Annotated in this window: 97 protein-coding genes and 3 pseudogenes (2 of these 100 only partly in view); 46 read left to right on the top strand and 54 right to left on the bottom strand. The window is 71.6% G+C overall.

Annotated elements, in window-relative coordinates:
• Nucleotides 1-967 carry the 5' portion of an MBL fold metallo-hydrolase gene (locus AN215_RS05455; protein ID WP_070009947.1) on the bottom strand. It extends 158 nt beyond the left edge of the window, so 967 of the gene's 1,125 nt are visible here — the first part of the coding sequence; its start codon is at nt 965-967; its stop codon lies off the left edge, out of view.
• Nucleotides 968-1,173: 206 nt separating this feature from the next.
• On the opposite strand from AN215_RS05455, the gene AN215_RS05460 reads away from it, so the two are divergent.
• Together AN215_RS05460 and AN215_RS05465 are read left to right on the top strand one after the other, a co-directional pair.
• Complete coding sequence (locus tag AN215_RS05460; RefSeq protein WP_070010316.1) at nt 1,174-1,755, top strand: TIGR03086 family metal-binding protein; 582 nt, start codon at nt 1,174-1,176, stop codon at nt 1,753-1,755.
• 104 nt (nt 1,756-1,859) lie between these two features.
• Entirely contained in the window at nt 1,860-3,539 is a 1,680-nt protein-coding gene (locus tag AN215_RS05465; RefSeq protein ID WP_079122710.1) for an FGGY-family carbohydrate kinase, read from the top strand.
• A 140-nt stretch (nt 3,540-3,679) separates the two neighbouring features.
• On the opposite strand, the gene AN215_RS05470 is transcribed toward AN215_RS05465, so the two are convergent.
• The 4 genes from AN215_RS05470 to AN215_RS05485 all read right to left on the bottom strand — a co-directional run bounded on the left by AN215_RS05470 (nt 3,680) and on the right by AN215_RS05485 (nt 8,141).
• A complete protein-coding gene (locus AN215_RS05470) occupies nt 3,680-3,973 on the bottom strand; it encodes a hypothetical protein (RefSeq protein WP_070009945.1) in 294 nt (97 codons plus the stop codon).
• Nucleotides 3,974-4,060: 87 nt separating this feature from the next.
• Nucleotides 4,061-5,974, bottom strand: coding sequence for a GMC family oxidoreductase (locus AN215_RS05475; RefSeq protein WP_070009944.1), 1,914 nt, complete (start codon nt 5,972-5,974; stop codon nt 4,061-4,063).
• Entirely contained in the window at nt 5,971-7,449 is a 1,479-nt protein-coding gene (locus tag AN215_RS05480) for a tocopherol cyclase family protein (RefSeq protein ID WP_070009943.1), read from the bottom strand. Before AN215_RS05480 ends, AN215_RS05475 begins: the two co-directional genes overlap by 4 nt.
• On the bottom strand, nt 7,449-8,141 hold the full coding sequence (locus AN215_RS05485; protein WP_070009942.1) for a FadR/GntR family transcriptional regulator: 693 nt from the start codon (nt 8,139-8,141) through the stop codon (nt 7,449-7,451). Before AN215_RS05485 ends, AN215_RS05480 begins: the two co-directional genes overlap by 1 nt.
• Nucleotides 8,142-8,388: 247 nt before the next feature.
• Between AN215_RS05485 and AN215_RS05490 the strand changes: the two genes are divergently transcribed.
• Entirely contained in the window at nt 8,389-9,033 is a 645-nt protein-coding gene (locus AN215_RS05490) for a nitroreductase family protein (RefSeq protein ID WP_216093812.1), read from the top strand.
• Between the two features lie 171 nt (nt 9,034-9,204).
• On the opposite strand, the gene AN215_RS05495 is transcribed toward AN215_RS05490, so the two are convergent.
• The 3 genes from AN215_RS05495 to AN215_RS05505 form a co-directional block, all read right to left on the bottom strand.
• Entirely contained in the window at nt 9,205-9,699 is a 495-nt protein-coding gene (locus tag AN215_RS05495) for a hypothetical protein (RefSeq protein WP_070009941.1), read from the bottom strand.
• Between the two features lie 171 nt (nt 9,700-9,870).
• The gene (locus AN215_RS05500) at nt 9,871-11,046 is read right to left on the bottom strand and encodes an AAA family ATPase (RefSeq protein ID WP_070009940.1); all 1,176 of its coding nucleotides are present in this window, start codon (nt 11,044-11,046) and stop codon (nt 9,871-9,873) included.
• 71 nt (nt 11,047-11,117) lie between these two features.
• Entirely contained in the window at nt 11,118-11,963 is an 846-nt protein-coding gene (locus AN215_RS05505) for an SAM-dependent methyltransferase (protein WP_079122711.1), read from the bottom strand.
• Between the two features lie 285 nt (nt 11,964-12,248).
• Between AN215_RS05505 and AN215_RS05510 the strand changes: the two genes are divergently transcribed.
• Nucleotides 12,249-13,031 carry a hypothetical protein gene (locus tag AN215_RS05510; protein ID WP_070009939.1) on the top strand — a complete coding sequence of 261 codons (783 nt, stop codon included), beginning with the start codon at nt 12,249-12,251 and terminating at the stop codon, nt 13,029-13,031.
• Between the two features lie 161 nt (nt 13,032-13,192).
• Here the strand turns inward: AN215_RS05510 and AN215_RS05515 are convergent, their stop codons facing one another.
• Nucleotides 13,193-15,352, bottom strand: coding sequence for an OmpL47-type beta-barrel domain-containing protein (locus AN215_RS05515; protein ID WP_245694300.1), 2,160 nt, complete (start codon nt 15,350-15,352; stop codon nt 13,193-13,195).
• 107 nt (nt 15,353-15,459) lie between these two features.
• Nucleotides 15,460-17,991 (bottom strand): ThuA domain-containing protein, encoded by a 2,532-nt coding sequence (locus tag AN215_RS05520; protein ID WP_079122713.1) that lies wholly within the window; start codon nt 17,989-17,991, stop codon nt 15,460-15,462.
• Between the two features lie 257 nt (nt 17,992-18,248).
• On the opposite strand from AN215_RS05520, the gene AN215_RS05525 reads away from it, so the two are divergent.
• Complete coding sequence (locus tag AN215_RS05525) at nt 18,249-19,241, top strand: multicopper oxidase domain-containing protein (protein ID WP_070009938.1); 993 nt, start codon at nt 18,249-18,251, stop codon at nt 19,239-19,241.
• 197 nt (nt 19,242-19,438) lie between these two features.
• Nucleotides 19,439-19,642: a cold-shock protein gene (locus AN215_RS05530; protein WP_070009937.1), complete on the top strand. Its 204-nt coding sequence runs from the start codon at nt 19,439-19,441 to the stop codon at nt 19,640-19,642.
• Nucleotides 19,643-19,782: 140 nt separating this feature from the next.
• On the opposite strand, the gene AN215_RS05535 is transcribed toward AN215_RS05530, so the two are convergent.
• Nucleotides 19,783-21,306, bottom strand: a complete 1,524-nt coding sequence (locus AN215_RS05535) for a hypothetical protein (RefSeq protein ID WP_245694253.1) — start codon at nt 21,304-21,306, stop codon at nt 19,783-19,785.
• Nucleotides 21,307-21,452: 146 nt separating this feature from the next.
• On the opposite strand from AN215_RS05535, the gene AN215_RS05540 reads away from it, so the two are divergent.
• Nucleotides 21,453-22,361 carry a 2-dehydropantoate 2-reductase gene (locus tag AN215_RS05540; RefSeq protein ID WP_070009936.1) on the top strand — a complete coding sequence of 303 codons (909 nt, stop codon included), beginning with the start codon at nt 21,453-21,455 and terminating at the stop codon, nt 22,359-22,361.
• A 70-nt stretch (nt 22,362-22,431) separates the two neighbouring features.
• Here AN215_RS05540 and AN215_RS05545 read toward each other — a convergent pair whose 3' ends face one another.
• The gene (locus AN215_RS05545) at nt 22,432-22,833 is read right to left on the bottom strand and encodes an RNA-binding S4 domain-containing protein (protein ID WP_070009935.1); all 402 of its coding nucleotides are present in this window, start codon (nt 22,831-22,833) and stop codon (nt 22,432-22,434) included.
• A gap of 46 nt (nt 22,834-22,879) precedes the next feature.
• Nucleotides 22,880-23,236: a PRC-barrel domain-containing protein gene (locus tag AN215_RS05550; RefSeq protein ID WP_070009934.1), complete on the bottom strand. Its 357-nt coding sequence runs from the start codon at nt 23,234-23,236 to the stop codon at nt 22,880-22,882.
• 115 nt (nt 23,237-23,351) lie between these two features.
• On the opposite strand from AN215_RS05550, the gene AN215_RS05555 reads away from it, so the two are divergent.
• From AN215_RS05555 to AN215_RS05570, 4 genes are all read left to right on the top strand, one after another.
• Nucleotides 23,352-23,891, top strand: a complete 540-nt coding sequence (locus tag AN215_RS05555) for a (2Fe-2S)-binding protein (protein WP_070009933.1) — start codon at nt 23,352-23,354, stop codon at nt 23,889-23,891.
• Nucleotides 23,888-24,880, top strand: coding sequence for an FAD binding domain-containing protein (locus AN215_RS05560; RefSeq protein ID WP_070009932.1), 993 nt, complete (start codon nt 23,888-23,890; stop codon nt 24,878-24,880). The genes AN215_RS05555 and AN215_RS05560 overlap by 4 nt, the downstream gene beginning before the upstream one ends.
• Complete coding sequence (locus tag AN215_RS05565; RefSeq protein ID WP_070009931.1) at nt 24,877-27,048, top strand: xanthine dehydrogenase family protein molybdopterin-binding subunit; 2,172 nt, start codon at nt 24,877-24,879, stop codon at nt 27,046-27,048. Before AN215_RS05560 ends, AN215_RS05565 begins: the two co-directional genes overlap by 4 nt.
• A 112-nt stretch (nt 27,049-27,160) precedes the next feature.
• Nucleotides 27,161-27,934, top strand: a complete 774-nt coding sequence (locus tag AN215_RS05570; protein ID WP_079122714.1) for a haloacid dehalogenase type II — start codon at nt 27,161-27,163, stop codon at nt 27,932-27,934.
• Nucleotides 27,935-27,941: 7 nt separating this feature from the next.
• Here the strand turns inward: AN215_RS05570 and AN215_RS05575 are convergent, their stop codons facing one another.
• Genes AN215_RS05575 through AN215_RS05590 form a run of 4 tightly spaced genes read right to left on the bottom strand, consistent with a single transcriptional unit; the run spans nt 27,942 to nt 33,320 of the window.
• Nucleotides 27,942-29,504 carry a helix-turn-helix domain-containing protein gene (locus tag AN215_RS05575; RefSeq protein WP_070009930.1) on the bottom strand — a complete coding sequence of 521 codons (1,563 nt, stop codon included), beginning with the start codon at nt 29,502-29,504 and terminating at the stop codon, nt 27,942-27,944.
• Nucleotides 29,501-30,565, bottom strand: a complete 1,065-nt coding sequence (locus AN215_RS05580) for an S-methyl thiohydantoin desulfurase family protein (RefSeq protein ID WP_079122715.1) — start codon at nt 30,563-30,565, stop codon at nt 29,501-29,503. The genes AN215_RS05575 and AN215_RS05580 overlap by 4 nt, the downstream gene beginning before the upstream one ends.
• A gap of 59 nt (nt 30,566-30,624) precedes the next feature.
• Nucleotides 30,625-31,734, bottom strand: a complete 1,110-nt coding sequence (locus AN215_RS05585) for an S-methyl thiohydantoin desulfurase family protein (RefSeq protein WP_245694255.1) — start codon at nt 31,732-31,734, stop codon at nt 30,625-30,627.
• Nucleotides 31,731-33,320 carry a hydantoinase/oxoprolinase N-terminal domain-containing protein gene (locus AN215_RS05590; RefSeq protein ID WP_070009928.1) on the bottom strand — a complete coding sequence of 530 codons (1,590 nt, stop codon included), beginning with the start codon at nt 33,318-33,320 and terminating at the stop codon, nt 31,731-31,733. Before AN215_RS05590 ends, AN215_RS05585 begins: the two co-directional genes overlap by 4 nt.
• Nucleotides 33,321-33,764: 444 nt before the next feature.
• Here AN215_RS05590 and AN215_RS05595 point away from each other — a divergent pair, with 444 nt between their 5' ends.
• From AN215_RS05595 to paaK, 3 genes are all read left to right on the top strand, one after another.
• Entirely contained in the window at nt 33,765-34,316 is a 552-nt protein-coding gene (locus AN215_RS05595; protein ID WP_245694257.1) for an ATP-binding protein, read from the top strand.
• 223 nt (nt 34,317-34,539) lie between these two features.
• On the top strand, nt 34,540-34,959 hold the full coding sequence (paaI, locus tag AN215_RS05600; protein WP_070009927.1) for a hydroxyphenylacetyl-CoA thioesterase PaaI: 420 nt from the start codon (nt 34,540-34,542) through the stop codon (nt 34,957-34,959).
• A 2-nt stretch (nt 34,960-34,961) separates the two neighbouring features.
• Nucleotides 34,962-36,308 (top strand): phenylacetate--CoA ligase PaaK, encoded by a 1,347-nt coding sequence (paaK, locus tag AN215_RS05605; RefSeq protein ID WP_420856129.1) that lies wholly within the window; start codon nt 34,962-34,964, stop codon nt 36,306-36,308.
• Nucleotides 36,309-36,315: 7 nt separating this feature from the next.
• Here paaK and AN215_RS05610 read toward each other — a convergent pair whose 3' ends face one another.
• From AN215_RS05610 to AN215_RS05630, 5 genes are all read right to left on the bottom strand, one after another.
• Nucleotides 36,316-37,164, bottom strand: a complete 849-nt coding sequence (locus tag AN215_RS05610) for an SDR family oxidoreductase (protein WP_070009925.1) — start codon at nt 37,162-37,164, stop codon at nt 36,316-36,318.
• Nucleotides 37,165-37,351: 187 nt separating this feature from the next.
• Entirely contained in the window at nt 37,352-38,041 is a 690-nt protein-coding gene (locus AN215_RS05615; RefSeq protein WP_079122716.1) for a methylated-DNA--[protein]-cysteine S-methyltransferase, read from the bottom strand.
• Nucleotides 38,038-38,556, bottom strand: a complete 519-nt coding sequence (locus AN215_RS05620; RefSeq protein WP_070009924.1) for an RNA polymerase sigma factor — start codon at nt 38,554-38,556, stop codon at nt 38,038-38,040. The genes AN215_RS05615 and AN215_RS05620 overlap by 4 nt, the downstream gene beginning before the upstream one ends.
• A 65-nt stretch (nt 38,557-38,621) precedes the next feature.
• Nucleotides 38,622-39,191, bottom strand: a complete 570-nt coding sequence (locus AN215_RS05625; RefSeq protein WP_420856128.1) for a methylated-DNA--[protein]-cysteine S-methyltransferase — start codon at nt 39,189-39,191, stop codon at nt 38,622-38,624.
• A 223-nt stretch (nt 39,192-39,414) separates the two neighbouring features.
• A complete protein-coding gene (locus tag AN215_RS05630; RefSeq protein ID WP_070010305.1) occupies nt 39,415-39,990 on the bottom strand; it encodes a DNA polymerase ligase N-terminal domain-containing protein in 576 nt (191 codons plus the stop codon).
• 290 nt (nt 39,991-40,280) lie between these two features.
• Between AN215_RS05630 and AN215_RS05635 the strand changes: the two genes are divergently transcribed.
• The 4 genes from AN215_RS05635 to ulaA all read left to right on the top strand — a co-directional run bounded on the left by AN215_RS05635 (nt 40,281) and on the right by ulaA (nt 44,134).
• The gene (locus AN215_RS05635) at nt 40,281-41,105 is read left to right on the top strand and encodes an LLM class F420-dependent oxidoreductase (RefSeq protein ID WP_070009923.1); all 825 of its coding nucleotides are present in this window, start codon (nt 40,281-40,283) and stop codon (nt 41,103-41,105) included.
• Between the two features lie 13 nt (nt 41,106-41,118).
• Nucleotides 41,119-41,550 (top strand): TIGR03668 family PPOX class F420-dependent oxidoreductase, encoded by a 432-nt coding sequence (locus AN215_RS05640; protein ID WP_070009922.1) that lies wholly within the window; start codon nt 41,119-41,121, stop codon nt 41,548-41,550.
• A gap of 126 nt (nt 41,551-41,676) precedes the next feature.
• On the top strand, nt 41,677-42,489 hold the full coding sequence (locus AN215_RS05645; RefSeq protein ID WP_070010304.1) for a PTS sugar transporter subunit IIAB: 813 nt from the start codon (nt 41,677-41,679) through the stop codon (nt 42,487-42,489).
• A gap of 25 nt (nt 42,490-42,514) precedes the next feature.
• Complete coding sequence (ulaA, locus tag AN215_RS05650) at nt 42,515-44,134, top strand: PTS ascorbate transporter subunit IIC (RefSeq protein WP_070009921.1); 1,620 nt, start codon at nt 42,515-42,517, stop codon at nt 44,132-44,134.
• Between the two features lie 65 nt (nt 44,135-44,199).
• Here ulaA and AN215_RS30240 read toward each other — a convergent pair.
• Both AN215_RS30240 and AN215_RS05660 read right to left on the bottom strand, forming a co-directional pair.
• Nucleotides 44,200-44,481: pseudogene (locus tag AN215_RS30240) on the bottom strand (LLM class flavin-dependent oxidoreductase); the annotation flags it as partial.
• Between the two features lie 52 nt (nt 44,482-44,533).
• Nucleotides 44,534-45,097 carry a hypothetical protein gene (locus tag AN215_RS05660; RefSeq protein WP_245694259.1) on the bottom strand — a complete coding sequence of 188 codons (564 nt, stop codon included), beginning with the start codon at nt 45,095-45,097 and terminating at the stop codon, nt 44,534-44,536.
• Between the two features lie 262 nt (nt 45,098-45,359).
• Here AN215_RS05660 and AN215_RS05665 point away from each other — a divergent pair, with 262 nt between their 5' ends.
• Both AN215_RS05665 and AN215_RS05670 read left to right on the top strand, forming a co-directional pair.
• On the top strand, nt 45,360-46,304 hold the full coding sequence (locus AN215_RS05665; protein WP_070009919.1) for an SDR family NAD(P)-dependent oxidoreductase: 945 nt from the start codon (nt 45,360-45,362) through the stop codon (nt 46,302-46,304).
• 258 nt (nt 46,305-46,562) lie between these two features.
• Nucleotides 46,563-47,159, top strand: a complete 597-nt coding sequence (locus AN215_RS05670) for an NlpC/P60 family protein (protein ID WP_079122720.1) — start codon at nt 46,563-46,565, stop codon at nt 47,157-47,159.
• Nucleotides 47,160-47,271: 112 nt separating this feature from the next.
• On the opposite strand, the gene AN215_RS05675 is transcribed toward AN215_RS05670, so the two are convergent.
• The 4 genes from AN215_RS05675 to AN215_RS05690 form a co-directional block, all read right to left on the bottom strand.
• Complete coding sequence (locus AN215_RS05675) at nt 47,272-48,168, bottom strand: carbohydrate ABC transporter permease (protein ID WP_171904130.1); 897 nt, start codon at nt 48,166-48,168, stop codon at nt 47,272-47,274.
• The gene (locus tag AN215_RS05680; protein ID WP_245694261.1) at nt 48,155-49,345 is read right to left on the bottom strand and encodes a carbohydrate ABC transporter permease; all 1,191 of its coding nucleotides are present in this window, start codon (nt 49,343-49,345) and stop codon (nt 48,155-48,157) included. Before AN215_RS05680 ends, AN215_RS05675 begins: the two co-directional genes overlap by 14 nt.
• Before the next feature lie 6 nt (nt 49,346-49,351).
• Entirely contained in the window at nt 49,352-50,599 is a 1,248-nt protein-coding gene (locus AN215_RS05685; protein WP_070009917.1) for a sugar ABC transporter substrate-binding protein, read from the bottom strand.
• A gap of 71 nt (nt 50,600-50,670) precedes the next feature.
• Nucleotides 50,671-51,726: a LacI family DNA-binding transcriptional regulator gene (locus tag AN215_RS05690; protein ID WP_070009916.1), complete on the bottom strand. Its 1,056-nt coding sequence runs from the start codon at nt 51,724-51,726 to the stop codon at nt 50,671-50,673.
• 143 nt (nt 51,727-51,869) lie between these two features.
• Here AN215_RS05690 and AN215_RS05695 point away from each other — a divergent pair, with 143 nt between their 5' ends.
• Nucleotides 51,870-54,014: an amylo-alpha-1,6-glucosidase gene (locus AN215_RS05695; RefSeq protein WP_070009915.1), complete on the top strand. Its 2,145-nt coding sequence runs from the start codon at nt 51,870-51,872 to the stop codon at nt 54,012-54,014.
• Between the two features lie 133 nt (nt 54,015-54,147).
• Nucleotides 54,148-54,378 carry a hypothetical protein gene (locus AN215_RS05700; protein WP_070009914.1) on the top strand — a complete coding sequence of 77 codons (231 nt, stop codon included), beginning with the start codon at nt 54,148-54,150 and terminating at the stop codon, nt 54,376-54,378.
• Nucleotides 54,379-54,458: 80 nt separating this feature from the next.
• Here AN215_RS05700 and AN215_RS05705 read toward each other — a convergent pair whose 3' ends face one another.
• Together AN215_RS05705 and aroQ are read right to left on the bottom strand one after the other, a co-directional pair.
• Entirely contained in the window at nt 54,459-55,367 is a 909-nt protein-coding gene (locus AN215_RS05705; RefSeq protein ID WP_070009913.1) for a shikimate dehydrogenase, read from the bottom strand.
• Nucleotides 55,364-55,840 (bottom strand): type II 3-dehydroquinate dehydratase, encoded by a 477-nt coding sequence (aroQ, locus tag AN215_RS05710; protein WP_070009912.1) that lies wholly within the window; start codon nt 55,838-55,840, stop codon nt 55,364-55,366. Before aroQ ends, AN215_RS05705 begins: the two co-directional genes overlap by 4 nt.
• A 138-nt stretch (nt 55,841-55,978) precedes the next feature.
• Here aroQ and AN215_RS05715 point away from each other — a divergent pair, with 138 nt between their 5' ends.
• The 3 genes from AN215_RS05715 (at nt 55,979) to AN215_RS05725 (ending at nt 59,096) form a co-directional block, all read left to right on the top strand.
• A complete protein-coding gene (locus AN215_RS05715; RefSeq protein WP_070009911.1) occupies nt 55,979-56,641 on the top strand; it encodes a TetR/AcrR family transcriptional regulator in 663 nt (220 codons plus the stop codon).
• 138 nt (nt 56,642-56,779) lie between these two features.
• Entirely contained in the window at nt 56,780-58,156 is a 1,377-nt protein-coding gene (locus tag AN215_RS05720) for an MFS transporter (RefSeq protein WP_070009910.1), read from the top strand.
• A 136-nt stretch (nt 58,157-58,292) separates the two neighbouring features.
• Nucleotides 58,293-59,096 (top strand): methyltransferase domain-containing protein, encoded by an 804-nt coding sequence (locus AN215_RS05725; RefSeq protein WP_070009909.1) that lies wholly within the window; start codon nt 58,293-58,295, stop codon nt 59,094-59,096.
• A 49-nt stretch (nt 59,097-59,145) separates the two neighbouring features.
• On the opposite strand, the gene AN215_RS05730 is transcribed toward AN215_RS05725, so the two are convergent.
• Complete coding sequence (locus tag AN215_RS05730; RefSeq protein WP_070009908.1) at nt 59,146-59,856, bottom strand: response regulator; 711 nt, start codon at nt 59,854-59,856, stop codon at nt 59,146-59,148.
• The gene (locus tag AN215_RS05735) at nt 59,853-64,382 is read right to left on the bottom strand and encodes a HAMP domain-containing protein (RefSeq protein ID WP_079122721.1); all 4,530 of its coding nucleotides are present in this window, start codon (nt 64,380-64,382) and stop codon (nt 59,853-59,855) included. The genes AN215_RS05730 and AN215_RS05735 overlap by 4 nt, the downstream gene beginning before the upstream one ends.
• Before the next feature lie 86 nt (nt 64,383-64,468).
• Between AN215_RS05735 and AN215_RS05740 the strand changes: the two genes are divergently transcribed.
• Complete coding sequence (locus tag AN215_RS05740) at nt 64,469-66,334, top strand: ATP-binding SpoIIE family protein phosphatase (protein ID WP_070009907.1); 1,866 nt, start codon at nt 64,469-64,471, stop codon at nt 66,332-66,334.
• Between the two features lie 45 nt (nt 66,335-66,379).
• On the opposite strand, the gene AN215_RS05745 is transcribed toward AN215_RS05740, so the two are convergent.
• A complete protein-coding gene (locus AN215_RS05745; RefSeq protein WP_070009906.1) occupies nt 66,380-69,103 on the bottom strand; it encodes a helix-turn-helix transcriptional regulator in 2,724 nt (907 codons plus the stop codon).
• A gap of 409 nt (nt 69,104-69,512) precedes the next feature.
• Here AN215_RS05745 and AN215_RS05750 point away from each other — a divergent pair, with 409 nt between their 5' ends.
• Nucleotides 69,513-72,086 carry a LuxR family transcriptional regulator gene (locus AN215_RS05750; protein WP_070009905.1) on the top strand — a complete coding sequence of 858 codons (2,574 nt, stop codon included), beginning with the start codon at nt 69,513-69,515 and terminating at the stop codon, nt 72,084-72,086.
• A 124-nt stretch (nt 72,087-72,210) separates the two neighbouring features.
• Here the strand turns inward: AN215_RS05750 and AN215_RS05755 are convergent, their stop codons facing one another.
• Nucleotides 72,211-73,053: a helix-turn-helix transcriptional regulator gene (locus AN215_RS05755; RefSeq protein WP_070009904.1), complete on the bottom strand. Its 843-nt coding sequence runs from the start codon at nt 73,051-73,053 to the stop codon at nt 72,211-72,213.
• Between the two features lie 112 nt (nt 73,054-73,165).
• On the opposite strand from AN215_RS05755, the gene AN215_RS05760 reads away from it, so the two are divergent.
• Nucleotides 73,166-74,812: an AMP-binding protein gene (locus AN215_RS05760; protein ID WP_070009903.1), complete on the top strand. Its 1,647-nt coding sequence runs from the start codon at nt 73,166-73,168 to the stop codon at nt 74,810-74,812.
• Nucleotides 74,813-74,899: 87 nt separating this feature from the next.
• Here the strand turns inward: AN215_RS05760 and AN215_RS05765 are convergent, their stop codons facing one another.
• Nucleotides 74,900-76,105, bottom strand: coding sequence for an amidase (locus tag AN215_RS05765; RefSeq protein WP_070009902.1), 1,206 nt, complete (start codon nt 76,103-76,105; stop codon nt 74,900-74,902).
• A gap of 241 nt (nt 76,106-76,346) precedes the next feature.
• Here AN215_RS05765 and AN215_RS29730 point away from each other — a divergent pair, with 241 nt between their 5' ends.
• The 6 genes from AN215_RS29730 (at nt 76,347) to AN215_RS28415 (ending at nt 82,650) form a co-directional block, all read left to right on the top strand.
• Nucleotides 76,347-76,721, top strand: coding sequence for an MFS transporter (locus AN215_RS29730; RefSeq protein ID WP_070009901.1), 375 nt, complete (start codon nt 76,347-76,349; stop codon nt 76,719-76,721).
• Nucleotides 76,718-78,166, top strand: a complete 1,449-nt coding sequence (locus tag AN215_RS05775; RefSeq protein WP_070009900.1) for a mannitol dehydrogenase family protein — start codon at nt 76,718-76,720, stop codon at nt 78,164-78,166. The genes AN215_RS29730 and AN215_RS05775 overlap by 4 nt, the downstream gene beginning before the upstream one ends.
• A gap of 173 nt (nt 78,167-78,339) precedes the next feature.
• The gene (locus AN215_RS05780) at nt 78,340-79,473 is read left to right on the top strand and encodes an L-idonate 5-dehydrogenase (RefSeq protein WP_070009899.1); all 1,134 of its coding nucleotides are present in this window, start codon (nt 78,340-78,342) and stop codon (nt 79,471-79,473) included.
• Nucleotides 79,470-80,723, top strand: a complete 1,254-nt coding sequence (locus AN215_RS05785) for an alpha-hydroxy acid oxidase (protein ID WP_070009898.1) — start codon at nt 79,470-79,472, stop codon at nt 80,721-80,723. Before AN215_RS05780 ends, AN215_RS05785 begins: the two co-directional genes overlap by 4 nt.
• Before the next feature lie 236 nt (nt 80,724-80,959).
• Complete coding sequence (locus tag AN215_RS05790; RefSeq protein WP_070009897.1) at nt 80,960-81,691, top strand: creatininase family protein; 732 nt, start codon at nt 80,960-80,962, stop codon at nt 81,689-81,691.
• Nucleotides 81,688-82,650, top strand: coding sequence for a RibD family protein (locus tag AN215_RS28415; protein WP_245694263.1), 963 nt, complete (start codon nt 81,688-81,690; stop codon nt 82,648-82,650). Before AN215_RS05790 ends, AN215_RS28415 begins: the two co-directional genes overlap by 4 nt.
• A 105-nt stretch (nt 82,651-82,755) precedes the next feature.
• On the opposite strand, the pseudogene AN215_RS30245 reads toward AN215_RS28415, so the two are convergent.
• From AN215_RS30245 to AN215_RS05815, 5 genes and pseudogenes are all read right to left on the bottom strand, one after another.
• Nucleotides 82,756-83,577: pseudogene (locus tag AN215_RS30245) on the bottom strand (lysylphosphatidylglycerol synthase transmembrane domain-containing protein); the annotation flags it as partial.
• Entirely contained in the window at nt 83,574-84,437 is an 864-nt protein-coding gene (locus AN215_RS05800; RefSeq protein ID WP_070009895.1) for a class I SAM-dependent methyltransferase, read from the bottom strand. The pseudogene AN215_RS30245 and the gene AN215_RS05800, both read right to left, overlap by 4 nt.
• An 11-nt stretch (nt 84,438-84,448) precedes the next feature.
• A complete protein-coding gene (locus AN215_RS05805) occupies nt 84,449-85,636 on the bottom strand; it encodes a glycosyltransferase family 4 protein (RefSeq protein WP_070009894.1) in 1,188 nt (395 codons plus the stop codon).
• Nucleotides 85,609-86,007, bottom strand: a complete 399-nt coding sequence (locus AN215_RS05810) for a 6-pyruvoyl trahydropterin synthase family protein (RefSeq protein ID WP_070009893.1) — start codon at nt 86,005-86,007, stop codon at nt 85,609-85,611. The genes AN215_RS05805 and AN215_RS05810 overlap by 28 nt, the downstream gene beginning before the upstream one ends.
• An 81-nt stretch (nt 86,008-86,088) precedes the next feature.
• Nucleotides 86,089-87,147, bottom strand: coding sequence for a zinc-dependent alcohol dehydrogenase (locus tag AN215_RS05815; RefSeq protein ID WP_245694266.1), 1,059 nt, complete (start codon nt 87,145-87,147; stop codon nt 86,089-86,091).
• A gap of 107 nt (nt 87,148-87,254) precedes the next feature.
• On the opposite strand from AN215_RS05815, the gene AN215_RS05820 reads away from it, so the two are divergent.
• Both AN215_RS05820 and ribA read left to right on the top strand, forming a co-directional pair.
• Complete coding sequence (locus AN215_RS05820) at nt 87,255-88,046, top strand: CDP-alcohol phosphatidyltransferase family protein (protein WP_079122724.1); 792 nt, start codon at nt 87,255-87,257, stop codon at nt 88,044-88,046.
• A gap of 141 nt (nt 88,047-88,187) precedes the next feature.
• Nucleotides 88,188-88,841, top strand: coding sequence for a GTP cyclohydrolase II (gene ribA, locus AN215_RS05825; RefSeq protein ID WP_070009892.1), 654 nt, complete (start codon nt 88,188-88,190; stop codon nt 88,839-88,841).
• 139 nt (nt 88,842-88,980) lie between these two features.
• Here ribA and AN215_RS05830 read toward each other — a convergent pair whose 3' ends face one another.
• The 5 genes and pseudogenes from AN215_RS05830 to AN215_RS05845 form a co-directional block, all read right to left on the bottom strand.
• Nucleotides 88,981-89,667: a histone deacetylase gene (locus AN215_RS05830; protein WP_070009891.1), complete on the bottom strand. Its 687-nt coding sequence runs from the start codon at nt 89,665-89,667 to the stop codon at nt 88,981-88,983.
• Nucleotides 89,668-89,879: 212 nt separating this feature from the next.
• On the bottom strand, nt 89,880-90,056 hold the full coding sequence (locus tag AN215_RS30730) for a hypothetical protein (protein ID WP_338057910.1): 177 nt from the start codon (nt 90,054-90,056) through the stop codon (nt 89,880-89,882).
• An 82-nt stretch (nt 90,057-90,138) separates the two neighbouring features.
• Nucleotides 90,139-90,417 (bottom strand): annotated as a pseudogene (locus tag AN215_RS30735) (GNAT family N-acetyltransferase); the annotation flags it as partial.
• 216 nt (nt 90,418-90,633) lie between these two features.
• Nucleotides 90,634-91,956, bottom strand: a complete 1,323-nt coding sequence (locus AN215_RS05840; RefSeq protein ID WP_420856127.1) for a phytase — start codon at nt 91,954-91,956, stop codon at nt 90,634-90,636.
• Nucleotides 91,957-92,192: 236 nt separating this feature from the next.
• Nucleotides 92,193-92,633, bottom strand: coding sequence for a subtilase-type protease inhibitor (locus AN215_RS05845; protein WP_070009890.1), 441 nt, complete (start codon nt 92,631-92,633; stop codon nt 92,193-92,195).
• An 814-nt stretch (nt 92,634-93,447) separates the two neighbouring features.
• On the opposite strand from AN215_RS05845, the gene AN215_RS05850 reads away from it, so the two are divergent.
• Entirely contained in the window at nt 93,448-94,458 is a 1,011-nt protein-coding gene (locus AN215_RS05850; RefSeq protein WP_070009889.1) for an RICIN domain-containing protein, read from the top strand.
• A 102-nt stretch (nt 94,459-94,560) separates the two neighbouring features.
• On the opposite strand, the gene AN215_RS05855 is transcribed toward AN215_RS05850, so the two are convergent.
• Nucleotides 94,561-95,781: an MFS transporter gene (locus tag AN215_RS05855; RefSeq protein ID WP_079122726.1), complete on the bottom strand. Its 1,221-nt coding sequence runs from the start codon at nt 95,779-95,781 to the stop codon at nt 94,561-94,563.
• Between the two features lie 178 nt (nt 95,782-95,959).
• Between AN215_RS05855 and AN215_RS05860 the strand changes: the two genes are divergently transcribed.
• Together AN215_RS05860 and AN215_RS05865 are read left to right on the top strand one after the other, a co-directional pair.
• The gene (locus tag AN215_RS05860) at nt 95,960-98,647 is read left to right on the top strand and encodes a glycosyltransferase (protein WP_070009888.1); all 2,688 of its coding nucleotides are present in this window, start codon (nt 95,960-95,962) and stop codon (nt 98,645-98,647) included.
• Nucleotides 98,647-100,131 (top strand): radical SAM protein, encoded by a 1,485-nt coding sequence (locus AN215_RS05865; protein ID WP_070009887.1) that lies wholly within the window; start codon nt 98,647-98,649, stop codon nt 100,129-100,131. The genes AN215_RS05860 and AN215_RS05865 overlap by 1 nt, the downstream gene beginning before the upstream one ends.
• A gap of 120 nt (nt 100,132-100,251) precedes the next feature.
• On the opposite strand, the gene AN215_RS05870 is transcribed toward AN215_RS05865, so the two are convergent.
• A complete protein-coding gene (locus AN215_RS05870) occupies nt 100,252-100,872 on the bottom strand; it encodes a helix-turn-helix domain-containing protein (protein WP_070009886.1) in 621 nt (206 codons plus the stop codon).
• 82 nt (nt 100,873-100,954) lie between these two features.
• On the opposite strand from AN215_RS05870, the gene AN215_RS05875 reads away from it, so the two are divergent.
• Both AN215_RS05875 and AN215_RS05880 read left to right on the top strand, forming a co-directional pair.
• The gene (locus tag AN215_RS05875) at nt 100,955-102,022 is read left to right on the top strand and encodes an NAD(P)/FAD-dependent oxidoreductase (protein ID WP_070009885.1); all 1,068 of its coding nucleotides are present in this window, start codon (nt 100,955-100,957) and stop codon (nt 102,020-102,022) included.
• Between the two features lie 67 nt (nt 102,023-102,089).
• Nucleotides 102,090-102,731: a class I SAM-dependent methyltransferase gene (locus tag AN215_RS05880; protein ID WP_070009884.1), complete on the top strand. Its 642-nt coding sequence runs from the start codon at nt 102,090-102,092 to the stop codon at nt 102,729-102,731.
• A 79-nt stretch (nt 102,732-102,810) separates the two neighbouring features.
• Here AN215_RS05880 and AN215_RS05885 read toward each other — a convergent pair whose 3' ends face one another.
• Together AN215_RS05885 and AN215_RS05890 are read right to left on the bottom strand one after the other, a co-directional pair.
• A complete protein-coding gene (locus tag AN215_RS05885; protein WP_070009883.1) occupies nt 102,811-103,101 on the bottom strand; it encodes a hypothetical protein in 291 nt (96 codons plus the stop codon).
• A 156-nt stretch (nt 103,102-103,257) separates the two neighbouring features.
• A complete protein-coding gene (locus AN215_RS05890) occupies nt 103,258-104,514 on the bottom strand; it encodes an NAD(P)/FAD-dependent oxidoreductase (protein WP_171904131.1) in 1,257 nt (418 codons plus the stop codon).
• Nucleotides 104,515-104,703: 189 nt separating this feature from the next.
• Here AN215_RS05890 and AN215_RS05895 point away from each other — a divergent pair, with 189 nt between their 5' ends.
• The 3 genes from AN215_RS05895 to AN215_RS30610 all read left to right on the top strand — a co-directional run bounded on the left by AN215_RS05895 (nt 104,704) and on the right by AN215_RS30610 (nt 107,656).
• Nucleotides 104,704-105,900, top strand: coding sequence for a CdaR family transcriptional regulator (locus AN215_RS05895; RefSeq protein WP_070009881.1), 1,197 nt, complete (start codon nt 104,704-104,706; stop codon nt 105,898-105,900).
• Nucleotides 105,901-106,068: 168 nt separating this feature from the next.
• The gene (locus AN215_RS05900) at nt 106,069-107,475 is read left to right on the top strand and encodes a sodium:solute symporter family protein (RefSeq protein WP_107374278.1); all 1,407 of its coding nucleotides are present in this window, start codon (nt 106,069-106,071) and stop codon (nt 107,473-107,475) included.
• Between the two features lie 58 nt (nt 107,476-107,533).
• Nucleotides 107,534-107,656: a hypothetical protein gene (locus AN215_RS30610; protein WP_275520758.1), complete on the top strand. Its 123-nt coding sequence runs from the start codon at nt 107,534-107,536 to the stop codon at nt 107,654-107,656.
• A 34-nt stretch (nt 107,657-107,690) separates the two neighbouring features.
• On the opposite strand, the gene AN215_RS05905 is transcribed toward AN215_RS30610, so the two are convergent.
• The gene (locus tag AN215_RS05905) at nt 107,691-108,647 is read right to left on the bottom strand and encodes an arginase family protein (RefSeq protein ID WP_070009880.1); all 957 of its coding nucleotides are present in this window, start codon (nt 108,645-108,647) and stop codon (nt 107,691-107,693) included.
• A gap of 283 nt (nt 108,648-108,930) precedes the next feature.
• On the opposite strand from AN215_RS05905, the gene AN215_RS05910 reads away from it, so the two are divergent.
• On the top strand, nt 108,931-110,919 hold the full coding sequence (locus tag AN215_RS05910) for a glycoside hydrolase family 5 protein (protein WP_107374298.1): 1,989 nt from the start codon (nt 108,931-108,933) through the stop codon (nt 110,917-110,919).
• Between the two features lie 43 nt (nt 110,920-110,962).
• On the opposite strand, the gene AN215_RS05915 is transcribed toward AN215_RS05910, so the two are convergent.
• Nucleotides 110,963-111,343 carry a TraR/DksA family transcriptional regulator gene (locus tag AN215_RS05915; RefSeq protein WP_070010297.1) on the bottom strand — a complete coding sequence of 127 codons (381 nt, stop codon included), beginning with the start codon at nt 111,341-111,343 and terminating at the stop codon, nt 110,963-110,965.
• A gap of 166 nt (nt 111,344-111,509) precedes the next feature.
• Here AN215_RS05915 and AN215_RS05920 point away from each other — a divergent pair, with 166 nt between their 5' ends.
• Nucleotides 111,510-113,465: a class I SAM-dependent methyltransferase gene (locus AN215_RS05920; protein WP_070009878.1), complete on the top strand. Its 1,956-nt coding sequence runs from the start codon at nt 111,510-111,512 to the stop codon at nt 113,463-113,465.
• Here the strand turns inward: AN215_RS05920 and AN215_RS05925 are convergent.
• The 3 genes from AN215_RS05925 to AN215_RS05935 all read right to left on the bottom strand — a co-directional run.
• Nucleotides 113,454-114,665, bottom strand: a complete 1,212-nt coding sequence (locus tag AN215_RS05925; protein ID WP_070009877.1) for a M20 metallopeptidase family protein — start codon at nt 114,663-114,665, stop codon at nt 113,454-113,456. The genes AN215_RS05920 and AN215_RS05925 overlap by 12 nt on opposite strands.
• Complete coding sequence (locus AN215_RS05930; protein WP_245694270.1) at nt 114,666-115,226, bottom strand: RipA family octameric membrane protein; 561 nt, start codon at nt 115,224-115,226, stop codon at nt 114,666-114,668. It abuts the gene before it with no gap.
• Nucleotides 115,227-115,298: 72 nt separating this feature from the next.
• Nucleotides 115,299-115,343 carry the final stretch of an ROK family transcriptional regulator gene (locus AN215_RS05935; RefSeq protein WP_171904132.1) on the bottom strand. 1,218 nt of this gene lie beyond the right edge of the window, so the window shows 45 of its 1,263 coding nt (coding positions 1,219-1,263); its start codon lies beyond the right edge, outside the window — the gene reads right to left on this strand; its stop codon occupies nt 115,299-115,301.

Consider the following 115,343-nt stretch of genomic DNA (forward strand, 5'->3'; position numbering starts at 1 on the left):
CGACGGCCAGGACGCGCTCACCGGGCTCGGCCCAGGGATGCGGGGCGAGGTTGAAGGTGCCCCAGTGGATCGGCAGCATCGCGCCGGCCGGGCCGGTCAGGTCGAGGTGGGCGCGCAGCCCGTCCTCCGGTGTCATGTGGATGTCGGGCCAGAACTCGCTGTACGCACCCACCTGGATCATCGTGGCGTCGAACGGTCCGTACTCGGCGCCGATCTCGGCGAACCCCGGGAAGTAGCCCGTGTCGCCGCTGTGGAAGATCCGGTGCTCCGGGCCCGTCACCGTCCACGACGCCCACAGGGTGCGCTGCTTGTTGCGCAGCCCTCTGCCGCAGAAGTGCCGGGCGGGGGTGGCCGTGAGCCTCAGCCCGGCGATCTCCGTCGACTCGTGCCAGTCCAGCTCGGTGAACCGCTCCGGTGGCACGCCCCACCTCTCCAGGTGCGCGCCGACGCCGAGTGTCACCGCGAACGGCACGTCGCTCGCGGCGAGTTCACGGATGGTGGGCAGATCCAGGTGGTCGTAGTGATCGTGCGAGACGACGACGGCGTCGAGCCGCCCGAGTGAGGCGAGCGGCACGGGAGCTGCGTGGAGGCGGCGCGGCCCGATGAAGGAGAAGGGCGAGCAGCGCTTGCCCCACATCGGGTCGAACAGCACTCGCCGGCCGTCGATCTCCGCGAGGACGGTGGCGTGCCCGAGCCAGGTCAGACGCAGCCCGGAGGCGGGCGGGGAGGTCAGGTCGGGGCGGGCGAGCGGAATGGGACCGTCGGGTCTGCGGCCCTCGCGGCTGAGCAGGGCCTTCAGCATCTCCCGGCGGCCCCGTACGGCCCTCGGCGTGGTGCCCGCGGGCAGCGGATTGCGGAAGGCCCCCAGCCCGGCGTCGTAGTTCGGCGACCGCTCGATGCGGGCCAGACGCTCACCCGAGGGCTCCGCGCCGAAGGCGAGAGGGTTGAAGCCGAGTACGCCGCTCATGGAGGTCTCCCGTTCTGTCGATGCCACGACAACGCCACCCCGTGCCCGGTTTGTTCCCCGGCGATGAGTTCCACGGATACGGCCGGTCTGCACATGGGACCGGCACTGGGAAGCCAGCGGTGTCGCCGCCCGGCCGTGCCGCCTGGGTCCCCTCCCCGGTCCCGTGAGCAACCCCGGAGGCAGAGAGTGAGTGGACAGTGACGACGATGCTCGATCTGGGACCGCAGGCACGCGAGGTGAAGGCACTGGTCGACGGGGTCCGTGACGACCAGCTCGCGGCGCCGACACCGTGCGAGACCTATTCCGTGCGGGAGCTGCTGGGCCATCTGTACGGTCTCAGCCAGGCATTCACCGACGCTGCCGCGAAGAACCTGGGCGCCGGCACGGACCAGGACCCCGGCGCGTCCCTTCCGCAGCTGCCGGACGACTGGCGCAGCCGTCTGCCCGTTCAGCTCGACGAGCTCGCCGCCGCCTGGCGCAGCGAGTCCGCCTGGGAGGGGGAGACGCAGGCCGGCGGCGTCACGCTGCCGGGGGAGCTCGCCGGTCTGGTCGCGCTGAACGAGCTCGTCCTGCACGGCTGGGACCTGGCACGGGCCACGGGGCAGGACTACCGCGGCGACCCCGGCAGCCTGCGGGCGTCGATCGGCATGCTCTCGGAGTCGCAGTCGGCCGAGGAGAGGGGCTCGATGTTCGGGCCCGTCGTCCAGGTGCCCGATGACTCCTCGCTGCTTGAGCGCGCCGTGGCCCTCGGCGGCCGCCGTCCGGACTGGAGGCCGGAGACCCGCTGATCCGGCGCGGAGAACGGAGCGCGCGGAGACGCCCGGCGCCCGGCCGGCAGCCTGCCGTGGGAGAGCGGAGGCGGCAAGCGGGGTAAGGACCGGGGGGAGGTGACATGACAAGCGACACGAACCCCCGGTCCGGAACCGCCCGCCGCTCCCGTCCTGACACACCATTGCTTGCCGGCATCGACATCGGGAGCACCCACTGCAAGGCGCTGCTCTGTACCCCCGACGGCACCGTGCTGGCCCGTGCCCACCGCGCCACTCCCGGCGATCCCGGTCAACACACCTACGACGCGGACGAGTTGACCGCAGCCGCACTCGGCGCACTCACCGACTGTGCCAGGGCCGCGGGCCGCGCTCCCACCACGATCGGACTGACCGGCATGGCCGAGACCGGTGTACCGCTCGACCGGCACGGGGCGCCGCTCGGACCCGTACTCGCGTGGGACGACCCGGCGCCCGCCGCGCATGCCGAAACGTTGCGCCGCAAGTACGGTGCGGCCGAACTGCACTCCCGCACCGGCGTGCTGCCCAGCCCCAAGGTCCCCCTGGCTCGCTGGTGCTGGCTGCGCGAACACCACCCGGAGCGGCTGAGCCGCATGCGGCAGTGGGCAGGCGCGGCCGACCTGGTGGCCCGCGCGCTGACCGGACGGGTGGGCACCGACGCCACGTTCGCCCAACGCAGCATGGCCTGGGAACCCGGAACGAACGGCGCCGCGGGACGGTGGAGCGCCGAACTGCTCGCCGAGGCCGGGCTGACACCCGCTCACATGCCGCACGTGCACCCGCCGGGCCGTCCCGTGGGAGCCGTCACCCGCGCCACGGCACGCCGTCTGGGGCTGCGCGCCGGCGCACACGTAGTCGTCGCCGGACACGACCATCTCGTCGGAGCATGGACCGCGGGCGCACGCAGCGCGGGGCTGGCGGCCGACTCCATGGGCACCGCCGAAGCGGTGCTCACGGTCTCGGCAGCGCCGCCGGACCGTCCCGCCGCGGCGGCGGAGGGAATGTCCTGGGGCCGTCACGCGGACGGCGAACACTGGGTCACCATCGCCGGGATGGCGAGTTCGGGGGCGCTGGTCGAGTGGTTCTGCGACCGCTTCCTCCACGGGCCCGGAACGAGACGGGCAGGCGGGCCGGCTGAATCAGCCGAACCCTCGGTCCGCTACGAGGAGTTCGCCCGTCTCGTCGAACGCTGCGGCCGCCGGCCGCACGGGTCCGCCCCAGCCCTGCCCAGCGGCATCACCGTCGAGCCCTACCTCCAGGGGCGCAGCGCGCCGCACCCCGACCCCGCCGCACGCCTCGCCGTGCACGGCATGGCCGCCCGCCACGGGCCCGCCGACCTGGCGCTCGCCCTGCTGGAGGGAGCGGCATACCAGGCACGCTGGATGGCCGACGTACAGGCGGAGCTGACGGGCTCCCCGCCGCAGGCGGTCACACTCCTCGGCGGCTCCACCCGGCAGCGCACATGGACCGCGCTGAAAGCCGCCGTCACGCCGTGGGCCACGGAGGTCTGCACCGAGCCCGAAGCGGCCGCCCTGGGAGCGGCTGCATGGGGCGGAGCCGCCATCGGCATCGCGCCCGCCGGTATCCGGCCCGCGAGCACGTCCGTACGAACCCACGGCCCGGCCGCCGCGGCACACCGCGACGCTTACAGGGACCGGTTCCTGCCCCGGGTGACCCGGCAGTCCACGGGCCCGCGTCGTCAGCACCCGCCGGAGAGACCGCAAGCGCCACAGGAAAGACAGGCAAGGCCGGAAGGAGAGGCAAGAGAGGCAGAAGTTCCCTGAGCGGGCCGCCGGTTCGCGCTCGCGTCGGACGGGGCGGGCGCCAGCGCGGCGGAGCGGACGGTCATCGTGGTGCTCAACTCACCGCGGTGATTGACGACCGCCGGTGCTCAACTCACCGCGCGGCGGCGGGACTTCCGGTCTCAGCCGCCGCAGTTGAGGTCCGACTGGCGCATGTGGCCCAGAGGTTCACCGGTGTCGGCGCGGAAGACGCGCCACAGGCGGACCGACTCCGTGGCGGCGACGTCCTCGCCTGCCCGCATGGTGCCGAGCAACTTGCTGCCGGCCCGGTCGGCCGCGTAGCGCGGCGCCTTGTCGTGCACCACCTCGCAGATCGCTCCCGCCTGCGCAGTGCCGCCGACGGAGGGGATGGCGATGGCGGCGACGGCGAGTGCGCAGGGTGCGGCGAGACGAACTGCCAGTTTCCGTTTCTTCATCCTTCTCCCCGTATCGGTACGGCTCGGTGCACATCTACACCACCATCGTGCCAACCCCTCACCCGGGCAGGCAGGTTCGGGGGTGGATTAGGCACTCCGTGCCACCCCGGCCGGCTCTGCCGCCGCCCTGCCGACGGCCAGGGCAGTGGCCATGATCGTCAGCTGTGGATTCACTTCCGGGCAGCTCGGAAGCGCGGACCCGTCGGCGATCACCACCCCTTGTACGCCGCGCAGCCGTCCCGCGGTGTCCGCCGGAGCGGTCTGCGGATCGGCGCCCAGTGCCACCGTGCCGGTGGGGTGAAAGGCCGACAGATGCAGCTGCTTGGCGCTCAACCCCCGCAGAAGCTCCCGGAGTTGATCCTGCGAGTACGCCTTCGGCGCGGCGGGGATTCCCGTGAGGACCTCGTCCGCGCCCGCCGCGAAAAGCACCCTCCCCATCGCCTCGACGGCGCGCATCAGCCGCTCCCCGTCCCGGCGGGCCAAGTCGTAGCGCAGCAGCGTACGCCTGGCTCCCAGGACTCGGCCCGACGGCAGGTCCGCGATCATAGCGCCCAGCGTGGCGAGCGACTCGGCGCCGTCCAGCTCCCGGCGCAGGGCGCGTCCCACCCCGGGAAGCACGAACGATCCCATGCCGGGCGGCCCGGCCGTGGCCTCGATGAGGATGCCGTCGTCGTGCAGCTCCTCCACGCCGACGCTCTGCAGCACGCCCCGCCAGGCGGTGACCGGCTCGGCGAAGCGTCCCGCCACGCTGGCCGCGGGATGGATCGCGAGATTGCGCCCGAGGCGGGGATGGCCGCCCAGCCCTGAGCGGCGCAGCAGCGGCGGCGAGTGCAGGGCGCCCGCGGCGACCACCACGAGCGGACTGAGGATCTCCAACTCGCTGCCGTCCGGGCGGCGTACGGCCACGCCGCACGCCCGCGGACCACCCGGGCGGTCCTTCTCGACCAGGATGCGCTGCACATACGCCTGGGTGACGATCCGCGCTCCCGCCGCGCACGCGTCGGGCAGCACCGACAGCTGCACGCTCTGCTTCGCTCCCGTCGGGCAGCCCACGACGCACTGGCAGGAGCCCTTGCAGCCGGTCGCGTTGCGGCGCAGCGGCGCCGCCTGCCAGCCGAGCCGTTCCGCTCCGAGCAGCGCGGTGCGCCCGTTGCGCCCGAGTACGTCGAGCGGGGCGGTGGCGACCTGCAGGGTGCGTTCGACCTCGTCGAGACATTCGCCGAAGGCGGCCCGGTCGGCGAAGGACAGCCCGTACGAATCGCGCCAGCGGGTCAGCACACGGTCCGGAGTGCGGTAGCACGTACCGGAGTTGACGACCGTGGTCCCGCCGACGGCGCGGCCGACTGGCAGCACGACGGGCGGGTTGCCCAGTGCCACGGTGCCGCCGCCGTCGCGGTAGAGCTCTCCGAAGCGGTCGAGGGGCGCGCGGCGGCCGAAGTCGGCGGTGGTGTGCCGCCGCCCCTCCTCCAGTACGAGGACCCTCATTCCGGCGCGCGCGAGCGTGCGGGCCGCGATGGCACCGCCCGCACCGGAGCCGATGACGACGGCGTCGGCCGAGGATCTGTCCGGCCACTCCACGGACGGCACGCAGTCCAGCGGCGGATCGTCGGGCGGCGGCGTCTGCCCGGTGGGCGCTGCCTGCCCGGTGGGCGCGGGCTCCTCGTGGAGCATCCGCTCCGTGCCGGCGGCGAGCATCACCGGCACCTTCACCGCGTCCAGCACCGGCAGCAGCGAGGGGCGGGCGGCGAGTGACGCCAGCACCGTCTCCCGCTCGTCAGGGGTGAGGCCGCGCATCCGGCGGCCGGTGCGGAGCGCGGCGTAGGCGTCGACCGCGGCTGCCGCGGCGCGGACACCGGCCCGCGCGGGTGCGGGCATCGTGCCGAGTACGGAGCCGAGGCGGCGCGGCACGGCGCCCGGCCAGCTCTTGCTGCCGTCGTCGGCGAGAAGCGCGGCGACGAGCCCGCCGAGCCGTTCGCGTCCGCCGTCACCGGGGCCGCTCATCGGTCACCCACCTCGGCGTGCGCCGTGCCGTCCAGCGACCACTCCGCTTCCTTGCGCCAGCGCCCCCACCACCGCTCCAGCAGGATGTGCGCGTCCGCCGTCTCGCTGTTGCGGCACACGGCGCCGCTCCCGTCGGGATCGGTGTAGTCGAGGGCCAGGGTGCGCTCCTCGGGCTGGGACACCTCGACCCGTATGCGGCGCAGTCCGCAGCGGCCCGTGACCGTCCAGGTGGGCAGCGACACACGCGCCTTGAAGCGTCCCGGCCCCGCCCAGCCGAGCGCGGTCCGCTCGGGCCGCCGGGGCCAGGTGCGGCCGTCCTTGCGCAGCCGCAGGAACACCAGCGGAGGCAGCCTCCGCAGCCCGGGGCGCATCGAGGTCGCAGCGACGATCTCCAGCACGTCACCCCCGCCGAGGTCCGCGTGCAGCCACGCCCAGCGGCGCGCGTTGCCGTGCCCGTAGATCCTCGCGGTCGCCCCGTGTGCGCCGTCCAGCCGCAACTCGCCGCCCTCATAGGCGAATGTGCCCGTGTAGGAGGCGCGGGGCGCCGGAACGATCTGCGCTGCCGGAAGCAGCTGCCGGCGCCAGGACCAGTGAGGGAAGGTGAACAGCGGCCCGTCCAGGGGACGTTCGGCCAGCTCCCAGCGGAACGGGCCCGCCGCGCCGCGGAGTCCGCCCGGCCCGGACTTGATGCCGTCGGCCGCGAAGCCCTCTCCGGCGGGCGGCGGCTTCCACGGCTCGGGCCCGAACCGCGCGTGCTCGACGGGCCCTTCGCCGTCGGCGGGGAAGCGGGCCACCCAGCCGTGCGCGTACGCGCCGGAGCCGTCGGACGGCGCGACGAGTTCGTGGTGCAGCCACAGCCCGGTGCGGGTGGCCGGGTCGGTGACGGTCGTGTACCAGACCTCCGTGCGACCCGGGGCGCCGTCCCAGCGCGGTGCGAGCTGGGCCGCCGCGCCGCCCCCGGCGCGGGGGAAGCGGAAGCTGGTGAGGAAGGGGAGGAGCTGTGTGGTGAGGGGGAAGCGCAGCGTTCCCGTCCCGGCGGCCCGTGCCCGGCCGCCCCCGTCATCGCTCCCTCCGTGCATCCCCGGCAGACCCTCGGCGCCGCCCTCTCTTTCTGCGTCGCCCTCGAAGAGCGAGAACGGGAGGAGCGTCATCGACTTCACCGGCCTGCCGAGGGATATCGACTTCCAGCCGTCGAGGACGTAGCGGCGGCTCCCCACCGTGAAGCCGATCCGGTAGCGGATGCGGCGCCGTGCGAGTGGCGAGATCTCCAGCTCGCCCGTGGCCCGGGCGTCGTCGGCCAGCCCGGCGATCCGTACCCTTCCGGTCACGACGGCTTCGGTGGTGCGGTGCGGGAGCAGCACGTCTTCGGCCCGTACGGACAGATCCAGGCGCATCGCCCGTGGTCCGCTCTCCCCGTCCAGAAGCACGGAACCGGACATGACCTCCGAGAACGCGGTCCCCCTGCCGGCGCCCATCAGGCGATCCCGAGGCCGTCGAGCATGATGCGTTCGGTGGCGGCGAGATAGGCGTCAGCCGCCTCACGTGCCCCCTTCGCGTCGCCCTCACCGACCGCCGAGACCACGGGCGCGAGCCGCGCGTGCGCCACATCCGGGTCGAGGAACGGCCCGACGAGATGGGCGCGCATCGGCACGTACGCGTTGAAGAGCGTGTTGGTCAGCAGCGTGTAGACACGGTTGCCGGTCGCGCGGGCGAGCGCACGGTGCACCTCGATGTCGGCGAGCTGCACGTCGCCGCCGCCCTCGGCCTGGCCGACGGCGGCGAGCAGTCCGCGCAGCTCCTCACGCTGCCGCGCCGTGGCCTTCACCGCGGCCCGCTCCGCGATCAACGCCCCGACGCTGCGCCGCACTTCGAAGATCTCGCCCAGCCATTCGGGGCTGTGCCGCACCAGCATGGGCAGGAGGTCGGCGCCGCCGAGCCGCACGAAGTCCCGTACGCGCGTGCCGACTCCGTGCCGGGTCTCGAGCAGCCCTGACTGCACGAGACGGCCGAAGGCGTGCTTGAGCGTGGTGCGTGTGACGCCGTAGCCCTCGGCCAGCTCGCGCTCGGGAGGCAGATAACTGCCCGCCGGATGGGACCCGGTGAGGATCTCCTCGCGCAGCTTGTTCTCCAGTACGTCGACGATCGTCTCGCGGGGGAGGGTCTCCACGGCCCGGCACCTTCCTCAACGGCTCTGTGTTCCTCAGTGACTCAGTGGATGAGCCACTGAATCACGTACAGTCCAGGGGGACAAGAGGTCTGCTGTGACGAGGACGGTCACGCGGGCCGAGGCGGCGAGCAGGAACCAGGGCTGCTGGACGCCCCAACGACCCCCCGGTTAACGTGCGTTAGCCATGCGCGGGTCCCCGGCCGAGGCCGACCGCGCGCATTCCCGACCCGCACAGTAGGAGCCCGCCGTGCCCGAACTGACCGCCCACGAGCTGCTGACCACCACCCGGAGCGTCCGCAAGCGGCTGGACCTTCAGCGGCCGGTGGACCCCGCCCTCGTCCGCGAATGCATCGAGACGGCCCTGCAGGCGCCCAGCGGCTCCAACGCGCAGCGCTGGCACTGGCTCGTCCTCACCGACCCCGAGGTCCGGCGGGAGGTGGGCGCGCTCTACCAGAAGTCGTGCCGCGCCTATCTCGACTCGCCGAACGCCGCCGGCCGCCTGTACGCGGACGACCCGGAACGCTCACGGGTGCAGGCCCGGGTCAACGACAGCGTGGCTCATCTGGCGGACCGCATGGGCGAAGTCCCCGTGCTGGTGATCCCGTGCCTCCAGCTCCCCTCCGAGACCCTTCCCGAGGGCAACCAGGCGGGCCTGTGGGGCTCCGTCCTGCCGGCGGCCTGGAGCTACATGCTCGCGGCCAGAGCACGTGGCCTCGGCACCGCCTGGACCACGCTGCATCTGCGGTACGAGGACGAGGTCGCCCGTGTCCTCGGCCTCCCGGCGAACGTCCGCCAGGCCGCCCTCATCCCGACCGCCCACTACACGGGCGACACCTTCAAGCCGGCGCCCCGTGCGCCCCTGTCGGAGGTGCTGCACGAGAACGGCTGGTGATCTTCGCCCGCGACGGCGAGCCCCCGAACGGCCCTCCGGCCGGCGACGTGTCACCGTCGCCGGCCGGAGTCCGCGGTGTCCCAGTGCGGGGAGGTCAGCCGGGTGGGCCGTTCATTTCCATGGCCTGTGACTGTGACATGCCCTGGCGAGGACACCGCACCCAGCCGGCGATCAGCTGCACCTGCTGATCGCACCCTTGAGCGTGACGTAGTAGGCGCTGACGTATCCCGTCCGGAACTCGTTCTCATCCCGGACCCGGTACCAAGTCGTGTTGCCGTGGACGTTCTCGCCCGGCACCCAGCAGGAGAGCGGGACCTGGGTGTCGGGACCGAACCTCGCGACCTCCGTGGCGGTGGTCCTCGGCGCGCTCCGCTCCGAGAGATAGGCGACGTTCCTGTGCACCGTGCCGTACGGCTCCCTCGGGGCGGTTGCTTCGTCGCCTTCGCCGGCTCCGGGGTCGCCGGAGATGTCTCCCCGGCCGTCCACCTTGTTGTGGTTCCCCAGCACCAGCTGGTTGTTGTCTCCCTTCACGACGATCTTGTGGCCGCCCTTGTGGTGACCACCGTCTCCGTACCCGTCGTTGGCCTGGGCGACCGCGGTGCCCCCGCCTGCCAGGGCCAGTGCCGCCAGCAGTGCCACACCGATCTGCGTCCTGTTCGTCTTCACATCCGTTCCCTTCAGTGAATTAACTACAGTGAAGGGAAGGTATATGTACATAAATGCCTATAGGACTATTGATCCGATCGTGAGCGCGCCACTGCCGGGATCAGCCAGGTCGCGTCGCGGTGGGCTCCCGTGAAGGCGTACGGACGGGATCAGCGGTGTGACGAGTGAGCGTCAGCGCTTGGGCCAGTGCCAGGGCGGCTCGTCCAGCGGACCTTCGCGGCCTGCGACGTCCGTCCGGCCGGACTCGTCCTTGAACAGCTCGACCGAATTCAGTTCGAGCCGCCTGCGCACGGCCTCCCGGTCCATGTGCCGGGCGAGATCCGCCGCGTGTGTGACCACGACGATCTGCGTGTCCTGTGCCGCGGCAACGATCAAGTCGGCGAGCGGCGGGAGCAGTTCGGGATGGAGGCTGGCCTCGGGCTCGTTGAGGACGAGGAGCGCGGGCGGGCGCGGCGTGAGCAGCGCCGCCGCCCACAGCAGATAGCGCAGGGTGCCGTCGGAGAGCTCGGCGGCGCTGAGCGGCCGGAGCATGCCCGGCTGCTGGAGCCCCAGCTCGAACCGTCCGCCCTGGCTTTCGATACGCAGCGCACTGCCGGGGAACGCCGCGTCGACGGTCTCTTCCAGGGCCTTCCGGTCTCCCACCTCGCGGATCGTCTGTAGCGCGGCGGCCAGGTCGGCTCCGTCGTGACTGAGCACGGGTGTGCGTGTGCCGATCTGTGCGCTCCGGGCCGGTGCCTGTATGTCGGTGCGTACGTGGTCGTAGAACCGCCAGGACCTGATGTGCTCCCGCAGCCGCAGCAGGTCCGGCGCGAGCTGGGGATCGGCGAACTCGCTCAGCATGCTGTCGTACGGACGCAGTTCTCCCGCTGAACGGTGCCAGTCGCCGTCCGCCGTACGGGTCCGCACGGCGGGGCCCTTGCGCTCCGAGAGCACCGCGGCCGGACGGAGAACGGGGCCGGCCCAGGTGGACTCGGCCTTGATCTCCGGATCCAGGTCGAAGAGGCCGCTTTCAGGGTCGGAGGGGGAACCGACAGGTATGGGGTGCCCGAAGTCGACGGCATATCCGAACTCGTCACCGGCGAAGCCGAGCCGCAGACCGACCGGTCCGTTGCGGCCCGCGCCCTGGGCGGGGGACTCCGTCCCCGCCCACAGCGTGGAACGCAGCCCGCCCTCGCGCGCCAGCGCCGCGACGGCACCGCCCCGTGCGGCGTCGGCGAGCAGCCGCAGCGAGCGGTAGAGGCTGGACTTTCCCGTGCCGTTGGCGCCGGTGACGACGTTCAGTCTCCCGAGCGGCAGGATGAGGCGGCTGAGTGAGCGGTAGTTCTCGACAGCGAGAGTGGTGATCATGTGGGGGCTCTCAGGTTCGGTCCGGTGGTACTCCGGACAGTGTGGCCCCCGGGTCCGACAACGGCCCCGCGCTACCCCTTGCGGCCCAGCCCGCAGAGCGAAGCGATGTCGGCGGGCGAGTCGGTGACCTCGCCCTCGGGGCGCCATCGCGGGCCGGGGACCACGCCGGGCTCGACGAGTTCCAGGTCCGCGAAGAAGTCCCGGACCTGCCCCTCGCCGAGAAGCCGGTAGGGGACGCCGCCGTGCTCACCCACGCGCCGCTCCGCCTCGACCAGATCCGGGTCGCCGTCGGTGCCGGTGTACAGCGCGAGATGGCTGCCCGCGGCCAGGCCGTCCAGCAGGCCGCGCGTGATCGAGAGGGCCTTGGCGTGCTCCGGCACGTGCCCGACGATGCCGAACATGATCAGCCCCACCGGCCGGGACAGGTCGAGTGTCCGCGCGGCGCCTTCCAGGATCGGCGCGGGGTCGTTCACGTCCGCGTGCAGGTAGTCGGTGGCGCCCTCCGGTGAGGAGGTCAGCAGCGTACGGGCGTGCGTCAGCACCAGCGGGTCGTTGTCGACGTAGACGATGCGGCTCTCGGGCGCGATCCGCTGGGCGATCTCGTGGGTGTTGTCGGCGGTGGGCAGCCCCGTGCCGATGTCGAGGAACTGCCGGATGCCGGCCTCGGATATCAGATACCGCACGGTGCGGCTGAGCAGCGCACGGCTGGTCCGCGCGATGTCCACGATGCCCGGGTAGGCCTCGCGTGCCTGCTCGCCGGCCTTCCGGTCGGCCTCGTAGTGGTCCTTGCCGCCGAGCCAGTAGTCCCACATCCGTGCCGAGTGCGGCACGCTGCTCGAGATCTGCGGTACGTCACGGCTGACGATCAGCGGCGCGTCACCCTGGGCCTCGCCCGTGCCGTCGGCATCGCCTGCCATCTCCCCACGCTCCTCACTGTGTCGGCGGTCACGCGATGCTAACGCAACGCCGTGCTGCGGCAGTTGCTCGTACGGAGACGGCCTGCGCCGGTGCACGCGGCCACTGCGGACACTGAGCGGGTACGTATGCTGACTGCCCGACAGACGAGGGCGCGTCGGAACGATGCTGGGGGAGACATGAACGCCGGGATATGTACGACGGGGCTCCGCGGGCCGGGCCGCTCCACTCACCGTGACGCCGGGCAGCGCCTTGTCCCGTTCGCGGCCGGAAGCTGAGCCGCCGCCGTGTCCGGTGAGGTGAATTCGTCTCCCTTCTCCGTCACCCTGCGGGTACTTCTGGGCCTGATGGGCGCAGGGGTGTTCGGTACGGGGGTGCTCGCGGTGTTCACCACGGAGAACGGCACGGGGACCGGGGTGCTGCTGATCGTCGGCAGCGCTCTGCTCGTCGTCGCCCTGCTCGGGAACCGCATCGAGAGCCTCGAGTTCGGGGGCGCCAGGCTCAAGCTCCGCGCAGCCGCCGCCGAGAGGTTCGCGCTGGCGGAGGAGTCCGCGCGCCGGGGCGACGCCGACGCGGCGGACCGGCTGCGCGCGGAGGCCCAGGCACTGCTCGACGCCGCCAGTCCGCTCGCCGCCGAGTACCGCTCGGTGCGCGGCTCGATGCGTGCGGGCCCGGAGCGTACGCGCCTGATGTCGGGGATCGTCGCCCGGGCCCGCCAGGCCGCCACGGAGCAGTCCTTCGAACCGGAGGAGGTCCTGCGCTGGTTCCAGGAGGGCAGCGAGGAGAAGCGCATCACCGCCCTGGGAATGATGCAGGCCGAGCCCCGGCTGCGGAACTTCGAAGCCGCGCTGGCAGGGATCGAGCACTCGCGCAGTGCCTTCGAGCAGTTCCACGCGCTGGCTGTCGCCTCGCAGATGCTCGACGGCCTGGACGAGGCACAGCGCAGGCGGCTCGTCGAGGCAGTCGAGTCCCAGGGAAGCCGGCGCTTCCGGCACGACTCCTCGCGCTGGGACCTCGCTCAGCAGATCCTGCGGCGTGCGGCCGAGCACCCGGACACCCGGGGAGAGTGAGCACCCCGTCGCGCGGCAGGCCCCGCGCGACGGGGGACGGCGACCGCCCGGGCAGCGTCAACTCGGCGGCGGGGGACGGCAGAAGGACGAGCGGGGCCCGGCCGCATCCGGCCGGGCCCCGCTGACTCCGGGCTCCGGGCCCGGCTTCGGCTGCGTCCGCGCTACAGCTCCTTGATGCGTACGTCCCGGTACGAGATCACGTCCGTGACGCCGTGGACCTGCAGGCCGATGTAGCCCGAGGCGTAGCGGCGGCCGTCGGTGCCGGGGTCGTCGTCCCGGGGCGGCTGGAAGACCTGCCCGCCCGAGTTGTCGAACTCGTTGATCAGCTCTCCGTTCCGGTAGACCGAGTAGTGCTGGCCGACGACCTTGATCTCGTAGTCGTTCCAGGTTCCCTTCGGCGTGACGCCCGCGCCGGCCAGGCCGACCCGGTCGAAGCCGTACACCGAGCCCGTCTTGTACATGTCGCCGTCGGGACGGTCGAGGATCTGCAGCTCGTGCCCGAACTTGATGGCGACCCACTCGGGCCGCGGCTCCTCCGGGTTGTCGTGGACGTACGGGAAGCGGGCGAAGACACCGGAGTTGGCGTTGCCGTCACCCGGGGCGTCGTCCCGGAACTGCAGCTTCAGTGAGTAGTCGGAGTACTTCCGCTTCGGATACCACAGCATGCCCATGCCCTCGGCCTCGGTGCTGCTGGTCATGCTGCCGTCGCCGTTCAGGCCGAAGGCGCCGCCGCCGACGTGCTGCCAGCGGTCGAAGGACTCCTTCGTGCCGTCGAAGAGCTTCTTGTAGCCGGTCTGCTGCCCGGGCTCTCCGATGCCCGAGTCCTTCGCCGCCCGGTTGATGAGTTTCCGCTCCCGGGCGTCGAGCACCTTGTCCTTCAGCAGCGCGCCGGTGACCTCCGTGACGTGCTTGAGGAACAAGGCGTGCGAGGACCAGTCCTTCTCGTCCTCGATCAGCTCGCCCACGGTGCAGCGTTCGGGCGTCATCCGGTTCGGGACGCCGGTGTCGATGTCGCCGACGAAGACCGTTTCCCGCTCGTCGTACTCGGGGCAGTCCGGGGCGGGTACGCCGCCGCCGGGCACCACGTCGAAGGACTCGGCGACGGCCTGCGAGGTGTTGCCCGCCTTGTCGGTGGCGCGGTGGGCGACGCTGTGGTGGCCCGTACGGTCCACCACGACCGGATCGGTGTACGCGAGGAACGGGCCGCCGTCGAGGGAGTATTCGACCTTCTCCACGCCCGAGCCCTCGTCCGTGGCCGTGAGCGTCACCGTGGCCTTGCCGATGTAGTCCCCGTCGGAGTTGCGTTTCCCTTCCGTCTCAGCCGTCGTCTCCGGCGGCGTGGTGTCCTCCTCGGGCTGCTCCACGACCGTGAACTCCACCGACTTGGTCCCGGCCGCGTTGCCTGCCTTGTCGGTCGCCTTGTAGCGGACGGTGTGCGTGCCCGGCTCGTGCACCATGACCGGCGCCGTGTACGGCTGGAACTCGCCGTCACCCAGGGCGAATTCGATGGTGTTGACGCCCGATCCCGCGTCGGACGCCGTGACCGTGACCGTGGCCATGCCGATGTAGGCGCCGCCGTCGTCCTGTTCGCCGTCGACGGTCGCGGACGTCTCGGGAGGTGTCGTGTCGTCCGTGTCCGGTGCGACCACGGTGAACTCGGCCGTCTTCTCCTCCGCGACGTTGCCCTCCTTGTCCGTGGCTCTGTAGCGGAAGATGTGCGCGCCGACCTCGTGCACCATCACCGGCTCGGTGTAGGCCTGGTAACCGCCGTCGCCCAGGGCGTATTCGACCGTCTCGACGCCGGATCCGGCGTCGGAGGCGGTGACGGTGACCGTGGCCATGCCCACGTACTCGCCGTCGGCGTTCTGGTCGCCGGCCACCTTCGCCGACGTCTCCGGCGGCGTCGTGTCATCGCCGCCGCCGCCGTCGGTGACGACGAGAGTGCCCTGCATCTGGCCGTGTCCGGGGATCGTGCAGTGGTACTTGTACGTCCCGGGCGTCAGGGTGACCTCGACGGAATGCTTGCCGCCCTGCGCGTCCGAGGGGTTGGCGAGGATGTCGACGTCGACGTCGTCGTTGTAGTCGGGGTCGCTGGTGACGAACGTCAGCGTGTGAGGCATGGAAGTGGTGTTGCCCGTTGCCTCGCTGTTCTCGAACTCGATCGTCGCCGCCCCCGCCACCGCCGTCGCCGGCGCCGAGGTGTAGCGGGTGATGTCGTCCGACGCGGTCCACCGCAGCAGCTGTTCGGCCGCCGGACCGGCGCCGCCCGAAGGCGGGGCCTGCTGCCCGTAGGCAGGCGCGGAGGTCAGGCCCAGCACCATCAGCAGCGCCGCGAACAGCGCCGTAACAGCGGTACGGAGGGCACGCCGCCGGCGGGCGGCCGGTGTCCTGCCCCTGCGTGCGGAGGTGCGTGTTCGTGCGCCCGTGTTCATCGTGACGCCCCCTTCGCGGACTTGCCGACCACGTCGCCGGCCGCCGGAGTGGCCTTGCCGCCCTTGTAAGTGACGTGCCACAGCGCGGACTTGTGATCGGAGGTGAAGAACCCCCGCCCGTAATCGAGGACGTAGAGGGAACCGTCCGGAGCGAACTTCCAGTCCATCAGGTTGCGGATGCCGTCCTCGCCGATGGGGATGATCTTGCGGAGGCTCTCGGCGTGGACCGGCAGCGCCCCGGGCTCGTCGCCGTCCGGCATCACCACGGCGTGCCGCGGCTGCTCGGAGTCGTAGAAGTCGCCGACGAACCACTTGCCGTCCCAGTAGGCGGGCCATTTGTCCTTCGAGGCGACGTCCGCGTCGAAGCGGTAGACGGGGCCGTTCATCGTGGCCTGGCCGCCGCCCTTGAGCCACGGCAGCCTCAGCTCCTGCTCGTCGAGCTTGTAGCTGGGGACGCCGTTCTCGTCGCGCGGATAGTCGGGACCGCCGCCCTGGGGCGAGTACCAGATGTTGTTCGGCTGCGCGGGCGGGATGTTCACCAGCCCGTCGTTGTTGGGGGATTCATTCTTGAGGTTGTCGCAGTCGTACCAGTCCAGCGGCTTGTCCGGGTCCGGCAGGTTGCGGTCGCGGTACGGCTGCTTGTTGCCCATGCAGTACGGCCAGCCCTGGTTGCCGGCCTTCGTGATGCGGGCGAAGGTGTCGTACTTGGCGGGCCCCCAAGTGGTGCTGGGCTCACCGGCGTCGGGGCCGACCCAGCCGGCATACAGGACGTCGGTCGCGGGATCGATGGAGATACGTGCGGGGTTGCGCACGCCCATCACGTAGATCTCTCCGCGCGTCTTGCCGCCGCCCTCGTCGGTCTCCTTCCCGGTGAAGAGATTGCCCTCGGGAAGGGTGTAGGTCCCGTCGTCCTCCGGGTGGATGCGCAGGATCTTGCCGTTGAGATTGTTGGTGTTGCCCGCGGTACGGCGCGCGTCGGCGAAGGAGACGCCCTTGAAGGCGGGTTCGGGGTTGTTGCCCGAGTAACCGTCGCTGAACCGCGAGGAGTTGTTGTCGCCGGTGGCGATGTAGAGATTCCGTTCGGAGTCGAAGGCCATGCCGCCGCCGGCGTGGCAGCAACTGTGTACCTGCACGGGCCACTTGAGCAGGACCTTCTCGGAGGACTCGTCGAGCTTCCCGGTACCGGGGTCCACGGTGAAGCGGGAGACGCGGCGTTCGGCCATGTGCTCGTCCCGGTCGAGCTGCGAGTGCGGCGTCCAGTGCAGATACATCCACCCGTTGTCGGCGAAGTCCGGGTCGAGGGCGATGCCCAGCAGACCCTCCTCGACCTTGACGAGCTCGTCGCCGCCGCCCTTGTTGCCGAACACGGTCAGAGAGCCCACGAGTTGGACCTTCTTCGTGGCCGGGTCGTACACGTGGACCGTGCCCTGGCCCTTGCCGATCTCCGGGTTCTCCCAGTCGGTCACCACGGGCGCCTCTGCGTCACCGCCGCCGCGTCCGATGTAGAAGATCCGTCCGTCGTCGGCGGTGACGAGTCCGTGCGGCTCGCCGATCTGGTCGGACTGGCCGGGCTGATTCGGTGAAGTGACCCGTTCCGCCGCGTAGTTGGAGGTGATGGTCGCCTTGCAGTCCGCACGTGCCAGGCGCGTCGTCCACAGCAGCGCGCCGCGCAGATGGGTGCGGAAGTCGGCTTCCTGGAAGCTGTCGGCGGTGCCGCCCATGCCGGTGTAGAAGGAGCGGCCCCCGTCGTAGTCGCGGCACCAGGAGACCGGGTGGTCCCAGCCCATCGCGCCCTCGCCGGGGTCGTAGCTCTTCTCCCGTACGCGGGCGACGGTGTGCACCGAACCGCTCGGGTTCTCCTGCCAGTTGAGCCACTTGTCGGGGCGCTTCCACTCCGCCGGCAGACCCTTGGTGGCGGGGTTGCGGCGGTCGCCGGTCTCGACCGTCGCGCGCTGTGCGGTGCTGGGGCTGTCCGCCGCGGGACGCGCGCCGACCAGGCCGGAGTACCACTCGGAGTACGGTTCCGCACGCGCCGCGTCGTGGACGCCGAGGAAGCCGCCCCCGGCCTCCATGTAGCTCTCGAGGCCCGCTTCCTGCGCCGGATCGAGCACGTCCCCGCCGCCGGTGAGGAAGACGACCGCGTTGTACCGGCCGAGCTTCTCGGAGGTGAACACCGACGGGTCGGCGGTCGCCGTGATCGTGAAGCGCTGGGCCGCGGGACCGCTGCGGCCGATCTTCTCGATGGCCTCGATGCCGGCCTCGACGGTGGGCGGTTCTTCCCCGGCGGACCCGTGGAAGACCAGCACGCGGACGTCCTCCCCGCCCGGCGGGCTGGGGAGCCGGAGTTCGGGAACGGCCGGTTCGGGTGGCGTGCCCGCGAGGGCCGGGGTGCCGCCGAGCAGGGAGGCCGAGACGGCCCCTGCCAGCAGCGCCGCGAGCCACGTACGCCGGGACGCTCGCCGGAACCTGAGCCGCCTGCTGCACAGCCCCCTCAGGTGTGAGGGCTTTTGATGCGGTTCGAGCCGCATGACTGATCCACCCCTCTTAAGTCACCGAAACGACGAAGAAGTTAGACCTCTTTCGGTGGAACGCCAAGAGCTATGACCGCAATTCAACGAACTTTGTCCTGGATATGGATAAACGACGCCCGTAGCGCTACGGTCCTTGTCGGCTCAACCTCAATGTCCAGGCGCGCAGGGCCAGTTCAGACGTCCAGGCCGGGCGCGCGCAGCCAGACAGGCAGACAGGCACCCAGGCAGCCCCGGCAGACGCCGAAGGGAGACCGATGTCCGAGAGGTCCGGCAGCCCCCTCGCCCGCCGCAGTTTCAGCAGGCGGCTTCTCGCCGGTTCGGCGGCGGCCGCGCTCGGCCCGGCCGTGCTCAACTCGCCGCCCGCCGCCGCGGCTTCCGCCGCTGCGGCGCCAGCGGCAGCAGCCGCCGTCCGCCGGGCAGGCCCCGGCGGCGAGGTCCGCCACATGAAGCTCTACGCACAGAGGCTGGCGGACGATCAGATCGGATACGGCCTGGAGAAGGGCAAGGCGACGGTCCCCGGCCCGCTCATCGAACTGATCGAAGGGGACACCCTCCACATCGAGTTCGAGAACACCACGGACACCACCGTCAGCCTCCACCCCCACGGCGTGGACTACGACAGGGCCAACGACGGCACCAAGATGAACGACAGCGTCGTCGAACCGGGCGGGACCCGCACCTACACCTGGCGGACCCACGCCCCCGGCAAACGGAAGGACGGCACGTACCGCCCCGGAAGCGCCGGCTACTGGCACTACCACGACCACATCGTCGGCACCGAGCACGGCACGGGCGGCATCCGAGCGGGCCTGTACGGACCGCTCGTCGTGCGCAGGGAGGGCGACATCCTGCCGGACGCGCAGTTCACCGTCGTCTTCAACGACATGACCATCAACAACCTGCCCAAGGGGCCCGACTTCAAGGTCACCGTGGGAGACCGCCTCGAGATCATCATGATCACGCACGGTGAGTACTACCACACGTTCCATGTGCACGGGCACCGCTGGGCCGACAACCGTACGGGCCTGCTGGAGGGTCCGGGGGACCCCAGCCGGGTCATCGACAACAAGATCACAGGCCCTGCCGACTCCTTCGGCTTCCAGATCATCGCGGGGGAGGAGGCGGGCGCCGGAGCGTGGATGTACCACTGCCATGTGCAGAGCCACTCCGACATGGGCATGGCCGGGCTGCTGCTGGTGGCCAAGCCGGACGGCACCGTGCCCGGCCATGACGACCACCCCCACTGACAACCCCTGCGTGCGCCCCGGGTGTCTGAGGTGTGCTAAGTTGTGCGGGTTGCAGTTTTGGTACCCATTACTTTGTGCGCCTGACGGTTGTGACCATCAGGCGCATTTCTGTTTTCCGGTGTTTCTGGATGGGGTCAGGGCGGCGACGGAGTTCCGCGAGGTGCGGCACTCCAGTTTTGCCTCAGAAGGAGATCGACATGGCATCCGGCACCGTGAAGTGGTTCAACTCGGAAAAGGGCTTCGGCTTCATCGAGCAGGAGGGCGGCGGCGCCGACGTCTTCGCTCACTACTCGAACATCGCCGGCCAGGGCTACCGGGAGCTCACCGAGGGCCAGAAGGTGAACTTCGACGTCACGCAGGGCCAGAAGGGCCCGCAGGCGGAGAACATCACCCCCGCCTGACCCGCGAAGACATCTGACGGGGCCCGCACCGGACGGTGCGGGCCCCGTTTTCATGCACGCGTACCGCGAGAGACGGATCGCTTTCCCAGCGCGTCGGACTCCCGGTCTCCGGGTTACGCGGGCCTCCAGCGGGACGGCCCTTAACGGGACGCGCCCCGCCCGCCGTCCGGTGTCACATAGATGCGGTAGCCCGGCAGTTCGCGCAGCGGCGCCGACGGCCAGTCGCGGGCCCAGCTCGGCGGCGGGCGGTGATTGCGGGTGGTGACGGCCATCGGCTCGTGCCGCAGGGCGAGGCGGCGCAGACCGTCGGCGGTGATGCTCATGTCGTGACCGTTGGACTGGCGTGAGCTGCAGCCCGCGTAGTGGCTCATCGGCACCGCCAGCGGGCCCGTGACCGTGCACGGGCGGCGCAGCCCGAGCCGGTGCATGGTGTCAGCGGCCTCCGTGAGCTTGGCCGTCATGTTGTGGTTGCGTTCCAGCACCGCGCCCAGCACCTGGTATTGGACACCGAAGTGGCTGCCCAGCAGCAGCGCCGGCAGCAGGATCAGCAGCAGCGGGCGGCGCCCGTTCGGCCCTTGGGTCAGGGCCCGCCGTACGCACTCGCCGACGGGAAGCGCCAGCAGCGCGTAGGAGGGCAGCAGGAAGCGGGGAGCCGCGTAGCCCATGAGGAAGAGGTAGGGCACGGCGAGCACGACGGCGGTCACGGTCGCCAGTACGGCGGTGTCCCTCCGCCCGGCGCGTACGGCGGCGGTGATGCCGGCCCCTGCCAGCAGGGGCAGCGCGAACCACCACACCGCGGTCTGCGGCTCCTCCCAGGCCATGTCGCACGGGCGGCACAGCATCCTGCCCTGCAGGGCGCGCACATGGTCGCCGATCGCGATGTTCCAGCCCATGCCGCCCTGGATCTCGCTGGCCCTGTGCAGCCGTGTGAGGAGCCCTCCGTACGCCGTGTACGCCTCGACGATCCAGGGGGCCGCGCCGAGCACCGCGCCCCCGGCCAGTGCGGCGAAGAGCGCGGGGCGGCGCCATGCCCGTACGACGAGGGCGGCCGCGGCGAGGGCGAGCACCAGCCAGGCGGCGTCGGGCGGACGCATCACCGCCACCACGCACACGGAGATCCCGAGCCCGGCCAGGGCTCGCCGGTCGCTCTCCCGGCGAGCGAAGCGCAGGAAACAGCCGGCCGCCGCCAGCGAGCCGAAGGCGCACCACAGGTTGGGCATCGCCTGAGGCCCGTAGTAGAGGCTGACCCACAGCCCGGCGAAGAGGGCTCCGCCCCAGGCGAGCACCGGGACGGGGAGCAGCCGGCGCCAGATCCACAGGGCGGCGAGCAGCGCCGCCCCGGAGAGCACGGCGAGGAAGACGCGCAGGAGAGTGGTCGAGGAGGTGAACGAGACGAGGGGCGCCACGAGGTAGGAGACGCCGCGTGCGCGGGGAGCGCTGAAGTAGGCGACGGGGTCCTCGGCGTCGACCTGGCTGACGTAGACCGACTCGTCCCAGCCGAGTCCGGCGCCCGGCAGCACGAGAAGGATCTGCGCCAGGGTGTAGAGCGCCGCGACAGCCCCGAGGTGGAGCAGGGGACGGCCCGACGGCCCGGGCCCGTAATCGGGGAGGCGCTTGAGGCGGTCGGTGACTGGTGCGCTCGGAGCTGCAGGCAGCACGTACATGGCCGAACCTCGTCCCGCTTGTGAAACCTGTGAAACCGGCAGGTGGATCTGTGGGCGAGATCTATGCGTAGCACCCGGTATGTCGGTTTTGCGGTAATGGTGGCCCCGGCCCGGTCACTCACGGACGGGCGCATACGATCGCCTGTATGAGTTCTTCAGCACCGTCCGCGCGCATAGCGGTGATCGGCGGCGGCGCGGTCGGCGGCCTCACCGCCGCCTTCGCCCAGGAGGCCGGTCACGACGTGACCCTCTGCCTGCGGGCACCGCTCGGCGAACTGACGCTCGACACGGACGGTGAAGTGCTCCGCCCGGACCTGCGTTTCGTCACCTCACCGGAAGAAGCGGCCGAACACGACTGGGTCTTCCTGACCACCAAGGCCCAGGACACCGAGGGCGCCGCGGCCTGGCTGAACGCCCTGTGCGGGCCGCGCACCGTCGTCGCCGTCATCCAGAACGGCATCGACCACACCGAGCGCGTCGCACCGCTGCTGCCTCAGGGCGCGGAGGTCCTGCCGACGCTTGCCTACATGGCAGTCGAGCGGGTCGCTCCCGGCCGGATCGTGCACCACTTCTCCAGCGAACTGCACGTCCCCGAGGGCCCGTCTGCCGAGCGGTTCGAAGCCCTCCTCGCGGGCAGCAGGCTGACGGTCCGCGGCGTCCCGGACTTCCGTACGGCGGCATGGCGCAAGCTGTTCACCAACGTCGCCGCCAATCCGCTGACCGCGCTCCTCAAGCAGCGCATGCACATCCTCAGCGACCCCGAGATGTACCTGCGCGCCGAGGAGATCCTCATGGAGGCGCTCGCCGTCGCACAGGCGGAGGGTGCGCAGGTGGAGGAGAAGGACGTGCAGCGGGCGCTGCGGTCGAACCTCGCGGTGGGGCCCGAGGGCGGCACCTCCACCTTCTACGACCGGCTCGCCGGACGGCCCCTGGAGCACGAGCACATCACCGGTGCGGTGGTCCGCGCGGCGGACCGGCACGGCATCGCGGCGCCGCTCAACCGGCTGCTGCTGGCCATGCTGCGCGCCGCGGACCGTGAGCTGCGCGAAGGCTGACAGCGGCGCGAAGTGCGCGTGGTCCGGCCGGGCCGCCCGGCGGGGTGGCGGGCGGTGGGTGCGGACCGGTTCAGCGGGTGCCGCGGCGGGAGTCGGCGGCGGGCCCGCGCAGGCGTTCCATCTCGCGCCGGTCCCGCTTCGTCGGGCGCCCGGCGCCACGGTCGCGGCGGCCGGCCGGTGCGACGGCCTCGCGCGGCGGCGGGGGCGGGCTGTGGTCGGTGTAGCACTCGACGGCCACCGGTGCGCCGACCCGCTTGCGGATGATGCGGGAGACCACGACCACGCGCTCCCGGCCGGACTGCCGTACCCGCACCTGGTCGCCCGCGCGCAGCGCATGCGCGGGCTTGACGCGTTCGCCGTTCACCCGGACATGACCGGCGCGGCATGCCGACGCGGCCGTCGAACGGGTCTTGGTGAGCCGTACGGACCAGATCCACACATCGACCCGTACGGTCCCTGCGTCTTCAGCCATGACCCCGACTCTAGGGCGGACATGCCCGAGGCCGCCGCCCCTCGGGTCAGCGGCGTGCGAGGCGGCGCTCGCCGCCGGAGCCCGTCTCGTAGTCGAGTTCGTAGTGCTCGAAGACCGCGCGCTCGTCCTCCGCGGGCAGCTCGCCGTCGGTCTCGATCGAGGGAGCGGCGCGTACGTCGTTCTTGCCGTAGGCGACCCGTACGTACTCCGGGCCGACCGTCGCTCCCGTGAGCGGCACGAAGACCAGCTTGCGCCGCGTGGGCATGCCCGTGGTGAGGGTGGCGAAGAAGGGCTGGTCGGTGCGTGTATCGACGTAGACCGCCTCCAGTTTGCCGATCTTGCTGCCGCCGGGATCGACCACGTCACGGTCCCGCCACTCACGGATGTCGCCTGCCTCGAACATCTCCGGCCATCCCTCCGCACTTCCGGTCGGACGGCGGGTGCCGCACCGCCGATGCCACCAGCGTGCCGCATACGCCCAGGTTTGGCACCGGGCGGTCGGGTGGTACTGGGGCGGGGTGGATTTTCAGCTCACCCTCCGGGTCGACGGCGAAGCACGGTCCCTGACCGTCGACACACGCACCACGCTCCTCGACACCCTGCGCGACCGGCTGTCCGTCACATCCCCGAAGAAGGGCTGCGACCACGGCCAGTGCGGTGCCTGCACGGTGCTGCTCGACGGGCGGCGCGTGCTCAGCTGCCTGACCCTCGCCGTCGCCCACGACGGAGCGGAGGTGACCACGGCCGGCGGCCTCGCCTCCGCGGACGGCGAACTCCACCCGCTCCAGCGGGCGTTCCTCGACCACGACGGCTTCCAGTGCGGCTACTGCACACCGGGACAGATCTGCTCGGCGGCGGGCATGCTCGCCGAAGCGGCCGCCGGTCACCCCAGCGCGGTCACGGCGGCCGCCGACGACGGGCCGGACAGTCAGGGCGGCCCGGACGGTACGGTCGCGCTCAGCGACGACGAGATCCGCGAGCGCATGAGCGGGAACCTGTGCCGCTGCGGCGCGTACGTGAACATCGTCGCCGCGATCCGGGAGGTGTCCGCGAAGTGATCCCCTTCGACTACGCCCCCGCCTCCGACCCGGACAGCGCCGTCGCGGCCGTCACCGCACGTCCCGGCGCCGCCTACCTCGGCGGCGGAACCAACCTCGTGGACCACATGAAGCTCGGCGTCGCCACGCCCGATCTCCTCGTCGACGTGACGCGGCTGCCGCTCGACCGGATCGAGGAACTGCCCGACGGTGGCCTGCGCATCGGTGCCACCGTCCGCAACAGCGACCTCGCCGCGCATCCGGCGGTGCGCAGGCGCCATGCCGTCCTCTCCCAGGCGTTGCTGGCCGGCGCCTCCGGCCAGCTGCGCAACTCGGCGACCACCGCCGGGAACCTGCTCCAGCGCACCCGCTGCGGCTACTTCCAGGACGTGACCACGCCGTGCAACAAGCGTGAACCCGGAACCGGTTGCGCGGCGGTCGGCGGCTGGAACCGGCATCACGCAGTGCTGGGCGCCTCCGAGCACTGCCTCGCGGTGCACCCGTCCGACATGGCCGTGGCCATGAGCGTCCTCGACGCCGTGGTGACCGTGCTCGGCGAGGACGGCGAACGGCGGGTCCCGCTGGGGGAGTTCCACCGACTGCCCGGTGACTCACCCGAGCAGGACACCGTCCTCGCTCACGGCGAACTCGTCACGTCGGTCGAACTCCCGCCGCTGCCCGCCGGAGCACGCTCGGGCTATCTGAAGGTGCGGGACCGCGCGTCGTTCGCCTTCGCGCTCGTCTCCGCCGGTGCCGTTCTGGCCGTCGAAGACGGCAGGGTGCGCGAGTCACGCATCGCGTTCGGCGGTCTCGCGCACAAGCCCTGGCGGGCCACGTACGCCGAAGAGGCGCTGCGCGGAGCCGCCGCGACGGACGAGGCCTTCAGGGAGGCGGCGGACGCCGAACTCCGGCACGCCCAGCCGCTGCCCGGCAACGCCTTCAAGATTCCGATGACGCGCAACACGCTCGCCGCGCTGCTGCGGGAGCTAGCAACGGAGGTGCGGTCATGAGCCGGACGGACGACGGCGGGTCCGCACACGCCACGCAGCCCTCCGAACCGCTGAAACCGCTCGACATCCGTTCCGTGGGCACCTCGCCGCAGCGTCTGGACGGTCCCGGGAAGGTCACCGGCACGGCACGCTACGCCTGGGAACACCCCCTGGCCGCCCCGCTGTACGTGCATCCCTTGCAGGCGGCCGTCGCCCGCGGACGCGTCGTGGTGATGGACACCGGTCAGGCGGAGGCACTCGACGGGGTCCTCGCCGTGCTCACCCCGTACAACGCTCCGCGGCTGGCCGACACGGGCGACGCCGAGCTGGCCGTGCTCCAGTCCGAAGAGGTCGCCTTCCGCGGCCAGTTCATCGGCGCCGTCGTTGCGGAGACCGCGGAGGTGGCGCGGCACGCCGCCCAGCTCGTCGCCGTCGAGTACGAACAGCTGCCGCACGACACGGAGTTGAGCACCGGCCGGTCCGATCTCTACCGCCCCGAGGTCGTCAACCCCACTTACCCGACCGACACCGAGGACGGCGATGCCGAAGCCGCATTCGCCGCCGCGCCCGTGACCGTCGACGTGACGTACAGCACGCCCATGGAGCACAACAACCCGATGGAGCCGCACACGTGCGTCGCCGTCTGGGAGGTGCCCGAAGCGCCCGGCTCGCAGCCCCGGCTGACGCTGTACGACTCCACCCAGGGGGCCCACCAGGTCAGGAAGACCCTCGCGCCGCTCTTCGAACTCCCGCCGGAGAGCGTGCGGGTGGTCTCACCGCACGTCGGCGGCGGCTTCGGCTCGAAGGGAATGCCCCACGCGCACGACGTCCTCGCCGTGATGGCGGCCAAGGTCTCCGGCGGCCGCCCCGCGAAACTGGCCCTGACCCGGCAGCAGATGTTCTCCCTCGCCGGGCACCGCACTCCCACGGTGCAGCGTCTGCGGCTCGGCGCGGACAGCAGCGGCCGGCTGACCGCCCTCTGCCACGACGTCATCGAACAGACTTCCAGGATCAAGGAGTTCGCGGAGCAGACCGGCGTCGCGAGCCGGATGATGTACGCCGCCGAGAACCGCAGCACCAGCCACCGGCTGGCGGCGCTCGACATCCCCGTACCGTCGTGGATGCGGGCCCCGGGCGAGGCCCCCGGCATGTTCGCAGCGGAAGCGGCCATGGACGAACTCGCCCTCGCCTGCGGCATCGACCCCGTCGAGCTGCGCGTACGCAACGAACCCGGGACCGACCCGGAGAGCGGCCGCCCGTGGTCGGGCAGGCACCTCGTCCAGTGCCTGCGCACGGGAGCCGAACGCTTCGGCTGGGACCGGCGCACCGGACCCGGCACCCGGCGCGAGGGCGACTGGCTGATCGGCATGGGCGTCGCGAGCTCCACCTACCCCGCATACGCCTTCCCCGGATCTGTCGCCGAGATCGAACGCCGCGCGGACGGCGGCGGCGGTCCCGGCGGATACGCCGTACGCATCGGCGCGGCCGACCTCGGCACCGGCACGTGGACCGCGCTCACGCAGATCGCGGCTGACGCCCTCGACTGCCCTCTCGGCGAAGTGCACCTGGAGATCGGCGACACCGACCTGCCCTCCGGCACCGTCGCCGGCGGCTCCTCCGGCATCAACTCCTGGGGCTCCACCGTCGTGGCCGCCGCCCGCGCCTTCCGGGAGGAGCACGGCGCCGCCCCCGCGCCCGGTGCGCGGACCCGTGCCTCCATGCCCTCCGACCCCGCCCTGCGGAACTACGCCGCGCACTCCTTCGGCGCCCAGTTCGCGGAGGTCCGCGTGCACACCGGCACCGGGGAGGTCCGGGTGCCGCGCATGCTGGGCGTCTTCTCCACCGGGCGCATCATCAACCCCCGTACCGCACGGTCCCAGTTCATCGGCGGCATGGTCATGGGAATGTCGATGGCGCTGTTCGAGGAGAGCGTCTTCGACCACGGCACCGGTCACGTCGTCAACCACGACTTCGCGCAATACCACGTCCCCACCTGCGCCGACGTGCTCGACATCGACGCCGTGTGGCTGGACGAACCGGACCTGCACGCCAACCCCATGGGCGCGAAGGGCATCGGTGAGATCGGCATCGTGGGCTCGCCGGCCGCCGTGGTCAACGCCGTGCACAACGCCACAGGAATCCGCGTCCGCGACCTGCCGGTCACACCGGACAAGCTTCTCCGGTCCTGAAACGCACCGGCGCGCCGGACACGAGCCGCGACGTCCGGCCGGCGCGCGCCGGTCACACACGATTCACCCGTGGCGCCCCGCAACCGGCATGCCTGCGGGTATCTTGCGGAACATGCCCCCGGAACAACCCGGTCCCCCCGAGGCGGACGCGGTCCCGCCCCCGCCGTCGGGGTACCAGCTCAAGGCGGTCGTCTTCGACGTCAACGAGACGCTCAGCGACATGACGCCGCTGCGCGGCCGTTTCGAGGACGTGGGCGCGCCCGCCGGCCTCATGCCGACCTGGTTCGCCGGAGTGCTGCGCGACGGCTTCGCGCTGGCCGCCGCCGGCGCGTACGCGGACTTCGCCGACATCGCATCGGACGGTCTGCGCACTCTGCTCACCGCGCTCGACGGACGCTCCACCGCCGAGGCGGACGAGGCCGCCCGGCACATCCTCGCCGGCATGGACGAACTGCCCGTGCACCCCGATGTCCCGGGCGGTGTCCACGCGTTGCGCAGAGCCGGATTCCGGCTGGTGACCATGACGAACGGATCGCCCGAGCTGACCCACGGGCTGCTCGTACGAGCCGGGGTGCGCGACCGGTTCGACGCCCTGCTGGGCGTGAGCGGGCCCCGCTGCTGGAAGCCGGCCCCCGAGGCGTACCGGTACGCGGTGCGCAGGGCCGGGGTGCGGCCGGGCGAGGCTCTGCTCGTCGCCGTACACCCCTGGGACGTCGACGGGGCGCAGCGCGCGGGACTCGCCGGTGCCTGGCTGAGGCGCGGCACGGAGCCCTACCCGGAGACGATGTCGCGGCCCAAGTGGACCGCGGAGAACCTGGAGGAGCTCGCGGAGTCGCTCGCGGCGCGCGCCAACGGGCAGGGGCCGGGGCAGCAGGGGCAGAGCTGATCCCGGCTCAGGAGGCCTGCCGGTCGCTGAACCGCAGGGTGCGGCAGGCCAGTTGCACCACCAGCCGGTGGTCGGGCAGTGCGAGGTTCACGTCGAGCAGGCTCTCCACGCGTGCGATCCGCTCCGCGACGGTGTTGCGGTGGATGCCCAGACGGGCGGCCGTGGACGACGCGGACGACTCGTGTTCGAGGTACGCCTCAACCGTCCGGATCAGCTGCGTTTCGCCCCGGTCATACAGCGGCTTGAGAATCTGCCGCGCATAGGTCTGGAAGGACTCCAGGCTGTACCAGTCGGCGAGCAGTTGCTGCAGGTCCAGCTCGTCGATGTGCGCGACACGCACGCTGCGGGCCCCGGTGCCGGCCAGCAGGCATGCCTGCCGTGCCTCCGTCAGGGTCCTGGCCAGGCCCTCCGGCCCCTTGCGCGGTCGGCCCACCCCGGCGGTCAGCAGGGCTTCGCCGGACAGCGAGTTGAGCGCAGCGCGGAGCGGCTTGACCACGTCCCCGTGGGACGAGTGCGCCGGCTCGCGGTCGGCCGTCGCCCAGAACGCCCAGCCCTCGCCGCGTTCGACGAGGTGGCCGCCCAGGCCCTGTTCGCCGAGTGCGGCGTTGAGGACCTCCGTCAGGCGGCGGCGGTTCGACGCGGAGCGTGTCGGGCGCAGGTGGACCCCGGTGTGCCAGCCGTGCATCCGCCAGCCGAGTTTCAGACCGCTCTCCGCGAGGTCGCGGCTGGGATGGTTCGGCTTCTTCAGCAACTCGGAGAGGAGATCGCTGCGTTCGCGCCCCTCGCGTTCCCCTTCCAGGCGGCGCCGCGCCGCCCAGCCGGTGACGGCGGAGGCGGCGAGCACCGCGGCCTGCTCCGCCGTGGTCGTCCACGTCCGGGGGCCCGGCGGCAGCTGCACCGCGAGCCACATGTCGGGGCCTGACTGGGCGTCGAGGACGACGGGGACGAGGACGAGGTCGCCTTCCCGGCCGTCGGCGGCACCAGGAAATGTATGCGGGGAGGGATCCGTCAGCGCGCCCTCGGGCAGTGCCAGAGCGGATCCCGCGAGCACGGCGCCGACGGGGCTGATCAGGCCGGCCTGTCCGCTGAGCATGCGCGCCAGGGTGTCCAGGACGGGGCCGGGTTCGGTGTGACGGCGACGCAGGTGACGGCCGAGCTGGCTCAGCACGTCCGCCCGTACCAGTTCGGGCGCGTGGACGACGCGGTCGAGTTGCCGCGCCAGCTGAAGGGGGTCCTTGAAGGTGGCGACGAGCAGCGGCATGCCCAGCTTGCCGGCCAGCCGCGTGGCGGAGCCGACGAGGTGCGGCCCGTTCGTCACCACGAACCCGACCGCGCCCGCGGCCCGTACGGCACTGAGCATCATGTCCAGGACGACGAGTTCCGTCTCGCCGGGAGCTGCGACGACGAGCGCGCCGGGAGGGACCGATTCCGCGCTGGCCAGGGTCGAGACGACCTCGATCGAGCGCACCTCTTGGTCGAGACCCGCCTCTCCGGCGGCGAGATGAGCGCCCACCAGCCCCTCCAGCCCGCACAGCATGCGGACCGTCACCGGCTGCCAGGACGTCGTCATGCGGCAGCCCTCTCCAGCGGTACGTAGTCCATGTCGTAACCGAACGAGCGGGGCCCGAGCAGTTCCAGCCCCGCTTCGGTGCGCCACGCCGGGTCGCAGGGGATCGCCAGCACCTCGACCCACAGTCCGTAGCGCACACGCTCAGCCGTGATGCACCTGCCCGTCTCCTGCTCCAGTACACAGATCAGGTCAGGCACGCACGCCTTGATGCGGCCGTCCTCGAGTGCGACGAGGTATTCGTTCTGCATCTCGATGCGCAGGGCGCGGTCGCGCTGTTCGCTGTGTTCGACGACGACGGTGCCGGTGGTGGACTGGCCGAGGTGCCGCCTGGGCACTTCGACGACCTTGCCCTCGAAGAGGGTCCGCGCCCCGTAGCCCGCCGCCAGTCCTTCCCGGTCGCGGTCCCCGAGCAGGCGTCCCATCTCGGCCGCCCTGGAGTACGAGCCGACCAGCATGCCCTTGGTGATCTCGTCCATGGAGAGCGGCCGCCAGGCCATTCCCGCCCAGCCGCCCATCGCCGGCATCGACAGCCGGATCACCGATTCCGCGTCGGCGCTGTTCACCCCGTCCACGAGGAGGTTGGAACCCTTGTCGGCGGTGAAGGCGGCAGGGGTGAGGTCGATCCCCGCCATCGTCAGCGTGGTCTGGCTGAGTTTGGTGACGCCCCGTCCGGTGCCGTCGGCGTCCACGAGCGGCAGGCCGAGTTGCGCGGCCGCTATGACCGGGACGACGGCCATGATGCCGGTCATGGCCACACCCACCACGGCCTGGACCGTCACGCCGGTGTGCTGTTCGACTCCCCGTACGGCACGGACGATCTCGCCGCCCTCGTACGGCTTTTCATGCATGACCGTTCCTGAGCCGACGAAGCCGACGGGCACCGCCAGGCTCTCGGGCGGCAGTTCGCCGGGCTGCACCACCTGGACCGGGCCGTGCTCGCGTAACGCCCGCCGGAGGATCGGGTCCACGAGCTCGGTGCCGGTACCTCCCCCGCCGCCCGTGCCGAGCAACATCGCTGCCCGGGACAAGGCCGGCACATCCTCGATCGTGAACTGCCACATGTGACCATTGTGCTGTCGCTCACCGAGCCGAAACGGTCGATGGCTGAAATGACATATGCCTACGGAACCAGAGTGGCCGGACGGTAGTCCTCGTCGAGGCCGAAGGCCCGTGGTCCGAACGCCGCAAGCGCCTCCGGAGTGCACAGCCTGTCGGGTGCCGAGATCACGAACACCCGCACGCGCTGTCCGAAAGACAGCGCCTCGGTGGTCACGGGCTGCCCCGACTCGGCGTGCAGGACGGTGACGAGATCGGGCACGACGGCGACCGTCCGGCCGTCGATCCGTGCCAGGAGATTCTCGTTCTGGAAGACGAGTTCGCATGCGCCCTCGGCGCTGCCGGTGCCGTCGGCGGCGATGGCCGCACGACCCCTGGCGAAGCCGTCCGTGGTCCGGCGGTCCACATCGACGACCTTGCCGGAGAAGACGACCGTGCCGTGCCGGTACACCGTGCGCGGCAACGTCTCGCGGAGCGCCGCGAACGGGTCACGGTGACTCTCCCGTGCCTCCCGCACCGCCCGTCCCAGCTCAAGGGCCGTGCTCACGGTGCGCGGCACGGCCGTACGGCGGACGTCGGCGCCGCTCATCGGATACAGCGCCATCCATGCCGAGGCGCCCATGCTGACGGCAAGGGCACGGGCAAGCGACTCCAGCCGCCGGTTGTCCGGCCCGGCGTCGACGACCGCCACACTGCCCTGCTCGTCCGCGATCGCCATGGGTGAGCCGGGCAGACCGCTCGCGCCGAAGGTCGTCATCGACAGCTCGGGGAAGGCCCGGCCCATGCCGTCGGCGTCCACGACGGGCAGCCCGAGCTGTGCGGCGGAGATCAGGGGGACCATCGAGTTCATCCCGCCGCACTCGGCGGGCATCGTGGCGGTGACTGGGCGGCCCAGGTGGCGCTCCAGCGCCCGCAGGGCGAGGGCGGCTTCCTTGCCGTTCGGCAGCTTCTCCACGACGACGGTCGGCGCCCCCATCATCGCGGCGGTGACGACGAGAGCGTCCTCGGGGAGCTCCTCGGGATCGAGGAACTGGACGGGCCCACCGGCCGCCGCCAGGGAATCGGCCGCCAGCGCCTTCCCCAGGTACGGATCGCCTCCGCCGCCGGTGCCGAGCAGCGCGGCTCCCCAGGCCAGGTCCGGCAGATCCGTGAGCGTCAGGTCCCAGGGCATCATCGGGCTCCGCGGAAAGGTGCCGCCGTGGAGGGCGCGGAGGCATCCCGGGCCAGATCTCCCACGGCCTTGACGCGGATGCGCGTCGCGTTGCCCGGGAGGTAGGCGAGCGGGATCTCCTCCACCTCGACGATCTCGACCGTGCCGGGGCCGGCGCCGGCGATGAGAGCCCGGTCGGTGGCTTCCTGCTTGGCGGTGTCCAAAGCGGCGTCCCGCTGACCCGGCTGAATCGCGAAGATCCGGTCCACGTCCCCGCTGATCTGGGCTATGGCGGCACCGACCGCGTTGGCGACGGCGAACTGCTCCGGACGCAGCACGGAGGATGCCACCGGCAGCTCCTCGGGAAGCAGGACGCTGCCGCCCCCGACGAGGACGACGGGGACGGGAGCACGGCTGGTCCGCATCCGGTCGACCGTTCCTGTGATCCGATCGGTCACGTGGCTGAGCCCGGCGGTCACAAGGCCGCCGTCCAGCGAAGCCACCAGCCCGGGGTCGCCGATCTGCGCGCGCCCGGCGGCCACGACGAGATCTGTGGCGGTGAGGGTCTTCCCTCCGAACACCAGCGCCTCGTCCCGCAGCCGGTATCCGACACTGTCCGGTCCGACTTCGACCTCCCCGCCGCTCTGCCGGACGACGCTGCCTCCGCCGATTCCGAAGGAAAGCACGTCGGGCATGCGGAAGTTGGTGCGGATGCCGCCCACGCTCACTTCCGTGCTGGCCTCCCGCGGGAACCCGCGGTGCAGGATGCCCACGTCCGTGGTCGTACCGCCGACATCCACGACGGCGCAGTCGTCGACGCCGGAGAGATATGCCGCGCCCCGCATCGAGTTGGTCGGTCCGGAGGCGAATGTCATGACGGGATACTGACGCGCGTAGTCCACGCCCATGAGCGTGCCGTCGTTCTGGCTGAGATACAGCGGCGCATGCAGGCCGATGGCGCCCAGCGTCTCGACCATGCCGTCGCAGATCCGTTCCGCGAGTTCGCCGAGCGCGGCGTTGATCACCGTGGCGTTCTCCCGCTCGAGCAGGCCGGTGCGGCCCACTTCATGGGAGAGACTCACCCGCAGACCGGGCACCCGTTCGGTGAGGATCTCCGCCACTTCCAGCTCGAACTCCGCGTTGACGAGGGAGAAGACGGACGTGACCGCGACCGAACGGACCTCATTGGCGGTGAGTTCGTCGGCGATCCGGTGCAGTTCCGCGGGGACGAGCTTGGAGATGACGCGCCCGTCGTACTCGTGCCCGCCGTGACACATGTAGGTGTGGCCGCCGATGGCGTTCACCAGGTTCTCGGGCCATTCCACCAGCGGGGGCAGCGACTGGGTGGCGGGCAGCCCGAGACGTACGGCGGCGGTGGGCGCCAGGTCACGCGCCTCGACGATCGCATTGATGAAATGGGTCGTCCCGAGCATCACGCCGGTGACCGCCGCAGGGTCGAAGTCCCTGCGTCCCCTGAGGTCTTGGACCGCCCGTACGATTCCGTCGGTCACATCGGGGGTGGTGGTGACCTTCGCGTCGGCCAGCACGGAGTCGCCGTCCATGAGGACGGCGTCCGTGTTCGTTCCGCCGACGTCGATACCGATCCGCATGTGGTGAGGACTCCTTGGTCAATTGACGCGCCGGCACTCGGACTTGAGCGGCACGCCAATGTCCCATGTCCAAGGGAACGTTGCTCCGTTCCTTGAAATGCCCGAAGCGGATACGGCGGCATCGATTCGGCGGGCGGTGACTGAACTCCCGAATTGTAGACGTGGATTCCTGCCTCACGCAGCGGGCACCGGAGGGCACTGTGCAAGGGTCCGCCGACCCGCCTGTGCATGATGCACCGGGCGGCGGTCCCCGTGAATCGCTTCAGCGCCCACGGGCGGCGGGGAGGTGCCGTGCACACTGCCGGTCCGTGCGCCTCGTGCGTGCACTGTGACACTTCCTGCGCGCTCCTGGAATGCCTACCGTGAGGTCGGCAGGAAGGGATCCTGCCGCAACGGAAGCCATGGAGCGCGCAGATGGCCACTCGCCGCCGGTCCCCTGACTCTGTGAAGGAAGAATCACCGGAGTCCGCGCGCTGCTGCACCGTCACGGCTTTCGCCGAGCCCCTGCCGCATTCCGCGTCCGCCATGGTGCCTTCGTCCGGAGACGACAGAATCCTCGAACTGGTTGAATTCCTGACCCCCGTTCCCGAAGCGGTCCCCGCGGCGCGTCGCCACGTCACGCGCCTGCTGCGCGAATGGGGGTTGAGCGCGCTGACCGACACGGCCGCGCTTCTGGCGTGCGAGCTGGTCTCCAACGCCGTCAAGCACGGGACCCCGGCTCCCGGGACCGCGAGCGGCGGCGGCGTGCAGCAGATCGTGCTGACGCTGCGCTACCACAACGGGTTGTTCATCGAGGTATGGGATCCCGGTTCGCCGGGGCGGCACCCCCACGTGCGCATCGCGGCGCCACATGACGAGGTCGGCCGCGGGCTGCGGCTCGTCGACACCCTGAGCCGCGCGTGGGGGCACTACATCCCCGCGTACGGAGGCAGGACGGTCTGGTGCGAAGTGGTGTCGCCGGCGTACGGCGAAGGGCGTCACCGCGGGCCTCGCTGAGCCGGCCGCGGCCACCGCGTCCGCTCCGGCCGCACGCCGAGTGATCCACCGGCCGCCCGCCAGGTGATCCAGTCGTCTCCCGCCTGCCCGGATGTCCCCGGGCCCGGCCCCCACCGCAGACCCTTGACAGGCCGATCGGGTTGCTGGATTACTGGACCGCGCCGCGAGGGTGACCGAATGGTCGGTCGGCGGAGCGAGTACGGGAGCCGAGAGCGTGGGACGCATGACGCAAGCCATGAGCGACGGGGCGGCGCAGGCGATGTTCGCCGAGGACCAGGCGTCACAGGCGCTGGGCATCACGCTGCTGGAGGCCGGGGACGGCACGGCGAAGCTGCGCATGACGGTCACCGCGGCGATGGTGAACGGCCACGGCATCGCACACGGCGGCTATCTCTTCCTCTTCGCCGACACGGCGTTCGCCTGCGCCTGCAACAGCTACGGCCCTGTCACGGTCGCCTCCGGCGCCGACATCTCCTTCGTCAGGCCCGCGCGGGAGGGCGATACGCTCACGGCGCTCGCCGAGGAGCGCACCAGCTACGGCCGCAGCGGGATCTACGACGTGAGCGTCCTGCGCGACGGCGAGGTCATAGCCGAGTTCCGCGGCCGCAGCCGCACCGTAGGGCGCGTGGAGGGTTCACCATGACGATGAGCGAGACCCCGGCACCGGCAGGCGTGCCGCGCAGGACCGGGGAGCCGCTGCCCTCGGACTTGCGGGACGCGGGCGAGCGGATGGACGCCGAGGAGCTGCGCGCGCATCAGCTCACCGGGCTCCGGCGGACGCTGCGCACCGCCTACGACGAAGTCGAGCTGTACAGAAGGAAGTTCGACGAGGCAGGGGTGCGCCCCGAGGACTGCCGCACCCTGGAGGACCTCTCCCGCTTCCCCTTCACCACCAAGGCGGACCTGCGGGAGACGTACCCGTTCGGGATGTTCGCCGTGCCGATGGCCGATGTACGCCGCATCCACGCCTCAAGCGGCACGACAGGCCGTCCGACGGTGGTCGGTTACACCGAGGGCGACATCTCGATGTGGGCGGACATGGTCGCCCGCTCCATCCGGGCCGCGGGCGGCCGCCCGGGTGACAAGGTCCATGTCGCCTACGGGTACGGCCTGTTCACCGGCGGACTCGGCGCGCACTACGGAGCGGAGCGCGCGGGCTGCACTGTCATCCCCGTCTCCGGAGGCATGACCGCCCGCCAGGTCCAGCTCATCCAGGACTTCCAGCCCGAGATCATCATGGTCACCCCGTCCTACATGCTCACGCTGCTGGACGAGTTCGAACGGCAGGGCGTCGACCCGCGCGGCACCTCGCTCAGGACGGGCGTCTTCGGCGCGGAGCCGTGGACGGAGGAGATGCGCGCGGAGATCGAGGAACGCGTCGGCATCCACGCCGTCGACATATACGGGCTGTCCGAGGTCATCGGCCCCGGCGTCGCGCAGGAGTGCGTGGAGAGCAAGGACGGACTGCACATCTGGGAGGACCAGTTCTACCCGGAGATCGTCGACCCCGTCACCGACGTGATCCAAGCGCCCGGCGAGGAAGGGGAGTTGCTCTTCACCTCCCTCACCAAGGAGGCCATGCCGGTCATCCGCTACCGCACCCGCGACCTGACGCGGCTGCTGCCCGGCACCGCACGTCCCGCCTTCCGCCGCATGGAGAAGGTCACCCGGCGCTGCGACGACATGATCATCCTGCGTGGCGTCAACATCTTCCCCAGCCAGGTCGAGGAGATCCTGCTGCGCACCCCCGGCCTCGCGCCCCACTTCCAGCTGCGGCTGGGCACCCGCGGCCGCCTCGACCACATGACCGTCCGCGTGGAGAGCCGGCCCGGCACCGCCACCGGGCAGCGCGAGGCCGCCGGGGAGTCGGTCGCCAGGGCGGTCAAGGACGGCATCGGGCTGAGCGTCGAGGTCGAGATCGTGGAACCGGAGACGCTGGAGCGCTCCGTCGGCAAGATCCGCCGCGTCGTCGACGAGCGCTCACGGGGTTGACGAGCTCTCACGGGGTCGAGGGGCCCCGGTCCCCGCGGTCGTCGCGGGCGCCGAAGTTGTCCGTCGTGAACTGCGCGTTGGCGACGAGGAATCCGCCGTCCACGGGATACGACTGGCCGGTGGTGTAGGTCGCCGCGTCCGAGGCGAGCCATGCGATGAGCGAGGCGACCTCGCGCGGGTCGCCGGGACGGGGGACGGGCAGCGCCGGACGGTCGAGGGTGTGGACGTCGGCGTCCTCCAGGCCCGACATCCTCGTGGCGATCAGGCCCGGTGCGACGGCGTTCACCGTGATGCCGTGCCTGGCCAGTTCGACCGCCATCGACTTCGTCAGTCCGCCCAGTCCGTGCTTGGCGGTGTTGTACGCCGCCGACGAGGGCAGCGGCGTGTGCTCGTGCACGGACGTGACGTTGATGATGCGGCCGCCGTGCCCCTGGCCGATCATCCGGCGCGCGGCGCGCTGGCTCAGCAGCAGCGGCCCCTCCAGATCCACCCGCATCACATGCCGGAAGTCCTCGAAGGTCATCTCGGTGAACGGGGCCGCACGGTTGGTCCCCGCGGCGTTGACGAGGACGTCCAGCCGGCCGAAGGCGTCCGCGAATTCGTCGACGACCGCCTCCGGCCCGGGAAGCCGGGTGAGGTCGAGGTGACGCACCTCGGCACTCCGTCCGTGCCCGCGCACCTGGTCGGCGGTGGCGCGTGCGTCGGCCTCGTCCGCGAACCAGGTCACGCCGACGTCGAATCCGTCCCTGGCCAGTGCCGCGGCGGTCGCCCTGCCGATGCCCGACTCCGAGCCGGTGACGACGGCGACCTTGCCTCCGGGGGTGCCGGAGCTGCCGGGGGTGGGGTCGTGGTCCATGGGGATGCTGCTCCTCGTCCGCGAGACCGGGCACCGGGGGTTCCGGTGGCACTGCCGGTGCTGGAAGAGTGCCCGGCAACGGCCCCGCCGACCGTCCCGCCGCCCGTCCTTCCCGCCGCGGCGCAGGCCGGGCTGCGGGTGGCGGGCTGCCGGTGCGGGCTGCCCGGTGGGGCCCCGCGTAACGCGGTCAGGCCGCGGCCTCCAGGTTCAGCAGGGTCCGTTTGGCCTCGGCTCCTCCCGCGTATCCGCCTGCTGAGCCGTCCGAACGTACGACCCTGTGGCACGGGACGACGACCGGCAGCGGGTTGGTCGCGCAGGCGGTGCCGACGGCGCGTACGGCTCTTGGGCTGCCCGCGGCGGCGGCCACCTGCGCGTAGCTCTCGGTCCGTCCGTAGCCGATGTCCGGCAGGTGCGTGATCACCTCCCGCCGGAACCCCTTGGCCAGCCGCAGGTCCAGGGCGAGTTCGAAACGGGTGCGCCGCCCCTCGAAGTACTCCTCGATCTGCCGCACGGCCTGCGCGAGGCGCGCGGGAGCCAGCAGTACGCGCGGGCTGACGCGGTCCGCGAGATCCGCCAGCACGGCGTCATGGTCCTGTACGCCGTAGGCGACGCGGACCAGACCCCGCTCCGTGGCGGCGAGCAGCAGGGGCCCGACGGGCGTCTCCAGCGTGCGGTAGGCGACGTCCAGGAGCCCTTCGCGCTCGGCGGACTCGGCCAGCCGGGCGTGGAGACGCTCGTGTGCAGCGGCGTCGGTGGCCGGCAGGGCTGCGAACGGGTCGAGGCCGGCTCCGGTTCCGGTCCCGGTGCCGTGCGCAGGGGCAAGGGCAGGGCCGGTCCGGCGGGCAGCCTCGGACTTGTCGCCCGGTTGCGTCGTCATGGTTCCTCGCCTCTCTCCTCCGTATGGTGCGCAAGGCGTCTGCGCAGGGACTTGATGCCGTCGGCCGCGGCCCTGCGGGCTGCGTCGGTGCTGCCGCCCGTGACGGCCGCGATCTCCTTGTAGGGCAGGCCGGCCAGATAGTGGTAGGCGACCGCCGCGCGCTGCCGCTGCGGCAGCGCCTTCAGGGCGTCCCACAGCTCTCCGTCGCGCTCCCACTCCGGTGCCGGCTGCTGCTGAGAGCCGCCGGACGACGCCGCGGGCTCCGGAACCTCCGGCACCGCGATCGGGCGCCGTGCGCCGGCCCGTGCCACGTCGATGGCCTTGCGGTGTGCGATCGTCACCAGCCACGCCTCGACGCGGGCGTCATCGGGCAGCCGCGGGTACGCCTTCATGGCGGCGAGGAACGTCTCCGACCAGGCGTCCTCGGCGTCCGCCGGGCCGACGACGGCCCTGCACACCCGGAGCACCACCGGCCCGTACTCGGTGACGATCTCTTCGAAAGGTCTCAGGCTCACACTCACACCCCGTAGGCGAATCACGGCCCGCCGGCCGCCGGACGAGACGGCCCGCGCCAGGGCCCTCAGAAGAGCCGGGCCGTCCTCGTCACCGACCCGGCACCTTCCAGCTCCAGCAGGAACCGCTTGCGCTCCAGCCCGCCCGCGTAACCCGTCAGGGAACCGTCGGCGCCGACGACGCGGTGGCAGGGCACGATCACGGACAGCGGATTGCGGCCGTTGGCGGCACCGACGGCCTGCGCGAGGGCCTGGTCGCCCAGCTCCCGCGCGAGCTGTCCGTACGAGCGGGTCTCCCCGTACGGGATCTGCCGCAGCAGTCCCCACACACGCTGCCGGAAGGGCTCACCGCGCGGTGCCAGCGGCAGGTCGAAGCGCTGCCGCTCTCCCGCGAAGTACTCCCTGAGCTGCTGCTCCGTTTCGCTGAAGCCGGTCTCGTCGCGTACGCCGAGCTCGTGCGGGGACGGGCCGCGCAGATGGTCCTCGAAGTAGACGCCGGTCAGGGCCCCGCCGTCCGCGACGAGTGTGAGCGCGCCGAGAGGTGAGCCGACGACGGTGTGCCTGACGTGTCCGCCGGCCGCCGCGTCGCCCGGGCTCCCGGGGTGGTGTGCCGTGCCTTCCGTGTCCGTGGCGCGCACTGTGCCCTCCGCGTCCGTGGCGCGCACTGTCCTCTCGGTGTCCGAGGCGCCCTCGTCCTCGCCGGTGTGGCCGGTGTCCGTCCGTACTGTCATGGCCCCGCTCCTTCCGTGCCGCGTGGGCCGATTCTTCCGGTCCACACCAGGAAGACGTCGCGGAAGCCCCGTACGTGAGACGGGGTGCGGAGAAATCTCCGGATCTCCGCGGATTCCGGGGACCGCAGCCTTATCCGGCCTCCGCGGCCACCTGTTTCAGCGTCCGGCCGCTGAGTGCCGAGCGGGCCCGCTGCGGATCGGGCGTGCGGCCCTCGCGCGCCGCCCGCGCGTCGTTCTCCTTCACCAGGAGCCATGCCTCGCGGCCGTCGCTGCCGGCTCCGCCGCCGCGGAAGCGCGTCAGGGCGTAGCCGCCGCGGAGCTTCGTGCCGTCGAGCCGGAACGTGGCGTGGCCGCGGCGCAGCGCGTCCGCGAAGTCGGGGGAGAGCGGCTCGTAGGTGCCCTCGTCCCAGACGATGACGGCGCCCGCCCCGTACTCCCCGGAAGGCACCACGCCCTCGAACTCCCGGTATTCCAGCGGGTGGTCCTCCGTCGGCATCGCCAGCCGCTTCTCGCGCGGATCGGGCGAGGGACCCTTCGGGACGGACCAGGACTTCAGTACGCCCTCCACCTCCAGGCGGAAGTCGAAGTGCAGGGTGCTCGCGTCGTGGATCTGTACGACGAAGCCGGCAGCGCCCTCGGCCGGGGCGGCGTCGCCGCGGGGCTCGCCGGTCCTGGAGAAGTGCCGCTTGTCGCGGTAGCTCTTCAGGGCGTCCGGCTTCGTGCGCTTCCCGCCGGTTCCGCGCCGGGCGGTCTCCGTGTTCTTCCTGCTCCTGTCGCTCACTGCGGCTCCTTCCGGCGGGCGGACACCGCGTACGAGTGCCCGCGAGTGCCGCCTCACGCACCCGTACGCGGCACGTGCGGCGAGCCCGGCGGGAAGACCGCGGCGCCCCGGGGCGCTGTAGTGAACGGCGCGAAACCGGGTACCTCCGCCGTCCGGGAGTGTCACCCGCGCGCACACCGAACCCGAGAGAGACGTACCGAAGGGAAGCAACCACCGTGAAATTCGGCGTATCGACCTTCATCACCGATCAAGGGATCGCCCCCGACGCCCTGGGCCGTGCCGTCGAGGAGCGCGGCTTCGACTCGCTGCTGATCGCCGAACACACCCACATCCCCGTCGACCGCCGCTCGCCCTACCCGGGAGGGGGCGACCTGCCGGAGATGTACTACCGCACCCTCGACCCGTTCGTCGCCCTGAGCGCCGCCGCCGCGGTCACCGACCGGCTGCTGCTGGGCACCGGCATCGCGCTCGTGCCGCAGCGGGACCCGATCGTCACGGCGAAGGAGGTCGCCTCGCTCGACCTCGTCTCCGGCGGGCGTGCCGTCTTCGGCGTCGGCGTCGGCTGGAACCGTGAGGAGATGGAGAACCACGGGACAGACCCGTCCACCCGCGGGCGCCTCGCCGACGAGCGGCTGCGCGCGATCCGCGAGTTGTGGACCGCGGAGAAGGCCGAATTCCACGGTGAGTTCGTCGACTTCGACCCCGTCTACTCGTGGCCCAAGCCGGTGCAGCGTCCGCATCCGCCCATCTGGGTCGGCGGCGCCGAGGGCGCCTTCAAGCGGATCGCCGCCCTCGGGGACGTATGGCTCGCCAACAGGACCACACCCGAACAGCTGGGCCCGAAGATCGAGCGGATGCGCGCGGTCGCAGGCCGGGACGTGCCGGTGACGGTGTACGCGACTCCCGACGACCCCGCGGCGATCGAGGGCTTCGCACAGCTCGGCGTCGAGCGCCTGCTGCTGTATCTGCCGACGCGTCCCGAGGGCGAGTCGCTGGAGGCACTCGACCGGCTCGCCGCGTGCGCCGGCCGGTTCAGCTGAGCGGCGGCCGGCCGTGCCGAAGATGACGGGCGACGAGGCGCGGGAACGCTTCGCGCGGGCGCGGGCCGCCACCCTGGCCACCGCCGACGAGACCGGGCGACCGCACCTCGTGCCCGTCACCTTCGCCCTCAGCGGCGACGTCGTCGTCTTCGCCGTCGACCACAAGCCGAAACGGTCGCAGCGGCTGAAGCGGCTCGACAACATCCGGGCCAACCCCGCGGTCGCCCTGCTCACCGACGCGTACGACGAGGACTGGGAACGGCTCTGGTGGGCGCGCGCCGACGGCACGGCGCGCGTCCTGCCGGCGCCGGAGAGCTCCGCCGCGTCCGCCGGATACGCGGAGCTGCTCACGCGGAAGTACGCCCGGCAGTACGGGCCGACGCCGCCGCGAGGGCACGTCGTCGAGATCGCGGTGACGCGGTGGAGCGGCTGGCGGGCAGTGTGACCCCTGGCCCCGGCCGGAGGTGCTCGTGCCGCGCGTGGAGTGCGCCCGTCCGCCGGCCGGAGGGGACCGGTCCGCTTGCGGGCCCCGCCGTTCCCGCTGCTCGGTGAACGTGCAACGATCCGCCTCATGGCGACAGTGAGTGAACTCCTCCCCAGCGACGCCGTGAGCCTGGAGGCCCCGGCGGCGGACTGGCGGGAGGCCGTCCGGCTCGCCGGCGAGCTGATGACGCGGACCGGGACGAGCACCGGCGACTACACCGCGGAGATGATCCGGAACGTCGAGGAGAACGGTCCGTACATCGTCATCGCGCCCGGCTTCGCGCTCGCGCACGCCCGTCCGTCACCGGCGGTGCTGAGAACCGGCATGTCGTGGGTGCGGCTCGCGGAACCGGTGGAGTTCGGGCACGAGTCGAACGACCCCGTGGGACTGGTCGTCGGCCTCGCCGCCGAGGACCAGGGCGCACACCAGGCGGCACTCGCGGGGCTGGCGCAGCTGCTGGCTGACCCGGAGACCGAGCAGGCGCTGAAGGACGCCCCCTCGCCGGACGCGCTGCTGGCCGTTCTCGGCGGCGGGCACGGGGGCGGGAACGCCGAGCGGGCGGACGCCGGGACGGCGGCCCGGGACGGTGGCGGTGGCGGTGGCGGTGGTGCCACCGTGCACAAGATCCTCACGGTGTGCGGCAACGGCCTGGGCACGAGCCTCTTCCTGAAGAACACCCTCGAACAGGTGCTGCAGCGCTGGGGCTGGACCGCCCACGTCACCGTCGAGGCCACGGACACCGTCTCGGCGAAGGGCAAGGCCTCGGAAGCCGTCGCCGTGTTCACCTCCCGTGAGATCGCGGCGGCCCTTGCGGACATGGGCGTCCCGGTCCGGGTCATAGAGGACTTCACCAGCACCGCCGAGGTCGACGGTGCTCTTCGCGACACCTACGACGTCTGACGTCGGGAAGGGAGCAGGCGGCACCATGGGCCCGCTCATCTCCACCGCCGAGTTTCTCGTCAACGAGATCCTCAGCCAGCCTCCGTATCTGATCGGGCTGATCACGGCCGTCGGCCTGATCGCGCTGAAGAAGCCGGCGGGACAGGTCGTCGGCGGCGCCATCAAGGCGACCCTCGGCTTCCTGCTGATCAACGCCGGCGCCGGCCTCGTCGTCGACTCCCTCGCACCGCTGGGCGAGATGATCCAGGGCTCGACCGGCGCGCACGGCGTGATCCCCACCAACGAGGCGATCGTCGGCATCGCGCAGGAGCAGTTCGGCGCCCGCGTCGCCTGGCTGATGATCACCGGGTTCGCCCTGAGTCTGCTTCTGGCCCGCTTCACGCCGCTGCGGTACGTCTTCCTGACCGGCCATCACATCCTGTTCATGGCGACGCTGACGACCATGGTGCTCGCCACGGCGGGGCTCTCGCCGGTGGTCGTCGTCATCGTCGGCGGCGTGCTCCTGGGCATCATGCTGGTCTCCATGCCCGCCTTCGCTCATCCCTGGACGAAGCGCATCACGGGCAACAACAGCATCGCCGTCGGGCACTTCGGCACCGCGGGCTACGTCGCCGCGGGCGCGACCGGCCAGCTCATCGGCAAGCGCAGCCGCAGCACCGAGGAGATGAACCTGCCGGAGGGGCTGCGGTTCCTGCGTGACTCGATGGTCGCCACCGCCCTGTCCATGCTGCTGATCTACGTGGTCATGGCGCTGGTCCACCTGGCGGAGGCAGGCCGCCGGACGGCGTTCAAGGCGTTCGCCGCCGGCGGGGGAGAGGCCGCGACCGACGTCGGCAACTACGTGATGAGCGCAGTCATGCAGGGCCTGCAGTTCGGCATCTCCGTCGCCGTCATCCTCTTCGGCGTCCGTACGATCCTCGGCGAACTCGTCCCCGCCTTCCAGGGCATCGCCGCTCGGGTGGTGCCCGGTGCGGTGCCGTCGCTGGACGCGCCGATGGTCTTCCCGTACGCGCAGAACGCCGTCCTGATCGGCTTCATCGCCAGCTTCACCGGCGGGCTGGCCTCGCTGGGGCTGCTCACCGCCGTCTTCGGCCCGGCCTTCGGGCTCGCGCTGGTGCTGCCGGGGCTCGTGCCGCACTTCTTCACCGGCGGTGCCGCAGGCGTCTACGGCAACGCGACGGGCGGCAGGCGCGGCGCCGCAGTCGGCGCCTTCCTCAACGGCGTCCTCATCACCTTCCTCCCGGCGCTGCTGCTGAAGGTGCTCGGAGCCTTCGGCAAGGAGAACACGACGTTCGGGGACGCGGACTTCGGCTGGTTCGGCATCCTCATCGGCAACGCCGCCAAGGCGGGCGAGACCGCGGGCGTCGTACTGATGCTCCTGATCGGCGCCGTGGTGCTCGGGGGCGCCGTGCTGGTGCAGAAGCGCGTGGTGGAGCCCGGCTGGAACCCCGGGGCACGCCGCGACGCCCTGCTGCCGCAGCAGCAGGACGGATCGGACGGACCCGCGGCGGCCGGCGCCTCCACGGGAATCCCCGCCCAGCCGGCGGGACCGGGGACGGGTACCGGTGCCGGTGCGAGCCCGGCGAAGATCGCCCCGCCCCGAGGCGCACCGGCTCCGCCGCCGCCTCCTGCGAAGAGGGAGTGAGCCGCGGGCCGCGCGGCCCGTCGCGACCCTTCCGGAGCGCTCGCGGTTCAGCCGCGGAGCGCCCCGGGGTTCACGCCCCAGGTGAGGTACACATCCGTGTGGCGGGCGGCGACTTCGCCGGCCGCGGGGGAGGAGCCGCCGAAGTACACCCTCGGTGCCGGCTCGGGAAGACGGCTCAACTCCGCGCCCTCGACGCGCAGATGCTCACCGTGGTGGTCGACCTTCCCACCGGCCCGCAGACGGCGCACGATGCCGAGCAACTCGCCCGTGCGCGCGTAGCGTTCGTCCTTGCCGAGGAAGTCGCCGTAGGCACGCTGCTCCGCCGACTCCCCGCCGGTGACGACGTTGGCGCGACGAGTGGGCGGTCTGCGGCGCGTGGCGGGCCGAGGGGCCGCGTCCTCAGCCGCCGTCCAGGACGCCTGTGGCGGCCTTGAGTTGCAGTTCTTCGAGGGTCGCGCTCTGCTCGCGCGCACGCCGGAGGAGTCCGGTGAGCTGCTCCTCGTCGAGGACGGCGGACCGCGGTCCCTCAAGGGCGTGCAGCGCCTGCCACATCAGCCTCTTGCCCTCGACTCCCAGGCGCAGCGCCTCCAGTTCGAGGACGCTGCTCAGCGGTGACCTGCGTACGAGGAAGCCGTTGGTCTTGGCCCTGCCGGCCTTCTCCAGCAGCCACCCGGCGGCCGTCCTGTAGCGGCGCACCGGTAGGCCGAAGCCGTGCATGATCCGCAGCAGCGCTGCGCGGTCCTGCGCGATCTCGTCGGCGACGCGCAGGAGCGTCGCCCCCGCGGGCGACATGGCGTGCCGCTTGGCGACGCGGCGTGCGAGTTCGCTGCCGCTGGTCGCCCCGAGGAGATGGTCGTTGAGGTAGATGGCAAGCGGGTCCGTCATCGGCCCGGCCGAGCGGGCCGCCCCGGCGTTGCCGGAGCCGGTGGCGTCGCCGGTCGCGGTGTTCGCGGCACGTGTCATGGGTGGCTCCCGTCGGGACGAGGCGCCTGCTCCTCCAGGCTCGCACCCGGCGGTGCGCTGTCAATTCGCGGCGGCTGCGCGCACGCCCCCGGGCGGCTGCCACCTGGGGTGATCCGTCCAGGTGTGCCTTCGCCCGCTCGGAGTACAGGTCCGTTTGTTGATCGCGGCGTGCTCCGGTGAAGTGGTCGTAGTGGAGGTTTCCGGCCTTCCTCTCGACGCCGGGTCCCTCCCGCTCCGGACCGCCACGCGAGACGGGAAGACCATGACCGACACCGCACCCATCAGCACCCCCTTCACCGCCGAATCCACCGCCGAAGAGGTCATCGGCGGCATCGACCTGACCGGACGGCGGGCCGTCGTCACGGGCGGTGCCTCCGGCATCGGCGCGGAGACCGCTCGCGCGCTGGCCGGTGCGGGTGCGCAGGTGACCCTCGCTGTACGGGACACGGAGGCGGGGCGGCGCAAAGCGGCGGAGATGGCCGCCGCCACCGGCAACGAGCAGATCCGGGTCGCCCGGCTCGATCTGGCCGACCGCAGGTCCGTCGCGGGTTTCCTGGCCGCGTGGGAGGGCCCGCTGAACATCCTGGTCAACAACGCCGGGGTCATGGCCTCGCCCGAGGTGCGTACGCCCGAGGGCTGGGAGCTGCAGTTCGCCACCAACCACCTGGGCCACTTCGCGCTCGCCGTGGGGCTGCACCGTGCGCTGGCGGCGGCGGGCGGTGCACGCGTCGTCTCGGTCAGTTCCAGCTCGCACCTGCGTTCACCGGTCGTCTTCGAGGACATCCACTTCCGCAGGCGTGCATACGATCCGTGGACCGCGTACGCGCAGTCCAAGACGGCCAACGCGCTCTTCGCGGTAGGGGCGTGGGAGCGCTGGGAGAGCGACGGAATCGCCGTCAACTCCCTGATGCCGGGCGCCATTCGCACCCGTCTGCAGCGCCACGTCACCGAGGAGGAGCTGGAGCGGCTGCGCGCCGAGGCCGGCGGCGACGCCCCGGCGTGGAAGACGCCCGGGCAGGGCGCGGCGACGTCGGTGCTCCTGGCCACGTCGTCGCTGCTGGAGGGCGTCGGCGGCCGCTACTTCGAGGACTGCAACGAGGCACCGCTGCACGAGCCCGGCTCCGAGCGGGGTGTGGCTCCCCACGCCGTCGATCCCGAAGCGGCGGCGCGGCTGTGGCAGGTCTCCGTCGAGACCCTGACGGCCTGAAGGAGCGCTCGCCCGCATTCACGCCCCTCGCCTTCAATGGGCGCACCTGCGGAATCCGCAGGGGCCGGGTGCAGGCACACGTCGCACTTCTCCGCGATGCCCGATTCCGCTTGTGCCCGTCGAGTGAAGGTCTGTACGCGGGGGCGGTGTTCTCAAGGAGGGCGGCTCCAGGATGTGCCTGCTTCGGGTCGGCAGACCCGGGGCGGGGGCGCGAACGACGCGCCCTGGAACATCCTCCCCCCCACCATGAGGAGCGGAATGACTCTGACGTCCCTCAGCCGGCGTGCACGCGTCTCGCTTGCCGCCGTGGCGGCCGGCAGTGCCGCCGTTCTGGGCTTCGCGGTACTGCCGTCGTCCGCGACGGCGACCCCCGCCGAGAAGCCCGCCCAGGTCGCGGCCAAGAGTGAGAAGTCGGCCAAGGCCGATGCGGTCACGCGGGCCCAGATGCTGGAGCGCGCGGCCACCTGGCTGACCGCGAACAACGGCGCGCAGGTTCCCTACAGCCAGACCGAGGTCTGGTCCGACGGGTACCGGCAGGACTGCTCCGGCTACGTGTCGATGACGCTGGGCCTGTGGAAGTCCGGGCCGAACACCGTCGAGCTCGCGGGCAACCGGGATCTGACCACCCCGATGAACGTGGGTGACCTCAAGCCCGGCGACCTGCTCATCGACGCGGACGGCTCCAACACCACGCGCCACGTGGTGATCTTCGAGAAGTGGACCGACGACTCGAAGACGGCCTACTCGGCGTTCGAGCAGCGCGGCGGCCACGGCACGGACCACCGGGTGCTGGACTACGGTCTGGACGCCGGCAGCGAGTACAAGGCCTACCGTCCGAACAACCTGACGGACTGAGCCGGTCCGGGCCGCACGGCCTGTGCCTGTGCCGTACGGCCCGTGCCACAACAGCCGAGCGCTCCCGTCCCTCCTCTCGTGGACGGGAGCGCTCCGCGTCGCGCCGGAGCGCTCATTCCTTCACGGAACCGGCGTTCGCCCCGCGGATGAAGTGGCGCTGGAAGCAGAAGAAGAGCACCGCCACCGGAATCGTCGACAGCAGAGCCGCGCCCAGCTTCAGCGGATACTGCGTGCCCTGACCCAGCCCGCCGGAGACGAACCGCGCCAGACCGGTGGTGAGCGTCTCGTAGTCGCTGGACTGGGTCGATACCAGGAAGTGCGTGAACTCGTTCCACGATCCCTGGAACGACAGCAGCGTTACGGTGATCAGTGCGGGCCGTGACATCGGCAGCACCACGTACCAGAAGATCCGCCCCACACCGGCGCCGTCGATCCGCGCCGCCTCCTCGACCTCCCGTGGGATGGACTCGAAGAACTGCTTCATGATGAAGATCCCCGCCGCGTCGAAGAGCAGCGGCACGATCATCCCGGTGTAACTGTCGAAGATGCCCAGCGTGTTGAGGACCAGGAACTTCGGGATGAGCAGCACGACCGGCGGCACGGCCATCACCGCGATGAGGAAGGCGGTGAGCACGACACGGCCGCGGAAGCGCAGCCTGGCCAGCGCATAGCCTGCCGCCGAGTCGAACAGCACGCGGCCCAGTGTCACCACGACCGTCACCAGCGTGCTGTTGCCCAGCCAGCGCATGAACGGCACACTGCCGGCCTCGCCGGAGCCGCTGAGCTTGTCGAAGACGGCTGTGGTGGGGGCCTGGGGCAGCAGCGACAGCGGGTGTGACGCGGCCTCCGGATCGGTCTTGAAACTCGTCGACAGCTGAACCAGGAACGGCAGCGCGTAGAGCAGGGCGAAGCCGAGCAGCAGCGCGTAGCCGGCCAGCCGGGCGGGCCGCGGGAACCGTGCCAGTACGGGCCGTTCGTCCGTGGAGAGCGGTTTCTCAGTTGTGCGCACGGTGCGCCTCCTTGCCCTCGTCGGCAGCGGGCTGCCGGGCGGTGGCCGTGGCAAGACGCCGCCTCAACTGCCCCCGCACGCCGCGCTCGCGCAGCAGGAAGCGCTGGATTCCCGTCATCACCAGGACGATCCCGAGCAGGATGAACGAAATGGCGGCGCCCTGCCCGAACTCCGCGTTGTCGAACCCGTAGGAGTAGGAAAGAAAGGCGGGCGTGAGGGTGCTGTTGGCGGGGTCGCCCTGACCCATCACGTACACCTGGTCGAAGACCTGCCAGGTGGCGATCAGACCGAGTGTCGTCACCAGGAACAGCACCGGACGCAGCGCCGGAAGATACACATGGCGCAGCACATGGCGGCGGCCAGCCCCGTCGAGGGCCGCCGCCTCCTCCAGTTCGCGGGGGATGTTCTGAAGCGCCGCGAGGAAGATGAGCATGAAGGTGCCCGAAGTCGTCCATACGGCAAGCAGGATGAGCGTGCACATGGCCACCGAGGGCCCCGCGAGCCACTCCACCCAGGGAAGCCCCATGAGGCGGTGCTCGCCGAGCGCACCGTCCGGGCGGCCGTCGACGATCCCCACTGCGTCGAGCAGCACCCACAGGACGCCGCGCGAATCCTGGAACCAGTTCGGGCCTTTGATCCCGATCCAGCTCAGCATCCGGTTGACGGCGCCGCTGCCCTGGAAGAGGAAGAGGAAGACCGTGGCCACGGCGATGGAGCTGGTGACGGAGGGGAAGTAGAAGGTGGTCCTGAGCATGCTGCGGCCGCGCAGCATGCGCTGGTTGACGGTGATCGCCAGAGTGAGGGCGAGCGCCGTCTGAATCGGCACGGTCAGCAGCACGTAGTACACGTTGTTGCGAAGCGACGTCGCGAGCAGCGACTGCGCGAGCCCTTCCTCGGCGAGCAGGCTGCGGTAGTTGTCGAGCCCGACGAAGTCGGCGTCCGGGGTGAACGGGTTGGACTGTCCGTCCCAGTTCAGCAGGCTGACCCACGCGGCCATCAGGATGGGCAGCGCCATGAACAGCCCCAGGCCGACGACCATGGGGGAGACGAACAGCCAGCCCCACACCCCCTCACGTCCGCGCGTCGTACGGGACCTCGAGCTCGCGGGAACCCCGGGCCGTCCGGGCCGCCGCCCCGGGGGCGGCGGCGCCGGACGTTCGGTGACAGTGGTCGGCATGCGGGGTCAGTCGCCCTTCTTGAGCGCCTGCTCACCGTTGCGCTGCAGCGTGGAGAGGATCTCGGCGGGACTGCCGGTGGCGAGCCCCTGCAGATCGGCGTTGAACTGGTCGAGGACCTTGGTGAAGCCGGGGACCGTCACCGGGCGCTGGGCATATGAGTTGCCCTCCGCCCACCCCTTGGACTCCGGGTGCTCCTTCGCGAAGGTCTTCATGACGCTGGTGCGCGAGGGCATGACGCCGATCTGGTCCGAGGACGCCAACTGCTCCTTCTTCGAGGTGAGATGGCGGATCATGTCGATGGCCGCGGTCTGGTGCGTGCTCTCCTTCGCCACGCCCCAGCAGTTGCTGAAGGCGAGGGTGCCCTTCCCGGCGGGGCCCGCCGGGAGCGGCAGGACCTTGTAGCCGACGTCGGGGAAGTCCGCCTTCATGGCGCCGTCGAGCCAGTTGCCCTCGATGATCATGGCTGCCTTGCCCTTGCCGAGCGCCTCGCCGGCCCAGCCGGTGTCCACCTGCTTGGCGAACTTCATGGAGCCCGAGCGCAGCATCTTCTTGGCGAAGCCGAGTCCTTCGGCGTTCTCCTTGCTGTCGGCGGTCATCTTCGACTCCTTGGAGTCGGTTATCCAGCCGCCGGCCTGCTTCATGAACACCCCGAGCCGCTGGTACTCGTTGGTGGTGACCAGCCCTGTCGTCTTGCCCTCGGTGAGCTTGTCCGCGGTCTTCTCCAGCTCGTCCCAGGTGGTGGGGTAGTCCTTCTCGGTCAGGCCCGCCTCCTTCCACTTCTCGGTGCTGATCACCAGGCCTAGCGTCGAGGAGTCCTTCGGCAGGCAGACGAGCTCGCCGTTGTAGGTGAAGGCCTTGCGCAGCTCGGGAGCGAAGTCCTCCGCGTCGGGGATCTTGTCGCCGTACGCGTGCAGGGAGCCTCCCTTGGCGTAGTTCGCGAACTGGTCGGAGTTGATGTAGAAGGCGTCCGGCGGACGGTTGCCCGCGAAGGCCTGCGCGAGCTGCTGGTCCATGTCCTTCGCGATCTGCACGGTGACCTTGTGGCCGGACTTCTTCTCCCAGGCCGCCGTCGCCGACTTCACGGCCTTGGTCTCGGCGTCACCGGAGGTGGCGATCAGAACGCGCAGGGACTGCTTCTTGCCGGTGTCCTGCTCGGGTCCGTTCTTGCTCTTGTCGAACCCGGACGAACAGGCTGTCGCGGTGGTGGCCAGCACCGCGCATGCGGTGACTGCCACGGTGGAGCGACGGAACATGCGGGCCTCCTGGGGGAGTTGGTGCGGAGATTCGGGACGGTGGTGACGGGCGGACCGCGCAGCGGCGGCGTTCAGCCGGAAGCGGCGCCGAGGCTTGCCCGTACGACGAGAGCGGGCGGCAGCAGCACCCGTTCGGGAGGTTTCGCGGGATCGGACATGCGGGCCAGCAGCAGACGCATCGCCTCGCGGCCCACGTCGCCGAGCGGCTGCGCGACGCTGGCGAGGCCGGGGGAGAGGAGCGGCGCGACCGAGGAGTCGTCGAAGCCCACCACGGACACCTCGCGCCCGGGGACCCCGCCCGTGTTGGCGACCGCCCGGTAGCAGCCGAGGGCGAGCGTGTCGCTGGCGGCGACCACCGCCGTCACACCGGCGTCGAGCAGCGGCTGGACGGCGCGGGCCGCGGCCCCGACGTCATCGACACTCTCGGCGCGCAGACCGGGTGCCTCCAGGCCGTGTGCGCGCAGCGCCCGTTGCCAGCCCTCGGCGCGGTCGTCGCCGGAACCGGAACCCGCCGGCCAGCCGAGGAAGCCGATGCGCCCGTGCCCCTCGGACACCAGCCGTTCCACCGCCGAGGCGGTGCCGGCGGCGCCGTCGACGTCGACCCAGTCGCCGACGTCCTTCCCCGACCACATCCGGCCGAAGGCGACGAACGGGATGCCGCGCTCCTCCAGCCACGCCTGCCGTGGGTCGCCGTGCCGGGTGTTGCTGAGCACGAACGCGTCGACGCCGTGCTCGCCCAGCAGCTCTTCGTACGAGGCCAGTTCGCGCTGCCCGGAGGCCGCGGCGAACAGCAGCAGCCGGTATCCGGCGGCGTCCGCGGTCTCCGACAGGGCGTGCAGGAACCGGTCGAGCACGAGGTTGCCGGGCCCGGCCGGCTCGATGCCGAAGCCGATGAGCCGGCTGGCGCGCGTACGGAGTGAACGGGCCGCGCGGTGCGGGCGGTAGCCCATCTCGTCCACGGCACGGCGCACGCGCTCAAGCGTCTCCGGCCGCAGCAGCTCCGGGGTGTTCAGCGCGTTCGAGACCGTCTGCGTGGAGACCCCCGCACGCCGCGCGACCATCGCCATCGTCACCGAACCCGAGCCCTGGGCGGGCACGGGCGGCGACGGATCGGGGCCTGGCGGCATGACGTGAGCTCCCGGGAGCAAGCGGCAACGGACAAAGGTGAGCGAAGGCGGACGATCTCCCGTGCAAAGAGGGCAATTTGGGCTCTTGACCTCTTTGCTAGGGTCCTTTTTGATCGATCCAATGGCTGAGAGGTTGCGCCCACGTGGAGACAACTGTCAAGACTCATGACGGCAACGGCACGACGAGCGCGCCCGCACCACCCGCGGAACTCCAGCCGTTCCTGCACGACGCCTGCGTCACGCTCTGCGCGCCGAGCATGGCGGTCTCCCGTCCGGACGGTCAGATCACCGGCGGCTGCGACGGCTTCTACCACGGCGACCGCAGGGGCCTGTCGTTCCTGACGGTCCTCGCCGAGGACGTTCCCAACGCGCCCATCAGCGGCGGTCCCGACAGCGCCGGGCGTGCCTCGTTCCGTACGGTGCTGCGCGGCCTCGCCGAGCACAGCCCCGACCCGGCCGTCACGCTGGAGCGCCGACGGTCCGTCGAACCGGGCGAGTTGAGCGAGACGCTCACCCTCCACAACGCCGGCCTGACATCCGTACGCGTGCGGTTCACGCTGCGCGCCACCAGCGACCTTGCCTCCATGGAGACTGTCAAGTCCGGCCACACCGTCCCCGTCGTCGCCCCGGCGATCGAGCCGGACGGGCTGACCTGGAGCGACGGGGAGCTGACGGCGCGCCTCACGTGCACACCCGCCCCGGACGCCGCCGGACACGCACCCGCCGACGCCGCCGAACTGCGCTACAGCGTCGAACTCGGCCCCGGGGAGCGCTGGGAGGCCACCCTGAGCTGCACCATCGAGGACGACAAGGGTGAGGCGTTCCCCCCGGCCAGTCCCCGCGCACGTGTCGCGCTCGCCTCCGGTACGGCTCTCACCACGGCCGACCGCGGACTCGACCACTGGTTCGCCCGCTCCCGCTCCGACCTCGCGGCGCTGCTGCTCGCCGACCCGCTGGACGAGAACGACACCTTCCTCGCGGCCGGCGCCCCCTGGTTCCTCACTCTCTTCGGGCGGGACTCGATCTGGGCCGCCCGCATGCTGCTGCCGCTGGGCACGGAGCTCGCCGCGGGCACGCTGCGTACGCTCGCACGCCGTCAGGGCGCCGCGAACGACCCGTCGACCGAGGAGCAGCCCGGCAAGATCCTGCACGAAATACGCCGCGACGGACTGCACTTCGGAGACGGGCTGTCCGTGCCGCCCTGCTACTACGGCACCGTGGACGCCACCCCCCTGTGGGTGACGCTGCTGCACGACGCATGGCGCTGGGGTATGCCCGCCGAACAGGTCGAACGCCTCCTGCCGCACGCCGAGTCGGCTCTCACGTGGATGGACGAGCACGGCGACGCCGACGGCGACGGGTTCCTGGAGTACGTCGACAGCACCGGGCGCGGACTTGCCAACCAGGGCTGGAAGGACTCCGGCGACGCCGTGCGCCGGCGCGACGGCAGCCTCGCCGAACCGCCCGTCGCGCTCTGCGAGGTGCAGGCGTACGCACACGAAGCGGCCGTGTCCGCCGCCGCGTTGCTGCGCGCCTTCGGCCTCCCGGGCGCGGACCGCTGGGAGGAGTGGGCGCAGGGACTCAGGCGCCGCTTCCGCGAGCGTTTCTGGGTCGAGGACGCCGACGGCCCCTACCCGGCCATCGCGCTGGGCAGTGACAAGAAGCCGCTGGACGCGCTGACTTCCAACATCGGCCACCTGCTGGGCACCGGCCTGCTGGATGAGGAGGAGAGCCGCCTCGTCGCCGGGCGCCTGGCCGGTGAGACCCTCGACTCCGGTTTCGGGCTGCGTACGCTCGCCGCCGGCTCAGGCGGATTCAGCCCGCTCGGCTACCACATCGGGACGGTGTGGCCGCACGACACGGCGATCGCCGTCCAGGGGCTCGTACGCGACGGGCACTTCGACGCCGCGGAGTCGCTGGCCGCCGGGCTGGTGCGTGCCTCGGCGTCCTTCGACGGCCGGCTGCCGGAACTCTTCGCCGGCCACGGCACGCGTACCGACAGCAGGCCCGCTCCGTACCCGGCGGCGTGCCGTCCGCAGGCGTGGGCCGCCACGTCGTCGGTGGCGGTGCTCCAGGCGGTGCTCGGGCTTCAGGCCGACGCACCGGGCGGCCGGCTCACCGTACGTCCGCGCATGGCGGGCCGGTATCTGCCGCTGCGGGCGAGCGGACTGCGCCTGGGGGAGCGGGAGTTCGAGGTGGCGGTGGACGCCGACGGTGCGCCGCGGGTGACCGGCCTGCCCGAGGGCTCCGTGACGGTGGAGACGGAGGCGGCGCCGCGGGAGCGGTGAGGGGAAGGGGGCCGGGAATCCCCGGTCCGGAATCCCCTGGCCCCCGGCTCCATGCCCCGGAATCTCCGCGTCCTCTGGCGCACGTACCACGCAGAGGTGATGGTGGAGACCCATACGGATAAACGGGGGTCTGATGGTGTTCGTTCTCTTCCTCTGCGCCGTACTGCTGCTGACCATCGTGCTGTTGGCGTGGGTGCTGGTCCGCCGGGAACGCCGCAGGCGTGGAGCCGGCATGACCTCCGACGCGATGCGCGTCGAGGCGGCGGCGACGGCCCGGTGGCGCGAGGGCCGTCGCCGGGCCCGAATGGGGCGCGACATGCGCGCGGTCTCCACGACTCCGTACCTGGAGCAGCGGGACAGGTGACGACGCGGCAGCCGGAGCCCGTGCCCTGAACCGTCCCGCCTCCGCTGCCACCCGTGCGACCGGGCGAGGCGGCCGGCCCGTCAGAGATGTGCGCCGGGCGCCCCGATGAGACCGGCGAAGTCGGCGAGCATACGGCGGCTGTCGGGCTCCAGGCCCGTGAACAGGCGCAGCGCGTCGGCCGCTTGGAACACGGCCATGCCTCCGCCGTCGAGTACGCGGCAGCCGGCGGCGCGGGCCGCGCGGGTCAGCTCGGTCTCCAGCGGCCGGTAGACGACCTCGGCGACCCACAGCCCGGGACGCAGCGCGCCGGCCGGGACGGGCAGCCCCGGGTGTGCCGCCATCCCGGTCGGGGTGGCGTGCACCAGGCCGTCCGCGCGCGCCAACAGGGCGCCCGCCTCCCGGAGTCCGGCCGCCGTCGCACGCCCCGCGCCGAAGTGGCGGGTCAGCGACTCCGCGAGGCCGGCCGCGCGTCCGGCCTCGGCGTCGACGACCGTGAGGTGCCCGGTCCCGAGCCCGAGCATCGCGTGTGCGACGGCCGCACCGGCGCCTCCGGCGCCGAGCAGCACGACCTCCTCGATGCCGGCGTCCGGCAGGCCGCGCGCGAAGGACGCCGCGAAGCCGGTGACGTCCGTGTTGTGCCCGATGGCGCGGCCGCCGTCGAAGACCACCGTGTTGACCGCGCCGAGCGCTTCTGCCTGGGGCGCGAGTTCGTCGAGGTGGGGAATGACGGCCTGCTTGCAGGGGTGGGTGATGTTCAGCCCGTCGAAGCCCAGTTCACCGGCCGCGCGCACGAGCGCGCCCGCACGCTCGGGGGCGGCTTCCCCTGGGCCCGGCGGCCCGGGCGATGCCCCCGTGCCGTCGAGGTCGACGAGCCGGTACACGTAGCGCAGACCCAGCCGCTCGGCTTCCCGCTCGTGCAGGGCCGGACTGAGCGAGGGGCCGATGCCGCTCCCGATGAGCCCGACGAGGTAGGTCCGCTCCGCGCTCACCGCTTCTCCCGCACCAGCGTGGCCGCGTGGGCCAGCGCCAGGGCGTACCCGTGGGCGCCGGCGCCGCAGATCACGGTGTCGGCGACGGCGGAGACGTAGCTGTGGTGGCGGAACGCCTCCCGCTTGTGGATGTTGGAGAGATGCACCTCGACGACCGGCAGTTCCACTGCCGCGAGGGCGTCGCGCAGCGCCACGGAGGTGTGGCTGTAGCCCCCGGGGTTGATCACGATCGCCCGGTGCCCGGTGCGGGCCTCGTGTACGGCGTCGATGAGCGCGCCCTCGTGGTTGCTCTGCCGGCAGTCCGCCCGCAGCCCGTGCGCCGCCGCCGTCTCACGGCACATCTCCTCGATGCCGGCGAGGGTCTCCTTGCCGTAGATGTCGGGCTCACGCAGGCCGAGGAGATTGAGATTCGGGCCGTTGAGCACGAGCACCGGGATGTCCTGGGGCCCGGACCCGCCGGAGGAGTGCGGCATCTGTCGCTTCCCATCAATGTACGAACTGGTTCGTTAGTCATATCAAGCCGGTGCTCCGCTGTGAAGTCCCGCCCGGACCGGCCCGCCGGGGCGCGCCCTACAATCGCTGGACTGCAGCGACCCCCGCCGAGGAGCCGGATGAGCACCGCGGAAGACCCGGCACAGCCTGCCGGACGCGTACGTGACGCCGCCCGTACCCGGGCCGAGATCATGGACGCCGCCACCCAGGAGTTCGCCCGCGCCGGCTACGCGGGAGCCCGCGTCGACGAGATCGCCGCCCGTACGCGCACCACGAAGCGGATGATCTACTACTACTTCGGCGGCAAGGAGCAGCTGTTCACCGCCGTGCTGGAGCGGGCGTACTCGGTCATCCGCGAAGCCGAACAGAAGCTCGACGTCGAGCACCTGGACCCGGCCGCGGCCATCCGCCGGCTCGCCGCTGTCACCTTCGACCACCACGAGGCGCACCCGGACTTCATCCAGCTCGTCAGCATCGAGAACGTCTACGGAGCGCAGCACATCGCCGGCTCGGAGGAGCTGCGCCGGCTCAGCTCGCCCGCGATCGACGTCATCCGGCGCATCCTCGACGCCGGGCGGGCGCAGGGGGTCTTCACGGCCGACGTCGACGCCGTGGACCTGCACGCGATGATCAGCTCCTTCTGCTTCTTCCGCGTCGCCAACCGCGACACCTTCCGGGCCCTCTTCGACCGCGATCTGCTGGAGGAGGGCCGCCGCGAGCACTACCGGACGATGCTCGCGGACATGGTCATCGCATATCTCACGAGGGACGAGAAGGGCTGACCCCGGGGCGGCTCGCAGAAAGCCCGTTCCCGGCCCCTTGACACAAGCGGAATGCGGGCGCAGCATCCGTAGCCACTCACTATTAACTATCTGGTGGGTTAATTAGGAGCCGCGAGGGACGCCCCGAAGGAGCACGCCGTGACCGCCGACAACGAGCCCGGCTCTGCCGCCGCACCGGCACAGCCACGCAAGGCCGCCATAGCTGCCGCGGTCGGCAGCGCGCTGGAGTACTACGACTTCTTCATCTACGGCAGCGCCGCCGCGCTGATCTTCCCGGAGATCTTCTTCGACGACTCGGACCCCGCCGACGCCACCCTGCTCTCCCTGGCCACCTTCGGCGTCGCCTACGCCGTCCGCCCCCTGGGCGCCCTGTTGCTCGGGCACATGGGGGACCGCTTCGGGCGGAAGAAGATCATGCTCTTCACGCTGCTCCTGATGGGCGTGGCGACCTTCCTCATCGGCTGTCTGCCCACCCGAGGCCAGATCGGCGCCGCCGCGCCCGCCCTGCTGGTGCTGCTGCGCGTCATGCAGGGCCTGTCGGCCGCCGGCGAGCAGGCCAGCGCCAACTCCATGAGCCTGGAACACGCACCACCGCACAGGCGCGGCTGGTTCACCAGCTTCACGCTGGGCGGGACCCAGGCGGGACAGCTCCTGGCGACCCTCGCCTTCATCCCCGTGGCGGCGCTTCCGGAGGAGCAGATGCTCAGCTGGGGATGGCGCATCCCCTTCCTGCTGAGCGCCGTGGTGGCCTTCATCGGGTACTTCATCCGGCGGACCCTGCACGAGACGCCCGAGTTCACGAAGGCGGCGGCGGCCGGCGAGGTGCCGAAGCTGCCGCTGGTGACGCTGGTGCGCGCGCACTGGCCGGCGGTACTGCGGGTCGTCAGCGGTGCGCTGGTCGCCTCCGTCAGCACGATCTTCACGGTCTGGGCGCTGTCGTACGCGACGAGCGACGCGGTCGGCATGGACCGTTCCGGAATGCTCTGGGTCGGCGCGCTCGCGAATGTCGCCGCGCTGGGAGCCATTCCCCTGTGGGCGAGGCTGTCCGACAAGGCCGGCCGCAGGCCCGTCTTCCTCCTGGGGGCGGCCGGCAGCGCGGTGACGATGTTCCTGTACCTGTGGGCGATCTCCTCGGGCAACTACCCGCTGACGCTGCTGACCGGGATCCTCTGCTTCGGCATCGTCTACAGCGCCGCCAACGGCGTCTGGCCCTCCTTCTACGGGGAGATGTTCCCGACGTCCGTGCGGCTGTCCGGTATGGCGGTCGGCACCCAGATCGGCTTCGCCATCTCCGGATTCGCCGTGACGTTCGCGGCCGCCATCGCGGGGCCCGAAGGCGACGGCTGGGCCCGGGTCGCGCTGTTCACCGCCGCACTGTGTGTGCCGCCGGTGCTGGCCGCGCTCTTCTCGCGGGAGACCGCGCACGTCCCCACCGAAGAACTCGGGTTGCCCGCGGACCGGAGCGCCGCCGGGCCGGCGGGCGACGTGCCCCGGCGGGCGGCCGAGCGCGCCTGACAGGCAGTCACGGAGAGGCTTTCGGGGCGGGCCCCGGAGGTGCCCGCCCCGGGCCCGTCCCCGCAGGACTTCGCGAGGCGTCCGGCCGACCCCGTTCGCCGGACGCCTCGCGGGTTCCGTGCGCCAGAATGGGCGCATGACTACCCACGACACCGGTCACGGCTACCTGCTGGACAACCGGCAGCAGGAGGCAGGCACCCGCTTCAGGGCCCTCAGCGAACTGCTGGACCCCGTGACCTTCCGGCACGTGGACGAGATCGGGGTCACCGCCGGCATGCGGTGCTGGGAGGTCGGCGCCGGGGGACCGTCCGTGCCTCTCGGCCTGGCCGAGCGCGTCGGCCCTGCCGGGACGGTGGTCGCCACCGACATCGACGTGTCCTGGACCCGGGATGTGGCCGGCGACGTGGTCGAGGTGCTGCAACACGACGTGGCGGCCGACCCGCCGCCGCCCGGCGGCTTCGACCTCGTGCACGCGCGCCTGGTCCTGCTGCATGTGACCGACCGTGCCGAGGCGCTGCGCCGCATGGTGGGAGCGCTGAGGCCCGGTGGGAGCCTGCTGCTGGAAGAGGCCGACCCCGAGTTGCAGCCTCTGCTCTGTCCGGAGGAGTCGGGCCCCGCGCAGCAGCTGGCGAACCGGCTGCGGTCCGGCTTCCGCAGCCTGATGGCGGGGCGCGGCGCGGACCTCGCATACGGGCGGACGCTGCCCAGGCTCCTGCGCGAGGCAGGTCTGGACGACGTGCGTGCGGACGCCTACTTCCCGATCACCGCCCCTGCCTGTGCCGTTCTGGAGACGGCCACCGTGCAGCAGATCCGCCGCGGCCTGGTCACGGAGGGAATCGCGACCGACGATGAGATCGACCGTCACCTCGGGAACGTGGCAGGCGGGGGCCTCGACCTGGCCACGGCACCGATGATCTCCGCATGGGGCCGCCGTACGTGAGGTGACGGCGACCGCCCCGCCTTCTTGAAGCGCGGGAGCGGGAACCACCTCAGGCGCCGCTGTCACCCGCCCCGAGCCGGCGTACGGCTGATTCCAACTCGGCGATGCGGTTGGAGAGTTCGGGCTCTTCGGACGTCTCACGCTCGCGCAGCATCATCTCGATCTGCACGAGCCGCTCGGTGATCTCCGCGAGCTGCTCCGCGCCGCCCTTGCCGGCACCCATGCCGTCCTCCCGGCCCGCCCCCGACCAGGTCCCCTCCAGCGGCCCCTCCGCGGCCGCGCCGCCGGGGCCCCCGGAGCGGGGCGAGTGCTCGGCGACCAGGAGACGGCGCAACTGCTCGGCCTGGACGGCGAGTTGCCGGTTCTTGCGGTCCAGGTCGAGGAAGACGTTGACCTTCGTGCGCAGCACCCACGGGTCGATGGGCTTGGAGAGGAAGTCGGCCGCGCCCAGCGCGTAGCCGCGGTAGGCGTAGTCGGCGTCCACGTCGGTGCCGGTCAGCAGGATGATCGGCACGTCCTTCGTCTGGTCGAGACGCTTGATGTTGCTCGCGGTCTCGAAGCCGTCCATCCCGGGCATCAGGACGTCGAGGAGCACGACCGCGAAGTCCTGCCGGAGCATCGCCTTCAGCGCGTCCTCACCCGAGCGCGCGGTCACCAACTGCTGGTCCAGGGGCCCGAGTACGGCCTCCAGCGCGATGAGGTTCTCCTCCATGTCGTCGACGATGAGGATGCTCGACCTGTCGGGCGCCGGGGCACTCATGTCGTCGGTCCCGGCGGCTCGGCTTCGGCGTCGTCTCCGGGCGGACCGCTGTGGTGCTCACGCCCCCCGCTGCCGTCCGGCGAGGCGGTGGCGTGCGGTTCGCCGGTTCCGGGCGGTGCCGGCGCGGGCTGCGCCGGTGCGGACTCGGACGGACCGGGCTGTGCCGGACCGGGGTTGCCGGGCTGGCCGGGCTGTGCCGTCCCGCGCTGTGCCGTCCCGGGCTGTGCGGGCGTGCCCGTCCCGGCTGCCGCGGGGGCGGCGCCGTCTCCTCCCTCACCGGCCTTCGCGCTGCCGCCCTGGGTGAGCAGGTCGTACATGGACTGCAGCAGCTCGTCCAGGTCGACCGGCTTGGCGACGTACAGGTCGGCGCCGCTGTCGAGGGCCTTCCGGCTGTCGCCGGACATGGCTTTGGCGGTGAGCGCGATGACGGGCAGACCCGCCAGGCGCGGCGTGTGCCGGATGGTCCGGATCGCCTCGTACCCGTTCATCTCCGGCATCATGATGTCCATCAGGACCATCGACACCTCGGGGGAGCGGTCCAGCACGTCGAGACCCTCGCGGCCGTTCTCGGCGTACTTCACGGAGATGCCGACGCGGCCCAGGACGTGAGTGAGCGCGAAGACGTTGCGGATGTCGTCGTCGACGATGAGCACGTGCGTCCCCGCCAGGACCTGGCCCCGCGGCCCGCTCAGCCACTGCTTCAGCTGCGTCGTCTCCGGCCAGGCGTCCTCGTGGCCCTCGGCCGCCGTACGCGGCTCGGCCTCCGCGGGCCGCTCGGGACCCACCGGCTCGACCTGCGGTGACGGCGCGGACGGCGCGGGGGCGCCCTCGGATGCCTCGGGCCACGCCGCGGCGGTGGGCTCCGCAGGCGCTCCGGACGCCGGCGGCTCCGCGGTCGTGGCGGCGCCCGCGGGTCCGAGCGGCTCGGGCTCGGGCAGCGCCGCGGGCGGCGGCGGTGGCGCCGGCGCGGCGGGGCCCCCGCCTTCGGAGTCGCGGCTGCTGACCCTGGGGGTGGCCGTGGCGGGCACCGGGGCGGCGGAAGGAGCGCTGCCCGGATAGACCGCCGGAATGTAGAGCGTGAAGCGCGAGCCCACGCCCTCCTCGCTCGCGACGTCGATGCGGCCGCCCAGCAGGCCGGCGATCTCCCGGCTGATGGACAGGCCGAGGCCGGTGCCGCCGTAGCGGCGGTTCGTGGTGCCGTCGGACTGCTGGAACGCCTCGAAGATCACCGCGAGCTTGTCCGGAGGGATGCCGCTGCCGGTGTCCTTGACGGAGAAGGCGAGCACCGTCTCCGCGTCCCGCAGCGTCGGCTCGTCGAACTCCATGTCCGTGGTCCGCTCCACGCGCAGTTCGATGCCGCCGCTGGCGGTGAACTTCACGGCATTGGAGAGGAGGTTGCGCAGCACCTGCTGGATGCGCTGCTCGTCGGAGTACAGCTCGCGCGGCACGTTCTCGCCGACGGCGATCTCGAAGGCGAGCCCGCGGTCGATGGTCATCGGACGGAACGTCGCGTGCACGTAGTCCAGCAGCTTCGTCAGCGGCAGCTTCCGCGGCCGCACGTCCATCCGTCCGGCCTCGACCTTGGACAGGTCCAGGATGTCGTTGATCAGCTGCAGCAGGTCGGAGCCCGAACGGTAGATCGTGGTGGCGAAGTCCACCTCCTGCTCGGAGAGCCGCCCGTCGGGGTTGTCGGCCAGCAGCCGCGCGAGGATCAGCAGCGAGTTCAGGGGCGTACGCAGCTCGTGCGACATGTTCGCCAGGAACTCCGACTTGTACTGCGAGGACGTGGCGAGCAGCGCTGCCTTGTCCTCCAGTTCGGCGTTGGTGCGCTGCAGCTCGTCCGAGCGCTGGCGCAGCTCCTTGGTCAGCCGCTGGGACTCCGAGAGCAGCACCTCAGTACGGGCGTTGGCGAGGATGGTGTTGATCGAGACGCCGATGGTGTGCACGAACTGGTCGATGAAGGTCAGGTAGATCTCGTTGAACTTGCTGAACGAGGCGACCTCGATCACGCCGAGCGCCCGGTCCTCGAATAGGATCGGCAGGATGAGGATGTTCGCGGCGGGCGCGGAGCCCAGCCCCGACTCCACCCTCACGTAGTCCGGAGGGGCGTCCTCGATGAGGATGCGCTTCTTCTCCGAGACCGCCTGGGCGAGCAGCCCCCGCAGCGGGGAGTCGGGCGACCCGGTGTCGTCGCTTCCGCTCGTGCCGTAGCCGGCGATGAACTCCAGCTCCTCGCCCGGCCTCCCGCCGGCGCCGACCAGGAAGAAGGCCCCTGCCTGCGCGTTCACCAGCGGCGTGAGCTCCCGGAGGATCAGGTCGGCGACCTCCACCAGATCGCGCTGGCCCTGCATCAGACCGGCGATGCGGGTGAGGTTGGACTCCAGCCAGTCCTTTGTACGGGTGGTCTCGCGCAGGTTGGCCACCATCACGTTGATGTTGTCCTTGAGCTCGGCGACCTCGCCCCGGGCGTCGACGGCGATGGAGCGCGACATGTCGCCCTGCGTGACGGCGCTGGCGACCTCGGCGATCGCGCGGACCTGGGTCGTCAGATTTCCGGCGAGTTCGTTGACGCTGGTCGTCAGTCCCTTCCAGGTGCCGTAGACGCCCTCGACGCGGGCCTGCCCGCCCAGCTGTCCTTCGCTGCCGACTTCGCGTGCGACGCGGGTGACCTCGGCGGAGAAGGAGGAGAGCGTGTCGACCATGGTGTTGAGGGTCGTCTTCAGCTCCAGGAACTCCCCGCGTGCGTCGACGTCGATCTTCTTGGAGAGGTCGCCGTTGGCGACGGCCGTGGCGACCTGGGCGATGTTACGTACCTGCGAAGTCAGGTTCGTCGTCATGAAGTTGACGTTGTCGGTGAGGTCCTTCCACACGCCGGAGACACCGTGTACCTGTGCGCGGCCGCCGAGGTTGCCCTCGGTGCCGACCTCACGCGCGACGCGGGTGACCTCGTCGGAGAACGCACGCAGCTGGCTGACCATCGTGTTGACGGTGTCCTTCAGCTCCAGGATCTCGCCGCGTGCGTCGACGTCGATCTTCTTGGAGAGGTCGCCGTTGGCGACGGCCGTGGTCACCTGGGCGATGCTGCGTACCTGCGAAGTCAGGTTCAGCGCCATGGAGTTGACGCTGTCGGTCAGGTCCTCCCAGACGCCGGAGACGTCCCGCACCTGCGCCTGGCGGCCCAGGTTGCCTTCGGTGCCGACTTCGCGTGCGACGCGGGTGACTTCGTCGGCGAAGGCGGAGAGCTGGTCGACCATCGTGTTGAGGGTGGTCTTCAGCTGGAGGATCTCGCCCTTGGCGTCGACGGTGATCTTCTGGCTGAGGTCGCCGTCCGCGACGGCGGTGGCGACCTGGGCGATGCTGCGTACCTGCGAAGTCAGGTTGGACGCCATGATGTTGACGTTGTCGGTCAGGTCCCGCCATACGCCCGAGACGCCCCGCACCTCGGCCTGTCCGCCGAGGTTGCCTTCGGTGCCGACTTCGCGTGCGACGCGGGTGACTTCGTCGGCGAAGGCGGAGAGCTGGTCGACGGTCGTGTTCACCGTGCCCATGAGCTGGAGGATCTCGCCCTTGGCGTCGACGGTGATCTTCTGGCTGAGGTCGCCCTGTGCGACGGCCGCGGAGACCTGCGCGATGTTCCGTACCTGCGAAGTCAGGTTGGACGCCATGATGTTGACGTTGTCGGTCAGGTCCCGCCAGACCCCGGAGAGGCCCCGCACCTCGGCCTGTCCGCCGAGGCTTCCTTCGGTGCCGACTTCGCGTGCGACGCGGGTGACCTCGTCGGCGAAGGCGGAGAGCTGGTCGACCATCGTGTTCACGGTGAGCTTCAGCTCCAGCAGCTCACCCGAGGTCTCGACCGTCACCTTCTGCGTCAGGTCGCCGCGGGCCACCGCCGTCGTCACACCGGCGATGTCGCGCACCTGCTCGGTGAGGTTCTCGGCCATGGTGTTGATGGCCGCGGTCACCCGCCGCCAGTCGCCGGAGAGCTCGCCCACATCCGCACGTCCGGCGAGGTTGCCCTCCGTGCCCACTTCCCGGGCGACCCTGGTGACCTCCCCGGTGAACTTGGACAGCTCGTCCACGAGACGGCTGAGGCCGTTGTCCAGACGGCCGAGCTCCCCCTCGGCCACATGGTGGCTGCCCTCGAAGCGCTCCAGATGCTGGGTGAGATCACCGTCGGCCACGGCTTCCAGCACCCGCGATGTCTTCATCAACGGTTCCGACAAGGCCGCGATCAGCTGGTTCGCCTCGTCGACTCCGGTGGCCCAGGCGCCCTGGCCGGGGCTCGCGGAGATCCGCTCGTCGAGCCGGCCCTCCTTGGCCACCTGACGGCGGACCCGGTGCAGCTCACCGGCCAGGTGCTCGTTCCGCGCGGCTATCTGGTTGAACGCCCCGGCGAGCTCGCCCAGCACTCCCTCGCTCTCTGTCGCCGCACGCACGGAGAAGTCGCCGTCGCTCAGTGACCGCATGGCTCCCAGCAGTGGACGCAGCTCCGCCTCGCGCACCGACCGGCCCTGGGGGTCGTCCATGGCATCCCATCCCAAGCATCCTGGATGTGTAGCTTTATCCTATTGTAGAGGCTTTATCGCCATGACATCCGAGTCAGGAGAGGCTTGTGCGACTGCCGTCCGCCGGCCTGAGCGATCCCGCGTCGCGGAGGGCCCTGCCCACAAGTCAGCTCGCACCCTCCACCGCTCGCGCGCTCGTACGCTCGGAGATCGACAAGTGGGCGCGCTCGAGCGTCACGCCGGTGCGGCTGACCGAGCGGCTGGCTGACGACGCGGAGCTCCTCGTCAGCGAGCTCGTCACCAACGCCCTCATGCACGCGGGCACCCGGATCGAAGTGGTCTGCGGCGTCGAGACGGTGCCGGCCCCGTCCGGCGCCACCTCCTCGCAGACGGTCCCTGAGGCCGCCGACGGCCCGGGCGCCGCCGACCAGGACGAGGGCCCGGTGGACATCGCCGCCGTACTGGTCGAGGTGGCCGACAGACAGCCCACCGGCCGGGTCACCGGGGACGCGGCCTCACGGCGCAGCGGACGGGGCCTGGGGCTGCAGATCGTCGGGGCGCTGTGCGAGTCCTGGGGCGTGACCTACCGGCGTACCGAGAAGGTCGTCTGGTTCCGGCTGGCGGTCTCCGAGATGGTGCCCAAGCCGTCCGGGTCGCTCAGCGAATCGATGCACCGCGAGCTGGACGCCGCCGAGGTCTTCTCCTCCTCGCCGCAGGCCGACCGCCGCCGCAGCGCCGAGTGGGCCGATCGCGGCGGAGCGTTCCTGGCCGAGGCCAGTGAGCTTCTGTCCGGTCAGCTCGACGAGGACATGGTCGCCGCGCTGGCCGGCCAGCTGCTGGTGCCGCGGCTGGCCGACTGGTGCGCGGTATGGCTGACCACGGAGAGCGGCGCGATGCGCCTCTCCCGCGTCTGGCACTCCGACGAGCGGAAGGTGGACGCGCTCCGCTACGCCCTCGAAGCGGATCCGCCCCCGGTCGGCCTGCGGACGGTGGGCATTCCCTGGCCCTGGCCGGAGAGCGCCGACGGATCCGGGAGGGGCGGCTCGGCGCTCGCGTTCTCCCTGGTCTCCGGCGGGACCTGCCTGGGCTCGCTCGTCATCGGACGGGCCGGGCCGACGGAGATGACCGACTCCGTGGCGCGCACCGTCGAGGACGTCGCGCGCCGGGTGGCGCAGGCGGTGGTCACGGCCCGCCAGTACACACGTCAGACCAGCATCAGCCGCGCGCTCCAGCGCAGGCAGCTGCCGCCGTCGCTCGCCAGCCTGCCGGGCGTGGAGACGGCGATCGTCTACGAGCCGCACGCCATGGGCCAGACCGTCGGCGGCGACTTCTACGACCTCTTCCCCATGGGCGACAACCGCTGGTCCTTCCTCCTCGGGGACGTGCAGGGCAAGGACCCCGAGGCGATGTCGGTCACGGGCCTGACCCGGCACCTGGTGCGGCTGCTCGCCCGGGAGGGCCACGGCGTGGAATCCGTGCTGAGCCGGCTGAACGCCGCCATGGCGGAGGAGGGCGCCGAGGCCGTGGCGGTCGGCGGGGAGACCGCACAGCCGCGCTTTCTGAGCCTGGTCTACGGCGAGCTGGAGCCGGACCGGCAAGGGGGCGGCGCGCACTGCAGCATCGCCAGCGCCGGACACCCGCCTCCGCTGAAGCTGTCGGCGGACGGCGACGTGGTGGCGGTGGTGGAGTCGCAGATGCTGCTCGGCATCGACGAGGGCACCGAGTTCAGAGCCTTCGAGTTCGACCTGGCGCCGGGGGAGTCGCTGCTGTGCGTCACCGACGGAGTCACCGAACGGCGCAGCGGGCAGCGGCAGCTGGACGACGACGACGGGCTGGCGGAGATCCTCGCCGGCTGCGTCGGCATGGGTGCCATGGCGGTGGCGGAACGGGTGCGTCAGTCGGCGCACGACTTCGGGCCGGAGCCGGTGGAGGACGACCTGGCGATTCTCGTGCTGCACGCGGTGGCCGCCTGACGGGCGGGCAGGGCGCGTGCGGGGGCTGCAGGCGGCGTGGTCAGGTCAAGTACGCCGGGGTGCGGTCATGTCCGCGCCGCCGCCACCGCCACCGCCACCGCCACCGCCGCCAGCGTCGCGGCGGTGCTCCGGGACGCAGCCGAGTACGCCGGCGAGTTCCGTACGGGAGCGGACGCCGAGCTTGGCGTAGACGGTCTGCAGATGGTTGGCGACAGTCCGGACCGCCAGACCGAGCCGCGCGGCGATGGCCGCGTTCTCCAGCCCTTGCGCCGCCAACTCGCCCACCTCGCGCTGCCTTTCGGACAACGGCTCCTGCCGGGGTGCCGGCGCCGACCACACCGCGGTGAAGCCTCCGCACATCTCGCGCAGCCAGGCCGCTCGCCGTGCGTGGCCTGCCGCGTCCCGCCCGCCGCCGTGGACCGCGGCGCTCGCCGCCGCCTCCGCCGCCATGCCGTGGTAGCCGAGCCCGGCCAGCGTTCCCGAGACCTGGCCCAGCGCCGCCGGATCGCCCTCGGCCGCGGCCCGCGCATGGAGCGCCAGTACGGGGAAGAGGGCGCTGTCGCAGGAGGAGGCCACCTCTTCCAGGCGCGCCGCGGTATCGGCCGAAGGCCGCGTACGGGCCGCGTAGTAGAGAGCCTCGGCGGCGTTGGTCAGCCGTCCGCCGGCCAGATACCGCCCGGAGAGCGCGACGGCCTCCGCGGCGGCCTCCTCCAGCCGGCCCGAACAGGCCAGGACGCGCACCCGGCCCAGCGTCAGATGGGCCCGCATCGCCGAGTCCGCGGGCAGCCTGCCGGCGCCGTCCCCGAGCATCCGCCACGCGGCGTCGAACTCGCCGCGTGCGGCCAGTCCGGCGGCCAACTCGCTGCAGACGTACGCCTGTACGGGGAACGGCGTGTGTTCGTCGGTCAGCGCCCGCGCCTCCCGGAAGTGCGGCAGGGCGGCGTCGTGGCGTCCCGCCCATGTCTCGCACACGCCCAACTCGAGGCTCAGCAGGGCTGTTTCCTCACCGGCGCCCTTCTCCAGCGCAGCTTCGTAGTACTGCCGTCCGATGGCCAGGGCCGCCAGGAGCCGGCCGTCCAGGACCAGTGCGTGCAGGTGGCAGGCCCGTGCGGCGCCGTCCATCGCGGGCCACACTCCGGTCGGCGGCGCCTCGTTCGTACCGGCCTCCGCCACGACCTTCGCCGGACGGCCGGTGAAGGTCAGCAGGTAGGCGCGCAGCGGCGCCACCGCACCGGCCACCGCGCCGCCCGGCGGCAGATCCGTGAACCGGGCGGCCCCGGCGGCGTCCGCGGTCCCGGCGGCGTCCACGGTTCGGGCGGCGTCCGCGGTACCCGTGAACTCCGTGACACCGGTGCCCGCCGCTGCGTCGGCGGATTCGGGGAACTGCGCGTCCCCGCCGCCGAAGACCGCCAACGCCAGTTCGGCCACGGCCAGTTCTGGGGCACTGTCGCCGTCCGTGCGGGCGGCGCGCACCAGGGCGGCGGCGTCGGCGGTGCGCCGCAGCCCCCAGAATAGGTTGAGCGCGCGCAGCGCGCCGAGGTGCCGCAGATCCCGCGCCGACAGCACGGTCTCCGCCTCCTCGGCCTTGCCCTGCACCACGAGTGCTTCCGCCAGCAGGGCACGGCCGTCCGCGTCCGCGACCCTGCGGGCGAGGTCCTCGGCGAGTTGCGGGTCGTGGCCGGCCAGGGCCTCCGACGCCGCCGCGAGCACATCGCCGTCGGGCACCCTCTCCCCGGCCAGCAGCCGCCAGTTGACCAGCGGAAGGCGCTCCTCGCCCGCGAGGTCGCTGCTGCCGAGTGCGGCGGCGAACCGGGAGTAGACGGCGCGGCGCGCGGCCGGGGAGGTCCGCGCGCGTACGACCTCGCCGTAGAGGGGGTGCCCGGCACGGACCACCGGCCGCCGGCCCCGCGTCTCGAGGACGATGAGGGACCGGCGCTCCAGCTCCTCCAACTCATCCGGTTCCGTGAGGCGTTCGAGGACCGTCAGCGGCACGGGCTCCACGTGCGATACGAGTTCGAGCGCACGGGCGGGTGCGTCACCGAGCGCACCGAGCTGTGCGGCCACGAGGTCCCCGAGCTTCTCGTGACCGCCCGGCCTCCCGTGCCACCTCCACACCCCGGCACCCGCGCGCAGCGCTCCGGACCCGCGGCCCGCGGCGACGACGTGCCGCAGGAAGAGCGGGTTGCCTTTCGTCAGTCTGAAGAGCCGGTCGGCGGTGACGCCGTCGACCGGGCCGCCGAGCGTCAGCCGCAGCAGTTCGCCGACCTGTTCACGGTCGAGTCCGCCGACGGTGATCTCACGTACGAGGAGGCGTCTGCGCAGCGCCCGTACCGTCGCTGACTCCGGCGCGCCCGTACGGGCGGTCACCAGCAGCCGTGCGCTGCCGGTGGCCGCCAGGTGCCGGACGAGCGCGGCGGAGACCTCGTCGAGATGGCCGGCCTCGTCGACCCCGAGGACGACGCGGCGTCCGGCTGCTCCGCGGCGCAGCTCCCGTGCCGCCCGCGCGAAGAGGTCCGCGGCCGGTTCGCGGGTGAGCAGTCCGGACGCGGCGCCGAAGGGCAGCGAGCTGCTCGCCTCGGCGCCCGAGATCCGTGCCGTGTACATGCCTGCGCCGGCGCACCGCTCCAGCACCGCGTCGGCCAGGCGGGACTTGCCGATGCCCGGTTCGCCGGTCAGCAGCGCGCCCGGCCCGTCGCCGTCCAGCAGCAGCGAGCAGAGCGTGCCGATCGACTCGTCGCGTCCCACGAGCGGCCAGGGGGCACCGTTCACGGGGCCGCGCTCATCGCTCGGGAGAGCTGCGCGGCCGCCGTGACGGCGGCGGGCGGCAGGGGGCCCGGTGCCGGTGATCCCGGCGTCGGTGATCCCGGTACGGGTGGTCCTGGTGTCGGTGGTCGCAGCATCGGCGGTCCCAGTATCGTCCGCACGCCTGTACGGGGGAACGGTCCGGCAGGGGCGGCGTCGGCGGCAGGGGAGGTCGGCGGGAGGTGTGCCCGCGAGGGACACGTGCGGCGGTCAGGGGCGGGCCGGCGGGAAGAGACGAGCCGGCGGGACGGCGGCCAGGGGGGCGCCGTCCCGCCGGAGTTCCCCCTTGCGGCCACCCTTCACCGGCTCGTGTGCGGCGGTCATGAGTAACCCATGACCATTGCTTTTCCTTCGCGCCCGTGACCAGGATCGACGCGTGCGCTCCGACTTCCTGACCTGCTCCTGGCCGCTGTCCGGCCGGAGCGACGAAGTCGCCGGACTGGCCGGGCGGTTGACCCGGCCCGACGCCGGCCGGGTGCTGCTGCTCGGTGAGGCGGGCGTCGGCAAGACCGCGCTGTGGCGTGAGGTTCTGGACCGCTGCGGAGAGCGCGGGGCGCACGTACTGTCCGCGGCGGGCGGCGCCTCCACCAGCGACATCCCCTTCCTGGCGCTGTCCGACTGGGCCGGCCCGGCAGGGACGGAAACCTTCGAGAGCATGCGCCGGGCCGTCCGCGCACAGGCCGGGCCCCGTCCCCTGGTCCTCGGGATCGACGAAGTGGACCATCTGGACGGCGCGTCCGCCTCCCTCGTCGCCGCGCTGGCGCAGGAAGCCGGCGCGGCGCTGCTGCTGACCGCACGATGCCCGGAACCGGAACCGCGGGAGGGCGTGCTCCCCGGGCCGCTGGGGCGCGTCCCCTGCGAGACGGTGCAGGTCGAACCGCTTTCCGAGCCGGCTTTCGACCGCCTGCTCCGAGCCGTCCTGGACGGCCCCGTCGACGGCCTCACCACGGGCGCGCTCTGGCGGATGTCCGAGGGGAATCCGCTCTTCCTGCGCCATCTGCTGCTCGCCGGCGCGGAGAGCGGCGGGCTGCAGCGCAGGCACGGGGTGTGGACGTGGCGGGGCCCGGCCGGCGGCCATCCGCGGCTGCGGGACCTGGTGGCCGGCGCGGTCGGAGTGCTTCCGGACGAGGAGGCCCGCGCGCTCGAATACGTCGCACAGGCCGGGTCCGTGCCCCGTACCGCGCTGGAATCCCTGATCGGCGCGGAGGCCCTGGCCGGGCTGCGGCGGCGGTCGCTGATCACCGTGCGGCCCGAAGCGGAAGGCGAACAGGTCCGCGTCGCGCACCCGTTGTACGGCGAGGTCGTGCGCGCCGGGACGGGCCCTCTGCGCCGCCGCCGCATACACCGGGACCTGGCCGACGCCGTGGACCGGTGCGGCGGTGCGCCCGACCCGATCCGCCCCGTGCTGTGGAGGCTGCGTGCGGGAGCCGAGGTCCCCGAGGCACGGCTGGTGCGCGCGGCCTCCGCCGCGCTGCGGCACTCGGACCCGCAGCTCGCGCAGCGTCTGGTGGCCCACCTGCACAGCCCCGGAGCAGTACGGGTCCACGGACAGGCACTCGTGGCCCAGGGGCTGGCCGCCGAGGCGGAGGAGTTGCTCGCCACCCGCGACGGGCCGCCCGCGCTGCGCGCCCTCAACCTCTTCTGGGGGCTGCGCCGCCCCGCGGAAGCACGTGCCGTGCTCGACGGGCTCGACGAGGCCGCCGCGAAGGAGCCGGAGACGAGGGTGGCCGCACGGGCGCTGGCGCTCTTCACCCACGGCGAGAGCCACGCCCGGGACGTGCTGCCGTCGGCGCTCGACGCCCCGGACAGCGGGGACTGGCTGACCGACAACGCGGCGGCGACCCTGCGGGCGTACGCCCTGACACTCCGCGGCAGGCCGGCGCGGGTCGTCCGGGAGTTCGAGCGCGGAGCCATCGGGCTGCCGCCCGCCTGGGGCTCGATGCGCGGCGCCGCCGAGGCGTGCCATGTGTACGCCATGGTCATGGCGGGAGAGCTGGAGGACGCGCTGCGTACGGCCGGGCGCTACTGCCGGGAGGCCCTGGAGCGCGGTGACGAGGCGGAGCTGGCGCTGGCGGCGTTCATCCGCGGTGTGGCGCTGTACTGGGCGGGCCGGCCCGATGAGGCGCTGGAGCCGCTCCGGGAGGCGCAGGCGCTGGTCAACGAGCAGACGATCTTCCCCGTCGAGGGGATCATCGTCACCGAGTACGCCTCGTGCGCGGCGGCCCTCGGCCGTACCGAAGAGGCCTCCGAAGCGCTCGCGGTGGCGGCCGGCCGCTTCCCGGAGGGCTCCAGCATGCGCGAGAACCTGCGCAAGGGCGAGGTACGGGTGCACGCCGCGGCGGGACGGGTGGCACTGGCAGCGGACCTGGCCGACCGGCTCGCCGAGACGTATCTGGCCGGGGGCAGGTTGACCACCGGTGTGGAGATCGCCTATCTGTGCTGCCGGCTGCGGCCCTCCGCCGCTGCCGCACGCCGTCTGCACGAGGCGGCACAGGAGTGCGACAGCGAGCTCTTCACGCTCTTCGCCCGTCACGGGAGCGCACTCGCCGGGCGCGACGTGGCCGGACTCTCGGCGGTGGCCGAGGAGCTGGCCTCACTCGGCTACGCGGGTCTCGCCCTGGAGGCCGTCCAGGCGGCACGTGATCTGAGCAGCGGCCGTGTGTCGGACGAACTCGCCAGGCGGGCCGGGGAGTTGGCGAGAGGCCGCCCCCCGGGCCCGCGTTCACCGTCCCCCGCTCCGGCGCGCGGATCCGGCGAACTGACCGGCCGGGAACGGCAGATCTGCGAGCTGGCCGCGTCCGGGATGAGCAACCCGGACATCGCCGGGTACCTGCGCATCTCCGTCCGCACCGTCGCCAACCACCTGCAGCGCGCCTACGACAAGCTGGGTGTCAAGCGGCGCGCGGATCTCCCGGGCGCGCTGGCACTGCCGTCCGCAGACGGCTCGTGACACCCGCGGCATGCGACACCCGCGGCTCATGACGCCCGCCGGTCACGCGAGGGGAGCCGGTACGCGACGGTGAGCCAGGCGGACCGGAGCCCGGCGACCGCTTCATCCGCGGTATCCGGGCGGTTCAGGGAATGATGCCCGCCCGGCGGGCCGCCACCACGGTCTCCAGCCGCGTGTGCGTGCCCAGCTTGCGCATCGCCGAGCGCAGATACGCCTTCACGGTCTCCGGCTTCAGCCCGGTACGGGCGGCCACCGCGGCGTTCGTGCCGCCTCCCGCGATGCACGAGACGATGTCGACCTCACGCGGCGTGAGCGAGACCGCTTCCCCGGGGCGTCCCTTTCCGTCCGCGTCCGGCCCGCACGCGGACGCCAGGCGGCCGCACGCGTCGAGCAGTTCACGCCGCACTTCGCCCTCCGGCAACCGCTGGGCGAGAGTGCGAAGTTCGGCGTGTGCCTCGCGCACCTCCTCCCAGGCGCGGGGATCGCCGACCGCGGTCTGCTGCGCCTCCATCAGCCGTTGCGCCTCCTCGCGCACGGCCAGCGTCTGCTCCAGCTCGCGCACCGCGTCGGCGGCGGTGTCCAGGGCGCGGTCGCCGAGCGCGAGCGACTCCCGCAGCGCCGCGTACACCACACCCCGCACACGGCGGCGTACCACCACGGGGACCGCCAGCACGGAGCGCAGGCCCTCCGCCGCGACGGCGGCGTCGTACTCGTGGCTGATCACACGTGAGGAGCGGTAGTCGGTGACGGAGGTGGGTCTGGCCAGCGCGACGGCCTTGCCGCCCAGCCCGTTGCCCGGCGCGATCGCCAGGCCGCGCAGCGCCTGCGTCGTGGTGCCGGTCATCTCTGTGATGCGGTAACCACGGCCCTCTCCGGTCATCCCCGCGAAGGCCACCGGTATCTCCGTCGTGCGCCGCAGCCTGGACAGTGCCGCCCGTATCGCACCGGATTCGGCCTGATCCGTCATGGCAGTCCCCTCTCGCGTTCACCGCGCGACCTCACCCCCGTTCGGGGGTGGTGAGGCGCAGATCACTACAACACGATGCTAAAGCCATGGCTCATGGAACGAGGAGGTCCCGGTGACCGGAGAATCCACGGCGCTCTCGTATGCGAGCGGGACCGCCACGACGCCGCTGCTCGGCGAGACGATCGGCAGCAACCTCGACCGCACCGCGGCCGCGTTCCCCGACCGCGAGGCCCTGGTCGACGCGACCGACGGCAGGCGCTGGACGTACGCGGAGTTCGTCGCGGACGTCGACCAGCTCGCGCGCGGACTGCTGGCGCGGGGCATCGGCAAGGGCGACCGGGTGGGGATCTGGGCCGTCAACTGCCCGGAGTGGCTGCTGGTGCAGTACGCGACGGCACGCATCGGCGCGGTGATGGTCAACATCAACCCCGCATACCGAACACATGAACTGGCCTATGTACTGCGCCAGTCGGGTGTGCGTCTGCTCGTAGCGTCCACCGCGTACAAGACGAGCGACTACCGCGCGATGGCGCGGGAAGTGGCCGGCGAATGCCCGCAGTTGCTGGAGACCGTCCACATCGGCACCCCGTACTGGGAGGTGCTGACCAACGCCGGACACGAGACCACCGACGAGCAACTCAGGGCGGCCGAATCCCGGTTGAGCTGTGACGACCCGGTGAACATCCAGTACACCTCGGGGACGACCGGCTTTCCCAAGGGTGCGACCCTCTCGCACCACAACATTCTCAACAACGGCTACTTCGTTGGTGAGTTGCTGGGCTACACCGAGCAGGACAGGGTCTGCCTGCCGGTGCCCTTCTACCACTGCTTCGGCATGGTGATGGGCAACCTCGCGGCCACCAGCCACGGCGCATGCGTCGTCATCCCCTCGGCGACGTTCGAGCCGGCCGCCGCGCTGCAGGCGGTTCAGGACGAGCGCTGCACGTCACTGTACGGGGTACCCACGATGTTCATCGCGGAGCTCGGCCTCTCCGACTTCCCCTCCTACGACCTCAGTTCGCTCCGTACCGGGATCATGGCCGGGTCGCCGTGCCCGGTGGAGGTGATGAAGCGGGTCGTCGCGGAGATGCACATGGAGGAGGTGGCGATCTGCTACGGCATGACCGAGACGTCACCGGTCTCCACGCAGACACGTACCGACGACGACGTGGAGCGGCGCACCGAGACCGTCGGCAAGGTGCTGCCGCACCTGGAGGTGAAGGTCGTCGACCCGGGCAGCGGTGTGACCCTGCCCCGCGGCGAGCCCGGCGAACTGTGCACCCGCGGGTACTCGGTGATGCTCGGCTACTGGGACGACAAGGAGCAGACCGAGCAGGTCATCGACCCGAGCCGCTGGATGCACACCGGCGACCTCGCGGTGATGCGCGAGGACGGATACCTCGCCATCACCGGACGCATCAAGGACATGATCATCCGCGGCGGCGAGAACATCTACCCACGCGAGATCGAGGAGTTCCTCTACACCCATCCCAAGATCTCCGACGTGCAGGTGGTGGGCGTCCCCGACGAACGTTTCGGTGAGGAGGTCCTCGCCTGCGTCATCCCGGTCGACCAGGACGACCCGCCCTCCGAGGACGAGATCGTCGCCTTCTGCGAAGGCCGGCTGGCGCACTACAAGATCCCGCGCCGGGTACGCGTCATGGCGGAGTTCCCCATGACCGTCAGCGGCAAGGTCCGCAAGGTCGAGCTGCGCCGGGACGCGATAGAGGGATCGGAGGCGCTGCCCGGAGCGGTCTGAGCCGTGCCCTGCGGGCACCGTCCGCGGAGGGACCGCCGGACCTGCCCGGCCCCGCCCGCCCGGGCGGGCGGCCCGGCCCGCGCCCGTTCAGCTCCGGCTCTCGGCGACCCCGAGGTCCAGCAGCGCGCGGTCCGCGCCCCGGTCCGCGATCACGCACAGCCCCACGGGCAGACCGCCGGACGTCATACGGGGAAGCACCAGGCACGGCAGCCCCGCGCCGGACGCCAGACAGGTGAGCTGGAGCGCGGCGGCCCTGGCCGTGTCCCTCTCCGCCGCGCTGGAGTCCCTCGCCGGGGCAGGCGCGGGCGCAGCCGGCAGCAGCAGCACCGTGCCGGGGGAGAGGACGGCGCGCAGTGCGGTGGTGGTCGTCCGCAGGGACTCGCGGGCGTTGGCCAGCCGCTCCCCGCCGACGCCGGACGCCCAGGCGAAACGGCGCTCGATCTCCGGCCCCAGCGCGCCGGGGTGCGAGCCGACCCACGCGCCGTCGGACTCCCACACCTGCTCGGCCTGCACCACGGAGAAGGCGTTCGCACGTTCCTGCGGATCGCCTCCGAACTCGCACTCCTCACTGCGCAGCCCGAGCCGCCCGGCCAGCCCGGCGGCAGCCGCGAGGAATGCCTCACGCACCGCGGGTTCCGCGGGGGCGAGGAGGTCCGGCGCCACCAGCGCGGTGTGGAAGGGGCCGGAGTGCCGCGCCTCGTCCGCACCGGGCAGCAGTACGTCGCCGATCCGGGCCAGCGTGGCGGCGTCGCGCGCGAGCCAGGCGACCGTGTCGAAGCCGGGGGCCAGGGGCAGCATCCCGGTGACCGGGACCGCGCCGTGCGTGGGGCGCATGCCGTACAGACCGCAGTAGGAGGACGGAACGCGGATCGAGCCCGCCGTGTCGGTGCCCAGGCCCGCGTCCGCCTCGTGGAGCGCGACGGCGGAGGCCGGGCCGCTGGAGGAGCCGCCGGGGATGTGGCCTGGAGCCTGGGGGTTGGGCGGGGTGCCGTAGTGGGCGTTCATGCCGTCGAGGCTGTAGGTCAGCTCGTCCGTCTGCGCGATGCCGGTGATCTCGGCGCCCGCGCCGAGGAGGGCGGCGACGGCCCACGCGTGCGTGGTCTCCGGTTCCGCTTCGGCGAGCCAGGAGGGGTTGCCGGCGCCGGTCCGGTGTCCCGCGATCGCGTACACGTCCTTCACGGCCAGACGCAGGCCGCTGAGCGGCCCGCTGCGGGACGGGGCGAGCAGCGGGGCGCCGCGCTCGCGCCAGACTGCCTTCTCCGCATTGGTCTCGGACGTCGCGGACGTGGTCATGGGAGCCTCCAGCAGCGGGTCGGGCGGGTCGCTCCGGCCGCGGCGTGAACCGGGCCGGGGGTGCGATGTGTACCCGCCCGCGGCGGCCCGCCGGCAGAGGTCACTCCGGGTCTCACCGGTCGGCGGGAGTCATTGACACCACCACGGATCTCTCCCTACGTTGCCGCAGGATTCTAGTTCACGGAACCCTGTTCCGTGAGGCGGAATTTGAAACGGCGCGCGACGTACGTGAGGAGGCCTGATGTGGGGTCACTACTGGGCGGCGTCCAACGGCATGACCATCGCCTCGATGGTCGCGCCGAGCCGCTACAAGGCGACGGCCTCCGGCTTCGGGTACGTCTTCGTGAAGCTCGCCGCCTTCGTGACGATCTTCTTCTTCCCCGTGCTCTTCGAGAGTCTGGGAGTGCCGCTGGCGACCGTCATCGTCTCCGTGCTGTCCCTGACGGGCTATCTCGCCGCGACCTATGTGCTGCCCGAGGTGTACGGATACGTCGAGCAGGAGGAGCAGCACGAGCAGAGCCGGAACGGCCGGGAGGGCCGGGACGGGCATGGCACGACCACGGGCGGAGGCGGCGCGGGCATGCTGTCGAAGTCCCTTGCCGAGGAGGGCTCTTGAACGAAGGCGGCGGCGCGCACCGTATCCTGCATCTGGGCCTCGGCAACTTCCACCGTGCCCACCAGGCCGTGTGCACCGAGGACGCCGGCCGGCACGGCGACGCCTGGGAGATCACCGGGGTCGCCGGCAGCACCCGCCGCGTCGTCGAGGCGCTGCACCGTCAGCGGATGCGCTACAGCGTCGTCACCCTCGGCCCCGGCAGAACCGAGGTGCGCCAAGTCGCAAGCATCACCGACGCGTTCGTGGCCGCCGGCGAACCGCACAGGGTGACACGGGAGATCGCCGACCCCGCCACCCGGATCGTCTCGCTGACGGTCACCGAGAAGGGGTACGGCATCAACCCCCTCACCCGGCGCCTCGACCTCGACGCACCGGACGTACGCGCCGACCTGGCAGGCGAAGGGCCGCCGCGCAGCACGGTCGGCCGCCTCGCCGCCGGACTGCTGCGCCGCTCCCGCGAGTCCGCAGCCCCGGTCACCCTGCTCAGTTGCGACAACATCACCGCCAACGGCACCACGCTCGCGGGCCTGCTGCGCGACTTCGCGGCCGCCATGCCGTCCAGGGACGGCGCCGGACTGCTGGCGTGGATGGAGGAGTCGGTGACCTGCCCCGACACGATGGTGGACCGCATCGTGCCCGCGACGACGGACGCCCACCGGCAGACGGCCGCCGACGCGGGCTTCGCCGACGAAGTGCCGGTGCCCGCCGAGCCGTTCTGGATGTGGGTGATGCGCGACGCCTTCGCCGCGGGGCGGCCGGCCTGGGAGGAGGCCGGGGCGGTCATGACGGACCGCGTCCACGACTACGAGACCGTCAAGGTCCGCCTGCTCAACGGCAGTCACTCGCTCCTGGCCTATCTCGGGCTTCTCACGGGACGCGCCCTGATCGCCGACGCCGCCGCCGACCCCGGGATCGCCCGGGCGGTGCACCGGCTCGGCGACGAGTACGAACCGACGCTCGCCCTCCCCGAGGGGCTCGACGTCACCGCCTACCGCGCGCAGCTCGGCGAACGGTTCGCGAACCGCCGGCTCGCGCACAGCACCGCACAGGTCGGCGCCGACGGCTCCCTCAAGCTCGGCCAGCGCGTGCCCGACGCCGCGCTGTGGCACCTGGAATCCGGACGCGTGCCGTCGGCGCTGGCCCTGACCGTCGCCGCATGGCTGCGCTGCACCGCGTATCCGGAGCAGCTGGAGTCGGACCGTACTGGCGTCCCGGCCGACCCGAGCGGTGAGCGCATCCGTGCACTCGCCGCCCGGTCGGGCGCCATAGGAGGCGGCGCACATGACCGGGCCCGGCGCCTGGCCCAGGCGGTGCTGGTGGACGAAGCGATGCTGGGCCGACGCCTCGGCGGATACGGGGAGTTCGCGGAGTCGGTCGCCGGGCTGCTGGAAGTGCTGGAGACCGGGGGAGTGCAGGCGGCGGTGCGGGCGGCATGCGAGGCCTGACGGCCGTCCGGGCCCCGCACCCGTGTGACGGCGGTGGACGAGGAACGCGAACGGTACGCACAGTACGCAGAGGACGGAGGTCACGAGCGGGGACGGAGAAGGCGCGGAGCGCGAACGGGACGGACCGGTCCGGCCTAGGGGACCGCGTACGGGACAGGGAAGGGAGGTGCGTGATGCTGACCGCTGTCGTGCACGGCGCGGGCGACCTGCGGGTCGAGCAGCGCCCCGACCCCGTCCCGCGGCAGGGCGAGGTGCTCGTCGCGATGACGCACGGCGGCATCTGCGGCTCGGACCTGCACTACTACCGCGAGGGCGCCGTGGGCTCCTTCGCCGTGCGCGAGCCGCTCGCCCTCGGCCACGAAGTCGTCGGCAGGGTCGCCGAGGACCCGGCGGGCCGGCTGCGCCCGGGAACGCCCGTGGCCGTACATCCCGGGACCTCTTGCGGGACGTGCCAGGAGTGCGCCGAAGGACACCCCCAAGTCTGCGCCGGAGCAGGCTACTTGGGCTCCGCTGCCACGTTCCCGCACACACAGGGCGGCTTCACCGGGCGGCTGGCCGTCCCCGCGGACCGCCTGCATGCCGTACCCGACGGGCTTCCGCTCTCCAGGGCCGTACTGGCGGAACCGCTCGCCGTCGCGCTCCACGCCCTGCGCCGTGCGGGCGGTGTGGCAGGGGCGCGGGTCCTCGTCAACGGTGCCGGACCGATCGGCGCCCTGACCGCGGGAGCGGCAAGGTCATGGGGTGCTGTGGAGGTGTGGGCGAGCGACATCCGTGACGCGCAGCTGCGCATCGCCGAGCGCACCGGGGCGGACACCACGGTCCGGGCCGGCCGGGAGGCGCTTCCCGGCGAGTACTTCGACGTGGTCGTCGAGGCGTCCGGCGCGCCGGGGGCGCCCGCCGCGGTGATGGGCGCCGTACGCAGACGCGGAGTGATCGTCCAGCTGGGCTCGGCCCCCGCGGAGCCGGTGCCGGTGCCCTTCGGGCCCGTCGTGGCGAAGGAGATCGAACTGCGCGGCACCTTCCGCTTCGAGGGCGGGCTCGGGACCGCACTCGCCATGCTCGCCGCCTCCGACCGCCTGGAGGCCGTCGTCACCCGCACCTTCCCGCTGCGTGACGCGGTCGAGGCGATGGAGACCGCCGCCGATCCGGCAGTCCCCGGGAAGGTGGTCCTCCTGCTCGGCAGCGAGGACACGGCAGCCGCTCCGGCCTCTTCGACGGCGTCGGCAACGACGGCCACCCTGACCGGCAGACCAACCACATCGGACACGGACCGCACCACCCGCACCACACGGAGAGCATCCCCATGACCCGACTCGAACGGCGACTTCCGCGCCCGAAGGACCTGGCGCCCCTGCTGAAGCTGAAGACCCGGCCGAGGAGCGCCGTCGAGCGCAGGCTGGCCGGGGCCCACACGATCTGGGACCTGCGGCGCATCGCCCGGCGCCGCACACCCGCGGGCCCGTTCGACTACACCGACGGTGCCGCGGACGGCGAGGTCGGCGTACGCCGGGCCCGGGAGGCGTTCGAGGACCTGGAGTTCCGGCCGGGCGTCCTGCGCAACGTCGAGACGGCCGAGACCTCCACCACCGTGCTCGGCGGGCACTCCGCGCTGCCCTTCGGCCTGGCTCCCACCGGCTTCACGCGCATGATGCACTCGGCGGGCGAGCGCGCCGTCGTCGCCGCTGCCGGGCGGGCGGGCATCCCGTACGCGCTGTCCACCGTCGGCACGACTTCGATCGAACAGGTCGCCGAGACGGCCCCGTCCGCGCGCAAGTGGTTCCAGCTCTACCTGTGGAGGGACCGCGACCTCTCGCGCGAGCTGGTGGCGAACGCCAAGGCCGCCGGATACGAGGCCCTCATCGTCACCGTCGACGTCCCTGTGAACGGAAACCGCCTGCGCGACCTGCGCAACGGCATGACCATCCCGCCCCAGCTGACGCTCAGGACGTTCCTCGACGCCTCCTACCGCTGGGAGTGGTGGCTGAACTTCCTGACCACGGAGCCGTACACGTTCGCCTTCGACAAGGACGGCCACGGCGCCCTCACCGAACTCGTCAGCAAGCTCTACGACCCGACCGTCACCTTCGACGACCTGGAGTGGATACGGGAGCAGTGGGACGGCCCGATCCTGGTGAAGGGCATCCAGACGGTCCACGACGCCGAGGCCGTCATGGCGCACGGCGCGGACGGCGTCATCGTCTCCAACCACGGCGGCCGCCAGCTGGACAGGGCACCCGTACCGCTGCACCTGCTGCCGGACATCGCCGCGGCGGTGGGGGACCGGGGCACCGTAATGCTGGACACGGGGATCATGAACGGTGGCGACATCGTGGCCGCGCTGGCCCTCGGCGCGGACTTCGCCCTCGTCGGACGCGCCTATCTCTACGGCCTGATGGCAGGCGGCGAGGCGGGGGTGGCCCGTGCGATCTCCATCCTGGCCGCCGAGGCCGAGCGCACCATGAAGCTGCTCGGCGTGACCAGCGTCGCCGAACTCCGCCCGGACCACGTGCGGTTGATGACCCGGCGCACCCCGGTAGTGCCGGAAGGGAAGGACTGAGGGAGCGGCGAGCAGGGACGGGCCCCGGTCCCGTTGGACTCGCCGCCCGGCCCTGCGGCTCCGCCTCACCGCACCTGGCCACCAGTCCCGGCTTGGACCGGCCTCCGGCTCCGGTCGGGACTGGTGGCCGTGCTCTTTCTGTGGAAGCGTGATCGCGGCGCACGAGCGCCCGCCGCGCGCGCCGCTCGTCAGCGGTGCCGCGCCGGCGCACCGCACCAGGAGGAGCAGAACCATCCATGGACACCCCCGCACCCGCCGTCCGCGCACTGCCGCTGGAGACCACCGGCGACGCGGCTGAGCGCAAGGCCACGGTGGCTCTCCTGCCCGTCGGGAGCTACGAACAGCACGGCCCGTACCTGCCGCTGTCCACGGACACCCTCATCGCCTGCGCCGTCGCAGAACGGGTCGCCGCCTCGTACCCGGTGCAGCCGCTGCCGCCGCTGACCGTCTCCTGCTCGCAGGAGCACGCGCGGTGGCCCGGCACGGTCAGCATCACCGCGGGCACACTCGGCGCCGTCGTACGGGACGTCGCGCACTCGCTCCGGCGCTCGGGAGTGCCCGGGCTGGTGCTGGTCAACGGCCACGGCGGCAACTACGTACTGCGCAACGTCGTGCAGGAGGCCACCGCGGACGGACACCGCATGGCGCTCTTCCCCGTCGCCGCGGACTGGGAGGACGCCGCCGCCAAGGCCGGTGTGGAGACCCCCGCGCGCAGCGACATGCACGCCGGCGAACTGGAGACGTCGATCCTTCTGCACGCAAGGCCTGACTGCGTACGGGAGGGGTACGAGACCACGGACTGGCTCAGCGACGACCGCAGGCACCTGCACACCCTGGGGCTCGGCCCGTACACCGAGTCCGGCGTCGTCGGCCGGCCCTCCCTGGCGACCGCGCGCAAGGGCGACGACGTGCTCACCGCGCTGACCGGTGCCTTCGCCGGCCATCTGGAAGCTCTGGAGTCGTTGTGACGGGGCAGGGCAGGCCCGCACCGGCAGCGCCGGAAGCACACATACCCGCCCCGCCCGGCGGCGGCGCCGCAGAAGAAGGCCTCGGCACCGAGCCGGCGTGGGAGCGGCTGCTCGGAGTGCGTACGGCCGAAACGGCAGCCGAGGCCGGACTGCTGCGGGGCGAGGACGGCGTGTGGCGCTGGGCGGTGCCCGCCTCGTCCGGGGCGCAGACCCTCGCCGCGCTCTACACCCCCCTCTGCCTGGGCGGGCCGGGCTACGCCTTCGCGCAGCTCGGCCAGAGCATCGACGGCTTCATCGCCACCAGGACCGGCCACTCCAACTACGTCACGGGGGAAGAGGACCGCCTCCATCTGCACCGGCTGCGTGCGCTGTCGGACGCCGTCCTCGTCGGGGCGGGCACCACCATCGCCGACGATCCGCAGCTGACGGTCCGCGCGTGCGCCGGCACCAATCCCGTACGTGTCGTGCTCGATCCGCGTGGCCGCGCCGGCCGGGAGACCCCCGGGGCACGGGTCTTCACCGACGGAAAGGCGCCGACACTGCGCCTCGTCGGCACGGGCCACGCCCCCACGGCGGGTCGTGCGGGCCGGACGGGCGCGGCCGGCGAAGGCGGCAGTGCTGCGGCCGGCCAGGGCGACGAGGAGGTCGTCGAACTCCCGCGCGGGGAGGCGGGGTTCGAACCGAGGCTAGTACTGGAGACCCTCGCCCGCCGCGGCCTTGGCCGGGTGCTTGTCGAGGGCGGCGGCGCGACGGTGTCCGGGTTCCTCCGCGCGGAAGTGCTGCACCGGCTCTACGTCACGGTCGCGCCGGTTCTCCTCGGAGACGGCGTACCGGGGCTCCGCTTCCCAGGGCCCGTACGGATGGGGGAGGCCCTGCGGCCCCGGACCCGTGCCTTCGGCCTCGGCGCGGACATGCTCTTCGAACTCGACCTCCTGGACCTCCTCGACGGCACGGCGTGAACGCCTCGCCGCGAGGAGCCGGCAGACCAGCACACCCGCTCCCGGAAGGCTGGAGAGCAGCGCAAGCGCCCCGTAGACGACCGCGGACGCCAGACCTTGGGACGCGCCCAGGCCCGCGGCGCCGAACGCCAGCGCGCACATGCCTTCGCGGGGGCCCCAGCCTCCGACGTTGACGGGCAGCACCATCACCAGCAGCGCCAGCAGGAGCGGAGGCACCAGTGCGGCCAGCGGCGCGGAGGAACCGGCCACGCGCGCCGCGGCGAGAAAGAGCGCGAGATGTCCCGAGAGGGCCAGCACGGACAGCGCCAGCACGCCGGGCCAGCTGTCGCGGGCGAAGAGCGAGGCCCGCGCGTCGATGAGGAAGACCCCCAGGTCACGCCGCCACTTCGCCGAGCGTCCACCCCGTCCCGCCAGCACCACGCCGGCGACGGCTGCCAGCCCGCACAGCACCAGACCGGTCATGGCGAACGGCCCTTCGAGAGCGTTCAGCACCGGCAGCGGCGGAGGCGCCACGACCAGCACCACGACGCCCGCGGCCACGATGACGGCCTGGCCCGCGGTGCGCTCCAGAATCACCGCCCGCACGCCGCGGGCGACGTCGCCCGCTTCGCGGCCGTTGCGGACGGCACGGTGCACGTCGCCCAGCACGCCCGAGGGCAGCGTCGCGTTCAGGAACAGCGCCTGGTAGTAGTCGGCGACGGCCGTACGCAGCGGCAGAGCGATCCCGAGCCTGCCCGCCACGAGACGCCAGCGCCACGCGCTGAAGACGGTGGCCGGGACGCTGAAGGCGAAGGTGATCAGGACGGCCTGTGCGTCGATGCGGCCGAGGGCCCCCAGCAGGGCGGAGGTTCCCAGCTTGTGGACCACCACGCCGAGGATGACGAGTGCTATGGGTACGCGCAGCCTGCGCCAGAGCGGGCCCTTCATGCGGTGGCAGTTCCGGCCGTGCCTCCGGGCAGCGCCAGCAGGTCGCGGTGGTGAACCACGGCCCGCAGCGTGCCCGCCTCGCAGGAGTCGAGTCTGCGCCGCAGATAGTCCTCGCTCGCCGCCTCCAGCGACGGCTCCTGTGCGCACGCCGCCGCCACCCATCCCAGCAGCCACTGCGCGGTCAGCCCGCTCTCCTGCGGACCGAGCTGCCACGGGCTGGAACGCGTGAGCACGGAGAAGCCGTTGCGCTCGAAGGCGGCCGTCGCCGCCTCGGCGGCGTCCGGTCCGAGCAGCCTGCGGCCCGCGTCGGCGCGGCGCTGATGAGCGTCGAAGGCCGCGGCGAACTCCTCGTCCAGCGGATCGGACGGTTCGAGCTCGACGCGCCCCTCGACGGACAGCGCCAGCAGCACGGCGCAGCCCGCCGCGGCGCAGCTCGCCGCGAGCGACTCCACCTCGTCGGCGGTCAGCAGGTCGAGCAGCGCGGAGGCGGTGACCAGGGACGTGCCCGCCAGGTCGTCGCCCGTCAGGCGTGTGATGTCCCGCTGCTGCGGCACCACTTCGAGAGGGCTGCCGTCCCCGGCCTCCCGCGGCATCCGCGCTGCGATGTTCTCCAGCAGCGCCGGATCGCGGTCGTACATGAACCAGCGTTGGGGACCGCCCAGGCGGGCGGAGAGCCACCGCCCCATCGAGCCCGTGCCGCACCCCAGATCGTGGACGGTCAGCCGGTCGCCCGACGCGGGGGTGTCCGCGAGGAAGGCGTTCAGCGGACCGATGAGCTCTTCCGCGCGGGCGCGGGCGTCCGCGTCCTCGCGCAGGGCGAGCCACTCGGGGGCGTAGCGGGGCGAGCCGACGGTGTTCAAGCGCTACTCCGTTATTCGAGCCGGAGATGCTCCAGAACCCCGGCCAGCTGACGAGAGCTTTCGGGCCAACCCTGCAGCTTGGCGCGCCGCCCGCGCGCGGATGTTGTCAGATGCGAACGAATTCCTGGATCTGTGAGCCAAGTGTGCAGCGCAGCGGTTAGAGCTGCGGAATCGCCGGGTGGCACCAGAATGCCGGGAATGCTCCCGTCCGGCGCCGTGCCCACGGTGTACGGGACGGCGCCGGCCTCCGTGGCGAGCACGGGGATGCCCCGGGAGAGCGCCTCGGTCAGCACCATGCCGTACGTCTCCGTGTGCGAAGCCAGCACGAGAAGATCCGCGGCGTCGTATGCGGCTGCAAGGTCCTCGCCCGAGCGCGCGCCCGTCAGCCGCACCCGCTCGCCCAGGCCGTGCTCGCCGACGCTGCGGCGCAGTCGCTCCACGAATCCGGGAGCCCGGTCCAGGGGACCCGTCAGCTCGCACGTCCACGGCGGGCCGCCGGAATCCCCTCCGCGCGGACCCTGTCCCTCAGCGAAGACCGGCCGGACAGAGCCCAGGCCGGCGAGCGCTTCGACGAGCAGATCCTGCCCCTTGCGCGGTGTGAGCGCCGCGACGCACAGCAGCCGCGAGGCGCCGTCGGTCCCCCGGGCGAGAGGCGCGGGGTCGGTGCCGGGCAGGACGGAGTGGACGCGGGCCGCCTCCAGCCCGTGCCGCGCCGTCACTTCCCGCGCCGCCCACTCGCTGGTCACGACGACGGCGGCGGCCGCGTGCAGCGTCCGCCGCTCCAGCCGCTCCAGCTCCCGGGCCTCGGCGGGACCCAGGCCCGTCTCGTCCGCCAGCGGCAGATGCACCAGCACCGCCAGACGCAGCCGCCGGGCCTGCGGCACGACGACGTCGGGGACGCCGCACGCCACGAGCCCGTCGACGAGCACGACCGCCCCGTCGGGCAACTCGCGGAGCACACCTGCCAGTTCGGCGCGCGCCGCCGCGGAAGGGCGCGGCCAGGTCCCGGCGACCGCCCTCGTGCGCACCGGCGTCCCGGCCGCGCTCATCTCGCGGCACACGCGGCGGTCGTAGCTGTTGCCGCCGCTGACGGAGCGGGGATCGTCGACGTCCCCGGGCATCACCACATGGACGGGCCGCGCGGATGGCACGTCCGGCTCGTCCGCACCGCTCACAGCCGTCGCTCGTAGCTGGCCCATGCGACGTGCGACTCGTGCAGCGTCACCGAGATCGCCTCCAGCCCGCGGGCCCCCTCACCCAGGGCGCCGGCGTGGACCCGCTCCGCGAGGCGGTCGGCGACGACCCTGGCCAGCATCTCCGTCGAGGTGTTGATCCCGGCGAAGGCGGGTTCGTCGTCCAGATTGCGGTAGTTGAGGTCGCCGAGAACACCGCTGAGTTCCTGCGTCGCGGCACCGATGTCCACGACGATGCCGTCGGCGTCGAGTTCGCCGCGCCGGAAGGTGGCATCCACGACGAACGTCGCACCGTGCAGTCGCTGTGCCGGGCCGAAGACGTCACCGCGGAAGCTGTGGGCGATCATCATGTGGTCACGAACGGTGATGCTGTACATCGGCTCACTTTCCTGTACGTGCCTGTACGCGTCCTGTGTGCTGTACGGGCGGTCTGCGTCGCTGCGCGGGCTCGGGGGTGCTCAGCCGGCGGCTGTGCTCCCGTCGTTGCCGACGTTCCCCTCGTTCGCGTCGTCGTTGTCGTTCTCTTCGGCCTTGTCGTAGGTGACGAGGTGGCACAGAGCGGGCAGTTCCCCGCCCGCGATGCGGGGCATCACCGCCGGCAGGTCGCCGAAGGCGGACTCCCCGGTGATCAGGGTCTCCATCGCCGGGTCGGCGAGGAGATCCAGCGCGAGGGCCATGCGGTCGGCGAAGCCGCGGCGCGCGCGGCGCGACGGCGGCAGCGCGCCGACCTGGCTGCTGCGCACCGCCAGCCGCCGGGAGTGGAAGGACTCTCCCAGCGGGATGCTGACCTTCCGGTCGCCGTACCAGCTGAGTTCGATGACCTCACCGTCCGGTGCGAGCAGCTCCAGCGACCTGGCGAGGCCCTCCTGAGACGCGCTGGCGTGCACGACGATGTCGCACTCCCCGGTGGCGTCGGCGGGCAGGGCGAAGGGGACACCGAGCGCCGCGGCGACGGCGGCCCGGCCGGGATCGGCGTCGACCAACTGCACGCGTGCGGCGGGGAAGCGGGAGAGCACCGAGGCCACGCAGGCCCCGACCATCCCGGCACCGACGACGGCGATCCGGTCGCCCAGCGCCGGAGCCGCGTCCCACACCGCGTTCACCGCGGTCTCCACCGTGCCGGCGAGCACGGCGCGCCTCGCAGGTACCGCCTCCGGTACGGGCGTCACCGCGTCGGCAGGCACCACGTACCGGGTCTGGTGGGGGTGGAGGCAGAAGACGGTGCGGCCCATGAGGGCCGCGTCCACTCCCTCGCCGCTCTCTTCGACCACGCCCACGCTGAGGTAGCCGTACTTGACCGGCCCCGGGAAATCGCCCTCCTGAAAGGGAGCCCGCATCACGTCGTGCTGGCTCCGCGGCACCCGGCCGTCGAAGACGAGGGTCTCCGTTCCGCGGCTGACGCCCGAATAGAGCGCACGGACGAGGACTTCGCCGGGCCCCGGGGAGCCCAGGGCGACGGTGCGGATCTCGCCGGAACCCGGGGAGCGCAGCCAGTAGGCATGAGCGGTGCGCTCCATCTATGTGTCCTCCGTGTATGACGACAACTGCTAAGCCTTCACATCCCAGCGGCCACTCGTACCATAATCAGCCCCCCTCGACTCCGCCATATGCACCAGGAGGCGCGATGAGCAGCCAGCACAAGCAGGACAGGCGGGCCACGGACCAGCTGAAATTGCAGACAGGACTCGGGCTGGCCGGGCAACTGCTGCTGCTGGGAGTCCTTTGGGGCGTCACCGGTCTGGGCCCCGTGGGATGGGTGGTGGGGGCGGCCTGCGGCGTGACCGTCGGTGCCCTGCTGCTGCGATCGGGAGCCCCCGCGCTCGGACCGGCGGATCTGGTGACCCTGAGCAGAGCGGGCCTCGCCGGGGGCACGGCCGCACTCGTCGCGGACCAGGGCACGGACGCGTCCCTCGTGGTGGTGGCGGTCGTGGCGACCGTGGCGCTGGTGCTCGACGCGGTGGACGGGCTGGTGGCCCGGCGCACCGGGACGGCCTCGCCGCTCGGCGCACGCTTCGACATGGAGGTCGACGCCTTCCTGATACTTGTGCTCAGCGCCTTCGTCGGCCTGTTCGTGGGCATGTGGGTGCTGGCCATCGGGGCCATCCGGTACGCCTTCGTCGCCGGCCAGTGGATGCTGCCGTGGCTGCGCGGGCCGCTTCCCCCGAGCCGCGCCCGTAAGACGGTCGCGGCGGTCCAGGGCATCGCGCTCGTGGTGGCCGGATCCGGACTGGTGCCGGGGCCTGTCGCGGTATTCGTGGCAGGCGGCGCCCTGTCGGCTCTCGTGTGGTCCTTCGGGCGGGACATCTCCTGGCTGTGGCACGTGCGCACGCTTCCCGTCATCGCGGAGGGTGCCCTCGACTTCGCCGTGGTGCCGCGGAGCGGAAGCTCACCCGCGACCGGCGGGCAGAGGGGCTGAGCGGGCGCCATGAGAGACGAAATGCCCGGGAAACCGCACATTCCCCTCCGCGCCGTGCAATCAATTCCACGTACACGCAACCCGGTTGAGGATTCTCCCAAAAAACCAGATGCGGAGTTGGCCGACGGGTATGCTCCCGGCATGGCGTACCAGGAACTCTCTGTGAACAGCTCCCCGCGGCAAACCGCCGCTGTCGAGAGGGTGGTGGAGGTCCGGCTTCCCACGGTCCATGGAGAATTCCGTGCCATCGGATACATGGACCGCCGCACCAACCAAGAGCAAGTCGCGCTCGTGCACGGCGACATTGCCGCACACGGCGCACTGACGCGTGTGCATTCGGAGTGCCTTACAGGTGAGGTCTTCGGGTCCACTCACTGCGAGTGCGGAGACCAGCTCGGCACGGCGATGCGGATGATGGTCACGGACGGTTCCGGCATCCTCGTCTACATACAGGGTCACGAAGGCCGCGGAATCGGTCTGCTCGCGAAGCTGAAGGCGCTGCAACTGCAGCAGGAAGGCCTCGACACGGTGGAGGCCAATCTGGCACTCGGCCTTCCCGTCGATGCCCGCGAGTACACGGTGGCCGTTGAAATACTCAATGATCTGGGTGTGGAGTCCGTGCGGCTCCTCTCGAACAATCCCAGAAAGCGGGACGCACTGGAGGCGAACGGCATAACAATCGCCGAGCGCATTCCTCTGCTCATCCCGCCGAACAAGGAGAATCACCAGTATCTCCTGGCGAAGCGGAAGCGGCTCGACCACAGCCTTCCGCATCTCGACGGCCTGCTCGGCTGAGGCCGGAAGGCACCCGGAACGATCTCTGCGGTCCCGGGTCCGCGCCCAGGCGCGCGGGTCCGGGACCGACGTATGCACCCGTCCGCAGAGGCACCGGGCCGGGAGCTGGGACGCCGGCCCGGGTGCCTTGCGCGCGATTTCAGCCAGCCACGGGGGCGCCGGGCGGTGCCGGAAGCAGACCGGCTACGGCCTCGGCACTCCAGTGCCCGGCGGCGCCGGGGCGCGTGGCCAGATACGTCCCGATGCGTGCCCCGGACCAGCCGTGCGACTCCGCCAGCCCCGAGGCGAGATGTCCCAGATACGCGGCGGCCGGCGGATTCCCCGGCACACCCGCACGCGCCCAGGGAGCCGTGAACGTCAGTACGGGGTGACCGTCGAGAGTCCCGGCACAGACCAGGGTCTCGTAGCGCCCCGTGCCCAGTTCATGTCTGCCGGAGACCAGCACTTCGCGCAGGTCCAGGTCCTCGCCCGGCTCGCGGTGCATCTCCTGCGCGGCGATGTCCGCGAACTGTCCGGCCGTGACCAGCCATGCCCGGGCTGCGGTGCGGCCCTCCCCGCCGGGGTCGTAGAAGGCAGTGCCGCCCGTCCACAAGGGGGACTCCAGCGCGAAGTAGAGCTCCCCGGGGAGCATCACCGGAAGCGCCCGCTCGGGCGGACGCGGATCACGGCAGCCCGGCTGGGCGCGGCGACCGCCGGGCGGACAGCCGCCGGTGAGGTAGCAGTCGAGGCGGGAGCGGTGCATGTTGGACCCGAACGCCGCATACCAGACCTTGCGCGGGGCGGTGAACTCACGCTGCGGCGGGCCTGGTTGGCGTGGGACGTGCACTGTTCTCCCTCTCGCGTGGTCGGACGTCGCAGAGCCGCAGGCCGGACAGGCCGGCCCGGGGCGCACCTACCCGGGGCGGTCCGGCGCCGAACAGTGTGTCCGGTCACGCCGGGACGGACCGTCCGGTCACGCGGTACGCAGCGCGGCGCGGCACGCATCGCAGGCATCCTCTGTGCGACGCTCCGTCCGTATATGTGCCGTCTGTCGCGTCGCTACGTACGTGCTGCGCCGCCGTCCGCCGCGCCGCCCGCTGTCCCGGGCGCAGGAGCATCGAGCGCGTAGACCGTGACCGGCTTGCCGAACAGGCTGTCCTCGCGGCGAGGGGTGAACGCCAGACGCCGGGCCACCCGGGCCGACGCCGCGTTGTCCGGGTGGATCATCGCGGTCACGCGAGCGAGCCCCAGCTGCGAGAACCCCCCACTCCACCACCGTGGCCGCGGCCTCGGTGGCGTACCCGTGCCCCCAGGCCGAGGGCTTGAACGTCCAGCCTGCTTCGACTTCGTCGAACTGCGGCCAGTGCTGGAGGCCGCACCGCCCGACGAACTCGCCCGTCGTCCGCAGTGCGACGGCGCACAGGCCGTGACCGCGCCGCGACCACTGTTCCTCGATCCCCAGCAGGCGCTCCAGGGCCTGCTCATGGGAGAACTCCGGTACGAACCGGTTCACCCGGGGATCGGCATGCAGATCGACGAGAGCGTCCACGTCGTGCCGGGTCAGCGGGCGCAGAGTGAGCCTGTCGGTCTCGAACACGGGAGCCTCCCTGCTGGTCGTCAGTGTGGCCGGCGTTGCCGCCGTGCCCGTGGCACTCGTCCAACGACCCGATCGTGCCGACTCACTCCCGTCCCCTGCACATCAGCTCGGCGGAGGGCGCCACGGCCCAGGGCCGAGGTCGAGCGCTTCTTCGACGGGCCCGGCCTCGTCGACCCCGGCCTGCGGCCGCCGCACCGGTGGCGGCCCGGGGGCCCGTCACCCTCGCCGGTCGGTGTCGCGCGGGTCGAAGGAATCCGTGTCGACGGTGAGCGGCGCCGGGAAGGCGGCAGCGAGGTCGTCCCACCTCACGAACTTGAAGCCGGTGCTTTCCCGTTCGCCGTCGGCCGGCGTCGCCTCGCCGTCGTGGGTGGCCAGCAGTCCCTTGGGGAACGCCCTGCCCAGCGGGACGTTGAGCGCCATGGCGCCGTCGGAGTGCTGTACTCCGTCGGTCTCCGGCCCGTCCGCCACGGTGAACGATCCGATGTACGGGTTGCGCCCGCCGCGTCCGTAGACCGCGAAGGTGTCGTCGCCCTGGCTGGAGGCGAGTACGTACCCCTCGCCGTCGCCCGCGTGATAGACCGTGACGCCCTCGGCGTCCGCGCTCAGACGGTTCCCGCCGTGTCCCGGATCGTTGTCCGTGTCGAGGACGCACTCCTCCTTCGCCTCGTCGTACGTCCACGGCACGCCGTACTCGCGCACCTTGTCGAACAGTGACGGGCCGCCGAACTCGCCGTCGTCGAGGGCGATCCGCCACAGGCCCACATCCTCCTGGGCCGCGTAGAGCACCCCCTTCTCCTGGTCGACGGCCATGCCTTCCACTTGGGCCCGCTCGCCCGGGTCCGTGCACGGCTCCCAGTTCTTCCCGTCCGGCAGCGTGAACGAGCCGGGCAGGTCTGCCGTGTCCTCGGTGGCGTAACCGACCCTGCCGCCCTCGTCCTTGAGCCTCAGCAGCTTCAGCCGGGTCTCCGCACGCCGTGAGACGACCGCGTACGCCTCGCCGTCGTCGCTGTAGGAGGCGAGTCCGTAGGCCGTGTGCTGCTCGTCGACCTCCTCCTCGTCCGCGGCGAACACGGGACCCGCGGAGGCCGCGGTGACCTCGGTGAGCGGTGGTTCCCCGGCGGCGACGGCTGCCGGGTCGATGGCGTAGGCGCGGAGCCGGTCGCGGCCGCGGTCGCTGACGAGGGCCAAGTCTGTCGGGTGTCCGTCCAGTTCGAAGCCGTAGACGATGTCGACGTTGTTGAAGCGGCCGGGCTCCGATCCCTCACCCGGTGCGGGCGGTGCGCCGATGTGCTGCAGCCGCCGGCCGTTCAGCCCGTACACGTCGAGACCCGCGTCCTTGAGGGTGCCGAGGACGAGGCTGCGTCCGGGGGACTCCGGGTCGACCCAGACGGCAGGGTCGTCGGCGTCGGCGTTGCCGCCGGCTTCGTCGTCGTGCACGGCCGGGGTCTCGGCCGTCGCCGTCGTCCGCACCGGCTGCGGTGCGCCGCCGTCCGCAGGTGCGGCGGGTGCGGCCGCGGCGACGAGCAGCACAGCGGCCAGGACGGCCGCGTTGCGGGTGGCCGCGGGACGGGCGACGGCGCTGCGGACGAGGGCGGTACGGGCAAGTGCGGTGCGGATGACGGCCGCACGGGCGGTGGAAGGTCTCACGGCTCTCCTCGGGCAGGGACACGGGTTGACGCAAGCCTGAACCGGAGTGATGAACTCCCTTCCACCGCACGGCATCTGACGAAAGATCAGTGAATGACCGTCTCAGCGGTGGCGCGGATTCCGGTGGATCAGAAGGCGAAGACGCTCCCGCCGGACTTGTTCATCGTGCAGGAGTTGGCGAACGTGTGCTGCCAGGAGACCCGCTGGCCCTTCCACACGCCGTCCGCCGTGACGACGACCGGGTCCCAGATCCGGGTGCACATCATCCCCGGTGCCGCGTCCGTCACGAGCTGCTGGAACCGGCCGTTGACGGAGCGTACTTCGGCGCACGCGGTGCCGGCGGCGGGGTGGGTGCCGCTGGGCTTCGGAGCGCAGTTCAGGACGACCGCCCGCTCGACCGTGGTGGTCGCGGCGTCCGAGCCCTTGCCGACGGTCAGCACGAGAGCCGACGGTGCGTAGAGGCTCTTCGTCCCGGCGGAGTCGGCGTGTGCGACGCCGCCTCCGACCCCCGTCAGGCAGCCGACGGTGATCGCTGCCGCAGTACCGAGAACCTTGAGTCTGAACCGCATTTCGAACACTCCTTCACTTGAGTTTCCAGATATCGGACGGATGTCGGACGAGGAGGACTCTGACGGAAGCCCGGCGGAAACGCACACCGAACGATCACTTCCGGTCACGGAGAGTGGACGGAATCCTGGTCGAGAGTGGATCCGTCCAGGTGGGAACGGTTGACCGGCCATTCGGGCATGTGTCCGGCATGTGGACAAAACGGCAGTGGTTCAACCGGAAACATCTTCCTGAGCTGCGGAAACGGACTCCTGTGCGGCTGTCCGGTCGCCTCATCTCGGCCGGAAAGCACCGCTTCCGGGCATGTGCACCAGACGGACCTGGCCGGTGCGGCCCGGCCGGTGCGGCCCGGCCGCCCGTGAGTGAAGGGGCGGGTCCGCGTGTGAAGTCGCAGCTCCGCCGGATCAATTGCCACAATTCCACGGGGATATTCACGGACATGCCGTAGAAAAACCTCAGCACCGAAAGCGGATACGACGCCCGGGAACTGATTGTTCGTCCTGTTACGTTCCAGCCTTTTCTTCCCCGAGTGGCTTTCACCCGCCCACGGTTTCCCTGTTGACTGGACTGGGCGGGCAATCCGCGCCCGCGCGGCCGCGTACACGGCGGGGCATCACGATCTGAGTCCCCCGGCTTCCGTCGCCACGGGTGTACGGAAGGCATGAGCGCAGGTCGGTGTGGAGGACCGGCGCTCGCCGGTCCGCCGGGACCGCCCGTCGCGGAGTCCGCCGAAGAGGCGGAGGAGCGCGCGAGTTGACGGAGTAAAGGCCACTCCGTGACTTGCCGGACATTGCACATATCCGCCGAGAGGACGCGATGACAGATTCCCGTGATGAACAGCAGGCCCAGGGGGATTCCCGTGACGAGGAATCCGCCGCCTCCGCGCGCCCCGCGGAAGAGACGTCTGCTTCATCGCAGGATCAGGAAGAGCAGAACTCCCGGGCGCGCTTTGGCGCCCGCGGGGAGACCGGCACGGACTCCGGACCGCACGCCCGCACGGACGACGACGCGGAAGCCGACCGCGTCGTCACCACGGTGAACCCCCGGATCGTGCCCGCGGGTTCGCGGAATCCGGCACCTCCGGCGCCGCCGCCGAGCCGGACCCGCATGGCGGTGCTCGCCGCCGTCGCGGCCCTGGCCATCACCGGTCTGTCGACGGGTGCGTACATGCTGTACGGCGGCAGCGACGACGAGCAGATCTCCCGCTCCGGCGCCACACCCGGCCCGGAATGGCAGGGCGGCCAGGAGAACGACGCGCCCGGCACGGCCCCGGCTCCCGGCGAATCCTCGCCCGGCAAGGGGAAGGGTAAGGAGCCCGGTGCCGGGCGCGGTCCGGATTCGAAGCCGCCCGGGGACGAAGGCAGGGACCGTCCGCCGGAGGGGGGCGGCGGAGGCGGGGCACCGGCGCCGGAACGCCCGCCGGGGGACGGCGGCGGCCCGGACGGCACCGTCCGGATCGGGAACCACAACTCGGACCAGTGCATCAATGTCCCTGGCGGCCGGGCGCAGGACGGCATGTTCCTGGAGATCCGCACCTGTTCGGGCGCCTCGTCGATGGAGTGGAGCTTCGAGGACGACGGCACGGTGCGGGCCTCGGGCCTGTGCATGGACGTCGCCAACGGGTCGCGTGAGAACGGCACCGTGATCCAGCTCGCCGAGTGCAGTGGCAACCCGGCGCAGCAGTTCGTCCTCAACGAGGCCAGCGACCTGGTGAATCCGCAGGCCGACAAGTGCGTGGCGGTCCGCGACGGCGACGTACGCAGCGGCCAGCACCTCCAGTTGTGGGACTGCAGCGGCGACGACAGCCAGAAATGGAGCCCGGTCTGAGGCGACGGACGGGCTGTTGCGAGGTGACGGCCCGGCCTTGAGGCGTCTCGCCGGCGGACCTGGCCGGACCGGGTGAGTCGCGGACCGGTCACTGATCACCGGTCAGGCCGGGCCGTCACCGCCCCGTCCCGCCTGCTGGAGTTGCCGCTCGGCGGACGGCTGCCGGGACTTCCGCCTGCTGCCCCGTACGGCCAGAGCGGTCGGTGTGATCAACGCGGTGAGCAGCCCTACGAGACCGATCGACACGGTGAGACTCGTCAGCGAGGCGACCCCGCCGACCAGCGGCGGGCCGCCGAGGAACCCGGCATAGGCGACGGTCGTGACGAAGCCGAGCTCCCGCTCGCCGCCGCTGCCGTCCTCGCGGCGGCCCGCGTCGCCGGCCAGCGCCATCGCGACCGGGAAGCAGAACGCCAGGCCCGCGCCGGCGAGTGCGAATCCGGCGTAGGCCACCGCTCCGGCCGGAACCGCCGCCGAGGCCGTGAGTCCGCAGGCGGCGACGAGTCCGCTGCCCGCGAGCACGCGGTAAGGACCGAACCGGGCCTCCACACGCTCGCCGACCAGCCTCGTCAGCGCCATCGTCACCGAGAAGACGGAGTACGCGGTGGCCGCGACGGCCTCCGTGACCTCACGTTCACGTACCAGGAACAACGCCGACCACTCGGCGCACGTGCCCTCGGCGACCGCGGCGCACAGCGCCACCGCCGCCAGCAGCCAAAGCCGCTTGCGCACAAGCACGTTCCGGAATCCGCCGCCGGTGTGCTGCTGCTCCTTCTCCGGCCGTTCCCCCGGCAGGCCCCGCCCGGTGCACAGCAGGGCCAGCAGCCCCGCCGCCGTCACGAAGCAGAAGTGCGCGGCCGGCGCCACGCTCAGTGCGGCGGCCAGTGCGGCGCCCAGCGACCCGAGCAGTCCGCCCGCGCTGAACCCCGCGTGGAAGAACGGCATCAGGGGACGGCCCAGCTCCCGTACGACGGCGACGGCCGCCACGTTCATCGCCACGTCGACCGTGCCCATCAGGCCGCCGAGACCGGCCAGCGCGAGGCCGAGCGTCAGCGGTGACCCCGCGAGGCCGACCAGGGGCAGCGCGAGGCAGGCGGCCGCGAGTGCCGCCACGATGACCCGGCGCGCTCCCCACGCCGCACACGCGCGCGCGGCCAGCGGCGCGGTGACGATCATCGCGATGCTGGGGCCGAGGAGCGCGAGCCCGAGCCCGGCCGGTTCCGCTTGCACCTGCGAGGCGAGTGCGGGAACGCGGGCTGCCCAGGCTCCGTATAGCCCGCCGTTCACGACGAACACCACGGCCACGGCGGCGCGGTGGGAAACCACGCGTGCCCCCCTCTGTCGGCTACGGATCTTCGGCTGCGCGGGAGGGTCAGGCTATTGGCAACTCCGCTTCCGTGGATGGAAGTTGATCGGATCGCGGTGTTCTCGTCAAACCTCAGCGGGGGTCACCTAATGTCTGGACCAGACTCAGCGGCACGTGAGGGCAGGAGTACCGGAGTCCATGACCGTTCTGTGGGGAATATCGTTCGACGCCACTCCGATCTCCGGTGTGGTGGTGGAGTTCGTCAAGACAGCGCGGCACTTCCGGGAGCGGGGCTACCGGGTGCATCTGGATCTCGGCTACGACGTGAAAGCCGACAAGAACGCGTTCTTCAAGCCCTACTCGGACGAAGCGGCGCTGCTGCCGCACTGGATACGGCTCGACCGCGTCGCAGGCCTCGACCAAGTCCCCGGTTACGACCAGGACTTCGTCTCCGACGTGCTGCGCGAATGCGTGCAGGACGGCGCGGGCGCCCACCTGCTGCCGCGCGTGGAAGCCGCCGCCGAGGCCATCAGCGAGCGCATCGTGGAGACCTGGGAGCGGCTCGATGTGTCGTACGTGCTGGTGGAGAACGGCACGCTCCCGGAGAACATCACCTACACCACGGCACTCCGCTCGGCCGTCGAGCGGTACGGACGGCGCCGCCGGCTGGGGCGCTTCGTACTGTGGCGCGACCACGACCTGATGTGGCAGAGCGAGCCCGGCACCGGCAAGTACGGCACCTTCCCCTACCCGAGAACGGTGGCGCCGGTGAACTCGCCGTACATCCGGTACCTCGCCCTGCACGAGGAGGCGCGCACCAAGACCCTCGAATGGGTGCCGGACTTGGAGAACATCGACGTCCTGCCGAACACCTTCACGCACGCACCCACGGTCGGCGCCGGCGGTCCCCCCGGCACCCCGGGCGCCTTCTCGGCTCCCGGGCGGGAGCAGCAACACGGCAGTTTCCGGCGGGACTTCGGGATTCCCGAGGACGCGCCGCTCATCGCCCGCTTCACCAGGATCATCCCTCAGAAGCGCATAGACCGTGACATCCATCTGGTGGCCCGTCTCGCGGACCGCGCCGACGTCCACCTCTTCGTCGCGGGCGACACGGGGGAGTCGCCCGAGGAACACAGCAGGCTCGTGCGCCTCGCCGAGTCCCTCGGCGTACGCGACCGCGTCGTCTTCGGCGGGCGGCTCGCGCCGCACGAGGCCGGTGCCGCAGCCGCACGCGGCGACGGACACTCGGTCCGCGACCTGCTCGCCCACGCCGACCTGGCGTCCTTCCTGACCTCCTACGACTACGAGAGCTACGGGAACCCGATCGGCGAGGCGATCGCCTCGCGCGTCCCGTATCTGACCACCCGCTACCAGCTCTACGACACGGTGTACGGGGACAAGGGATTCCGCGCCCCCGTCATGGAACTCACCGACGGCGACCTGCCCACGCAGAGCTTCGTGGACAGCGTGGCCGAGCTGATCCTGGACGAAAGGAAGCGCGAGGAGATGGCGGACTTCAACCACCGGCTCGGCGAGCGGCACTTCGGTGCCGACCGTGCGGGCGAGCTGCTGACCGAGCTGTTCCTGCCGCCCATGGGCGAGCGGACCCGCATGAGCGTCGTACTGCCCGTCTACAACGAGGCGGAGAACCTGCCGGCCGTGCTGGACTCGCTGAACGGGCAGCGCGGCCCTGACGGCCCGCTGGACAAGTCGCTGTACGAGGTCGTGCTGGTCGACAACAACTCCACCGACGAGACGGTGCGGATCGCACGCCGGTTCGCCGCCGAGCACCCCGACCTGGCTCTGCACGTCGTCCCCGAGCCCGAACAGGGAGTGGCCTGCGCGCGGAAGACCGGCATGGACTTCGCGTCGCAGCGCAGCGAACGCCGCTCGGCACCCGACGCGGAGCGGCGCTTCTACCTGGTCTCGGCCGACGCCGACTGCCGCGTCGACGAGGGATGGCTGTGGGAGCTTCTGAACGCCATGGACTCGGGCAAGGCGGCGATCGGAGTGTGCGACTACTACTACGCGCCGGAGCACTTCACCACGAGGCCGCGGCTGTGGGACGCCATCCAGCGCACGCTGCGCTGCCGTGCCGTGACGTTCGCGCTCTTCGGCGGTTTCCCGGACGGCAAGGGCTTCGCCGTGACCCGGGACGCCTACGAGAAGGTCGGCGGCATCGAGATCTTCTACCAGCTGCAGAACGGCCGGTTCGTCAACCACCTGTCGGACGACTGGGACTTCGGCATCCTCGTGCGCGGCTCAGGGGAGGACATCACCTACGTGCCGGGCTCACGAGTGGAGATCAACCCCCGCCGGGTGAACCACGCCATCGACGAAGTGATCACCGGGCGCGCATACGGCTCGGACGGGATCATCGTCATGCGCGACATCCGGCCGGAGTCCTCCGAGGACCGCGAAGAGGGCGGCCAGGGCACCGCCGAGCCCCCTGACCTCACGCCTGAAGAGGCCCTGCAGGCATGGGAGTTCTCCGTCAAGGACTTCACGCCCAAGAACACCATCCTGCCGGTGCTGCTGACGCCGTCCCTGCTCGACGACGACGCGGTCGTGGAGTTCTTCGGACCGTCGCTGGCCGAACGGCTCGGAAGGCGCATCGCCGAGATCACGGACGAGATGCGCGTGGTCGACTTCACGCCGATCCACTCGTACAAGACGCCGTCCTACAGGCTGTACTTCGAGTTCGCCGACGAGATATTCGCCAGGCTGCGCGCCACCGTCGGCGAGGACATCGGCCATCCGCCGCCGCTGCCGGAGTGCCTGCGGGACGTGCCACCGGAGCGCTTCGCCGAGTTCGTCAAGTACTACTGCGAGGACCGCGAATCCGGCGAGGCCCACAACTACTTCGGAAACGGGGGCGTGTTCTGATGACGACGAACGTCGAGCTGACGGGCGGCGAGCACAGGCAGACGTACGAGGAGTCGCTCGCCTCCCTGCGGCAGACCGACCCGCGCCATCCCGAGCCGGCGGTGCTGGAGCGGCTGGCCGCCCCGGAGAACCGGCATCTCCTCGAGTACGTGACCGAGGACCCGTTCGGGGCGCACGTCTTCCCCGGCAACATCCCCGGCTTCTCGCCGGCGGACTTCCTCTCCGACCTCGACGACCAGCTGGCGCAGACGGCACCGATTCACCTGTGGTCCTACATCCCCACCTGCGCCTACCGCTGCCGCTTCTGCCAGTACCCCGTGGTGCTGGTCAAGGGAGCACCGGAGGTCGCCGAGAGCAAGGCGAACCAGTGGGTCGACTGGAACATCCGGGAGGCCGAGCTGTGGCTGCGTGAGGTGCCGCATCTGGCCTCGGCGCCCATCGGCGAGTTCAACGTGTTCGGCGGCACGCCCTCGCTGCTGCCCCCGGACGCCATCCGCCGCCTGCTCGGCTTCTACAAGGAGAACTTCAACTTCGCCCCGGACACGGCGATCCGCTTCGAGGGCGACCCCAGCACGTTCACGCCGGAGAAGCTGGAACTCCTCGCCGAACTGGGCTGCACCAAGCTGAGCAGCGGCGTGCAGTCCTTCGACGACCCGGTGCTGGAACAGTGCGGCCGGGAGCACACCGCGCAGATGTGCGTGGACTTCGTACGCAACGCGCAGCGCACCGGGTTCGAATGGATCAGCATCGATCTCATGTACGGGCTGCTCGACCAGACCGTCGACAGCGTGCGCCGGGACCTCGACATCGTCGTCGAGAACGAGCTGACCGCCGTCGTGTGCACGAAGCTCCACCTGGCCTCCTACAGCGACACCAGGACGGGGGTGGCCGGCGTGCAGCCCGCGGCGTGGCAACTGCCCGACTACCGGGACAAGTTGGTGAGGGACGGCCACCGGTGGCCGACGCTCGGTGAGCAGTACCAGATGAGGGAGCTGCTCACGGAGGGGCTCGAAAGCGCCGGCTACCGCGAACAGCCGACCATGTACTTCGCCCGTGACGGCCTCGGCCCGGAGAAGTGGAAGTCCATCATGGTCGACCAGGACAAGCAGGAGGCGGAGGTCGCGATCGGACTGGGCGGCAGCTCCAGCTGCCGCACCTCGGAAGCGATCACCGACGTGAACTGGAAGACGTACTCCGAGGCGGTCGAGGCGGGACGCGTCCCGCTGGGCTCCGCGACCCGCTTCAGCGAGGAGGGCCAGGAGGCACGGGCGGTGAAGATGGCACTCTCCACGCTGCGCCCCCTCAGCGGAAGCCTCCACCGGCAGCGCTTCCCGGGGACGTCGCTGTTCGAGGAGCCGTGGCTCGGCAGGTTCCGTTCACTGGAGGAACGCGGCCTGGCCGTCGTGGACCGCGACGCGGACGAGATCCGGCTGACGCCGGAGGGGAAGGTGCTGGTCGAGGCGGTCATCAACTCCGAACTCTGAGCGCGGCACCGGCGGCACAGCACCGCAGCGGCACCTCGGCACGCGTGCACGCCCGTACGCGTACGCGGGAAGGGCCCGAACGCCCGGCAGCGGAAGGGCCGTCCGGCCCGGGGCCGGGCGTCAGGACGAGGCCGGCGCGGAGGCCGAGGAGGGGCGCGCCCGTACGTGGATCCGCTCGCCCTGCGCTCCGAACAGGCTGAGGAACTCCACCGGACGCCGCCCCGCGTTGGCGAACCCGTGCGGCACGCGGGTGTCGAACTCGGCCGCCTCCCCGGCGGTGAGGACGAGATCGTGCTCGCCCAGGGCGAGGCGAAGCCGGCCGGACAGGACGTACAGCCACTCGTAGCCCTCGTGTGTCCGCTGCTCCGGCCGTACGTCCCCGGCCTGCTCGTGATCCTTCCGTGCCGGGAGGATCTGCTTGTACGCGTGGAGCCCGCCGAGGTCACGGGTGAGGGGCACGAACGTCTGGCCGTGCCGGGTGAAGGGACGCGGGTGGACGCGCGGGTCGCCGGTGGCGGGGGCGCCGACCAGTTCGTCCAGCTGCACGCGGTAGGCCTTCGCCAGCGGCAGTAGGAGCTCCAGGGTCGGTCGGCGCCGGCCGGACTCCAGGCGGGAGAGGGTGCTGAGTGAGATGCCGGTCGTCTCGCTCAGCCGGGCCAGAGTGGTGCCGCGCTCCTCGCGCAGAGCCCGCAGCCGCGGGCCCACGGCGGTCAGTACGTTCGCAAGGTCGTCGTCTGCCATCTCCTCATTTTGCCGAACCGGCAAGAAACTTTGTCAAGTGGAGAGGTGTCCGCGGACCATCTCCGTGAAGGAGGTGGTTCGCATGACGGACCAATCGGAACCCCTGAAGAGACACCCGCAGGCGGACGGGGAGAGGCGCTACGACGCCGTCGTCGTGGGCGGCGGCGCGGCCGGTCTGAGCGGGGCCCTGACCCTGTCACGGGCACGGCGCTCGGTGCTGGTGATCGACGAGGGCCGGCCGCGGAACGCTCCGGCCGCCGGCGTCCACGCGTACCTGGCACGCGAGGGTGTGGCCCCGTCCCGGCTGCTGGCCGACGGCCGCGCGGAGGTGACCGGCTACGGCGGCGAGATCGTCACGGACCGCGTGGTCGCGGCCGAGCGGCTGGAGGCCGGGCGCGGCTTCCGCGTCGTGCGCCGCGACGGGCCGGCGGTGCTCGCCGACCGGCTGCTGGTGACCACCGGCCTGGCCGACGAACTGCCCGACGTGCCCGGAGTGGCTGAGCGTTGGGGGCGCGACGTGCTGCACTGCCCGTACTGCCACGGCTGGGAGGTCCGCGATCAGCCGGTCGGCGTGCTGGGCACCGGGCCGCTCGCGGTGCACCAGGCACTTCTGTGGCGCCAGTGGACCGCGGACGTGACGCTCTTCCTGCACACGGCGCCCGAGCCGGCCGAGGACGAGTACGAGCAGCTCGCCGCCCGCGACATCGCCGTCGTGGACGGGAAGGTGGCGTCGCTGGAGGTGACCGGCGACCGCCTCACGGGGGTGACTCTGGCCGGCGGCCGTGTGGTCCCACGCCGGGCACTGGCGGTCGCGCCGCGCTTCACGGCACGCGCCGGAATCCTCACCGGGCTGGGGCTCGGAACGACCGAGCAGGAGACGGGCGGCCATGTGGTCGGCAGCTATGTCGCCGCCGATCCGACCGGGGCGACGGAGGTACCCGGGGTGTGGGTGGCGGGGAACGTCTCCGGCCTGACCGAGCAGGTCATCGGCGCCGCCGCGGCGGGAGCGCGGGCCGCCGGCGCCATCAACGCGGACCTGGTCGCCGAGGACACCCGCCGGGCCGTCGCCGCCCGGCGGGCTCCCTTCTCCGCCCCGATGGAGCGGGAGCTGAGCGAACGCACCTCCGGCAGCCGCCGGCACGGCCTGTGAGACGTAACGCGGCACGACGGCGGGAGAAGTCCCCGCCCGGAAACGAGGAAACGGAGAGGACACACCGATGACCGACGACACGAACACCGCCTCACCCCAGGAGTACTGGGACGGCCGCTACGGCGAGAGCGACCGGATGTGGAGCGGCGATGCCAACGCCGTCCTGGTACGCGAAGTCACCGGCACGCAGCCCGGGCGGGCCCTGGACCTGGGCTGCGGCGAGGGAGCCGACGCGATCTGGCTCGCGCGGCGGGGATGGCGGGTCACCGCTGTCGACATCTCCCGTATCGCCCTCGAACGTGCGAGCAGGCACGCGGCGGATGCGGAGGTCGCCAGTCGCATCGACTGGGTGGAGGCCGATCTGGGGACCGGCTTCCCCTCCGGGAGCTTCGAACTGGTCTCCGCCCACTTCCTGCACTCCGAGGTCGAACTGCCCCGGGAGCAGATCCTCCGGGCCGCCGCCTCGGCCGTCGCTCCGGGCGGTGTCCTCCTCGTCGTGGGCCACGCCGGGTGGCCCTCCTGGGAACACCACCCCGATCACAGCGTCGAGTTCCCCACCCCGGACGAGGTCCTGCAATCCCTTGAACTGGCGGAAGGGGAATGGGAGGTGCTGCTCAGCGGCGAACATGAGCGGACGCAGACCGGGCCCGACGGCCGGGACGGAGTCCGCACGGACAACGTGCTCAAGCTCCGGCGGCTGGCGGGCTGACCGCCCGGGCGTCTGACCGGTTGCCGGGCGCCCGGCAACCGGTCGACGGGTCCCGCACCGAAACGGACCACGCGTCCGGTCAGGCCTCCGTCTTCGGCTTTCTGAACGCGCCGACGGCCGCGACGCCCACGCCGCCCAGAACCAGCACCAGTCCGCCGATGTTGTCCCAGCGCGGCCCGGACGCCGCCTCCCGGATGCGCTCGTAACTCTCCACGGATATCGGACAGTTCTTCTCCTCGTCGACGAACCCCGATGTCCTGCCGGTGTCCTTGGCGCACTCGGCCTCAGGCTCTTCCGGCTCCCAGACGAACAGACCCACCCCGATTGCGATCAACAACGCGGCGAGCACGAACAGTTTCGGCTTCGTCATGATCCCCCCTCATGGGAAGTACGCATTCGACAGCGCCCACGGATGAGGGCAAGCAAAGGTACAACGCCCGCCGCGCAACGCGACCCCGTACGGAGGGGCCCGTGTGGGTCCCGGGCAGCCCGGTGCCGTACGAGGCGCTGCGGGGCTGTCCGGGGTTCAAGCCCTGACTGCCTGCCGGGCGGGGGAGAGGAGTTCGCTGACCGCCGGATCGGGACGGTCCGCGATGAGGCCGGCGACCATGCGTCCTGTCGCCGGTCCGAGCATCAGGCCCAGCATGTTGTGCCCCGATGCGAGATAGACACGGGACTTCCCGGGGACGAGGCCGATGGCGGGCAGCCCGTCGGGGGTCATGACCCGGGCGCCGACCCACTCGTCCTGGCGTGCCGACCAGGCCGCCGACTTCAGATAGCCGCGCGCGGCGGCGACGATCGCCGAGACCCGCCGCGGGTGGAAGGCCTCCGCGTCGCTGTCGAACTCCATGGTCCCCGCGACCCGCAGCCGGCCTCCCATCGGTGTGAACACCACGCGGGCGTCCCCGAGATGGACGACGCGCCGCGGCATCGGGTCCGCGTCGACGGAGAAGCTGTAGCCCTTGCCGGGGAAGAGACCGACGTCGGCGCCCAGGCCCCGGCACAGTTCACGGGACCAGATCCCGGCGGCGACGACGGCGGTGTCACTGACGAAGTCGCCGTCCTGCGTACGTACGCGGGTTCGGCCGCCGGCCTCCTCGACCGACGTCACCCGCGTGCCCTCCACGATCTCGACTCCCCGCTCCCGCAGAGCACCGGCGAGCCGGTCGACGAAGAGCGAAGGGACCACGGACCACTGGTCCTCGACGAGGATTCCCGCCCGTGCGCCCGGCCCCAACGCCGGTTCCAGCTCGGACAGTTCGGCCCCCAGCAGCACTGAGGACCCGAGCGGCGCACCGATCTCGCGGAAGCCCCGCAGCGCGCGGTGCGCGCTGTCCGCCGAGCCGTACGCGAAGACGAAGCCGCGCTTGACCGGGTCCGCCTGAACCCCGGCCGCCTCCAGCTCCTCGAACAGCCGGAAGCTGCCCGACGCCAGCCCGGACAGCGCCCGGACACCCGAGGCGTACCGTCGCCGGGTGGAGTTCCGGCCGAAGCGGACGAGGAAGCGGACCAGTGCGGCGTTCAGACGCGGCCGGATGTACAGAGGACTGTCGGAACGGGGCAGTCCGCGGAGCGCGGGCCCGATGACACCCGGCGCGGGCAGCGGCGTGACCAGATCGGGGCAGATCTCGCCGGCGTTGCCGCGGGAGGCGCCGCTGCCGACCCGGTGGCGCTCCACGACGGTGACGCGCAGCCCGGCCTCCCGCAGGTAGTACGCGCAGCACAGCCCGATGAGCCCCCCGCCGGCCACCGTCACCGACTCGGTCCTGCGTGCAGCGGTCACGTGGCCTCCCATGTCCGGGTGTGCGGGCTGTCTGCGCGTACGCCCCGGTCCGCGGTCGCGGTTCAGGGCCGGTCACCGACGACGTTAGACAGCCGGACCGGCGCGGAGCATCAGGCGAAGCGTCCGAGAGACTGCCGGCCAGGGCGGCGTTCTTCGTATGGTTGGTCCGACGAGAGGGCGGAGGCGGCCATGGCGGACCCCGGCAGGGCACCGGCGCTGACCCCGGAACTCGCGCAGGAGATCGCGGGGGAGACGAGCGCCGTGATCGGCCTGAACGTGCTCATCACCGACCGGGAGGGGACGGTGATCGGCAGCGGCGACACGTCCCGGGTGGGTTCGGTGCACGAGGCGTCGCTGGAGGTGCTCCGTACGCTGCAGGCCCGCACGCACTCCGCGGAGGAGGCCGGCCGGCTGCGCGGAGTGCGGCCCGGCATCACCCTGCCGATCGTGCACGACGGCGTGCCCGTGGGCACCGTCGGTCTCACCGGGGCGCCGCGCCGGGTGCGGCAGTTCGGGCTCGTGGTGCAGCGGCAGACGGAGATCCTCCTGCAGGAGTCGGTCCTGCTGCGCTACCGCCTGGTGCGGGAGAAGGCGCGCGAGGATCTGCTGAGGGACGTCGCCTTCTTCGACCCCGAGTCCGCCGACCCCGGGGTGATCGTGGCGCGCGCCGCGGAACTCGGCGTGGACCTCCTCCTGCGCAGAGCCGCGGTACTGGTCGTCACGGCGCTCCAGGAGGCGGACGCTCCTGCCGGCCCGCCGGGAACGCTCCCGGCCGCCTCCTCCCCGCTGCGCACCGCACGTGAGATCTTCGGCGACCCGCATGACGTGGTGGCGGAGATGCGGGCCGGCCGGATCGCGGTGCTGTGCAGGGTGTCCGCCGGCGAGGAGTGGGCGCATGGCGTGGAGCAGCGCTGCCGCGACCTGGTTCACGCGCTGCGGCGCCGCCACGGGGTCACCGCTCACGCGGGTTTCGGAGAGGCCGCCGCGGACGTGCCCGCCCTGCACGTCTCGTACGCCGACGCGGACGACGCGGTCCGCATCGGCCCCGGGGCCCTGCCGGGCGGCGACGTCTTCCCCGTTCGCGCCCTGCGAGTCCAGCAACTGCTCGCGAGCACCAGGCCGCAGGCGCGCGCCCGCTTCACCGGCGCGCGCCTGGGCGGGCTGGCGGACGAGCCGCCCGGCTCGCCGCTGCGTACGACCGTGGTCGCCTGGCACGAATCCGGCTTCAACCTGGTGCAGGCCGCGAAGAGGCTGCACATCCACCGCAACACCCTCCTCTATCGGCTGGACAAGATCAGCAAGCTCACGGGCAGGAACATCCGGGAGCCGGTGGAGGCGACCGCCGTCTACCTCGCCTGTCTGGTCGACCAGCTGGGCGGCGGATGACGGCCCGGTCCGCACGGGACCCGACGGCACCCCTAGGACGCTTCGTACGAAAGAGACGGCGCGGAGCGCGTGGATACCAGGCACTTCGAACAGTGACGCGGAATACGGCACTGCCTACTGTGATGGCCCTCTACCTGGCCCTCTATCGCTCGGAGGAAGGTGAATGCCGTGGGGTTCCTCGACTGGGTCATGCTCCTTGCCTATTTCGTTCTCCTCGTCGTCATCGGAGTTCAGACGATCCGGAAGGTGAAGTCCGAGGAGGATTTCGCCGTCGCCGGGAACCGGATCGTATGGCCCGTGTTCTTCGGCTCCCTGGCGGCTTCGTTCCTGGGCGGGGGAGCGTCGCTGGGAATGGCCGGGAAGTCCTTCTCCGACGGCTACGTCTACATGTTCGCCTTCTTCGGATACGCCGTCAGCTTCCTGCTCGTGGGACTGTTCGTCGCACCGCGCCTGAAGCGCTACGCCGGCGCGCACACGGTCGGCGACGTCATGGACGAGCACTACGGCAGGGCGGGCCGGCTGCTGACGGGCGTGCTGTCCATACTGCTGTGCGCGGGAATTCTCGGAGCGCAGGCACTGGCGATCGGCACGGTGGTCAACGCCACGCTGGATCTCCCTCAACGGCCGTCGATCGCGGTCGGCATGGCGGTCGTCGTGCTCTACTCGTCCTTCGGCGGCGCCTGGGCCGTGATCCAGACCGACATGCTGCAGTTCGTGTTCCTGGGCGTGTTCATTCCCGTCACGCTGATTCTGGCGCTCGGCGAGACCGGCGGACCTTCCGGGCTGGTCGAATCCATTCCGGACGCGCATCTCACGTTCGGCGGCAGCTACAGCGCCGCCGCGTTCGTCGGACTCTTCGTCGCGTTCCTGCTGGGCGAGACGCTCGTACCGCCGTACGCACAGCGGACGTTCTCCACGCCGGACAGCAAGCACGCACGGCGCGGATTCGCGCTCACCGGGATCTTCGCCTTCCTTTTCTACTTCGTCGCCGCCACGCTCGGACTCGTCGCGCTAGCGCTCTACCCGGACATCGAACCGGACCAGGCGATCCCGACCCTGGTGATCAAGCTCGTGCCGGCGGGACTCGTCGGACTGGTCGTGGCGGCGCTGCTCGCCGTGGTGATGTCCACGGCAAGCTCGTATCTCAACGCCGCGGCGGTGGTCTTCGTGAAGGACGTCTATCAGCCGCTGGTACGGGGAGGGACCGGCGTGCGGCGCAAGCTGGCGCTGGAGCGCGGGCTGACGCTGCTCGTCGGCGGGCTCGCGACACTCTTCGCCCTCGTCGTCCCCTCGATCGTGGACGCGCTGATCTACGCGTACTCGTTCTGGGCGCCGACCGTCGTCATACCCCTGCTGATCGCCCTGCTCTTCGGCAGCCGGTCGAAGCCCGCCGCCCTGTCCGCGATCATCGCGGGGGCGGCGGCCACGCTGATCTGGCTGGTGTGGTTCCAGGACCGCACCGGGCTGGACCCGATCGTCGTCGGCGCCGCGGTGAACCTGGTCGCCTTCGTCACCGCGCACGCGGTGACGCGCAACCGCGGCGGCCGTCGCAACCGCCCCCGTACAGCGGTCTGACGGGGCCGGGAAGACTTGTGCAAGAGCTTCGAGAGGACTCGCGGGAGGAGGAGAGAGAGTGACTGTCTATTCGGTGCTGCTCTACGCAGTCCCCGCGCTGGTGATCGCGGTGACGCTGTACACCGGCTACCTCGGCTTCAAGTTCTACATCGCGGAAGTCGTCAGGAATCCGGAGGAGTGAACGGGCGAACGGGTCCGCCCCGGCCCCTGCCGGGTCAGCCGTCGCCGCGGTGTTCCCACATGCGGCCGAGGAACTCCACGATGCGGTCGGCGTGGTGGAGGCCGGGGTCCAGGTCCGGGTTGTAGATGCACAGCGTCATACCCGCAAGTCCCGGCGCTCGCAGGGCGGTTGAGGTCAGCAGTTCGAGCTGCGGCCAGGTCAGGCCGCCCGGCTGCGGGTAGTCGACGGCCGGCAGCGCCTCGGTGGACAGCACGTCGAGATCGACGTGCAGCCACCAGTTGCCGGCCCGCCGCAGAATGCGGTCCGTTGCCTCGCCGGCATGCCGCCCCGGGGAGTCGCCGGACGCGCCGACCTCGTCCGCGGTGCGCATGTCGATCGTCCCCGCCAGCGAGGGGACGCGGTGCGCGGCCAGCTCCCCGGAGTCGCGGGGTCCCAGCGCGACGACGGCGTCGGGGTCGAGGGCCGGCAGCAGCCGCACCAGTGAGCGCGGAAGGTTCTCGCGGTGCATCCCCAGCAGGAAGCCGAGTTCGCAGTCCGCGGCCTCACCCGTGGTGCTGCTGTCCGGCGCCCAGGCGTCCTCATGACCGTCGACGAACAGCAGGCCTGTTTCTCCGGCCACGTCGGCCGCACCGCGCAGACAGCCCAGCAGTACGGGACAGTCGCCGCCCAGCACGAGGGGGAGTTCACCCTCGTCCAGGGCGCCGGCGACCGCCTCGCGCACGGAGGCGGTGACCGTCTCCAGGCCGCCGGGTGAGATCAGCCCCGACCGGGTGTCGCGCTCGGGGCTGAGCGTCCCGACGCGGACGTCACCGGCATCGTGCACCTGATCAGTCCGGCCGGTGCGCGGGCGTCCGGCGCCGGGCGCGGGGGCCCCGCCCGGAATCCTCTCCCGCAGCCGGCCGACGAGCCCGGCGTCGCGCAGAGCCCGGGGCGCACGTGCCACACCGTCGGGACGGCCGGCGGAGTTGAAGGGAACGCCGAGGATTCTCAAGGGGTCCTCCCGAGTTCTGTGTGCACGCCGGGGCAGACGGCCGGGGCAGGCGCAGCCCGGGACCGCGATGACGTCCAGCGTCCCCCGGGCGGGGAAGCGCGGAGCGCAGAATCGCCGCACCTCATGCGCGTACGGCGCGCGGGGGGAGCTCGTCAGGACCGAGCGGAGACCTGGGGGCGGCTGTCTCCCGCGCTTCCCGCTTCCCCGCGTCAGCCGGGGACGGGTGGAGCTACGGTTTCCGCCCCGAGAATTGGACCGTACCTTTAGAGTGAAGCGCGTGTCCGTGAAGAGATCCTTCGTCAGAACCGCGCTCGCCGCCGCCGTTCTGGGACTCGCGGGTGTCCCTGTCGCCGCGCCCCACGCCGTCGCCCGCGCCGAGGCCGAGCCGCCGGCCGACGCCTCCGGGCGTACGGCGCACGCGCCGCAGCTTCCCGCGGCCGCGCCCGCGCAGGACTGGGCGCCGCCGCTGAGCACCAGGGGCCGCTACATCGTCGACGCCCGCGGCGAACGGTTCAAGCTGAAGTCGGGCAACTGGCACGGCGCGAGCGGCACTTGGACCGGTTCGGGCTCGCCCGACGATCCGGCGGACAACCACGCGGGGGAGAAGTCCGGCCGTATGCCGCTGGGACTCGACCGCGCGCCCATGTCGGAGATCATCGCCGGTTTCCGCGAGCTCGGGCTCAACAGTGTCCGTCTCCCCTTCTCCAACGAGATGATCCACGACGAACGCCCCGTCGCGGACGCCTCGGTGGCCGCCAACCCCGCGCTGAAGGGGAAGACGCCGCTGCAGGTCTACGACGCGGCCGTCGAGGCCCTCACCGGCGCCGGACTCGCCGTGATCCTCAACAACCACACCAACACCACGCGTTGGTGCTGCGGCGTCGACGGCAACGAACGGTGGAACAGCAGTCAGAGCACGGAGAAATGGGAGAGCGACTGGCTGTTCATGGCCGGGCGCTACCGCGACAACCCGCGCGTCGTCGGCGCCGATCTCTACAACGAGGTGCGCCGCTCCGTCCTCGACGACCCCAACTGGGGCCTCGGCGACCGGCACGACTGGTTCGCCGCGTCGCAGCGCCTGGCGGACCGCATTCTCCAGGAAGCCAACCCCGGCCTGCTGATGATCATCGAGGGGATCAACTGGACCGGGCTCCCCGTGGACGGACTCCCGCACGGCCGGCCCACGCTCGAACCCGTCCAGCGGCTGTCGCACACCCTCGTACGCTCCGGGAAGCTCGTGTACTCCGCCCACTTCTACGGCTACACGGGACCGAACCACAGCGGTGCCACCGGGATCGGCGAGACCTCCGACCCCCGCTACCGCGACTTCACCCGCTCCGAGCTGTACGACGTGCTCCGGCGGCAGGCCTTCCACGTCGCCTCGCAGCAGGACCGGCATTTCACCGCGCCCGTGTGGATCAGTGAGTTCGGAGTCGGCGGCCGGGAGGAGACCGGTGCGAAGGAGCGGGCCTGGTTCGGGAACTTCACCGACTTCCTCATCGAGTCGGACGCCGACTTCGCCTACTGGCCGCTCGTCGGCTGGCACGAGGACCGCAAGGGCAACGGCTGGGCCCTGCTGCACTGGGACTCGGAGGGCCGCCGGATGGGCGTGTACGACGGTGACGACTGGCGGGAAGACGCCTGGAGGCGGCTGGTCGAGGCACCCGGCCGGACCGGCGAGGTCGCCAGGCCGGACCGCTGGTCGATGCTGAGCCCGGACCACGGTGACTTCGTCGCGTCCCTCCGGATGCGCGGAGTGCCCGACTGGGACCGCGGGGCGCGGAAGGCCGCCTGCCCGGACGGCCAGCGGCTGGCGGGGCTCAGCCACTCCGGCAACCGGGGACTGTGCACGGACGCGGGGGCCCGCGGTCCCGTGGCCGGAAGTCCGGCGCGAAGCGGGCCCGCCGGAGACGCATACGAGGTCGTCCGCGACGAACGGCACGTCGAACCGGGCAACGACTGGGCGTACGGGCACACCAAACTCCAGTGTCCGCCCGGGCAGTTCCTCACCGGTTACAGCGTGCGCGGAGCCGCCGTCTCCGCCGCCCTGTGCTCCGAGGCCGGGCAGAGCCTCGGGGCGGACGGCCGGACGGTGTGGTTCGACCGGTCCGACAGCCGCCCGCCCGACGCCGGGGGAGGCGACTTCGCGTACGGCCACCACAAGGGCCAGTGCGCGGACGACGAGTACGCCGCCGGCATCGCCCACACCCGCCGGGCGGGATCGTCCGGGGCACCCGGCGCCCTGTTGTGCCGGAAGCTGGACCGACCGTGAACGGCGGCACCCGCGCGGCGCTGAGGAGCGGACGCCTTTCCCTTCACCCCTTGGTCTTCTCCGCGCAGGCCACGCAGGTCCTCGCCGTCGGCCGGGCATCGAGGCGCTCCGCGGGGACGGGGCCGCCGCACCGCTCGCAGACCCAGTAGTCACCGGTACGTACCCGCTCGGCGGCGCGGTCGAGGTCGTCCAGGTCCGCGCGTGCCTGCTTCAGCGCATCGCGCAACTGGGCCCGTTCGAACGCGACCGTGGAGCCTTCGGGATCGTGTTCGTCATCGATGTTGGTCATCGCGGACGCTTCGACGACGTCGTCCCACAGGCGCGTCAGAGACCCGATGAGACGCTCGCTGTCGGCCCGTGCGGCGTCGATCCGATCGGCTGCCGCCCTGCGCTGCGCTTCCGGGATTCCTGCTCGCTCCTCCATGAAGCACACAACGTCTGGCGGCGGGCTGTACGTTCCGGCCCGGCGGCGTCACCGCAAGCGCTTCCCCAACTCGCCTCGCGGCGCCGGGCACTTGGTGCGGCGAGGGCTGACGCGGGGTCAGCCGGGTGGCTAGAGTTCTCAGTACAGCGGCAGACATGGGGGCAACGTGACGTCGGTATCCACCTTTCTCGCCTGGAGCAAGCGGGCCCGTAACAGGAACGCGGTCGACAAGGCATTAGGGTGCATCAAACAGCAGCTGGCGGCTTTCGGATTCAGTTGTTACGACTGGAGTGAGAACGAGAGCATCGACAACATCAAGACGAAGATCGGTGACGAGATCATCCGCTCCGACCTGGTGATTCTCGAGGCCAGCGACGGACTGACGCCGAATCTCGGATACGAGGCCGGATTCGCGCACGCACTGAACCGGCCGCTCATCATCGTCAAGCAGGGGAATTCCTCGGAGGAACTGCCTGCGGACTTCGGCGCACCCGAATATCTCGCATACCCCGGCGATGTCACGGACGAGGGCGGATTCAAGGATTTCGAGAACCGCTTCAACCGTCTGCTGACGAACCTGGAGTCCAGCCTCCTGAGCCCCGGCCGCCGCGCCGTACAGCACAGCGTCGACACCATGGCGGAGAAGATCCAGGGTTTCCTCTCCGCGCATCCCGCGGAGCACCCGACGCCGCATCTGATGAGCGGATGGCTCGACGCGCTCGCCCAGGAGGTCGAGAGCGGCGGCCCCAAACAACTGGTCACCGACTCCGACTACTACACGGCGAGCTTCTCGCGGCTTCGCAACTGGGGAGCCGGCAGGGTCGCGGCGATCGCCGACCTCACCGACACCACCGAGCCCTTCTGGATGCCGGACCATCCGGAGGAGCTCAGCGTCAGCGTCGACGAGCGCATCTTCCTCGTCGACTGGAGATGGTTCTTCGAGGAGGAGTTCGCGCTCTCCGAATACGTCAGTCTGTGGAAGCGGCACAAGGTCCGCCACCGTGACCGCAAGTACGAGATCTACATCGCCACGAGAGAGACGCTGCGCGCCGACGAGGTGCATCCGCTCGGATCCGATGCGATCGGCCACCACCTGCTGCTGATCGAGCCGGACATCGTCGGCGGCTACCGGATGAAACCGGGCAACAGCGGCGGCCGCCAGCTGATCGTCAGACGTGACAATTTCCAGCACGCCACCGCCACGCAGTTCTACAACGCGATCAAGCAGCGGGCCGTCCACTTCGATCCGAACAGCAAGGTCCCCGACCTGCGGCGTGAGCTGCTGGCGAAGACCGGGATCGGCCGCTGGGACCTGGAGTGGACGAACGAGACCGAATACCGCTCCTCGGACTACTTCGAGCTGTACGACCGGAACATCCGCTGCTGGATCCCGCTGTACAACCAGATGATCGACGACTGCGCGTCGCACGTCTCACGCGAGATCCTGAGGATCTACGCGCTGCACGCCAGGCCCGTGGACCTGCTGGAGGTCGGCTACGGCACCGGCAACCTGACGCAGCGTCTGCTGCCCTGGATCGAGACCACCAACAAGCCCTTCTTCGACCTCGATCACATGGGCCCGGTCGCGAAGTACCGGGCAGTCGACCGGGCCGAGCAGATGACCAGGCGGGCCCGTGAGTCCCTCAAGCCCAACGACTACAACCACTTCGATTTCCGGCTGGTCCGCGGAACGGCGTGGGAAGGCGTACCGCCCCACCGCTACGAGGTGATCTTCGGCTCGCTGGCCATGCACTTCCTCATCGGACCCGACCCGACGGACGAGACGCTGGACGGATTCTTCGCGAGCTGCGCCGAATACTCGGGCGACGACGCGAGCCTGGTCTTCGCGGACGTCTTCAGCGCGGACACGGAGGACGAGACGCGGCAGATGGTGGAGAACTGGCGCAACTGGATGGTCTCGCACGGCATGGACGCGCGGGACGCCGACACCTACCTGCAGGGCAACGCGGACATGACCCGGGCGACTTCGCCGCAGCGGCTGACCGCCGCGGCCCGTGCGCACGGCTTCGAGTGCGTCGTCCACTCGGTGGGCAGACGCGACATGCCCTTCCGGATCATCGTGCTCCGCAAGTCCGCCCGTTCGGCCCTGTCAGCCAAGTGACGCCGTGCGCCCCGCCTTTGTCGCGCAGCCGGCCACGTAGCCCAGGGCCTGTGCCCGGGCCACGTTACGGATCGCCTCGTGCGGCGGCAGGAAGCGCGGGTGGTGCAGGGGGTTCTCCCGGAACCCCGGTGCGCCGTCCAGCCCTACGAAGACCATCAACGCCGGGCCCAGCCTGGACAGATGAGCGAAATCGTCCCCGCCGCAGGACCGCCACGGCGGGGCCGCCTGCAGGCCGGCGGCCCCGGCCAGAGCCTTCGCCCGGGCCGCGAACGTCTCGTCGTTGACGAGCGGCGGCTCGCTCTTGGTGAACCGGACCGAGCCGGTGCAGCCGTACGCCTGCGCCATTCCCGCCACGACCTCGCGCACCGCCGACCGCAGGGTCTCCTGGTCGGCCCCGTCGAGTGCGCGCAGCGTCGCCGACGCCCGTGCCTCAGCGGGGATCACGTTCTCGGCGGTGCCGGCCTCCAGCCTTCCCACCGTGAGCGCCGCGCCGTGCACGGGGTCGATCCGGCGTCCGACAAGGCCGTGCAGTGCCACGACGACATGCGCCAGGGCGAGGACGGGATCGCGCGTCCTGTGCGGGTAGGCGCCGTGCCCGGCCACACCCTCCACGAGGATCTCGGCGGCGTCTGCCGCGGCGTTGACGGCTCCCGGCTCCGCGCCCACCGCCCCCCACGGCAGGTCGGGGTGCACATGTGCCGCGACCACCGCGTCGACCGCGGCCGCGACCTCCGGCTCGTCCGCCATCGCCAGCGCTCCTGAGGGATGACGCTCCTCGCTGGGCTGGCAGAGCGCCACGAACGGGCCGGGCAGCTCCCGCGCGGGTACCCGCCGTACCGCCCGTGTGAGAGCCACCAGCGCGGCGAGGTGCACGTCATGTCCGCACGCGTGCATATTGCCGTTGCGTGAGGCATAGGGGGCGCCGGTGGCCTCGGTCATCGCGAGGCCGTCCAGCTCGGCGCGGACTCCGACCCCGGGGCCCTCCCCGCCCCCCACGCGGTACATCCGGCCGGTACCCGCCACGGTGATCCCCGGTTCGCCCATCGCCTCCTCGACCGTGCGTGCCGTCGCCGTTTCCGCGAATCCGGTCTCGGGCTCCGCGTGCAGCGCTTCGCGCAGCGCCACGACTCCGGGAATCTCCTCGTCGACGAGCCGGACGAGCCCGGCGAGAAATGCGCCGTATCCGGCAGGCGGCGGCAACTAGTTCACCGTCACGATGACCAGCAACGTCACGTAGGCGAGGGCGAACACCACGGGCACCCATTGTTCGAGCTGTGTGACAGGCCAGTATTTCGACTTGTCCTTTCCCCCGCCGATCGCAGCCCATTCGGCACGGAACCAGGGCGCGGCAGGCAGCCGCTCCTCCAGTGCGCCGATGACCCGGAACTTGGCCGAGTTCAGCTGCCGGTAGGAGCGCAGCAGCCAGAACCACGCTCCGCACTGCACCAGCAGCATTCCGAAAGTGAGCACAAGTACCGAGTCCTGCTGGACCGGTGCGTTCTGGGTGAGCGGTCCGATGAAAGCGAAAACAGTGCTGTTCACCAGGAGGAAGAACGTGTTGGCGGTGGCCCGTCGCACGCTCATGCGGTCGGTCATCTCCACATAGAGCTTGTACTGGTCCATTATGGCCGTCTGGTATTTCTCGGAATGCTCCGTGTAATCCGACTCGTCGATCGCTGTGTTCCACAGACGCCTGCTGACGTCGTCCAGCGAAACCTGCCCCCGACGGAAATAGGATCCCAGGTGGTCGACTAATCCCATGGAATGAGTATGAAGCACCCGCAGGCGGGCCACCAGGGTCCCTCAGCCGGTGCGGACGGTCCGGCACCGCCGTCATGCGGAGGCGGAACCGGGGGCCTGGGACAGGGCGTCCAGGTA

This window comes from Streptomyces abyssalis (genome assembly GCF_001751365.1).
In the GTDB taxonomy this organism is placed as follows: Bacteria; Actinomycetota; Actinomycetes; order Streptomycetales; family Streptomycetaceae; genus Streptomyces; species Streptomyces abyssalis.

Excerpts from the sequence above, each read along its gene's own strand:
- AN215_RS05460 (WP_070010316.1), top strand. The coding sequence starts at position 1,174 with ATGCTCGATCTGGGACCGCAGGCACGCGAGGTGAAGGCACTGGTCGAC.
- AN215_RS05465 (WP_079122710.1), top strand. The coding sequence starts at position 1,860 with ATGACAAGCGACACGAACCCCCGGTCCGGAACCGCCCGCCGCTCCCGT.
- AN215_RS05470 (WP_070009945.1), bottom strand. The coding sequence starts at position 3,973 with ATGAAGAAACGGAAACTGGCAGTTCGTCTCGCCGCACCCTGCGCACTC.
- AN215_RS05475 (WP_070009944.1), bottom strand. The coding sequence starts at position 5,974 with ATGAGCGGCCCCGGTGACGGCGGACGCGAACGGCTCGGCGGGCTCGTC.
- AN215_RS05480 (WP_070009943.1), bottom strand. The coding sequence starts at position 7,449 with ATGGGCGCCGGCAGGGGGACCGCGTTCTCGGAGGTCATGTCCGGTTCC.
- AN215_RS05500 (WP_070009940.1), bottom strand. The coding sequence starts at position 11,046 with ATGATCACCACTCTCGCTGTCGAGAACTACCGCTCACTCAGCCGCCTC.
- AN215_RS05505 (WP_079122711.1), bottom strand. The coding sequence starts at position 11,963 with ATGGCAGGCGATGCCGACGGCACGGGCGAGGCCCAGGGTGACGCGCCG.
- AN215_RS05515 (WP_245694300.1), bottom strand. The coding sequence starts at position 15,352 with ATGGTGCTGGGCCTGACCTCCGCGCCTGCCTACGGGCAGCAGGCCCCG.
- AN215_RS05520 (WP_079122713.1), bottom strand. The coding sequence starts at position 17,991 with ATGCGGCTCGAACCGCATCAAAAGCCCTCACACCTGAGGGGGCTGTGC.
- AN215_RS05525 (WP_070009938.1), top strand. The coding sequence starts at position 18,249 with ATGTCCGAGAGGTCCGGCAGCCCCCTCGCCCGCCGCAGTTTCAGCAGG.
- AN215_RS05530 (WP_070009937.1), top strand. The coding sequence starts at position 19,439 with ATGGCATCCGGCACCGTGAAGTGGTTCAACTCGGAAAAGGGCTTCGGC.
- AN215_RS05535 (WP_245694253.1), bottom strand. The coding sequence starts at position 21,306 with ATGTACGTGCTGCCTGCAGCTCCGAGCGCACCAGTCACCGACCGCCTC.
- AN215_RS05540 (WP_070009936.1), top strand. The coding sequence starts at position 21,453 with ATGAGTTCTTCAGCACCGTCCGCGCGCATAGCGGTGATCGGCGGCGGC.
- AN215_RS05545 (WP_070009935.1), bottom strand. The coding sequence starts at position 22,833 with ATGGCTGAAGACGCAGGGACCGTACGGGTCGATGTGTGGATCTGGTCC.
- AN215_RS05550 (WP_070009934.1), bottom strand. The coding sequence starts at position 23,236 with ATGTTCGAGGCAGGCGACATCCGTGAGTGGCGGGACCGTGACGTGGTC.
- AN215_RS05565 (WP_070009931.1), top strand. The coding sequence starts at position 24,877 with ATGAGCCGGACGGACGACGGCGGGTCCGCACACGCCACGCAGCCCTCC.
- AN215_RS05570 (WP_079122714.1), top strand. The coding sequence starts at position 27,161 with ATGCCCCCGGAACAACCCGGTCCCCCCGAGGCGGACGCGGTCCCGCCC.
- AN215_RS05575 (WP_070009930.1), bottom strand. The coding sequence starts at position 29,504 with ATGACGACGTCCTGGCAGCCGGTGACGGTCCGCATGCTGTGCGGGCTG.
- AN215_RS05580 (WP_079122715.1), bottom strand. The coding sequence starts at position 30,565 with ATGTGGCAGTTCACGATCGAGGATGTGCCGGCCTTGTCCCGGGCAGCG.
- AN215_RS05585 (WP_245694255.1), bottom strand. The coding sequence starts at position 31,734 with ATGATGCCCTGGGACCTGACGCTCACGGATCTGCCGGACCTGGCCTGG.
- AN215_RS05590 (WP_070009928.1), bottom strand. The coding sequence starts at position 33,320 with ATGCGGATCGGTATCGACGTCGGCGGAACGAACACGGACGCCGTCCTC.
- paaI (WP_070009927.1), top strand. The coding sequence starts at position 34,540 with ATGACGCAAGCCATGAGCGACGGGGCGGCGCAGGCGATGTTCGCCGAG.
- paaK (WP_420856129.1), top strand. The coding sequence starts at position 34,962 with ATGAGCGAGACCCCGGCACCGGCAGGCGTGCCGCGCAGGACCGGGGAG.
- AN215_RS05610 (WP_070009925.1), bottom strand. The coding sequence starts at position 37,164 with ATGGACCACGACCCCACCCCCGGCAGCTCCGGCACCCCCGGAGGCAAG.
- AN215_RS05615 (WP_079122716.1), bottom strand. The coding sequence starts at position 38,041 with ATGACGACGCAACCGGGCGACAAGTCCGAGGCTGCCCGCCGGACCGGC.
- AN215_RS05645 (WP_070010304.1), top strand. The coding sequence starts at position 41,677 with ATGGCGACAGTGAGTGAACTCCTCCCCAGCGACGCCGTGAGCCTGGAG.
- ulaA (WP_070009921.1), top strand. The coding sequence starts at position 42,515 with ATGGGCCCGCTCATCTCCACCGCCGAGTTTCTCGTCAACGAGATCCTC.
- AN215_RS05660 (WP_245694259.1), bottom strand. The coding sequence starts at position 45,097 with ATGACACGTGCCGCGAACACCGCGACCGGCGACGCCACCGGCTCCGGC.
- AN215_RS05665 (WP_070009919.1), top strand. The coding sequence starts at position 45,360 with ATGACCGACACCGCACCCATCAGCACCCCCTTCACCGCCGAATCCACC.
- AN215_RS05670 (WP_079122720.1), top strand. The coding sequence starts at position 46,563 with ATGACTCTGACGTCCCTCAGCCGGCGTGCACGCGTCTCGCTTGCCGCC.
- AN215_RS05680 (WP_245694261.1), bottom strand. The coding sequence starts at position 49,345 with ATGCCGACCACTGTCACCGAACGTCCGGCGCCGCCGCCCCCGGGGCGG.
- AN215_RS05685 (WP_070009917.1), bottom strand. The coding sequence starts at position 50,599 with ATGTTCCGTCGCTCCACCGTGGCAGTCACCGCATGCGCGGTGCTGGCC.
- AN215_RS05690 (WP_070009916.1), bottom strand. The coding sequence starts at position 51,726 with ATGCCGCCAGGCCCCGATCCGTCGCCGCCCGTGCCCGCCCAGGGCTCG.
- AN215_RS05700 (WP_070009914.1), top strand. The coding sequence starts at position 54,148 with ATGGTGTTCGTTCTCTTCCTCTGCGCCGTACTGCTGCTGACCATCGTG.
- aroQ (WP_070009912.1), bottom strand. The coding sequence starts at position 55,840 with ATGCCGCACTCCTCCGGCGGGTCCGGGCCCCAGGACATCCCGGTGCTC.
- AN215_RS05715 (WP_070009911.1), top strand. The coding sequence starts at position 55,979 with ATGAGCACCGCGGAAGACCCGGCACAGCCTGCCGGACGCGTACGTGAC.
- AN215_RS05725 (WP_070009909.1), top strand. The coding sequence starts at position 58,293 with ATGACTACCCACGACACCGGTCACGGCTACCTGCTGGACAACCGGCAG.
- AN215_RS05730 (WP_070009908.1), bottom strand. The coding sequence starts at position 59,856 with ATGAGTGCCCCGGCGCCCGACAGGTCGAGCATCCTCATCGTCGACGAC.
- AN215_RS05735 (WP_079122721.1), bottom strand. The coding sequence starts at position 64,382 with ATGGACGACCCCCAGGGCCGGTCGGTGCGCGAGGCGGAGCTGCGTCCA.
- AN215_RS05755 (WP_070009904.1), bottom strand. The coding sequence starts at position 73,053 with ATGACGGATCAGGCCGAATCCGGTGCGATACGGGCGGCACTGTCCAGG.
- AN215_RS05765 (WP_070009902.1), bottom strand. The coding sequence starts at position 76,105 with ATGACCACGTCCGCGACGTCCGAGACCAATGCGGAGAAGGCAGTCTGG.
- AN215_RS29730 (WP_070009901.1), top strand. The coding sequence starts at position 76,347 with ATGTGGGGTCACTACTGGGCGGCGTCCAACGGCATGACCATCGCCTCG.
- AN215_RS05780 (WP_070009899.1), top strand. The coding sequence starts at position 78,340 with ATGCTGACCGCTGTCGTGCACGGCGCGGGCGACCTGCGGGTCGAGCAG.
- AN215_RS05785 (WP_070009898.1), top strand. The coding sequence starts at position 79,470 with ATGACCCGACTCGAACGGCGACTTCCGCGCCCGAAGGACCTGGCGCCC.
- AN215_RS05790 (WP_070009897.1), top strand. The coding sequence starts at position 80,960 with ATGGACACCCCCGCACCCGCCGTCCGCGCACTGCCGCTGGAGACCACC.
- AN215_RS05805 (WP_070009894.1), bottom strand. The coding sequence starts at position 85,636 with ATGGGCCAGCTACGAGCGACGGCTGTGAGCGGTGCGGACGAGCCGGAC.
- AN215_RS05810 (WP_070009893.1), bottom strand. The coding sequence starts at position 86,007 with ATGTACAGCATCACCGTTCGTGACCACATGATGATCGCCCACAGCTTC.
- AN215_RS05815 (WP_245694266.1), bottom strand. The coding sequence starts at position 87,147 with ATGGAGCGCACCGCTCATGCCTACTGGCTGCGCTCCCCGGGTTCCGGC.
- AN215_RS05820 (WP_079122724.1), top strand. The coding sequence starts at position 87,255 with ATGAGCAGCCAGCACAAGCAGGACAGGCGGGCCACGGACCAGCTGAAA.
- ribA (WP_070009892.1), top strand. The coding sequence starts at position 88,188 with ATGGCGTACCAGGAACTCTCTGTGAACAGCTCCCCGCGGCAAACCGCC.
- AN215_RS05845 (WP_070009890.1), bottom strand. The coding sequence starts at position 92,633 with ATGCGGTTCAGACTCAAGGTTCTCGGTACTGCGGCAGCGATCACCGTC.
- AN215_RS05850 (WP_070009889.1), top strand. The coding sequence starts at position 93,448 with ATGACAGATTCCCGTGATGAACAGCAGGCCCAGGGGGATTCCCGTGAC.
- AN215_RS05860 (WP_070009888.1), top strand. The coding sequence starts at position 95,960 with ATGACCGTTCTGTGGGGAATATCGTTCGACGCCACTCCGATCTCCGGT.
- AN215_RS05865 (WP_070009887.1), top strand. The coding sequence starts at position 98,647 with ATGACGACGAACGTCGAGCTGACGGGCGGCGAGCACAGGCAGACGTAC.
- AN215_RS05870 (WP_070009886.1), bottom strand. The coding sequence starts at position 100,872 with ATGGCAGACGACGACCTTGCGAACGTACTGACCGCCGTGGGCCCGCGG.
- AN215_RS05875 (WP_070009885.1), top strand. The coding sequence starts at position 100,955 with ATGACGGACCAATCGGAACCCCTGAAGAGACACCCGCAGGCGGACGGG.
- AN215_RS05880 (WP_070009884.1), top strand. The coding sequence starts at position 102,090 with ATGACCGACGACACGAACACCGCCTCACCCCAGGAGTACTGGGACGGC.
- AN215_RS05885 (WP_070009883.1), bottom strand. The coding sequence starts at position 103,101 with ATGACGAAGCCGAAACTGTTCGTGCTCGCCGCGTTGTTGATCGCAATC.
- AN215_RS05895 (WP_070009881.1), top strand. The coding sequence starts at position 104,704 with ATGGCGGACCCCGGCAGGGCACCGGCGCTGACCCCGGAACTCGCGCAG.
- AN215_RS05915 (WP_070010297.1), bottom strand. The coding sequence starts at position 111,343 with ATGGAGGAGCGAGCAGGAATCCCGGAAGCGCAGCGCAGGGCGGCAGCC.
- AN215_RS05930 (WP_245694270.1), bottom strand. The coding sequence starts at position 115,226 with ATGGGATTAGTCGACCACCTGGGATCCTATTTCCGTCGGGGGCAGGTT.